General features: G+C 65.2%; 109 protein-coding genes, 2 tRNA genes and 1 riboswitch (2 of these 112 cut by a window edge). Of the genes, 30 read left to right on the top strand and 81 right to left on the bottom strand.

The window, feature by feature from the left end; genetic code table 11:
• On the top strand, window positions 1-47 hold the 3' portion of the coding sequence (locus AC5RTB_RS03450; protein WP_494059665.1) for an aminoglycoside phosphotransferase family protein. 958 nt of this gene lie to the left of the window's left edge; 47 of the gene's 1,005 nt are visible here — the last part of the coding sequence; the start codon falls outside the window, past its left edge; the stop codon is at window positions 45-47.
• 12 nt (window positions 48-59) lie between these two features.
• Here the strand turns inward: AC5RTB_RS03450 and AC5RTB_RS03445 are convergent, their stop codons facing one another.
• From AC5RTB_RS03445 to AC5RTB_RS03365, 17 genes are all read right to left on the bottom strand, one after another.
• The gene (locus AC5RTB_RS03445) at window positions 60-854 is read right to left on the bottom strand and encodes a sulfite exporter TauE/SafE family protein (protein WP_494059664.1); all 795 of its coding nucleotides are present in this window, start codon (window positions 852-854) and stop codon (window positions 60-62) included.
• Window positions 855-868: 14 nt separating this feature from the next.
• Window positions 869-2,668: a proline--tRNA ligase gene (locus AC5RTB_RS03440; RefSeq protein WP_494059663.1), complete on the bottom strand. Its 1,800-nt coding sequence runs from the start codon at window positions 2,666-2,668 to the stop codon at window positions 869-871.
• A gap of 112 nt (window positions 2,669-2,780) precedes the next feature.
• The gene (locus tag AC5RTB_RS03435; protein ID WP_494059662.1) at window positions 2,781-3,551 is read right to left on the bottom strand and encodes a hypothetical protein; all 771 of its coding nucleotides are present in this window, start codon (window positions 3,549-3,551) and stop codon (window positions 2,781-2,783) included.
• 44 nt (window positions 3,552-3,595) lie between these two features.
• Window positions 3,596-4,345 carry a GNAT family N-acetyltransferase gene (locus tag AC5RTB_RS03430; protein ID WP_494059661.1) on the bottom strand — a complete coding sequence of 250 codons (750 nt, stop codon included), beginning with the start codon at window positions 4,343-4,345 and terminating at the stop codon, window positions 3,596-3,598.
• 97 nt (window positions 4,346-4,442) lie between these two features.
• Entirely contained in the window at window positions 4,443-5,609 is a 1,167-nt protein-coding gene (gene ispG, locus AC5RTB_RS03425; protein WP_494059660.1) for a flavodoxin-dependent (E)-4-hydroxy-3-methylbut-2-enyl-diphosphate synthase, read from the bottom strand.
• Between the two features lie 66 nt (window positions 5,610-5,675).
• Window positions 5,676-5,972 (bottom strand): YciI family protein, encoded by a 297-nt coding sequence (locus tag AC5RTB_RS03420; RefSeq protein ID WP_494059659.1) that lies wholly within the window; start codon window positions 5,970-5,972, stop codon window positions 5,676-5,678.
• Between the two features lie 17 nt (window positions 5,973-5,989).
• The gene (locus AC5RTB_RS03415) at window positions 5,990-6,409 is read right to left on the bottom strand and encodes a hypothetical protein (RefSeq protein WP_494059658.1); all 420 of its coding nucleotides are present in this window, start codon (window positions 6,407-6,409) and stop codon (window positions 5,990-5,992) included.
• Complete coding sequence (locus AC5RTB_RS03410; protein WP_494059657.1) at window positions 6,409-7,029, bottom strand: MarR family transcriptional regulator; 621 nt, start codon at window positions 7,027-7,029, stop codon at window positions 6,409-6,411. The genes AC5RTB_RS03415 and AC5RTB_RS03410 overlap by 1 nt, the downstream gene beginning before the upstream one ends.
• Window positions 7,030-7,093: 64 nt before the next feature.
• Window positions 7,094-8,443 carry a M50 family metallopeptidase gene (locus tag AC5RTB_RS03405; RefSeq protein ID WP_494059656.1) on the bottom strand — a complete coding sequence of 450 codons (1,350 nt, stop codon included), beginning with the start codon at window positions 8,441-8,443 and terminating at the stop codon, window positions 7,094-7,096.
• Window positions 8,444-8,446: 3 nt separating this feature from the next.
• Complete coding sequence (dxr, locus tag AC5RTB_RS03400) at window positions 8,447-9,676, bottom strand: 1-deoxy-D-xylulose-5-phosphate reductoisomerase (protein ID WP_494059655.1); 1,230 nt, start codon at window positions 9,674-9,676, stop codon at window positions 8,447-8,449.
• Between the two features lie 26 nt (window positions 9,677-9,702).
• Window positions 9,703-10,518, bottom strand: a complete 816-nt coding sequence (locus AC5RTB_RS03395; protein ID WP_494059654.1) for an HpcH/HpaI aldolase/citrate lyase family protein — start codon at window positions 10,516-10,518, stop codon at window positions 9,703-9,705.
• Window positions 10,511-11,026, bottom strand: coding sequence for a MaoC family dehydratase (locus tag AC5RTB_RS03390; RefSeq protein ID WP_494059653.1), 516 nt, complete (start codon window positions 11,024-11,026; stop codon window positions 10,511-10,513). Before AC5RTB_RS03390 ends, AC5RTB_RS03395 begins: the two co-directional genes overlap by 8 nt.
• Complete coding sequence (locus tag AC5RTB_RS03385) at window positions 11,016-11,672, bottom strand: CoA transferase subunit B (protein WP_494059652.1); 657 nt, start codon at window positions 11,670-11,672, stop codon at window positions 11,016-11,018. The genes AC5RTB_RS03390 and AC5RTB_RS03385 overlap by 11 nt, the downstream gene beginning before the upstream one ends.
• Window positions 11,673-11,674: 2 nt before the next feature.
• Entirely contained in the window at window positions 11,675-12,460 is a 786-nt protein-coding gene (locus AC5RTB_RS03380; RefSeq protein ID WP_494059651.1) for a CoA transferase subunit A, read from the bottom strand.
• A 60-nt stretch (window positions 12,461-12,520) separates the two neighbouring features.
• The gene (locus tag AC5RTB_RS03375) at window positions 12,521-13,684 is read right to left on the bottom strand and encodes an acyl-CoA dehydrogenase family protein (RefSeq protein WP_494059764.1); all 1,164 of its coding nucleotides are present in this window, start codon (window positions 13,682-13,684) and stop codon (window positions 12,521-12,523) included.
• Window positions 13,678-15,780 carry an acetyl/propionyl/methylcrotonyl-CoA carboxylase subunit alpha gene (locus AC5RTB_RS03370; RefSeq protein WP_494059650.1) on the bottom strand — a complete coding sequence of 701 codons (2,103 nt, stop codon included), beginning with the start codon at window positions 15,778-15,780 and terminating at the stop codon, window positions 13,678-13,680. Before AC5RTB_RS03370 ends, AC5RTB_RS03375 begins: the two co-directional genes overlap by 7 nt.
• Before the next feature lie 5 nt (window positions 15,781-15,785).
• Window positions 15,786-17,390 carry a carboxyl transferase domain-containing protein gene (locus tag AC5RTB_RS03365; protein WP_494059649.1) on the bottom strand — a complete coding sequence of 535 codons (1,605 nt, stop codon included), beginning with the start codon at window positions 17,388-17,390 and terminating at the stop codon, window positions 15,786-15,788.
• Between the two features lie 157 nt (window positions 17,391-17,547).
• Here AC5RTB_RS03365 and AC5RTB_RS03360 point away from each other — a divergent pair, with 157 nt between their 5' ends.
• Window positions 17,548-18,162 (top strand): SACE_7040 family transcriptional regulator, encoded by a 615-nt coding sequence (locus AC5RTB_RS03360; RefSeq protein ID WP_494059648.1) that lies wholly within the window; start codon window positions 17,548-17,550, stop codon window positions 18,160-18,162.
• 110 nt (window positions 18,163-18,272) lie between these two features.
• Window positions 18,273-18,740 (top strand): GNAT family N-acetyltransferase, encoded by a 468-nt coding sequence (locus AC5RTB_RS03355; RefSeq protein ID WP_494059647.1) that lies wholly within the window; start codon window positions 18,273-18,275, stop codon window positions 18,738-18,740.
• 107 nt (window positions 18,741-18,847) lie between these two features.
• Here AC5RTB_RS03355 and AC5RTB_RS03350 read toward each other — a convergent pair whose 3' ends face one another.
• From AC5RTB_RS03350 to pdhA, 3 genes are read right to left on the bottom strand one after another with little or no spacing between them, the layout of a single operon-like run.
• Entirely contained in the window at window positions 18,848-20,218 is a 1,371-nt protein-coding gene (locus AC5RTB_RS03350) for a dihydrolipoamide acetyltransferase family protein (RefSeq protein ID WP_494059646.1), read from the bottom strand.
• A gap of 8 nt (window positions 20,219-20,226) precedes the next feature.
• Entirely contained in the window at window positions 20,227-21,234 is a 1,008-nt protein-coding gene (locus AC5RTB_RS03345) for an alpha-ketoacid dehydrogenase subunit beta (protein WP_494059645.1), read from the bottom strand.
• Entirely contained in the window at window positions 21,234-22,349 is a 1,116-nt protein-coding gene (gene pdhA, locus AC5RTB_RS03340; protein ID WP_494059644.1) for a pyruvate dehydrogenase (acetyl-transferring) E1 component subunit alpha, read from the bottom strand. The genes AC5RTB_RS03345 and pdhA overlap by 1 nt, the downstream gene beginning before the upstream one ends.
• 202 nt (window positions 22,350-22,551) lie before the next feature.
• Between pdhA and AC5RTB_RS03335 the strand changes: the two genes are divergently transcribed.
• The 3 genes from AC5RTB_RS03335 (at window position 22,552) to AC5RTB_RS03325 (ending at window position 24,211) form a co-directional block, all read left to right on the top strand.
• On the top strand, window positions 22,552-23,022 hold the full coding sequence (locus tag AC5RTB_RS03335; RefSeq protein ID WP_494059643.1) for an Lrp/AsnC family transcriptional regulator: 471 nt from the start codon (window positions 22,552-22,554) through the stop codon (window positions 23,020-23,022).
• A 99-nt stretch (window positions 23,023-23,121) separates the two neighbouring features.
• Window positions 23,122-23,541: a DUF4383 domain-containing protein gene (locus tag AC5RTB_RS03330; RefSeq protein WP_494059642.1), complete on the top strand. Its 420-nt coding sequence runs from the start codon at window positions 23,122-23,124 to the stop codon at window positions 23,539-23,541.
• 16 nt (window positions 23,542-23,557) lie between these two features.
• The gene (locus AC5RTB_RS03325; RefSeq protein WP_494059641.1) at window positions 23,558-24,211 is read left to right on the top strand and encodes a hypothetical protein; all 654 of its coding nucleotides are present in this window, start codon (window positions 23,558-23,560) and stop codon (window positions 24,209-24,211) included.
• A gap of 86 nt (window positions 24,212-24,297) precedes the next feature.
• Here AC5RTB_RS03325 and AC5RTB_RS03320 read toward each other — a convergent pair whose 3' ends face one another.
• Window positions 24,298-25,917 carry a monocarboxylic acid transporter gene (locus tag AC5RTB_RS03320; RefSeq protein ID WP_494059640.1) on the bottom strand — a complete coding sequence of 540 codons (1,620 nt, stop codon included), beginning with the start codon at window positions 25,915-25,917 and terminating at the stop codon, window positions 24,298-24,300.
• On the bottom strand, window positions 25,914-26,330 hold the full coding sequence (locus AC5RTB_RS03315) for a DUF485 domain-containing protein (protein ID WP_494059639.1): 417 nt from the start codon (window positions 26,328-26,330) through the stop codon (window positions 25,914-25,916). Before AC5RTB_RS03315 ends, AC5RTB_RS03320 begins: the two co-directional genes overlap by 4 nt.
• A gap of 228 nt (window positions 26,331-26,558) precedes the next feature.
• Here AC5RTB_RS03315 and AC5RTB_RS03310 point away from each other — a divergent pair, with 228 nt between their 5' ends.
• From AC5RTB_RS03310 to AC5RTB_RS03295, 4 genes are all read left to right on the top strand, one after another.
• Entirely contained in the window at window positions 26,559-27,752 is a 1,194-nt protein-coding gene (locus AC5RTB_RS03310) for a sensor histidine kinase (protein WP_494059638.1), read from the top strand.
• Between the two features lie 60 nt (window positions 27,753-27,812).
• Window positions 27,813-28,532 carry a LytR/AlgR family response regulator transcription factor gene (locus AC5RTB_RS03305; protein ID WP_494059637.1) on the top strand — a complete coding sequence of 240 codons (720 nt, stop codon included), beginning with the start codon at window positions 27,813-27,815 and terminating at the stop codon, window positions 28,530-28,532.
• 97 nt (window positions 28,533-28,629) lie between these two features.
• Entirely contained in the window at window positions 28,630-28,917 is a 288-nt protein-coding gene (locus AC5RTB_RS03300; RefSeq protein WP_494059636.1) for a DUF485 domain-containing protein, read from the top strand.
• An 11-nt stretch (window positions 28,918-28,928) separates the two neighbouring features.
• Complete coding sequence (locus tag AC5RTB_RS03295; RefSeq protein ID WP_494059763.1) at window positions 28,929-30,389, top strand: sodium/solute symporter; 1,461 nt, start codon at window positions 28,929-28,931, stop codon at window positions 30,387-30,389.
• A gap of 27 nt (window positions 30,390-30,416) precedes the next feature.
• Here AC5RTB_RS03295 and AC5RTB_RS03290 read toward each other — a convergent pair whose 3' ends face one another.
• The 6 genes from AC5RTB_RS03290 to rpsB form a co-directional block, all read right to left on the bottom strand.
• Complete coding sequence (locus AC5RTB_RS03290) at window positions 30,417-30,995, bottom strand: DivIVA domain-containing protein (protein WP_494059635.1); 579 nt, start codon at window positions 30,993-30,995, stop codon at window positions 30,417-30,419.
• A gap of 56 nt (window positions 30,996-31,051) precedes the next feature.
• Window positions 31,052-32,050: a phosphatidate cytidylyltransferase gene (locus AC5RTB_RS03285; protein ID WP_494059634.1), complete on the bottom strand. Its 999-nt coding sequence runs from the start codon at window positions 32,048-32,050 to the stop codon at window positions 31,052-31,054.
• Window positions 32,050-32,607 (bottom strand): ribosome recycling factor, encoded by a 558-nt coding sequence (gene frr / locus AC5RTB_RS03280; protein WP_494059633.1) that lies wholly within the window; start codon window positions 32,605-32,607, stop codon window positions 32,050-32,052. The genes AC5RTB_RS03285 and frr overlap by 1 nt, the downstream gene beginning before the upstream one ends.
• A gap of 107 nt (window positions 32,608-32,714) precedes the next feature.
• A complete protein-coding gene (pyrH, locus tag AC5RTB_RS03275) occupies window positions 32,715-33,452 on the bottom strand; it encodes a UMP kinase (protein WP_494059632.1) in 738 nt (245 codons plus the stop codon).
• Window positions 33,453-33,705: 253 nt separating this feature from the next.
• Complete coding sequence (gene tsf / locus AC5RTB_RS03270) at window positions 33,706-34,542, bottom strand: translation elongation factor Ts (RefSeq protein ID WP_494059631.1); 837 nt, start codon at window positions 34,540-34,542, stop codon at window positions 33,706-33,708.
• A 118-nt stretch (window positions 34,543-34,660) separates the two neighbouring features.
• On the bottom strand, window positions 34,661-35,566 hold the full coding sequence (gene rpsB, locus AC5RTB_RS03265; protein ID WP_494059630.1) for a 30S ribosomal protein S2: 906 nt from the start codon (window positions 35,564-35,566) through the stop codon (window positions 34,661-34,663).
• 422 nt (window positions 35,567-35,988) lie between these two features.
• Here rpsB and AC5RTB_RS03260 point away from each other — a divergent pair, with 422 nt between their 5' ends.
• The gene (locus tag AC5RTB_RS03260) at window positions 35,989-36,504 is read left to right on the top strand and encodes a M23 family metallopeptidase (protein WP_494059629.1); all 516 of its coding nucleotides are present in this window, start codon (window positions 35,989-35,991) and stop codon (window positions 36,502-36,504) included.
• 9 nt (window positions 36,505-36,513) lie between these two features.
• Here AC5RTB_RS03260 and AC5RTB_RS03255 read toward each other — a convergent pair whose 3' ends face one another.
• From AC5RTB_RS03255 to AC5RTB_RS03230, 6 genes are all read right to left on the bottom strand, one after another.
• Window positions 36,514-37,704: an acyl-CoA dehydrogenase family protein gene (locus AC5RTB_RS03255; protein ID WP_494059628.1), complete on the bottom strand. Its 1,191-nt coding sequence runs from the start codon at window positions 37,702-37,704 to the stop codon at window positions 36,514-36,516.
• 168 nt (window positions 37,705-37,872) lie between these two features.
• Window positions 37,873-37,946 (bottom strand) — tRNA-Ile (locus AC5RTB_RS03250).
• Between the two features lie 64 nt (window positions 37,947-38,010).
• Complete coding sequence (locus tag AC5RTB_RS03245) at window positions 38,011-39,207, bottom strand: glycosyltransferase (RefSeq protein WP_494059627.1); 1,197 nt, start codon at window positions 39,205-39,207, stop codon at window positions 38,011-38,013.
• A gap of 43 nt (window positions 39,208-39,250) precedes the next feature.
• A complete protein-coding gene (locus AC5RTB_RS03240; protein WP_494059626.1) occupies window positions 39,251-40,141 on the bottom strand; it encodes a DMT family transporter in 891 nt (296 codons plus the stop codon).
• 13 nt (window positions 40,142-40,154) lie between these two features.
• Window positions 40,155-40,763, bottom strand: coding sequence for a CDP-alcohol phosphatidyltransferase family protein (locus tag AC5RTB_RS03235; protein ID WP_494059625.1), 609 nt, complete (start codon window positions 40,761-40,763; stop codon window positions 40,155-40,157).
• Between the two features lie 79 nt (window positions 40,764-40,842).
• On the bottom strand, window positions 40,843-41,898 hold the full coding sequence (locus AC5RTB_RS03230; protein ID WP_494059624.1) for a phage holin family protein: 1,056 nt from the start codon (window positions 41,896-41,898) through the stop codon (window positions 40,843-40,845).
• A gap of 146 nt (window positions 41,899-42,044) precedes the next feature.
• Between AC5RTB_RS03230 and AC5RTB_RS03225 the strand changes: the two genes are divergently transcribed.
• Complete coding sequence (locus tag AC5RTB_RS03225; protein WP_494059623.1) at window positions 42,045-43,268, top strand: multidrug effflux MFS transporter; 1,224 nt, start codon at window positions 42,045-42,047, stop codon at window positions 43,266-43,268.
• 35 nt (window positions 43,269-43,303) lie between these two features.
• Here the strand turns inward: AC5RTB_RS03225 and AC5RTB_RS03220 are convergent, their stop codons facing one another.
• The 7 genes from AC5RTB_RS03220 to AC5RTB_RS03190 form a co-directional block, all read right to left on the bottom strand.
• A complete protein-coding gene (locus AC5RTB_RS03220) occupies window positions 43,304-44,782 on the bottom strand; it encodes an SDR family oxidoreductase (RefSeq protein ID WP_494059622.1) in 1,479 nt (492 codons plus the stop codon).
• Between the two features lie 89 nt (window positions 44,783-44,871).
• Window positions 44,872-45,993 carry an acyltransferase family protein gene (locus tag AC5RTB_RS03215; protein ID WP_494059621.1) on the bottom strand — a complete coding sequence of 374 codons (1,122 nt, stop codon included), beginning with the start codon at window positions 45,991-45,993 and terminating at the stop codon, window positions 44,872-44,874.
• A gap of 70 nt (window positions 45,994-46,063) precedes the next feature.
• Window positions 46,064-46,136: transfer RNA gene (locus AC5RTB_RS03210), tRNA-Asn, on the bottom strand.
• Window positions 46,137-46,191: 55 nt separating this feature from the next.
• On the bottom strand, window positions 46,192-48,264 hold the full coding sequence (gene dnaG, locus AC5RTB_RS03205; RefSeq protein ID WP_494059620.1) for a DNA primase: 2,073 nt from the start codon (window positions 48,262-48,264) through the stop codon (window positions 46,192-46,194).
• 63 nt (window positions 48,265-48,327) lie between these two features.
• Window positions 48,328-49,650, bottom strand: a complete 1,323-nt coding sequence (locus AC5RTB_RS03200; RefSeq protein WP_494059619.1) for a deoxyguanosinetriphosphate triphosphohydrolase — start codon at window positions 49,648-49,650, stop codon at window positions 48,328-48,330.
• A 22-nt stretch (window positions 49,651-49,672) separates the two neighbouring features.
• Window positions 49,673-50,851 carry a tRNA dihydrouridine synthase DusB gene (dusB, locus tag AC5RTB_RS03195; protein ID WP_494059618.1) on the bottom strand — a complete coding sequence of 393 codons (1,179 nt, stop codon included), beginning with the start codon at window positions 50,849-50,851 and terminating at the stop codon, window positions 49,673-49,675.
• A gap of 41 nt (window positions 50,852-50,892) precedes the next feature.
• Window positions 50,893-52,290, bottom strand: coding sequence for a YibE/F family protein (locus AC5RTB_RS03190; protein WP_494059617.1), 1,398 nt, complete (start codon window positions 52,288-52,290; stop codon window positions 50,893-50,895).
• A gap of 162 nt (window positions 52,291-52,452) precedes the next feature.
• Between AC5RTB_RS03190 and AC5RTB_RS03185 the strand changes: the two genes are divergently transcribed.
• Window positions 52,453-53,208, top strand: coding sequence for an alpha/beta hydrolase (locus tag AC5RTB_RS03185; RefSeq protein ID WP_494059616.1), 756 nt, complete (start codon window positions 52,453-52,455; stop codon window positions 53,206-53,208).
• A 7-nt stretch (window positions 53,209-53,215) separates the two neighbouring features.
• Here AC5RTB_RS03185 and AC5RTB_RS03180 read toward each other — a convergent pair whose 3' ends face one another.
• Together AC5RTB_RS03180 and AC5RTB_RS03175 are read right to left on the bottom strand one after the other, a co-directional pair.
• Window positions 53,216-54,133 (bottom strand): GNAT family N-acetyltransferase, encoded by a 918-nt coding sequence (locus tag AC5RTB_RS03180; protein ID WP_494059615.1) that lies wholly within the window; start codon window positions 54,131-54,133, stop codon window positions 53,216-53,218.
• Window positions 54,134-55,534 (bottom strand): glycine--tRNA ligase, encoded by a 1,401-nt coding sequence (locus AC5RTB_RS03175; RefSeq protein ID WP_494059614.1) that lies wholly within the window; start codon window positions 55,532-55,534, stop codon window positions 54,134-54,136.
• Window positions 55,535-55,843: 309 nt separating this feature from the next.
• On the opposite strand from AC5RTB_RS03175, the gene AC5RTB_RS03170 reads away from it, so the two are divergent.
• Window positions 55,844-56,275 (top strand): universal stress protein, encoded by a 432-nt coding sequence (locus AC5RTB_RS03170; protein WP_494059613.1) that lies wholly within the window; start codon window positions 55,844-55,846, stop codon window positions 56,273-56,275.
• Between the two features lie 49 nt (window positions 56,276-56,324).
• On the opposite strand, the gene AC5RTB_RS03165 is transcribed toward AC5RTB_RS03170, so the two are convergent.
• The gene (locus AC5RTB_RS03165; RefSeq protein WP_494059612.1) at window positions 56,325-56,501 is read right to left on the bottom strand and encodes a hypothetical protein; all 177 of its coding nucleotides are present in this window, start codon (window positions 56,499-56,501) and stop codon (window positions 56,325-56,327) included.
• Between the two features lie 219 nt (window positions 56,502-56,720).
• Between AC5RTB_RS03165 and AC5RTB_RS03160 the strand changes: the two genes are divergently transcribed.
• Entirely contained in the window at window positions 56,721-58,346 is a 1,626-nt protein-coding gene (locus AC5RTB_RS03160) for a M28 family peptidase (protein ID WP_494059611.1), read from the top strand.
• Between the two features lie 73 nt (window positions 58,347-58,419).
• Here the strand turns inward: AC5RTB_RS03160 and AC5RTB_RS03155 are convergent, their stop codons facing one another.
• Entirely contained in the window at window positions 58,420-59,388 is a 969-nt protein-coding gene (locus tag AC5RTB_RS03155) for a DMT family transporter (RefSeq protein ID WP_494059610.1), read from the bottom strand.
• Window positions 59,389-59,449: 61 nt separating this feature from the next.
• Here AC5RTB_RS03155 and AC5RTB_RS03150 point away from each other — a divergent pair, with 61 nt between their 5' ends.
• Entirely contained in the window at window positions 59,450-59,671 is a 222-nt protein-coding gene (locus AC5RTB_RS03150; protein ID WP_494059609.1) for an RNA-binding S4 domain-containing protein, read from the top strand.
• A gap of 63 nt (window positions 59,672-59,734) precedes the next feature.
• On the opposite strand, the gene AC5RTB_RS03145 is transcribed toward AC5RTB_RS03150, so the two are convergent.
• Both AC5RTB_RS03145 and AC5RTB_RS03140 read right to left on the bottom strand, forming a co-directional pair.
• Complete coding sequence (locus tag AC5RTB_RS03145) at window positions 59,735-60,349, bottom strand: class I SAM-dependent methyltransferase (protein WP_494059608.1); 615 nt, start codon at window positions 60,347-60,349, stop codon at window positions 59,735-59,737.
• Between the two features lie 39 nt (window positions 60,350-60,388).
• Window positions 60,389-61,105 carry an alpha/beta hydrolase gene (locus AC5RTB_RS03140; protein WP_494059607.1) on the bottom strand — a complete coding sequence of 239 codons (717 nt, stop codon included), beginning with the start codon at window positions 61,103-61,105 and terminating at the stop codon, window positions 60,389-60,391.
• 78 nt (window positions 61,106-61,183) lie between these two features.
• Here AC5RTB_RS03140 and AC5RTB_RS03135 point away from each other — a divergent pair, with 78 nt between their 5' ends.
• Window positions 61,184-62,008 carry an SGNH/GDSL hydrolase family protein gene (locus AC5RTB_RS03135; protein ID WP_494059606.1) on the top strand — a complete coding sequence of 275 codons (825 nt, stop codon included), beginning with the start codon at window positions 61,184-61,186 and terminating at the stop codon, window positions 62,006-62,008.
• A gap of 43 nt (window positions 62,009-62,051) precedes the next feature.
• On the opposite strand, the gene metX is transcribed toward AC5RTB_RS03135, so the two are convergent.
• Window positions 62,052-63,197 carry a homoserine O-acetyltransferase MetX gene (metX, locus tag AC5RTB_RS03130; RefSeq protein WP_494059605.1) on the bottom strand — a complete coding sequence of 382 codons (1,146 nt, stop codon included), beginning with the start codon at window positions 63,195-63,197 and terminating at the stop codon, window positions 62,052-62,054.
• Window positions 63,198-63,212: 15 nt separating this feature from the next.
• Window positions 63,213-63,347, bottom strand: a riboswitch (SAM riboswitch).
• 319 nt (window positions 63,348-63,666) lie between these two features.
• On the opposite strand from metX, the gene AC5RTB_RS03125 reads away from it, so the two are divergent.
• Window positions 63,667-64,308 (top strand): VOC family protein, encoded by a 642-nt coding sequence (locus tag AC5RTB_RS03125; protein WP_494059604.1) that lies wholly within the window; start codon window positions 63,667-63,669, stop codon window positions 64,306-64,308.
• A gap of 22 nt (window positions 64,309-64,330) precedes the next feature.
• Here AC5RTB_RS03125 and AC5RTB_RS03120 read toward each other — a convergent pair whose 3' ends face one another.
• The 4 genes from AC5RTB_RS03120 to AC5RTB_RS03105 all read right to left on the bottom strand — a co-directional run bounded on the left by AC5RTB_RS03120 (window position 64,331) and on the right by AC5RTB_RS03105 (window position 69,067).
• Window positions 64,331-65,119, bottom strand: a complete 789-nt coding sequence (locus AC5RTB_RS03120; protein ID WP_494059603.1) for a CPBP family intramembrane glutamic endopeptidase — start codon at window positions 65,117-65,119, stop codon at window positions 64,331-64,333.
• A 95-nt stretch (window positions 65,120-65,214) separates the two neighbouring features.
• Window positions 65,215-66,459, bottom strand: coding sequence for an imidazolonepropionase (gene hutI, locus AC5RTB_RS03115; protein ID WP_494059602.1), 1,245 nt, complete (start codon window positions 66,457-66,459; stop codon window positions 65,215-65,217).
• Window positions 66,456-67,850, bottom strand: a complete 1,395-nt coding sequence (locus tag AC5RTB_RS03110; protein WP_494059601.1) for a formimidoylglutamate deiminase — start codon at window positions 67,848-67,850, stop codon at window positions 66,456-66,458. The genes hutI and AC5RTB_RS03110 overlap by 4 nt, the downstream gene beginning before the upstream one ends.
• Entirely contained in the window at window positions 67,847-69,067 is a 1,221-nt protein-coding gene (locus AC5RTB_RS03105) for an allantoate amidohydrolase (RefSeq protein ID WP_494059600.1), read from the bottom strand. Before AC5RTB_RS03105 ends, AC5RTB_RS03110 begins: the two co-directional genes overlap by 4 nt.
• A gap of 123 nt (window positions 69,068-69,190) precedes the next feature.
• Between AC5RTB_RS03105 and AC5RTB_RS03100 the strand changes: the two genes are divergently transcribed.
• Complete coding sequence (locus tag AC5RTB_RS03100; protein WP_494059599.1) at window positions 69,191-69,571, top strand: VOC family protein; 381 nt, start codon at window positions 69,191-69,193, stop codon at window positions 69,569-69,571.
• Between the two features lie 22 nt (window positions 69,572-69,593).
• Here AC5RTB_RS03100 and hutU read toward each other — a convergent pair whose 3' ends face one another.
• Window positions 69,594-71,276: a urocanate hydratase gene (gene hutU / locus AC5RTB_RS03095; RefSeq protein WP_494059598.1), complete on the bottom strand. Its 1,683-nt coding sequence runs from the start codon at window positions 71,274-71,276 to the stop codon at window positions 69,594-69,596.
• On the bottom strand, window positions 71,273-71,965 hold the full coding sequence (locus AC5RTB_RS03090) for an IclR family transcriptional regulator (RefSeq protein WP_494059597.1): 693 nt from the start codon (window positions 71,963-71,965) through the stop codon (window positions 71,273-71,275). Before AC5RTB_RS03090 ends, hutU begins: the two co-directional genes overlap by 4 nt.
• A gap of 104 nt (window positions 71,966-72,069) precedes the next feature.
• Between AC5RTB_RS03090 and hutH the strand changes: the two genes are divergently transcribed.
• Window positions 72,070-73,647, top strand: a complete 1,578-nt coding sequence (gene hutH / locus AC5RTB_RS03085) for a histidine ammonia-lyase (protein ID WP_494059596.1) — start codon at window positions 72,070-72,072, stop codon at window positions 73,645-73,647.
• Between the two features lie 100 nt (window positions 73,648-73,747).
• On the opposite strand, the gene AC5RTB_RS03080 is transcribed toward hutH, so the two are convergent.
• The 19 genes from AC5RTB_RS03080 to AC5RTB_RS02990 all read right to left on the bottom strand — a co-directional run bounded on the left by AC5RTB_RS03080 (window position 73,748) and on the right by AC5RTB_RS02990 (window position 91,577).
• A complete protein-coding gene (locus tag AC5RTB_RS03080) occupies window positions 73,748-74,290 on the bottom strand; it encodes an AMIN-like domain-containing (lipo)protein (RefSeq protein ID WP_494059595.1) in 543 nt (180 codons plus the stop codon).
• 211 nt (window positions 74,291-74,501) lie between these two features.
• Window positions 74,502-75,680, bottom strand: coding sequence for a cation:proton antiporter (locus AC5RTB_RS03075; RefSeq protein WP_494059594.1), 1,179 nt, complete (start codon window positions 75,678-75,680; stop codon window positions 74,502-74,504).
• Window positions 75,681-75,687: 7 nt separating this feature from the next.
• Window positions 75,688-76,170 carry a cation:proton antiporter regulatory subunit gene (locus AC5RTB_RS03070; RefSeq protein WP_494059593.1) on the bottom strand — a complete coding sequence of 161 codons (483 nt, stop codon included), beginning with the start codon at window positions 76,168-76,170 and terminating at the stop codon, window positions 75,688-75,690.
• A 100-nt stretch (window positions 76,171-76,270) separates the two neighbouring features.
• A complete protein-coding gene (locus AC5RTB_RS03065; protein ID WP_494059592.1) occupies window positions 76,271-77,374 on the bottom strand; it encodes an NAD(P)/FAD-dependent oxidoreductase in 1,104 nt (367 codons plus the stop codon).
• Window positions 77,375-77,408: 34 nt separating this feature from the next.
• Entirely contained in the window at window positions 77,409-78,155 is a 747-nt protein-coding gene (locus AC5RTB_RS03060) for a hypothetical protein (protein WP_494059591.1), read from the bottom strand.
• The gene (locus AC5RTB_RS03055) at window positions 78,152-79,039 is read right to left on the bottom strand and encodes an aminoglycoside phosphotransferase family protein (protein WP_494059590.1); all 888 of its coding nucleotides are present in this window, start codon (window positions 79,037-79,039) and stop codon (window positions 78,152-78,154) included. The genes AC5RTB_RS03060 and AC5RTB_RS03055 overlap by 4 nt, the downstream gene beginning before the upstream one ends.
• A gap of 36 nt (window positions 79,040-79,075) precedes the next feature.
• Entirely contained in the window at window positions 79,076-80,590 is a 1,515-nt protein-coding gene (gatB, locus tag AC5RTB_RS03050) for an Asp-tRNA(Asn)/Glu-tRNA(Gln) amidotransferase subunit GatB (protein WP_494059589.1), read from the bottom strand.
• Window positions 80,591-82,090, bottom strand: coding sequence for an Asp-tRNA(Asn)/Glu-tRNA(Gln) amidotransferase subunit GatA (gene gatA / locus AC5RTB_RS03045; protein WP_494059588.1), 1,500 nt, complete (start codon window positions 82,088-82,090; stop codon window positions 80,591-80,593).
• A gap of 3 nt (window positions 82,091-82,093) precedes the next feature.
• A complete protein-coding gene (gene gatC, locus AC5RTB_RS03040; RefSeq protein WP_490890764.1) occupies window positions 82,094-82,390 on the bottom strand; it encodes an Asp-tRNA(Asn)/Glu-tRNA(Gln) amidotransferase subunit GatC in 297 nt (98 codons plus the stop codon).
• Window positions 82,391-82,430: 40 nt separating this feature from the next.
• The gene (locus tag AC5RTB_RS03035) at window positions 82,431-82,958 is read right to left on the bottom strand and encodes a GNAT family N-acetyltransferase (protein ID WP_494059587.1); all 528 of its coding nucleotides are present in this window, start codon (window positions 82,956-82,958) and stop codon (window positions 82,431-82,433) included.
• 64 nt (window positions 82,959-83,022) lie between these two features.
• Window positions 83,023-83,505 carry a GNAT family N-acetyltransferase gene (locus AC5RTB_RS03030; RefSeq protein ID WP_494059762.1) on the bottom strand — a complete coding sequence of 161 codons (483 nt, stop codon included), beginning with the start codon at window positions 83,503-83,505 and terminating at the stop codon, window positions 83,023-83,025.
• Between the two features lie 97 nt (window positions 83,506-83,602).
• Complete coding sequence (locus tag AC5RTB_RS03025) at window positions 83,603-84,061, bottom strand: DUF2087 domain-containing protein (protein WP_494059586.1); 459 nt, start codon at window positions 84,059-84,061, stop codon at window positions 83,603-83,605.
• Entirely contained in the window at window positions 84,058-84,894 is an 837-nt protein-coding gene (locus tag AC5RTB_RS03020; protein ID WP_494059585.1) for an inositol monophosphatase family protein, read from the bottom strand. The genes AC5RTB_RS03025 and AC5RTB_RS03020 overlap by 4 nt, the downstream gene beginning before the upstream one ends.
• Entirely contained in the window at window positions 84,891-87,077 is a 2,187-nt protein-coding gene (ligA, locus tag AC5RTB_RS03015) for an NAD-dependent DNA ligase LigA (RefSeq protein WP_494059584.1), read from the bottom strand. Before ligA ends, AC5RTB_RS03020 begins: the two co-directional genes overlap by 4 nt.
• Window positions 87,067-87,813, bottom strand: a complete 747-nt coding sequence (locus AC5RTB_RS03010) for a PP2C family protein-serine/threonine phosphatase (protein ID WP_494059583.1) — start codon at window positions 87,811-87,813, stop codon at window positions 87,067-87,069. Before AC5RTB_RS03010 ends, ligA begins: the two co-directional genes overlap by 11 nt.
• A gap of 92 nt (window positions 87,814-87,905) precedes the next feature.
• Window positions 87,906-88,988 (bottom strand): adenylate/guanylate cyclase domain-containing protein, encoded by a 1,083-nt coding sequence (locus tag AC5RTB_RS03005; protein ID WP_494059761.1) that lies wholly within the window; start codon window positions 88,986-88,988, stop codon window positions 87,906-87,908.
• Between the two features lie 55 nt (window positions 88,989-89,043).
• Entirely contained in the window at window positions 89,044-89,652 is a 609-nt protein-coding gene (locus AC5RTB_RS03000) for a PH domain-containing protein (protein ID WP_494059582.1), read from the bottom strand.
• Window positions 89,653-89,693: 41 nt separating this feature from the next.
• A complete protein-coding gene (locus AC5RTB_RS02995) occupies window positions 89,694-90,578 on the bottom strand; it encodes a biotin--[acetyl-CoA-carboxylase] ligase (protein WP_494059581.1) in 885 nt (294 codons plus the stop codon).
• Between the two features lie 150 nt (window positions 90,579-90,728).
• Window positions 90,729-91,577, bottom strand: coding sequence for an SDR family oxidoreductase (locus AC5RTB_RS02990; protein ID WP_494059580.1), 849 nt, complete (start codon window positions 91,575-91,577; stop codon window positions 90,729-90,731).
• A gap of 283 nt (window positions 91,578-91,860) precedes the next feature.
• Here AC5RTB_RS02990 and AC5RTB_RS02985 point away from each other — a divergent pair, with 283 nt between their 5' ends.
• The 3 genes from AC5RTB_RS02985 (at window position 91,861) to AC5RTB_RS02975 (ending at window position 94,231) form a co-directional block, all read left to right on the top strand.
• Complete coding sequence (locus AC5RTB_RS02985; protein ID WP_494059760.1) at window positions 91,861-93,444, top strand: acyl-CoA carboxylase subunit beta; 1,584 nt, start codon at window positions 91,861-91,863, stop codon at window positions 93,442-93,444.
• The gene (locus AC5RTB_RS02980) at window positions 93,441-93,671 is read left to right on the top strand and encodes an acyl-CoA carboxylase subunit epsilon (protein WP_494059579.1); all 231 of its coding nucleotides are present in this window, start codon (window positions 93,441-93,443) and stop codon (window positions 93,669-93,671) included. Before AC5RTB_RS02985 ends, AC5RTB_RS02980 begins: the two co-directional genes overlap by 4 nt.
• A 116-nt stretch (window positions 93,672-93,787) precedes the next feature.
• The gene (locus AC5RTB_RS02975) at window positions 93,788-94,231 is read left to right on the top strand and encodes a pyridoxamine 5'-phosphate oxidase family protein (RefSeq protein ID WP_494059578.1); all 444 of its coding nucleotides are present in this window, start codon (window positions 93,788-93,790) and stop codon (window positions 94,229-94,231) included.
• A 24-nt stretch (window positions 94,232-94,255) separates the two neighbouring features.
• Here AC5RTB_RS02975 and AC5RTB_RS02970 read toward each other — a convergent pair whose 3' ends face one another.
• The gene (locus AC5RTB_RS02970) at window positions 94,256-95,518 is read right to left on the bottom strand and encodes a serpin family protein (protein WP_494059577.1); all 1,263 of its coding nucleotides are present in this window, start codon (window positions 95,516-95,518) and stop codon (window positions 94,256-94,258) included.
• Entirely contained in the window at window positions 95,515-96,798 is a 1,284-nt protein-coding gene (locus AC5RTB_RS02965; RefSeq protein ID WP_494059576.1) for a serpin family protein, read from the bottom strand. Before AC5RTB_RS02965 ends, AC5RTB_RS02970 begins: the two co-directional genes overlap by 4 nt.
• 152 nt (window positions 96,799-96,950) lie before the next feature.
• Here AC5RTB_RS02965 and AC5RTB_RS02960 point away from each other — a divergent pair, with 152 nt between their 5' ends.
• From AC5RTB_RS02960 to AC5RTB_RS02950, 3 genes are all read left to right on the top strand, one after another.
• Entirely contained in the window at window positions 96,951-98,663 is a 1,713-nt protein-coding gene (locus AC5RTB_RS02960) for a DUF885 domain-containing protein (protein WP_494059575.1), read from the top strand.
• Between the two features lie 112 nt (window positions 98,664-98,775).
• Window positions 98,776-99,396: a Maf family protein gene (locus tag AC5RTB_RS02955; protein WP_494059574.1), complete on the top strand. Its 621-nt coding sequence runs from the start codon at window positions 98,776-98,778 to the stop codon at window positions 99,394-99,396.
• A gap of 126 nt (window positions 99,397-99,522) precedes the next feature.
• Window positions 99,523-101,340 carry an acetyl/propionyl/methylcrotonyl-CoA carboxylase subunit alpha gene (locus AC5RTB_RS02950; RefSeq protein ID WP_494059573.1) on the top strand — a complete coding sequence of 606 codons (1,818 nt, stop codon included), beginning with the start codon at window positions 99,523-99,525 and terminating at the stop codon, window positions 101,338-101,340.
• Here AC5RTB_RS02950 and AC5RTB_RS02945 read toward each other — a convergent pair.
• The 4 genes from AC5RTB_RS02945 to AC5RTB_RS02930 all read right to left on the bottom strand — a co-directional run bounded on the left by AC5RTB_RS02945 (window position 101,337) and on the right by AC5RTB_RS02930 (window position 105,573).
• Window positions 101,337-102,335, bottom strand: coding sequence for a prenyltransferase/squalene oxidase repeat-containing protein (locus tag AC5RTB_RS02945; RefSeq protein WP_494059572.1), 999 nt, complete (start codon window positions 102,333-102,335; stop codon window positions 101,337-101,339). The two genes, AC5RTB_RS02950 and AC5RTB_RS02945, sit on opposite strands and share 4 nt — an antisense overlap.
• Window positions 102,336-102,345: 10 nt before the next feature.
• Window positions 102,346-102,735, bottom strand: a complete 390-nt coding sequence (locus tag AC5RTB_RS02940) for a hypothetical protein (RefSeq protein WP_494059571.1) — start codon at window positions 102,733-102,735, stop codon at window positions 102,346-102,348.
• Window positions 102,732-104,006, bottom strand: coding sequence for a serine/threonine-protein kinase (locus tag AC5RTB_RS02935; protein ID WP_494059570.1), 1,275 nt, complete (start codon window positions 104,004-104,006; stop codon window positions 102,732-102,734). The genes AC5RTB_RS02940 and AC5RTB_RS02935 overlap by 4 nt, the downstream gene beginning before the upstream one ends.
• Before the next feature lie 154 nt (window positions 104,007-104,160).
• The gene (locus AC5RTB_RS02930) at window positions 104,161-105,573 is read right to left on the bottom strand and encodes an MFS transporter (protein WP_494059569.1); all 1,413 of its coding nucleotides are present in this window, start codon (window positions 105,571-105,573) and stop codon (window positions 104,161-104,163) included.
• A 257-nt stretch (window positions 105,574-105,830) separates the two neighbouring features.
• On the opposite strand from AC5RTB_RS02930, the gene AC5RTB_RS02925 reads away from it, so the two are divergent.
• The 3 genes from AC5RTB_RS02925 to AC5RTB_RS02915 all read left to right on the top strand — a co-directional run bounded on the left by AC5RTB_RS02925 (window position 105,831) and on the right by AC5RTB_RS02915 (window position 110,936).
• Window positions 105,831-107,225, top strand: a complete 1,395-nt coding sequence (locus tag AC5RTB_RS02925; RefSeq protein ID WP_494059568.1) for an MFS transporter — start codon at window positions 105,831-105,833, stop codon at window positions 107,223-107,225.
• Between the two features lie 76 nt (window positions 107,226-107,301).
• A complete protein-coding gene (locus tag AC5RTB_RS02920) occupies window positions 107,302-109,407 on the top strand; it encodes a molybdopterin oxidoreductase family protein (protein WP_494059567.1) in 2,106 nt (701 codons plus the stop codon).
• Complete coding sequence (locus AC5RTB_RS02915; protein ID WP_494059566.1) at window positions 109,404-110,936, top strand: FAD-dependent oxidoreductase; 1,533 nt, start codon at window positions 109,404-109,406, stop codon at window positions 110,934-110,936. Before AC5RTB_RS02920 ends, AC5RTB_RS02915 begins: the two co-directional genes overlap by 4 nt.
• Before the next feature lie 137 nt (window positions 110,937-111,073).
• Here the strand turns inward: AC5RTB_RS02915 and AC5RTB_RS02910 are convergent, their stop codons facing one another.
• Together AC5RTB_RS02910 and AC5RTB_RS02905 are read right to left on the bottom strand one after the other, a co-directional pair.
• Window positions 111,074-111,898, bottom strand: coding sequence for an endonuclease domain-containing protein (locus AC5RTB_RS02910; RefSeq protein WP_494059565.1), 825 nt, complete (start codon window positions 111,896-111,898; stop codon window positions 111,074-111,076).
• A 258-nt stretch (window positions 111,899-112,156) separates the two neighbouring features.
• Window positions 112,157-113,554, bottom strand: a complete 1,398-nt coding sequence (locus AC5RTB_RS02905; RefSeq protein WP_494059564.1) for an NAD(P)H-quinone dehydrogenase — start codon at window positions 113,552-113,554, stop codon at window positions 112,157-112,159.
• A gap of 180 nt (window positions 113,555-113,734) precedes the next feature.
• On the opposite strand from AC5RTB_RS02905, the gene AC5RTB_RS02900 reads away from it, so the two are divergent.
• On the top strand, window positions 113,735-113,937 hold the start of the coding sequence (locus AC5RTB_RS02900) for a purine-nucleoside phosphorylase (RefSeq protein WP_494059563.1). The gene runs 610 nt beyond the window's last position; 203 of the gene's 813 nt are visible here — the first part of the coding sequence; the start codon lies at window positions 113,735-113,737; its stop codon lies beyond the right edge, outside the window.

The raw sequence follows: 113,937 nt of genomic DNA, 5'->3' as shown, positions 1-113,937 counted from the left end.
AACCGCTCACAAACGCACCCCTGCCCGCCGAGCTCGCCGGCCGCTGACAATCGTCCGCGTCAGCGGATGTTTTCCACCCATACGTCGTAGCCGAGTTTCAGGATGAGAGCAGCGACCACCACCAGGAACACCCCGCGAATGAACGTGCTGCCCTGGGTGATCGCCATCCGGGACCCGACGTAGCCGCCCACCATGTTGGCGCCGCCCAGGATGAGACCAAGGCCCCACAGCAGTGACCCGTGGGGAAGGAAGAAGGTCAGGGCCCCGAAGTTGGTGGCCATGTTCACGATCTTGGCCTTGGCACTGGCACCGAGGAAGCTGTATCCGAGCATCGTGACCATCGCGATGATCAGGAATGAACCCGTCCCCGGTCCGATCAGCCCGTCATAAAACCCGATGACCAGGCCGATGGCGCCGGCTGTTCCATAGTGCCGGTGACCGGTATGCCGGAGTTTGGTGAGCGTGCCGACCGTTGGCCGGAACGCGGTGAAGACGGCGACGGCGACGAGGGCCACAACGATGATCGGCTTGAACACCGAAGCAGGCAGAGACGCCGCGAGAATGGCACCGCCGAAACTGCCGGCAAGCGCGATGAAAGCCATCGGCAACGCCGTTCGCAGATCCGGACGTGCACGCCTGAAGTAGGTAATCGCGCTCGTTGTGGTGCCGAAGAGGGAACCCATTTTGTTGGTCGCCAGTGCCTGCACCGGCGTTATCCCCGGCACCATCAGCAGCGCGGGCAACTGGATAAGCCCTCCACCGCCGACCACCGCATCAACCCAGCCGGCGGCGAATCCGGCCACCACCACGAGCACGATAGTAGAGAGCTGGATCTCCTCCAGCCCGGACACCATCCCTGTGCCCTATCCTAGGCGCCGGTAAGCGTATGCAAATGCTCGACGACGTCGGCCACAGCCACGTTCTCGCTGGTTCCGGAGCGGCGGTCCTTGACCTCAACGAGGCCGTCCGCCAACCCGCGCCCGACGACCACGATGGTTGGAATGCCGATCAGCTCGGCATCGCCGAATTTCACTCCGGGTGAGACCTTCGGCCGGTCGTCGTACATGACGCTCAGACCCTTGCCCTCAAGCTCACCGGCAAGCTGTTCGGCTGCAGCGAAAATCTCTTCACCCTTTCCGGTTGCAACCAGGTGGATGTCAGCCGGAGCGACGTTGCGCGGCCAGATGATGCCCTTGTCATCGCGGTTGGACTCCACCAGGGCAGCCACTGCCCGCGTGACCCCGATGCCGTAGGAGCCCATCGTGACGGTAGTCAGTTTGCCGTTCTGATCCAGCACCTTCAGGTGCAGCGACTCCGCGTACTTCCGGCCGAGCTGGAAGATGTGGCCCATCTCGATGCCGCGCTGGGTACGCAGCGTACCGGAGCCGTCCGGTGCTTCGTCACCCTCACGAACTTCCACGGACTCGATCACCCCGTCCCAGCTGAAGTCCCGGCCGGCAACGAGCCCGAAGACGTGCTGCCCGGGTACGTTCGCGCCAGTCACCCAAGGAGTGCCCGGGACGACGCGCGGATCGACCAGGAACGTCAGGCCGGTGGAGCTCTTCGAGCCAAGCACCGCCGTGTCGAGGCTCAGGCCCGGCCCGATGTAGCCCTTCACAAGCCCCGGATGCTTCTTGAGGTCATCTTCGGTGGCGGCCTCGACCGTCACCTCACCGCCGACCGCAAGGTGGACTCCGATGTTCGCTTCGATTCGCTTCAGATCCACGTTCCGGTCACCCGGCACACCGACCACCACGAGCTCGCGCTCACCGGAGGGAAGGACTGCGACCAGCACCACGTTCTTGAGGGTGTCGGCCGCAGTCCATCGACGATCCTCACGCGGCACGGCAGCGTTCGCGTGATCGACAAGGGTTTCGATGGTGGGGGTGTCCGGTGTATCCCGCACCTCAGCGGTCGGGGCATCAGCGTAATCCAGCTCGGGAGGCACCACAGTGGTGACGGCTTCAACATTCGCCGCGTAACCGCCGTCGGACACTACAAAGGTGTCCTCGCCGATTGCGGAGGGGTGCAGGAACTCCTCGCTCCGGGAACCGCCCATGGCGCCTGCAGTAGCGGCAACCGGAATCACTTCGAGCCCGAGACGGTCGAAGATGCGCAGGTATGCTTCGCGGTGCAGGTCGTAGCTTCGCTCGAGACCGGCATCATCGACGTCGAAGGAGTAGGAGTCCTTCATGATGAACTCGCGGCCGCGCAGGAGACCGGCCCGCGGACGCGCTTCATCGCGGTACTTGGTCTGGATCTGGTACAGGCTGAGCGGAAGGTCCTTGTAGGAGTTGTAGAGATCCTTGACCAGCAGGGTGAACACTTCCTCGTGCGTGGGCGCGAGGAGGTAGTCCGCCTCCTTCCGATCCTTCAGACGGAAAATACCCTCGCCGTACTCGGTCCAGCGGTTCGTGGCCTCATACGGCTCCTTGGGCAGCAGCGCCGGGAAGTGGACCTCCTGCGCCCCGATGGCATCCATCTCCTCGCGGATGATCTTCTCCACCCTGGCGAGGACTTTCAGGCCCAGCGGCAACCAGCTGTAGATGCCGGGGGCGGCACGGCGGATATACCCGGCACGCAGCAGCAGACGGTGGCTCGCCACCTCAGCTTCGGCAGGATCTTCGCGCAGCGTGCGCAGGAAAAGGGTGGAGAGTCGAAGGACCACGCTTGGAATCCGTTTCTTTGGCACTATCTGCCGCGAATGAAGGGGAGCATGGCGGCAGCAAACAACACCTACCAATCTAACCGGTCCGGCGGGTAGTCAGTGACACGCACCCTCAGAGCAGGCGAAGCTCCGCCACAATCAGATCCGTCAACCGTTCGGCCCGGGCAATATCGGCTTCCGGATCGGTCGAACTTCCTACCAGCACGTCGATCACCGTGCTGCCCACCACGGACATCACCGTAATGGACTGCTGGACGGTTCCGGGGACCTGGGCGGTTGTGCGCAGGGCAAGATCCTCGTCCGCGGCGGTATCAACTTCCACCTCTACCACGGTGGTCCTGATCTCCTGGTTCGAGATCACCATGGTGAACTCGGAACACACGTTCAGCTGGCTCCGGCTGGCCTGCACCTGGGTAATCGCCACGCCCTCCGAGGGGAGGCTCGAAAGGCTGACGGTGTCCGGCTGAAGCGAGGACTCCCCCGCAAATGTCATGGCGGCGCGGCTGGCCCCGGCGGAAAGCGGGTCCTGGCTGGGTTCCGCGTAGACATTACATTCCTCGGGCGTTACAACAATGTCCTCCGCCCGGCGGGCGCCCTCTTCCTCAAGTGCGCGAAGCTCTTCGTCCGAGATGACCTGCGCGTTGAGCGGCTCGGCTTCGTCAACCGTAACCAGCACGGCCTCGAGCTGTTCGGCGCTCAACTGGGAGCCGTCTCCCGTCCCACCCGGCTCCCCCTGGCTGGGCTCACCCGGGCTGGAGGGGCTCGCTTCTGCCGTTGTTGCCTGGGGCTGTCCCGGCAGCTGCTCCCTCACCGATTCGGAAGTACAGCCGGCCACCGCCATGACAACAGCGAGTCCGCTGACAAAGCGGGAGACGCTCCTCATGGTGGGCCTTTCGGGATGTAGGGACGGTGCATGCGCGGGTCGGATCAGAAGAGCACCGTGGCGAACTCACCCGCCTGTCTGAAGCCCACGGTCTTATACAGGGCCAGGGCCCGTGTGTTGAACGAGTTCACGTAGAGGCTGGCGACCGGGGCGAGCTTGAGTGCTTCGTTCACGACGGCTGACATGTAGCCCGCGGCAAGCCCCTGCCCACGATAGTCGGGGTTGACCCAGACACCCTGGATCTGTGCCGTGCTGGCGGAGACCGTCCCAAGTTCGGCCTTGAAGATCACCCGGCCGTCGTCGTCGAAATCCACGAGGGAGTGGTGCCGGCGAATCAGGCTGGCCACGCGCCGCCGGTAGTGCTCCTCACCGCCGACGTAGGGTGAGTAGCCGACCTCTTCCTCGAACATGGCCGCACAGGCGGGCAGAATCTTTTCAAGCTCATACGATTCCGTGTGGCGCAGGGTGGTCGACGGAGGAACCGGAGACGGCTCCCGGATCTCCAGCAGGGGCTGCTGGGCACGGACGTCGAAGGGCTCGGGACTGTAGGAGCTCAGAGTGGACCAGAGCCCCATCACACTCACGGCGGGGCCGAAAATGGAGGAGAAGCGCCGACCGCTCTCACCGAGCAGGGTTCCCAATGCGGCAGCGTCTTCACCGGCCATACCGACCGGAACCAGGTTGACGCCGGTCCAGCACGCGGAAACCAGGCTGGAGCCGTAGAACGCGCCGATCACCTCGCCCCCCGACGACGACGGCGCCGCCGTACCGGCTGCCTCCAGGTGGGCGGCCATGAATACATTGGCCGTGCTGTCCGAGTTCACCAGTTGCCAAAGGTGCGAGGTGTCTTTCCCGGCAAGGGTCCGGAACGCAACTCCGTCTGGCGAATGCTTACCGGACGGTAACCACGGGGCCACCCGAGCCAGCAGTTTCGCCATCGGTCTCGCCCATCTCTTCTGCAATCCTCATTGCTTCCTCAATGAGTGTCTCAACAATCTGGTCCTCAGGAACAGTCTTGATGACTTCTCCCTTGACAAATATCTGGCCCTTCCCGTTTCCGGAGGCCACACCGAGGTCTGCTTCACGGGCCTCGCCCGGGCCGTTCACCACGCAACCCATAACCGCGACCCGCAGAGGGATTTCCATACCCTCGAGCCCGGCTGTTACCTGGTCTGCCAAGGTATAGACATCCACCTGGGCACGGCCGCAGGAGGGGCAGGAGACGATCTCCAGCTTGCGCGGACGCAGGTTCAGCGACTGCAGGATCTGGTTTCCGACCTTGATCTCCTCGACGGGAGGCGCTGACAGTGAAACCCGGATGGTATCGCCGATTCCCTTGGAGAGCAGCGCCCCGAAGGCGGTAGCGGATTTGATGGTGCCCTGGAAAGCGGGCCCGGCCTCCGTCACGCCGAGGTGCAACGGCCAGTCGCCCCGTTCGGCCAACAGCTCATACGCACGCACCATGATCACTGGATCATTGTGCTTGACCGAGATCTTGAAGTCGTGGAAATCGTGTTCCTCGAACAGGGATGCTTCCCAGACAGCCGATTCAACGAGCGCTTCGGGGGTTGCCTTGCCGTATTTCTGCAGCAGGCGGGGATCGAGCGACCCGGCGTTGACGCCGATCCGGATGGATGTGCCGGCGGCCTTCGCCGCGGCGGCGATTTCCTTGACTTGGTCATCGAACTTCCGGATGTTGCCTGGATTGACACGAACCGCCGCACACCCGGCGTCAATCGCTGCGAACACATACTTCGGCTGGAAATGGATGTCGGCGATCACCGGGATCTGCGACTTCCGGGCGATGATCGGCAGGGCCTCGGCATCATCCGCTGAGGGGCAAGCCACCCGGACGATGTCACAGCCGGAAGCGGTGAGTTCGGCGATCTGCTGAAGGGTGGCGTTGATGTCCGTGGTGGGAGTTGTGGTCATGGACTGCACGCTGATCGGCGAATCTGAGCCGACGCCCACGGAGCCCACCTTGATCTGGCGAGTCTTGCGCCGCGGTGCCAGCGTGGGCGGCGGAGCGGCGGGCATTCCGAGGTTGACCGAGGTCAAAGCATCCTCCAGGGATAGGTTCTTGGCTAGGTGTCGAGCGACGGGTTGCTGATCACTTGTGACCAGCTAGCGATTCGCGTGCTCAGCGAGAACCCCGACGACGGGATTCCACTGTGTTGTCTTGACTGCTGATATAACTCCCGCAGCGGCAAAAGGGTCCTGCTTCAGCAGGTCGTTCAACTCAGCTTCGCTATCAGCAACAAAAAGCAGCAACGCTCCCGCATTGTCCGCGAAAGGCCCCGACGCGAGCACGTTTCCCCTGCCAACCAGCTGGTTCAACCATTCCCGGTGAGCTGGGCGGTGTTCATCCCGGCGGGCTTCGGACTCGGCCCCATACACGTACTCCACTGCGAAAACACTCATGCATCCACCCTACGTGATCAGAGCAGGTAGACAGCTGTGAGGCCCGCGACAGCGCAGGCCCAGAGCAGGGAGGTCAGCGTCCCAATGATGAACCGCTCGGCGGCCGCGGGAGTTTCCTTGAGCTCCGCGTAACGTCCGAGACCCTTGATTGCGACGACATAGGCAATGGCAATCGGCTCGCCCAGGAGAATGGCGAGCGCTACAGCAGTCCGCTCAAGGATGCCGATCACCAGTCCGCCGCGCAGAACACCGGGTACATCCGGGGCCGCTTCACCGAGCGCTTCCTCTGTTCCCGGTTCCGTCCCGTCCTGGGGTGTGGGAGCGGGAAGTTCCTTCTGCTCCTCCACTGCGCGTGCCAGTCGAAGGACGGCGAGCGTGAGGGGCCAACCCAGAATTCCTGCAACGAGCAGGGCTAGAGAGCCCCACAAAAAGTCCATTATTCTCGTCCCCCGTCTGCGGCCTGCTCAACATTTCCCTCCGCCAGCTGCAACAATACTGCGGCCGCCGGACGTGCAGCCCACTCCTCGATCCATGCTGACCGGAATACCGCCTTGCTCACGGCCTGTGGACTGATGTCCAGTTCCCGCGCGACCGCCGACTGGCTTCCCCTCTGCTGCGGCTCGAGGAGATCCAGGATCCGCCACTCCGCATCGGACCGGTGCATAACAAAGCGTCCGATGAGCGAAAGAACGCCTTCAGCCTCGGCAGCACCGTGCGGCCCCTCCACGGCAAGAGGTGCGCGGTCGCCGGTCTTCTTGGCGCGCTCGACGGCGGCCCTTGCCTCCACGAAGGCGTTCCCCCTTCCCTCGCGGGGACTTGCCGGAAGCGGAAGCTCTACAGCTCCGATACCTATTCCGACGTACCAGCCCCCGTCACGCAGGCAACGCAGCGCGGCCTCAATGACATCCTCGGGCGAACTCAGTACTCCCTGAATCTCATCGCCGACCGACCGCTCGAATGGGACCGCGGTAGACACCCCATCCAGATGGTTCAACAGGTCCGGCACCCTGTCGGGTTCATAGGTGCTGTTGCGCTGATCGATCGTCAGGACGTACATATCTCAACCATAAGAGGTTGATTTAGTAAATTCAACCAATATTGGCTGAAATTCTAAATTCAACCTAACCGAAGAGATCAACCGGCTTCACGATATCCGCGTAGATCAGGAGAGCACCCATACCCATAAGAAGGATCGCGACTGCGTACGTCACCGGAAGCAGTTTCGCCATATCGAACGGGCCAGGATCCGGCTGCTTGAAGAGCTTCGCCACCCCACGGCGCAATCCCTCCCAGAGGGCACCGGCCACATGGCCGCCGTCGAGGGGCAGGAGCGGGATCAGATTGAACACGAACAGCGCAAGGTTGACGCCGCCGACGAGACCTACGAGGGTAGCCGCGCGGGCTTCCACCGGAATCTCCTCCATCGCAGAGACTTCACCGGCGATTCGGCCCACGCCCACCACACTGATGGGCCCCTCCGGATCGCGTGGCGCATCCGAAAATGCGGCTTCCGCAACCTGTGCCACCCGTTGCGGCAGGTTGAGCACGACGCCGGTCACACGCACCAGGCTCTCACCCACCGCCGGCATGACCTCCGATGCCGGTTGCGGCACCAGTTCCTGGCGGGACCCGACTCCGATGAAACCGACCTCCTGCATCGTGGGAGTACCGTCAGCGTTCAGCTTCGCCCTGCCGTCGACGTCGGGCACCGGACGTTCGGTCAGCAACGGCTGGATCGTTGCATTGATCGTTTCACCATTCCGGACGTAGGTGATCGGCACTTCCTGCCCGGCCGCCTCGCGAATCCGGGAGGACAGCTCCGTCCAACCGCTCACTTCGCGCCCGTCGAAAGCCACGATCCGGTCCCCCGGCTGCAGACCGGCCTCAAACGCGGGAGCGGCTGGGTCTGCCGGCCCGCAGTCGGTCTGCCCCGTCTCGCGTTGCTGGGCGGCGGGGACAACACACTGATACACCTCGGAGACGGTGGTGGTGGGCTGTGCAGATCCGAACCCCATGATGAGGATTGCGAACATGACGATGCCGATCAGCAGGTTCATCAGCGGCCCGCCGAGCATGATGACGATCCGCTTCCAGATGGGTAGCTTGTAGAAGACGCGGTTGTCGTCCCCGGGCTGGAGCTGCTCGGCCGCGATCTGGCGCGCATCTGCTGCCAGCTGCTGGAACATGCCGGTGCTGGACTGGCGGACGGGAGCACCGCCGTCGGCCGTTTTTGCAGGCGGGAACATGCCGATCATCGAAACGTACCCGCCCAGCGGGAGTGCCTTCACGCCGTACTCGGTTTCGCCCCTGCGCCTGGAGAAGATTGTTGGGCCGAACCCGATCATGTACTTCGTCACCCGGACCCTGAAGAGCTTGGCAGGTACCAGGTGACCCACCTCGTGCAGCGCAATGGACGCCGCGATGCCGACCGCTACAAAGAGCACCCCGGCTATGAACAGCAAAATCGACACTCGTCAGTTCCTTAGTGGTGGGTGAATCTCAGTCTGGAAACCACAACGAATCCGCGCGCTGCCCCGTGCCCAGGCTTCGGCGTCGAGCACTGACTGGAGGGTAAGCACGGGCTCGCTGGTGTGGCTTTCGACGACGGCGCGCACCGTGTCGACGATGTCGGTGAAGCCGATTCGGCCGGCATGAAACGCCGCCACGGCTTCTTCGTTGGCGGCGTTGTATACGGCCATGAACGTGCCGCCGCGGGATGCTGCGTCCTTGGCGAGCGCGACAGCCGGGAAGGCCTCCTGGTCCAGCGGTTCGAACGTCCAGGAGGTGGCCTTGGTCCAGTCACATCCGGCGGCAGCGCCGGTTACCCGGTCAGGCCAGCCCATGCCGAGGGCGATAGGGAGGCGCATGTCGGGAGGGGACGCCTGTGCAATGGTGGATCCGTCGACGAACTCCACCATTGAGTGCACCACCGACTGGGGGTGAACGACGACGTCGATCCGGTCCAGGGGCACGTCGAATAGCAGGTGCGCCTCGACAACCTCGAGCGCCTTGTTCACCATCGTTGCGGAGTTGGTGGTGACCATCAGGCCCATGTCCCACGTGGGGTGCGCGAGCGCTTCAGCCGGGGTGACCGACGCCATCTCGGCGCGCGAACGGCCACGGAACGGTCCGCCGGATGCAGTGAGCACCAGGCGGCGGACTTCTTCGGGGGTTCCGGAGCGGAGTGCCTGCGCGATCGCGGAGTGTTCTGAATCGACGGGCACAATCTGCCCGGGACGTGCTGCGTCACGGACCAGCTGACCGCCGGCGATGAGCGATTCTTTGTTGGCGAGGGCCAGCAGGTGGCCCTGCTTCAGCGCGGCTAGGGTGGGTGCCAGGCCGATCGAGCCGGTGATGGCATTGAGGACGACGTCGGCTTCCGGCCACGAAGCGAGGCTTGCGGACGCGTCAGCACCGGTGAAGAGCTCGGGGCAATACCCGTCCTTGCCGGCCTTCCGGGCGGCGTCGGTGATGGCCGCTTCCAGTTCTTGGCGGGATCCGACAGCCGCAGCGACCGCCGGAGCACCTGATTCCACCGCCTGCGCCGCGAGCAGCGGCAGGTTCGAACCACCGGCGGACAGGCCTGCAACGGTGAACAGGTGCGGTGACTGCGCGATGACGTCGAGGGCCTGCGTGCCGATCGAACCGGTGGATCCGAGGATGACGACGCGGCGCGGCGCAGAGTGCGCTGGAGGGAAATCCATGTCCCCAGTATCCCGCACCACCGGGTTCAGGTCGGGCGTCCAACCCGTCGCAGGGTCTGCTCGGCGTGCCGGAGGATCGGCTCATCGACCATCCTGCCGCGGAAGGTGAACACGCCGTCGTGCTGCTGTGCCTCCGCAAGCACGTCACGTGCAAACTGCTCCTCGTCGGCCGAGGGTCGGTACGCCTGCCGGATAACCTGCACCTGGCTGGGGTGGATGCAGGCTTTCATGCCGAATCCGGAGGCGACGGCGTCACGTGCCTCCTCGGTGAGACCCTCGATGTCAGGAATATTGACGTAGACAGCGTCCACGGCCTGTTTGCCGGCCGCTGCCGCGGCCAGGAGCACCGTGGAACGGGCGTGCTTCGCGATGTCGCGGTAGCTGCCGTCGTCCTTGCGGCTGGCCGTACCACCGAGCGAGGCGACCAGGTCCTCGGCTCCCCACATGAGTGCGACGACGTTGGGTTCCTCGGCAAGCTCTCTAGCCTTCTGCACGCCCCGGGCCGTCTCGCACAGTGCCACCACGTCGAAGCCGTTCAGCGCCCACAGATCCTCGCATCCCTCGGTCTTGGCCAGCATGACGGTCCGGTACTTCGTCTCGCGGAGGGCCTGGAGATCCCTCGCGAACTCGTGACTCTGGGCCGGATTCACCCGCACGACGATCTTCGCCGGGTCAAGCGGATGGGAGATCAGCGCTTCACGGGCGCCGGCCTTACGGTCGGGAGCCACCGCATCCTCCAGGTCGAGGATCACGGCGTCGGCGCGCTCGGCAGCCTTGCCGAACCGCTCCGGACGGTCAGCGGGGCAGAACAGCAGGGCGGGGCCCATGGTGAAGTCAGTCATGAACGCCCTTTCCTTCTCCGTGCGCGGCAGAAGACCACATCAGGACGGTGCGGGTAGCCAGCGCCACCACCTCACCGGTCTGGTTCCTCCCTGTGTGTTTCATGGTCACCAGTCCCTGGCCCGGACGGGAGTTCGACGGCCGTTTCCCGGTAATCTCTGTCTCGGTGTAGAGGGTGTCGCCATGGAACAGGGGTTTCGGGAAGGAGACATCCGTCAGTCCCAGCTGGGCCACGATGGTTCCCTGCGTGAGCTGGGTAACCGACTGCCCGACGACGGTGGCGAGGGTAAGCATGGAGTTCACCAGCCGCTGCCCGAAGGGCTGCTCCGCGCTCCACGCGGCATCGAGGTGCAGCGCCTGCGTATTCATGGTCAGTGTGGTGAACAGGACGTTGTCGGCTTCGGTCAGCGTCCTGCCCGGACGGTGCGCATACACCACGCCGGTCTCCAGCTCGTCATAGTAGAGCCCCCGCTGCACAATGGCACGCTGTCCTGGGGCCTCACCGCTCATCGAGGTCGACTTCCAGCGGTGCGCCGGTGGCGGCAATAACGTCATCCACGCTGACGCCGGGCGCTGTTTCGCGGAGCACCAGAGTGCCGCCGTCGCGCTCGTGGTCGATGTCGATCACCGCCAGATCGGTGATGATCCGGTCAACACAGCCCTTCCCGGTCAACGGCAGCGAGCACCGCTTGACGATCTTGGGGTTGGAGTTCCGGTCGACGTGCTCCATCATGACGATCAGGCGTTTGGCGCCGAACACCAGGTCCATGGCACCGCCCATTCCCTTGACCATCTTGCCCGGGATCATCCAGTTCGCCAGGTCTCCGTTGGCGGCCACTTCCATGGCACCCAGGACGGCAAGGTCGACATGCCCGCCGCGCACCATGCCGAAGGAGGAGGCGGAGTCGAAAAAGGCCGCCCCCTTGTTGACGGTCACAGTCTCCTTGCCTGCGTTGATGAGGTCGGGGTCCAACACCTCCTCGGTCGGGTATGGTCCGACGCCGAGGATCCCGTTTTCTGAGTGGAGCACCACCTCGACACCGGCGGGAATGTAGTTGGGGATCAGGGTGGGCATGCCGATACCCAGGTTGACGTACTGCCCGTTCTCCAGCTCCTGGGCCACCCGAGCGGCCAGTTCATTTCGTGTCAGGGCCATGGTTAGAGCTCCTTCGCCTGGCTGGAGGGCTTGTCTGAATTGAGGGAGACCGTCCGCTTCTCAATGCGCTTCTCGATGTTCGGTGTATGGACCACGCGCTGCACGAAGATGCCGGGCGTATGGATGTGCTCCGGGTCCAGTTCACCCGGCTCGACCAGCTCCTCGACTTCGGCGATAGTGATCCGGCCGGCCTGGGCACACAACGGGTTGAAATTCATGGCCGTTGCGTGGAAGACCAGGTTGCCGTGGCGATCGCCTTTCCACGCGTGGACCAGTGCGAAGTCGGGGTTGACCGACTCCTCGAGCACGTAGTCCTGCCCGCCGAACTCCCGCACCTCCTTGGGTGCGGACGCGATGGCGATATTGCCTGCGTCGTCGTACTTCTGCGGCAGGCCGCCCTCGCTCACCTGCGTGCCCACGCCCGCCGTCGTATAGAACGCGGGAATGCCCGCGCCGCCGGCGCGCAGCTTCTCCGCCAGCGTTCCCTGCGGCGTCAGAACTACCTCGAGCTCGCCCGCGAGGTATTGCCGGGCGAACTCCTTGTTCTCACCGACGTAGGAGCTGATGGTCCGGCGAATGCGGTGGTCATCGAGCAGGCGTCCCAACCCCCAGCCGTCCACCCCGCAGTTGTTGCTGATCGTTTCAAGCCCGGAGGTCCCCTGATCGTGCAGGGCGTCGATGAGCGCTACAGGAATACCGCAGAGCCCGAATCCACCGACCGCCAGGGATGCTCCGTCCGGAATGTCCGCTACGGCCTCGGCCGCTGAGCCGACGACTTTGTCTATCACTGCTTCTCCCTTACTTGTTCTATCAGCGCGATGGTCACCTTGATGATCTGAAACGGCCGGTCAGAGTCCTAGTTCGCGGGCGATGAGCATCAGCTGCACCTCGGTGGTTCCTTCCCCGACCTCGAGGATCTTCGAGTCACGATAGTGGCGGGACACCGTGAACTCGTTGATGAACCCGTAGCCGCCGAAAATCTGTGTGGCGTCACGGGCGTTGTCCATGGCTGCCTCGCCTGCGACCAGCTTAGCGATGGACGCCTGCGTCTTGAACGGCTTCCCCGCCAGCATTCGGGCGGCGGCGTCATAGTAGGCCAGGCGTGCCGTGTGGGCGCGTGCCTGCATGCGGGCGATCTTGAACTGGATGGACTGGTAGGCGCCGATGTTGTTCCCGAAGGCCTGGCGTTCCTTGGCGTAGCTGATCGATTGCTCCACACAGCCCTGGGCTGCCCCGGTTGCGAGCGCGGCGATGGCGATCCTGCCCTCGTCGAGGATCTGCAGGAAGTTCGCGTAGCCGCGTCCACGGGTTCCGAGCAGGTTCGCCTCTGGAACCCGGACGTCCTTCAGGGTCAGCGGATGCGTGTCCGAGGCGTTCCAGCCCACCTTGTTGTACGGCTTCTCCGCGGTGAATCCGGGCGTGTCGGTGGGGACGAGGATGGTGGAGATTTCCTTCTTCACCGAGCCGTCTTCTCCCGTGGTGGTATCGGTGACCGCAGTGACCGTCACGAGGCGGGTGATGTCGGTACCCGAGTTGGTGATGAACTCCTTGGTTCCGTTGATGACCCATTGGCCGTCAACGAGCCTGGCGTTGGTCTTGGTCCCCGATGCGTCCGAACCCGCCTCCGACTCGGTCAGCCCGAATCCAGCGAGCGCCTCACCGCTGGTCAACATCGGCAGCCACTGCTGCTTCTGCTCCTCGGTGCCGAATCTGAACACGGGCATGGCACCGAGGGACACGCCTGCCTCAAGGGTGATGGCAACGGACTGGTCGACGCGCGCCAGCTGCTCGAGGGCGAGGCACAGAGCGAAGTAGTCGCCATCCATCCCGCCGTACTGTTCAGGGAAGGGGAGGCCGAACAGACCCATTTCGCCCATCTGCGCGATGACGTCGTACGGGAAACTGTGCTCCTCGTCGTGCTTGGCGGAGACCGGCGCTACTACCTGGTCTGCGAACTCCCGGACGGTGTCGACAAGGTCCTGGTAATCCTCGCTCAGTTCAAAATTCATGATTTGGGGTCTTCCTGTTCACTAGGGGCGGCACCGGCAGCGGCAGGATCTTCTGCCCCACCGGCTGGTGCGGGATGGATTCGTGCGACAACCTGATTGGCGTAGACGAGGTCGCCGGGGCTGAGGGTAATGGCAACGGTGCCGGAAACGGCTGCGGTGAGCTGGTGTTCCATCTTCATGGCCTCGACGCTCAGAAGGACCTGCCCTTCCTCCACAGACTCGCCGTCGGCCACGTTCACGGTGATGACGGTGCCCGGCATCGGCGAGCGCACTTCCGGGTCAGCGGCCCCTTCGGTGCGTGCGATGGACGCCAACTGTGCCTGCAGGATCTCCTCGCGGGAGAGCATCCGGACTGGCTGGGACCAGCCGTCGTCCGTCAGCCAGAGAGTGGAACCGGCCGGAGCAAGGCGAGTGCCGAGGGTGACGCCGTCGACGACGGCGCGGGGCGCCTCTTCGGCCTCGCCGGCCTGGAGCCAGGAAACCTTATGAGCGTTTCCACCGACGTCGACAACGCTGTGTTCACCGCTGGTTGTGACGAGAACCGTCCGGGACCCGGTGTTTCCCACCTGAAGCTGCACGGGCGCTGCCGCCGGTACCCCACCGATCCGCCATCCGTCCCTCGTGTGCCAGGGCGAGCGTGGGCATTGTCCTGTGCTTCCAGCACCGGAGACCGCCCCGGCGAGTATGACGGCGGCAGCAGCGATCTCGGCGTCCGTCGCCGTCCGAAAGGCCAGGCTGGGAAGCTTCCGCTCGATCATGGTCGTGTCGAGCCGGCCTGCGCGGACGTCGTCGTCGTTGATCAGCAGCCGCAGGTACTCCACATTGGTGCGCAGGCCTGCGATCCTGGTCTGCGCGAGGGCGCGTTCCAGCCGGTCGAGAGCTTCGATGCGGGAGTCGGCCCACGCGATGACCTTGGAGAGCATCGGATCGTAGGTCGGGGAGATTTCCAGCGCCGGAAGCAGCGCGCTGTCCACGCGTATGCCCTCGCCCTGCGGTTCGGCGAGGTCGACGACGGTGCCTGCCGAGGGCAGGAAGCCGGCTTCGGCGTCCTCGGCGTATACGCGGGCTTCCACCGCGTGGCCGGTGAGTACGACGTCGTCCTGGGCGACCGTGAGCTTCTCACCCGCACTGATGCGCACCTGCCACTCGACGAGGTCGACGCCCGTAACCATCTCGGTGACCGGGTGTTCCACCTGCAGCCGGGTGTTCATCTCCATGAAGAAGAACTCATCCGGCGCGTCATCGGAGACCAGGAACTCCACGGTGCCGGCGCCCACGTAGTCGACACTGCGGGCCGCGTTGCAGGCCGCCTCGCCGATCCGGGCGCGGGTCGCTTCGTCAAGCAGCGCGGAAGGGGCCTCTTCGATGACCTTCTGGTGCCGGCGCTGGAGCGAGCATTCCCGCTCCCCCAGGTGGATGATGTTGCCGTAGGTGTCAGCGAGTACCTGCACCTCGATGTGCCGCGGGGTGCGGACGAGCCGTTCAAGGAACAGCGTGTCGTCACCGAAGGCGGCGGCAGCGACACGGCGCGCCGTCCGGAGGCCGTCCGGAAGGTCCTCGGGGCGTTCCACGGCGTGCATGCCTTTGCCTCCGCCGCCGGCCGAGGGCTTGATCAGCAGCGGGTACCCGACCTGGTCCGCAGCCTCGATGAGGGCCTCGTCGGTCAGGCCGGATTCGGCGATGCCCGGCACCACCGGTACGCCAAAGCCGCTGACGTGGTTCTTGGACCGAATCTTGTCGCCCATGACGTTCAGGGCGTGGACCCGGGGACCGATGAAGACGATGCCGGCCTCGTCAAGCGCGCGGGCGAAGGCCTGGTTCTCGCTCAGGAACCCGTACCCGGGATGCACGGCCTGCGCACCGGTCGCCTCGCAGGCGGCGACGATCGCCCCGATATTGAGGTAGCTCTGGGTGGGGGCAGCCGGACCGATACGTACGGCCTGGTCCGCCTCGCGGACGTGGCGTGCACCGGCGTCGGCGTCGCTGTAGACGGCGACCGACCGGATACCGAGGGCACGCAGCGTGCGGATGACCCGGCACGCAATTTCACCGCGGTTGGCAACAAGGACGGTGTCGAAGAGTGTTGGAGAGGTTGGCATTCTGCTCACATCCTGAAGAGGCCGAAGGAGGTGTCCGGCAGCGGCGCGTTGGCGCAGACGTCGAGCGCGAGGCCCAGGACGCGGCGGGTGTCCGCCGGGTCGATGATGCCGTCGTCCCAGAGCCGCGCGGTCGAGTAGTAGGGACTCCCCTGCGCCTCGTACTGCTCACGGATCGGGGCCTTGAACGCTTCCTCGTCCTCGGCGCTCCACTCCTCACCGCGCGCCTCGAGTTGGTCGCGCTTCACCGTGCTCAGCACGGACGATGCCTGGTTGCCGCCCATGACGGAGATGCGGCTGGCCGGCCACATCCAGAGAAACCGCGGCGAGTACGCCCGCCCGCACATCGAATAGTTGCCGGCGCCGAAGGAACCGCCGACGACGACGGTCAGTTTGGGCACGCGGCAGGTCGCCACCGCGGTGACCATCTTGGCTCCGTGCTTGGCGATGCCGCCTGCTTCATAGTCGCGGCCCACCATGAATCCCGAAAGGTTCTGCAGGAAGATCAGCGGTATGCCGCGCTGATCACACAGTTCGATGAAGTGGGCGCCTTTCAGGGCGGACTCTCCGAAGAGGACGCCGTTGTTAGCGACGATGCCGACACGGTGTCCATACAGCGTCGCGAACCCCGTCACAAGGGTGGTGCCGTAGTCCTTCTTGAACTCATGGAAGCGGCTGCCGTCCATAATCCGGGCGATGATTTCGCGGGAATCGTAGGGCGCGTTGACGTCAATCGGCACGGCGCCGTAGAGACCGTCCATGTCCACGGCCGGATCTTCGGGTAGGTCAGGCGTCCACGCCTTCTCCGGCTTTGGCAGCGTCGCGACAATATCCCGGATGATTTCGAGGGCGTGCTGGTCATTTTCGGCAAGGTGGTCGACGACGCCTGAGGTCTTGGCGTGTACGTCACCGCCGCCCAGTTCCTCCGCAGTGACAATCTCACCGATTGCCGCCTTAACCAGCGGCGGGCCGCCGAGGAAGATGGTGCCCTGGTTCCGGACGATCACCGTCTCGTCGCTCATGGCCGGCACGTAGGCGCCGCCGGCGGTGCAGGAGCCCATCACAGCGGCGATCTGGGGGATCTTGCGCGCGGACATCGTAGCCTGGTTGTAGAAGATCCGGCCGAAATGCTCCCTGTCGGGGAATACCTCGTCCTGCTTCGGAAGGAATGCTCCCCCGGAGTCCACCAGATACACGCAGGGCAGGTTGTTCTCCAGCGCAACTTCCTGCGCCCGGAGGTGCTTCTTGACCGTCATCGGGTAATACGTGCCGCCCTTGACCGTCGCGTCGTTGGAGATCACGAGGACGTGCCGGCCATGAACGAGGCCGATCCCGGCAATGACCCCGGCGCCGGGGCTCTCATCGTTGTACATCCCGTTGGCGGCCAACGGCGCAATCTCCAGAAACGGGCTTCCGGGATCCAGCAGGTGGTCGATGCGGTCCCTGGGCAGCAGCTTTCCGCGGCTGACGTGGCGGTCGCGGGAGCGTTCGGGGCCGCCTGATGCCGTGCTGGCGAGGCGGTCGCGAAGTTCAGCGGCGAGTGCCCGCTGACCGGCGTCGTTCTGCCGGAACGCTTCGGCGCTCGGGTCCAGGCGCGATGCCAGGGTCTCCATTGACGTCCTTCCGGTGCGCAGATCGGCCAGAAGCCGCGTGCGCACCCACTCAGTTAGCGGTGATTAACTCAAATTCAGGTTAGTAGCTATTAACCGAACTGTCCACCAGAATGGAGGCATTCCCCTCTCCCGGTTCGCTCCGACACGAAAGGCGGGCATGGACGCTCCAGCTCCTACCCGGATGACCGGCCGCAGCATGGCCAAGGCGTCCCGGCGCGTCGCACTGCTGGACGCCGCTGCGCAGCTCTTCGCCGAGCGCGGCTACAACGGGGTGTCGATCGAGGACCTGGGCGCAGCAGCAGGAGTGAGCGGGCCAGCTGTCTACCGGCATTTCAGTGGGAAGCCGGCGGTCCTCGCGGCACTGCTGGCCGGTGTCAGCCAGGATCTGCTCGAGGGCGGGCGTGCAGTGGTCGCTGAATCCCCAAGCCCCGAGCAGGCGTTGCGCGGCCTCATCGAGTTCCAGGTGGACTTCGCCCTCCGCAACGCCAACGTCATCCGGGTCCAGGACCGCGACCTCAGTTCGCTGACCGATGAAGACCAGGAAACTGTGCGTTCGCTGCAGCGCAGCTACGTCGAGGTATGGGTTGATGCCCTCGCCGAGCTGGCGAAAGGATCGGACCGGACGCACCTGCGCCGCAAAGCCCACGCCGCGTTCGGCCTCATCAACTCAACCCCGCACTCCACCCACCGTCGCCGCAGCAACAAGGACACCGCTGAACTGCGCCAGCTGCTTGAGGAGATGGCATGGGCGGCCCTCAGCGTTGCGGCGTAAGTACGCGAAGGACACTGACGCGCCGCGTCCTAGTACGCTGAAGGAGATGCACATTGAGTGCACAAGAACTTCGCTGAAATAGACCAGTTCCGCCTACCTGAAAGCTTCCAGTGATCACGCTACGCGCCGTTGAACCCTCCGACCTGGATGAGTTCTTCTCCCACCAGCTAGACCCCAGCGCCAACCACATGGCCGCCTTCAGTGCCAAGAACCCCTCGGACCGGGGTGTCTTCAACCACCACTGGCAGAACATTCTGAACGATCCCGCCGTCACGGTCCGCACCATCGTCGCTGACGGCGACGTGGTGGGCAGCATCCTTGCCTACCGGGACGGCGACATCCCGGAAATCAGCTACTGGATCGACAAGGCCCGCTGGGGACAGGGAATTACGACGGCGGCAGTCGGCCAGTTCCTCGAGGAGTTCAGGGAGCGTCCGCTGCGGGCACGCGCTGTTGCCGACAACACCAACTCGATCCGCATCCTTGAACGCTACGGCTTCACTAAGGTGGGCGAGACGCAGGGCTTCGCGAACGCGCGTGGAGCGGTGGTCAAGGAACTCCTCCTTGAGCTGCGCTAGCTGTAATTCCCACGGAGGATCTTGTGCAGCTCAGGCGGATCCGGACGGCGTCCGGTCCGCCGGAGCTGCACAAACTTCCTGATTGCGTCCTTGGTTGCGCGGCCCCGTCAGACCATCGTGAGGACCATTCCGGGGTCGGACAGGATGGTGCCGATGTCCGCGAGGAAGCGGGAGCCCTGTTCGCCGTCCACCAGCCGGTGGTCGAATGACAGGCTCAGGGTCATCACCTGCCGCAAGGCAATCTCGTCCTGGTACTCCCACGGCATCTTCCGCACGGAGCCCATCGCGAGGATCGCGGCTTCTCCCGGATTGAGAATCGGTGTTCCCGCATCGATCCCGAAGACTCCGACGTTGGTAATGGAGATTGTCCCGCCGGACAGGTCTGCGGGACTGCTCTTGCCGGCACGGGCAGTATCCGCCAGCTCCTGCAGGGCAGCGGCCAGTTCACGAAGACCAAGCGCCTGTGCGTCCTTGATATTCGGCACCATCAACCCCCGCGGTGTTGCCGCCGCGATGCCGAGGTTCACGTAATGGTGCTGCACAATCTCCTGGGCGGCTTCGTCCCACCGCGAGTTCAGCGTCGGGTTCCGGTCCAGCGCAATGCATAGCGCCTTGGCTACCAGCGTCAAGGCGGTGATGCGGACGTCCGCGAACGCCCTGCTCGATTTCAGCCGGGCGAGGAGGTCCATCGACGCCGTGACGTCGACGGTCAGGAACTCTGTGACATGGGGCGCGGTGAACGCGCTGGCCACCATCGCGGCGGCGGTGTGCTTGCGCACTCCCTTGATCGGCGTGCGTGTTTCCCGCTCACCGGCAGCGCCCGACGGCGGCGCCGCGGCTTCCTGCGTTGTCTGCGCTTCGCGGTGGCCTTCCTGCTGTGCCGCCAGGACATCCTCGCGTGTGATGAGGCCCTGCGGGCCGGTGCCGCTCAGTTGGGTGAGATCGACGCCGAGATCGCGCGCCAGTTTGCGCACCGGCGGTGTGGACCGCGGACGCTCCCGCGGCGCCTCGTCATCGGCTGCGGCGGGAGCCGCTTCCTCGGCCACGATGGGACCAAGAGCCTGCTCCCCGGTCGAGGCAAGAGCGGCAGCATTTGCCGATTCACTACGTCGGGCTCGCCGGGCGGGCCGTCCCGTTTTTTCAACCGCTGCGCCGTAGCCCACCAGGTTCGGCTCCCGTTTGGCCGGCCCGGAATCGTTCTCCGCTGGTGCATCCTCGTTGCCGGGCGCAGCACCGGAACCCGGTACGTCGAAGGAGACAATCGGCGAACCGACCTCCACCACGGTCCCTGGCTGCTCATGCAGCTTCGCGACCACTCCGGCGTAGGGAGAAGGCAACTCGACTACCGCTTTCGCGGTCTCGACGTCGGCAATGACCTGGTTGAGCTCCACCGTGTCGCCGACCGCGACATGCCAGGCGACGATCTCCGATTCAGTCAGGCCTTCGCCGAGGTCGGGCAGTCGAAATTCCTTGATCACCGGCGCCACTATCCTTCCAGTCCGCTCAGGGAATTCGGCCGGCCGAGGGCGCGGTCAACTCCGTCCAGTATCCGGTCCAGGTCCGGCAGATGGTGGAACTCCAGCTTGGAGTAGGGGTACGGGATATCGAATCCCGTGATGCGGACGGGTGCGTGCTCCAGATAGTAGAAGCAGCGCTCCGTGATGCTCGCCGCGATTTCCGCCCCAAGACCGCCCGACTGCGGGGCTTCATGGGTAATGACCAGGCGCCCTGTCTTCCGAACGGACTTCTCCACGGTGGCGAAATCGATCGGCGCAAGGGAACGCAGGTCTATCACCTCAACCGAGACCCCGTCGTCGGAGGCTGCAATGGCGGCGTCGCGCGCCGTCGGTACCAGCGGTCCGTAGGTGAGCAGCGTGACGTCGCTGCCCTCGGTGACCACGCGCGCGTCGTTGATGCTTGTAGCGGTGATGTCGACGCTCTCGTCCACCTCACCCTTCACGTGGTAACGGCGCTTCGGTTCGAAGAACAGGACCGGATCATCGCTGGCAATCGCCTGCTGGATCACCACGTAGGCGTCCTGCGGGTTGGAAACACTGACCACCCTCAGTCCCGAAGTATGGGTGAAATAGGCCTCGGGCGACTCCGAGTGGTGTTCAGGGGATCCGATACCGCCGCCAAATGGGACCCTGATGGTCAGCGGCATCTTCACGGCGCCCTGCGTCCGATAGTGCAGTTTCGCCACCTGGCACACAATCTGGTCGAACGCAGGATAGATGAAGCCGTCGAACTGGATTTCGACGACGGGACGGTAGCCGCGGTATGCCAGCCCGACTGCCGTCCCCATGATGCCGGATTCAGCGAGCGGCGTATCCAGGACACGGTGAGGCCCGAAGTCCTTCTGCAGACTGTCGGTGATGCGGAAGACACCACCGAGCTTCCCGATGTCCTCGCCCATGAGGACGACTTTCGGGTCGTCTTCCATGGCCCTGCGAAGACCTGCGTTGATGGCACGGCCGAATGTCATGGTGGACATCAGCGGCTCCCTTCCTCAGAGGCCTCGAACGAGGTCAGGTAGTGCTCGTACTGGTCCTGTTGGCGCTCGAGCCACGAGTTGGGCTCACTGTAGACGTGCTTGAAGACGTCGAGCGCTGCCGGTTCCGGCATGGAGATGCAGCCCTCACGCAAGCGGGCGGCGACGTGGTCGGCCTTGGCCTTGACTGCATCACTGACCTCGGCGGGCAGGAGGCCCTCGGCGTCAAGCAGCCCGGCCAGTCGCGCGATGGGGTCCTTGGCCGCCCAGTCCTCGAGCTCATTCGGGTCGCGGTAGCGGGTTGGGTCATCGGCTGTGGTGTGCGGACCCATCCGGTAGGTCACTGCCTCGATGAACGTGGGGCCGCCGCCGGTACGGGCGCGGTCGAGGGCCTCGCGGGTGACGGCGAGACAAGCGAGTACGTCGTTGCCGTCCACGCGAACGGACGGAATGCCGAACCCGGGTGCACGGCGGGCAATGGGTACATGTGCCTGCAGCCGCACCGGCTCGGAAATAGCCCACTGGTTGTTCTGGCAGAAGAAGATGACGGGCGCCTGGTAGCTGGCGGCGAACACCATCGCCTCATTGACGTCGCCCTGGCTTGTGGCGCCGTCACCGAAGTAGGTCACGGCTACGGAGTCCGCGCCGTCGTTCAGGATGCCCATGGCATATCCCGTGGCGTGCAGGGTCTGGGCTCCGATGATCACCTGCGGCGTGGCCATGTTGATGGCGTAGGGATCCCAGCCGGACGAGGCGTTACCCCGCCAGACCCTGAGGATGTCAGTGAGGTCCACACCGCGGCAGTACGCAACAGCGTTCTCGCGGTAGCTGGAAAAGACGAAGTCATCCTTGCGTAGGGCACGGCCTGAGCCGATCTGCGCCGCTTCCTGGCCCAGGAAGGGTGGCCAGAGTGCAAGTTCACCCTGGCGCTGGAGTGCTGTGGCTTCGGCGTCGATCCTGCGGACAACCACCATGTCCTCGTACAGGGCCTGCAGAGCCGCGCCGTCGATGTCGGAAACCCAGCGGTCATACACGGCGTTGCTCCGGCGCTCACCCTTGGGCGAGATGAGCTGTACCGGCTCGTCTTGCGCGGCTTCCGCTTCGTTGTTCAGAGGCACGTTCACTCATCCTTCTCGCTAGCAGCATCGGCGTTCCTGCACACCCGCGAACCGCGTCCTCCGGCGCTGTGAAGGGCCGAGGGCATCATTGCCCGTGGTTATTGTGACGATACTCACGTGACCCACGCAGCACAACCGATTCTCGTTTTAGTGAGCATTATGCTCTATTTCGTGGCCGGTGCCCGTGCTACCGTTGCGCAGTATGCAGCCCCTGGACGGCACCGATACACGGCTTCTGCTCGCGCTGGCACGTGACCCGCGGCGAACGGTCGTCGCCCTCGCGCAGACGCTGGGACTCTCCCGCAACACCGTGCAGGCACGCATGACCCGTCTGGAGAAGAATTCGACGTTCCTCTCCTTCGAACGACGCATCAACCCGGCAGCGCTGGGGTACCCCCTCACTGCGTTCATCCATATCCATGTGGACCAGCGGAAGCTCGCGGCCATCACCGGCCATCTGGCCGACATTCCGGAGGTTCTGGAGGCTCACGGGTTGACCGGGCAGGCGGATATCCTCGTGCGGGTGGTGTCGGTGGACGCCGAGGACCTCTTCCGGATCAACGGGAAGATCCTGGCGTGCGACGGCGTGGAACGCTGCGACACCTCCCTCGCGATGCACGAGCTGATCCCGTACCGCATGGAGCCCCTGCTGGAGCGAGGATCCGAGGAGTAACCGCGCGGATTTGCAAGCGGAACCATCCGGAACGCCTGCAGACGCGAATGGTGTGCAGAGCTCCATCATGGAGCGCACACCAAACGGAAAGGCATCACAATGAGCTCCTCCCCCAACCGTCTTCTCGCGACCGTCTTCGGCGTCGTTTACCTGCTTGTCGGAGTCCTCGGTTTCTTCGTCACCGCCGGCGTCGGCTTCTTCGCGACCGAGGGCAACACGCTCATCATCTTCGAGGTCAACCCCCTCCACAACATCATCCACCTGGCGATCGGCGCCGCCTTGCTGATGGCTGGCCTCAAGTCGGTAAGCGCCGCCAAGGGCGTCAACACCACCGTCGGAGCCGTCTACCTGCTGGTCGGAATCCTCGGGCTCTTCCTTGTGGGCACCTCGCTGAACATCATCGCCCTCAACGGCGCCGACAACGTCCTCCACCTTGCGAGCGCCGTTCTACTGCTGGGCGTAGGCCTGTCGCAGGACAAGAGCGTCCGCACCTCGCGCACCCACGCCCACACCGCGTAGTCAGGGCATCACGTTCATGAACAGCGCTGCGATGGAAGGGCGGGTCCGTCCCGCTCTTCCTCGTCGTGCCGATGCCGATGCTGATGCCGGGCAAGGGTCCGCGGACGAACTGCTCCGTCTGCTGTCCGGTTTTGCGGCCCTCGGGTCCGGCCTGACCTTCTTCGCGCTCGCGGCCGATGCGATCCTGGCTACGGGAACCGTCATGAACGATGTCCTCGGAGGCGTCATCGGTCTTTGGGCGGGGGTGCTGACCGCCTGGGGAATTCTGGCCTTGCGCGGCCTGCCCGACCAGAACCGTGTAGGCATACTGCTGTCGGTGTCCGTACCCAGGGTTCTTCCTGGTGCCGCCGGCGTCGTACTGGGTGTCCTTGCATGGAATGCACTGCTGGCACCAGCCGGCAACCGGGATTTTGATCTGACGCTGGCGTCGGCGCTGGCGCTCATTCTCCTGCAGCTCGGCTGCCACGGCGCCCTGCGCCGTCGGGCGGGACGGGCGCTCCCCTCGGCGCCGCTCTCGCCCGGCAAGCTCCTCGGAGGACTCTTCCTCTCAGCGGTGCTGGTAGCGGGGGTTACGACGCCGGGACTCGCCGCCTCGACGGCCGGTAACCACGCTGTGCCTCACGGCCAGCATGGCTCGGTGCCCGAACCGGCAGATCACGAGGACCACTAGGACCGCTGTCCTGCCGGGCAGAGCTGCCGGAGTCGACAGAAGGGGCCGGAATCGTCGCGATTCCGGCCCCTCTGACATGCTCCGTGCTAGTGGCTGGTTGCCTTTTCGGCGCCCACACCGGTTAGCGAGCGGACCTCCATCTCCGCCTGCTTCTGCGGATCCTCGGTGCGCTTGGACAGCACCGTGCCTAGCCAGCCGAGGAAGAACGCCAACGGAATCGAGACGATTCCGGGGTTGCTCAGCGGGAACCAGGAGAAGTCCACCGTCTGGATCATGGACTTCTCTGCGCCGGAGACCACGGGCGAGAACGCGATCAGGGTGATCGCCGCTCCCAGACCGCCGTACATGCTCCACAGCGCGCCCTGGGTGTTGAACTTTTCCCAGAACAGCGAGTAAAGGATGGTCGGCAGATTCGCGCTGGCCGCGACAGCGAAGGCGAGCGCGACTAGGAACGCAACGTTCTGCCCCTGGGCGCCGATGCCGCCGAGGATGGACAGGACACCGATGACGACGACGGTGCGTCGTGCCACCTTCACCTCACCGTCCGGGTCGACCTGGCCCCGCCGCACCACGTTCGCGTAGATGTCGTGGGCGAAGGACGCGGCAGCCGTGATGGTCAGCCCGGCAACCACCGCGAGGATGGTAGCGAAGGCGACAGCCGCGATAATTCCCAGCAGCAGCGGACCGCCCAGTTCAAAGGCGAGCAGCGGCGCAGCCGAATTCACTCCGCCCGGCGCAGCGTTGATGCGGTCAGCACCGATCAGTGCACCGGCGCCGTAGCCAAGAACCAGGGTGAACAGGTAGAACGCCCCGATGAGCCAGATGGCCCAGACCACTGAGCGACGCGCCTCTTTGGCGGTCGGCACCGTGTAGAAGCGCATGAGCACGTGAGGCAGCGCCGCCGTTCCGAGCACGAGCGCCAGCGCCAGCGAGATGAAGTCGAGACGGGTGGCGCCCGAGGCGCCGTACTGCAGGCCGGGACCGGTGATAGCCGGATTGCCGGAGGTCTCGATCGCAGCCCCGAGAAGCGTGGACAGGTTAAAGCCGTGGATGGCCAGCACCCAGACCGTCATGACGAACGCTCCAGTGATCAGCAGGCAGGCCTTGATGATCTGCACCCAGGTGGTGCCCTTCATGCCGCCGATCAGTACGTAGAGAATCATGAGCGCACCGACGACGACGATCACCAGGGACTGGCCCAGCTTTCCGTCGATGCCCAGAAGTAGCGAGACCAGGCCGCCCGCGCCCGCCATCTGTGCCAGAAGGTAGAAGAAGCAGACCGCGAGGGTGGTGATGGCCGCGGCAATGCGGACCGGGCGCTGCTGCAACCGGAAGGAAAGGACGTCCGCCATGGTGAACTTGCCGGTGTTGCGCAGCAGCTCAGCCACGAGCAGGAGCGCCACCAGCCAGGCAACCAGGAAACCTATCGAGTAGAGGAAGCCGTCGTAGCCGTTGATGGCGATGGCACCGACGATGCCGAGGAACGAGGCCGCCGACAGGTAGTCTCCCGCGATCGCCGTTCCGTTCTGCGGTCCAGTGAAGGACCGGCCGGCTGCGTAGTAGTCAGCTGCGGTGCTGTTGTTGCGACTGGCCCGCAGCACAACGATCATCGTGACGGCAACGAAGAGGCCGAAGACCAGCATATTGAGCCACGGCTCACCGACCTGGGTCGACTCGGCGGTCTGCAGCGGCAGGTACTGCCTCATTTGGTTCCTTCCTTCGAGTCCTTGAAGACCTCCGGAGCCTCAGCCTCGATGTCTTCGTTGAAGACCTCCGGCGCCTGCTCTTCGAGCTCATTGCGCAGCTCTTCAGCGATGGGGTCAAGGTGCTTGTTGGCGTAGCTGACGTACCACATGGTGATGGCGAAGGTGCTCGCCACTTGAAGCAGCCCGAAGATCAGGCCGATGTTGACGTGTCCGAAAACCGGCGTCGACATGAATTCGTGGGCGTAGTCGGCAAGCAGTACGTACAGGAAATACCAGAGCAGGAACACTGCTGCCATCGGGAAGACGAAGCTGCGGTGGCGCTTCCTCAATTCCTTGAACCGGGGCCTTTCCTGGACTTCGGTGAAGTCCACCGGTGTTGCCGGCCGAGCGCCGGCGGATGGTTCGTGGCCCATTGATACCTCCTCATTTGGGGCCTCCCGTACCTGTTCCGGACCGCACGGGACGGCATGAGGCAAGGGAGTGTGACTCCCATCACTGTCGGTCACAACGCCTGCCTATGCCAAGCTCCTGTGCGGGTACGTCGCCCAACGGGCTTCGATGTGCGATAAACGGCGGACTGCTGCGCTGAGCGGTCGCTGCCCCATGCGGGGACGGCATGGCGTGACAGCTACTCTTGACCCATGGTCAGCCCCGCCGTCGACGTCGCGCTTGTGGCCGCCGTCGTCATCATCACCCTTGCGGTGGTGGCGGTCCTGGGATTCAAATTCTCGCGCTCCTACCGTGATCTCGGTTCCGACGCCGACCGCGCCACCTACGCCACGCTGCACACGGTGGCCCTGGCATCTGAACACCTGCGGACAGGCCTGACGCCGAGCGGTGCTTCGAAAGCCGCGAGGCACCTGCGCGGGTTGCTGCGCTGCCAGTCGCTGCTGGTGACCGATACCAACGGCGTCCTGGCGTGGGACGGGACAGCCCCGGAACCGCCGGAGGTGATGCTCGTTGCCCGGGAGGTACTGGCCAGCGGGCGCACCCAGATCTTCAAGCAGTCGAAACTGGCGGATGTGACAGGAGACAGTGACGGCCCGGTCGAAGCTGTGATTGCACCGATCCGGGTGAACGGCCGGGTGGTCGGAACGGTCGGGGCGTTCGCGCTCTCGGTCAACGCAGGGCTTGTCCGGGCAACCAACGAGGTCGGCGCATGGGTGGCCACCCAGGTGGAGCTGGCCGAACTGGACTCCTCCCGCACCCAGCTCATGGAAGCAGAGGTTCGGGCACTGCGCGCACAGATCAGCCCGCACTTCATCTACAACTCCCTGAATGCGATCGCTTCCTTCATCAACACCGATCCCGAGCGGGCGCGAGAGCTCGTGGTGGAGTTCGCCGACTTCACCCGCTACTCCTTCCGCCGCCACGGTGACTTCACCACTGTGGCCGAGGAACTCAGGTCCATCGACCGCTACCTGCTGCTCGAGCGCGCGCGCTTCGGGGACCGGCTCAAGGTCAGCCTGCAGATCGGTCCGGAGGTACTCAGCACGGTGATCCCCTTCCTCAGCCTGCAGCCGCTGGTGGAGAACGCAGTCCGACACGGCCTGGATTCGAAGGACGGAACCGGCAACATCACCATCACAGCCCACGACGCCGGTGCGTACGCTGAAGTGACGGTCGAGGACGACGGTGTGGGCATGGACCCCGACCGCTTGCGCGCCGTACTGGCCGGGCACGTGGACGGCGTGCACGTCGGATTGCGTAACGTCGATTCGAGATTGCGGCAGGTGTACGGCGACGCGCACGGGCTCATCATCGACACCGCGCCGGGCGCCGGCACACTGATCACGCTGCGGATTCCCAAATCCCAGCCCGATCACCAGACGTGACCAGACTCCGACTACGTGCACTAGAACGTGGCGGACTGAACTTCCGCGTAATCTGGGAGCATGGTCAACGTGGTCATCGTCGACGACGAACTTCCCGCACTCGCAGAACTGGGCTTCCTGCTGTCCAAGGACGCCCGTGTCGACACCATTCACCAGGCCTCGGGCGGCGCCGAGGCCCTGAGGATCCTGCAGAGCCACCCGATCGATGCGCTGTTCCTCGACATCCATATGCCGTCCCTGTCCGGCCTCGACATCGCAAGGGTCATCTCGCGGTTCAGCCGGCCTCCCGCCGTCGTCTTCGTCACCGCGGATGAAGACCGGGCGCTGGAGGCGTTCGAACTTCGCGCCGTCGATTACCTGCTCAAGCCGGTCCGCACCGAGCGGCTCACCGAATCAGTGCGCCGCATCTGCGAACTGATGGAGGACGGCGCCACGACGCCGGAGGTCATCACGGTGGATCAGGGCGGCATCAGCAAGATGATCCGGCGCGACGAGGTCCGGTACGTCCAGGCCCAGGGTGATTACGCACGGCTGCACACCGCAGAGGCGAGCTACCTCATCCGGATTCCCCTGAATGACCTTGAGCGGCAGTGGGCTGACGCCGGGTTCCTGCGGACGCACCGCTCCTACCTGGTGGCAATGGACCAGGTGACGCAGGTGAAGCTCGGAACGGGTAGGGCAAGCGTGCTGGTGGGTGACGCGGAACTGCCGGTGAGCCGGCGCCACCTGTCCGAGATCCGCGGCAAGCTCGAAGCCACGCGACTGCGGCCCAGGCAGTAACACCGTGTCCGCGCCTGAACCAGGCCCGGCACGGGTCCGTGTCACCGCACCCCACTCCGCAACGGGGCCGGCCTCTTCCTATCCCGTCTCACGGGAGATGGCTGAGCAGTCCGACGTCGGGGAACTCTTCGTGCGATCGCTCATCCGGTCCCAACTGAGGCTGGCTGTGGTGGTGGCGTCCGGCTTCCTGGTGATCCTCGCCGGCATCCCGGTCCTGTTCAGCGTCTTCCCGGCGATCAACACGTGGACAATCGCAACTGTCCCCGTCCCCTGGCTCGTCCTCGGCCTGGGCATCTACCCGCTCGTGATCAGCTGCGCCGTCCTGTATGTGCGAAGCGCCGGACGCACCGAGCAGCGCTTCCGTGACCTGGTGGACGACCAGTGACGTTCCCGGAGCTGAATCCGGTCGTCGGGTACGTGTCGCTGGTTCTCGTCGCGGTGTCCACCGTCCTGATCGGTATTTATGGCCTCCGGATCTCGCGCACCACCGGAGACTTCTACGTGGCCTCGCGTACCGTGCGGCCCTGGTGGAACGCGTCCGCGATCGGCGGTGAATACCTCTCCGCCGCCAGCTTCCTCGGCGTGGCCGGGCTGATCCTGCTCTCCGGCGTGGACGCCCTCTGGTTCCCCATCGGCTACACCGCCGGATACCTCATGCTGCTCCTGTTCGTGGCCGCTCCCCTGCGGCGCTCCGGCGCATACACCATCCCCGATTTCGCCGAGGCCCGCCTCGACTCGCGCAACGTCCGACGGGTGACAAGCCTCCTGGTCATCGCGGTCGGCTGGCTCTACATCGTTCCGCAGCTTCACGGTGCAGCGCTCACGGTGCGCATCACCACCGGTCTGCCGTCCTGGGTGGGCTCGGTGGCCGTCGTCGTCGTTGTGTGCCTGAGCGTAATCACCGGCGGGATGCGCTCCATCACCTTCGTCCAGGCCTTCCAATACTGGCTGAAGCTGACTGCACTGGCAGTTCCGGTGGTCTTCATTCTGATCCAGCTGTCAGGTACGGGAGAGTCACTGACGAACGACGGCGCCGTGTTCAGTTCCGAACTCGACGCCACGCCGGACGCCTCGCTGTACCAGAACTTCTCCCTGGTCATCGCGCTGCTTTTCGGCACCCTCGGACTGCCGCACGTGCTCGTGCGCTTCTACACCAACCCCGACGGAGCCTCGGCGCGCAGGACCACCCTTATTGTGCTGGGGCTGCTCTCCGTGTTCTACCTGTTCCCCACCCTGTACGGCCTGCTCGGCAGGATTCACACGCCCGATCTGGCGGTGCAGGGCGCTGCCGATGCCACCGTGCTGCTGCTGCCGAGCCGCATTTTCGACGGCCTCGCCGGAGACGTGCTCTCGGCCTTCGTCACCGCCGGAGCGTTCGCTGCATTCCTTTCGACGTCCAGCGGACTGGTCGTCTCACTGGCGGGCGTAGTGAGCCAGGACTTCTTCCGTGCGAGCGTGTCGGGGTTCCGGTGGGCGGCGGTTATCTCGGCACTCATCCCGCTGGGTTTTGCCCTGCTCACGGACACCCTCGCCCTGGCCGGCAGCGTGAGCATGGTGTTCGCATTCACGGCGTCCACCATCTGTCCGCTGCTGGTGCTTGGTATCTGGTGGCGCGGACTCACGGACGCCGGAGCGATCGCGGGCATGCTCTCCGGGGCGGTCCTGTGCGGCGGGTCGATTCTGCTGGCGGCCGTTCTGGGTGTCGATCAGGCGCCGCAGTGGCTTCGGCTGCCCGCCCTCTGGACGGTTCCCGCAGCGTTCGCCATCACCATCGTGGTGTCACGCATGACCGCCAGGCGCAGGCCGAGAAACACGTCGCGGGTGCTCGCGCGGCTGCACACACCTGAGCCTGCCTGAGCGCCGTCGCGCTGGGCAATAGTTTGGCTAGTCGATGGCCGCCATGAGCTCGACCACGCGGTCGAGGAAGGCATCCACCTGAGTTTCCTCGTATCCGTCCTGGCCGATGGCTTCCCGGAAGACCGCCCGGCGGACCACATCGACGCTGAGCGGCAGGTCGTTCTCGAAATACCCCAGCAGTTGATCGCAGAGGGCGTCCACGTCTTCGATGTTGTAGCTGGTGGCATTCTTCCGGGACGGACGCCGGAAACGTTCGCCCGGGGGCCGGTGCAGGCGCCCACGAAGGACAGCCGAGATGCGCCCGATCCGCATGAGCCACGCCTGTTCACCCTTCGACTCGATGAGAGCGTCCCGCTCCCGCTGGGCGAAGACGTCCTCCAGCCGGTCGAGGGCTGCGTCGACGGCCCGCGGTTCATACCCGCCACGCGCAGGATCGAAGGCCATGGTGCGTACGTCGGAACTGGTGACGGGGTCGCCGTCAGCGCCGTCGGAGTTGTAGAAAGTGCGCGCGCGGGTCAGGAACTTGTCGACCTGCCTGGCGTTGTAGCCATACTCGCGCCGGCCGACACGGGCAAACGGCGAACTGCCGTTGCGTGCTCCATCCATGGTTGTGCGTTCTCTCTCTTTGTTCCGACGCGGTTACGACGCAGGGCTGTGCGGTTCTACAGGGCTCCGGGTAACAATGTAACCGACAGCAGGAAAGCAACTGGTGAGGCGAAAACGATCGAATCGAGCCGGTCCATCACACCGCCGTGCCCGGGCAGGAGGCTGCTCATGTCCTTGACACCGAGTTCACGCTTGATCATTGACTCAGCGAGGTCTCCGGCGGTGGCTGCAGCGACAACGGCGACCGCCAGGCAGATACCCACCCACCATGGCCGGTCCAGCAGGAACACCACCGCGAGGACGCCCACCACCATCGCTCCCCCGATCGACCCGCCGAAGCCCTCCCAGGACTTCTTCGGGCTGATTCGAGGTGCCATGGCGTGCTTGCCGAAGAATGCGCCTATCAGATAACCGAAGGTGTCGTTCGATACAACCAGCAACAGCAGAGTGGCGACCTTGATCGCGCCCGAGGGCTCCTGAAGCAGCAGCATCGCGAAGCTGAGGAGGAACGGCACCCATAGGAGGACGAAGGTTCCCGCCATAATGCTTCGCGCCGCGTCGGGCGCAGGATCGAGACTGCGCCACAGTGCCAGTGCGGTTACGGACACCACCGTCGCGAATGCCAGCGCTTCAGGACCACCCAGGTAGGCGGCGAACGGCAACGCAACGCCGCCCACCACAGCGGGCACGGTGGGCACGTTGATTTGCCGCACCTCGAGCGCCCTGCCGACTTCCCAGACGCCGACGACGCCGATCATCGTGGTGAGCGCGACGAACCCCAGCGGCAGGAACAGCATCCCTGCAAGCAGCGATACGAGCAGCGCAACTCCGACGACGATGGCCGCCGGGAGATTCCGTCCCGCGCGTGAGTTTTCCCCGGACTTGGCGCGCGGCGGACGGCGCTTGAACAGGCTGACTCCGCGGGTTTTCGCTGCCTCGCGCAGTGCACGCCTGCCAGGCAGGACGCCAGCGTCCGGCGGTCCGGCCGCGGCCTTGTGCGCAGCGTCAGCGGCAGGCGTGCGGCCAGCCTCGGTAGAAGGCTGGGGGTCGCTCATCAGACCTCGAGCAGCTCTGTTTCCTTGCGCTTGAGCATGTCGTCGATGGTGTCAGTGTGGGACTTTGTCCGTGCGTCCAGGTCCTTCTCGGCGCGGGCGCCCTCGTCTTCGCCGGCGTCGCCGTCCTTGACCGCCTTGTCGATCCCGTCCTTCGCCTTGCGGCGGATGTTCCGGATCTGGATCTTGGCGTCCTCGGCCTTGCCGCGGACCAGTTTGACGTACTCCTTGCGCCGTTCCTCCGTCAGCTCGGGGAGGACCACGCGGATCACGTTTCCGTCATTGGACGGGTTCGCTCCAAGATCGGAGTCCCGCAGTGCCTTTTCGATTTCGCTGAGCGCGGACCGGTCAAACGGCGTGATGAGCAGCGTGCGCGCTTCCGGGTTCTGGAAGGAGGCCAGCTGCTGCAGCGGCGTGGGTGAACCGTAGTAGTTGACGACAACCTTCGAGAACAGGGACGGGTTGGCACGGCCGGTGCGGACAGTCGCGAAGTCTTCCTTCGCAGCCTCGACGGCCTTGTCCATTCGCTCGGTGGCCTCTGACATAGTCTCTTCGATCACGATTTCTCCTTTGGTTCGAAATCCGCTGCTTCTGAGCGTCCGATTCAGTTGATAATCCTAGTTCACAGCCGGGGATACGCTGGGACCGTCCCACCGGTGCGCGGCGCTCAGGCGGTGACGACAGTGCCGATCCGCTCGCCCATGATGGCGCTGGTGACGTTGCCCTCACCCTCCATGCCAAAGACCACCATGGAGAGGTTGTTGTCCTTGCACATGGTCATGGCCGTCTGGTCCATCACCCGGATGTCCTGCCGCAGCGCGTCGTCGTAGGAGAGCGCGTCCAGCTTCTGGGCGCTGGGATCCTTGCGCGGGTCGGCGGTGTAGACGCCGTCCACACCGCTCTTGGCCATCAGTACGACGTCGGCGCGGACTTCCAGCGCGCGCTGGGCGGCGACCGTATCTGTGGAGAAGTACGGCAGGCCGGCGCCTGCACCGAAGATCACGACCCTGCCCTTCTCAAGGTGCCGGATCGCGCGCCGCGGGATGTAGGCTTCCGCGACCTGCCCCATGGTAATGGCGCTCTGCACCCGGGTCTCGACACCGGCCTGTTCAAGGAAGTCCTGCAGCGCCAGGCAGTTCATCACGGTGCCGAGCATGCCCATGTAGTCCGCACGTGAACGGTCCATACCGCTCTGGGACAGTTCGGCGCCGCGGAAGAAGTTTCCGCCGCCGACGACAATGGCGACTTCGACCTCGCCGATAGTCGCGGCAATCTGCTTCGCGATCCCCCGCACCATCTCGGGGTCGACGCCGAGCTTCCCGCCGCCGAAGACTTCTCCGGAAAGCTTCAACAGCACACGCCGCCTAGGGGATCCGCTCTGGCCAGCCTTATCGTATTTCTCCATGATGCCTCCCGGGGCTGTCGTGCGTGCGTTTGAATTGCTTTCTGCACTGAATGCTCAATGCAGATCGGGTGGAACTTGCCCTGCCTGGGCGTCTTCGCGGCTTCGGCGGGCAGATCTCGAATGATTGGATTGGGATCAGTCTTACAGGTTCGGTGCAGGATGTGTCACCGGACATGACGGAGGGGCGGCCACCGTGGCGACCACCCCTTCATCATCTCAAAGAAACACGGACCCGTGAGGGTCAAACAACTGTTTAGGCACCCACCCGGAAGCGAGCGAACTCCTTGGGCTCCACTCCTGCTTCCTTCAGTACCTGCGCCACAGACTTCTTGGCATCCTTGGCGAACGCCTGGTCAACCAGTACGCCCTCCTTGAAGAAGCCGGTCAGGCGACCCTCGACGATCTTGGAAAGGGCGGCCTCGGGCTTACCCTCTGCACGCGCCGTCTCGTCAGCGATGCGGCGCTCGGTCTCGACCAGCTCTGCCGGGACGTCCTCACGGGTGAGGTAGGTCGGTGAGTAGGCCGCGATGTGAACGGCGACGTCGTGTGCAGCCTCGGCTGCCGCATCTCCACTGCCTTCAACGGCGAAGAGCACGCCGACCTGCGCAGGGAGGTCCTTGGACGTCTTGTGCAGGTAGGCGTCAACGATCGCACCCTCGACGCGTGCCACGCGGCGGATGTCCACCTTCTCGCCGAGCAGTGCACCGGCTTCGATGACGTGCTCCGAGACGGCCTTGCCGTCAACGGTGTGGGCGAGCAGCGACTCGACGTCGGACGCACCGGACTCGATGGCGGCAGCAAGCACCTTGTTGGCGAATTCGATGAACGGGCCGGCCTTGGCGACGAAGTCGGTTTCGCAGTTGACCTCGACCATGACACCGACGTTGCCCTCGACCTTGGCGGCTACGAGGCCCTCGGCAGTTGAACGGCCTTCGCGCTTAGTAGCACCCTTCAGACCCTTGATGCGAATGAGCTCCATGGCCTTGTCGGCATCGCCGTTGGCCTCGTCGAGAGCCTTCTTCACGTCCATCATTCCGGCGCCGGTCCGCTCGCGGAGAGCCTTAATGTCAGCGGCAGTGTAGTTTGCCATTTGAACTCCTCAGATGTGGTTTCTCGTCAAAGATAGTTTGCGTGAAAGTTCTCCGGATCCAGGCTCCGGCACAAACGAAAGGGTGCGGGCTTTGACGTCCCGCACCCTGTCGCTGAAACTACTTGCTCTCGCCGGTTGCAGCTTCCTCAGCAGGAGCTTCTTCAGCAGCCGGTGCTTCGGCAGCGGGTGCTTCCTCGGCGGCCGGTGCTTCCGCAGCCGGTGCTTCGGCTGCCGGAGCATCCTCGGCAGGAGCGGCGCTACCCTCAAGCAGCTCACGCTCCCACTCAGCGAGCGGCTCTTCGGCTGCTGCGGCATCGTTACCGGAGGCGCGGTTGTTGCGGGCGATGAGGCCCTCGGCAACGGCGTCGGCAACAACGCGGGTCAGCAGGTTGACGGCGCGGATGGCGTCGTCGTTGCCCGGGATCGGGAAGTCGACCTCATCGGGATCGCAGTTGGTGTCGAGGATTGCGACAACCGGGATGTTAAGCTTCTTGGCCTCGTCGATCGCGAGGTGCTCCTTCTTGGTGTCGACAACCCACACGATGGACGGAGCCTTGGTGAGGTTGCGGATACCGCCCAGGTTGTTCTGAAGCTTGGTCAGCTCACGCTGGAGCAGGAGGAGTTCCTTCTTGGTGTGGCCGGAACCGGCGACATCTTCGAAGTTGATTTCCTCGAGTTCCTTCATGCGCTGGATGCGCTTGGAAACAGTCTGGAAGTTGGTGAGCATGCCTCCCAGCCAGCGCTGGTTAACGTAGGGCTGGCCAACACGGGTTGCCTGCTCGGCAATCGCTTCCTGGGCCTGCTTCTTGGTACCGACAAACAGAACGGTTCCGCCGTGCGCGACCGTTGCCTTGATGAACTCATAGGCGCGGTCGATGTAGGACAGCGACTGCTGCAGGTCAATGATGTAGATTCCGTTGCGCTCCGTGAAAATGAAGCGCTTCATCTTCGGGTTCCAGCGACGGGTCTGGTGGCCGAAGTGGACGCCGCTGTCAAGCAGCTGGCGCATGGTAACGACTGGCATGTCGTTCCTTTCGTAGGGCAGCACAGGCATTGCTGTGTTCTGCCGGTTTGACGGTTGATATCCCGCGGACGACGCGGGGTCCTGGCGTCCGTCAGCCGAGTGGCTCACTCCTCCGACCGGATTCCTCCGGACCGCTGGAGCAGTGTTCCCGGACACGCGCCCGCTGCTGAAAGTTCAACGATGGGCTGCCCGAGAATCAAGACGCGCGTAGTCAGTTTCCCGACGCTCGGCGCACCAATAAGGAACTTTATGGCACGACAGCATACGGAGAACTGCTTCACCAAGTGTACTACAGCCGGTACCCGCTCCCGACTGGTGCCACGGGCCCCTCCCCTGCTCCACAGGCGACCGAAAACGCTGGGTGTGTCCACATACGCGGACGACGACGGTCGCTCACCACCGACGCAGAGCACAGTAAGGGAGTGACTGCTCTACAGAACGCGTTCCAGCGACCGGCCATCGTAGTCGGCGTGGGTCTCCTCATCTCTCTGACTCCGCCGGCGACCGCCTCCTCAACGGCCGAAGGGCAGTGGGAATGGCCCCTGGGCGGCACCCCGCCGGTGTTGAGGCATTTCGACCGGCCGCCGGAACGGTGGATGGCCGGGCATCGCGGCGTTGATCTCGGCGCCGCGGACGGCGTGATTCTCAGTCCGACCGAGGGCGTAGTGGTGTTCATCGGTACTGTGGTGGACCGGCCGGTGCTGACGATCGACCATGGCGACGGCTTCCTGTCCAGCTTCGAACCGGTGACCGCCTCGGTTGCGGAGGGTGACACCGTGCAGGCCGGGCAGGAGGTCGGGCGCATCAGCACCGAACCTCACTGTCCCAGCCTGTGTGTGCACTGGGGTGTGCGTGAAAACGGGGAGTACGTCAATCCGCTCCCCTTCGTCTCCGACCGGCGCCCTTCTGTACTGCTTCCCCTGACGGACCCGGAGTGAACCGCAGACCTAGACGAAGGCGGCAATACCCGTGATCGCGCGCCCCGTAACCAGCGAGTTGATTTCGTACGTCCCCTCGTAGGAATAGACGGCTTCTGCATCAGCGAAAATCTTGGCCATCTCATAGTCGGTGACAATGCCATTGCCTCCGAGGATGCTGCGGCCCAGGGCGACGGTTTCCCGCATGCGGGCGGTGGTGAAAGCCTTGGCGAGAGCTGACTGCTCGTCGCGTGCACCGCCGTCGTCGGCCAGCTGGGCGAGACGCACCATCATGCCGAGGGAGCTGACGGTATTACCCAGCATCTCGACCAGCTGCTGCTGGATGAGCTGGAAAGACGCGAGCGGGCGGCCGAACTGCTGGCGCTCCACGGCATACCGGCGGGCGACATCAAATGCTGCCAACTGCTGCCCTACGGCCTGCCACGCCACAGAAAGCCTCGTGATGCGCAGTACCTTATTCGTGTCCTTGAAGCTGTTGGCGCCGGTGAGCCGGTAGTCGTCGCTGATCTGGAGTCCCTCCAGCAGAATGTCGGCGTTCTCCACCGTTCGCAGCGCGGTCTTGTTTTCGATCTTCGCAGCCTTGTAACCCGGCAGCGAGGTATCGACCATGAAGCCTTTGACCTGGTTGTCGGCGACGTCGCGGGCGTAGATGACTACCCAGTCAGAGAAGGTCGCGTTGCCGATCCAGCGTTTCGCGCCGTTGAGGACCCACCCGTCTCCGTTGCGCTCCGCCGTTGTCCGCGTGCCGCCGGCAACGTCCGAACCACCCAGTGGTTCGGTGAGACCGAAAGCGCCGATCTTCTTCATCGCGTAGATGTCCGGGAGCCACTCCGCCTGCTGCTCGGGCGAGGCGAGCGTCTCGATGGAACCGGTGAACAGCCCGTCATGGACTCCCATGAAGGTCGCGATGGAGGTATCCGCCCGGGTGAACTCGGCGTGGAGCAGGCCGGCGAAGAGATTCGAGTACCCGAGCCGCTTCACGGGAGAGACGATATCCAGCTCCGCGATCCGCGGGATCAACTCTGTCGGGAATACTCCGGCGTTCCACCATCGCGATGCGTGCGGGCGCACCTCCTGTGCGAGCCACTCCCGGACCTCACGGAGCCGGTTCCGCTCCTCGGGGGCGAGCAGCTGCTCGAAGAAGTAGAAGTCGCCGTCAGCATACGGCAGATTGTCAGCGTCGAGAGCGGGTCCACCCATGAACGTTCCTCACCATCAGTCAGCCGACGCGCACCTGCGCCGGCGCAGTCCGCGCCCTCGTGGCGCACACATCTGTTCCTATGTTACCCGTGAGTAACTTCTGCTGCCAGTCATCCGGTGACACGGAAGAACCCCGGCCCTGGAGGACCGGGGTTCTTCGCTTATCTGTAGGGCTGGTGGGGCTTGAACCCACGACAAACGGATTATGAGTCCGCTGCTCTAACCGGCTGAGCTACAGCCCCGCAGCACCGATAACTCATCGGCGCAATCCATTCTAGTCACGACTGCGGCGGTGAATCAGGCGGGCTAGACCGTTTCAGCCTCGTAGGACCGGCCGAGGTAAAGATTCTCGAACGTTGCGAGGGTGGTGTCTATGCTGTGCTTCTCGACCATGGAGCGGCTCATCTTGCCCATCCGCTCGCGCTCAGCCTCGGGCATGGACACGATTTCCGTGAGCCGCCGAGCCAGTTCTACGCTGTCGTGCGGCGTGAACAGGTACCCGTTGGCACCCTCTTCCACAAGGTGCGGCAGAGCCATTGCATTTGCCAGCAACACCGGCGTGGAAGCGGACATTGCCTCGAGCGTGACGAGTGATTGCAATTCAGCGGTGCCGGGCTGGCAGAAGACAGTTGCCCGCAGATAGGCCTGGCGCAGCTGCTCATCGTCGATGAGCCCGTGGAACTTCACGCGGTGCTCCAACCCCAGCCGCTTCGCCTGGGCCTGCAGCGCGGGCTTCACTTCGCCCCCGCCGACGATCTCCAGATGCAGGTTCAGCTCCTTGGGTGTCTTCGCCACGGCGTCGATGAGCACGTCCACATGCTTTTCTTCAGCGAGGCGGCCCACGAACAAAACGATCGGATAATCCGGACGCTCAATCCGCTCCCCCGGCCTGGCCTCATACGCTGCCGCATCAATACCGTTCGACAGCGGCAGGACCTTGCGGAGGAAAGCGTGCTCGTGCATTGCCTTGGCGGCAAGCGGAGTGGGGGTGGTGACGACGTCGGCCTTCCCCATCACCCTGCCCATGTCGCGCCAGGAGTTCCTGGCAACAATGTTCTTGAACCACTGCGGGAACGGCAGGAACGGGTTCAGGTTCTCCGGCATGAAGTGGTTGGTGGCGACCACACGGATACCGCGCTTCACCGCCTCATAGAGGGCATACTCACCGACCATGTAGTGGCACTGGATGTGCACGACGTCGGGCTGCACCCGGTCGAAGAGCATGCTGATCTCACGCTTGATCTCCCAGGGCAGGCAGATTCGCCAGTACTCGTGCGTGGGAACCGAGTGCGAGCGGAGACGGTGCACCGTCCAGTCGCCTCCCGGCTCCGTGAAGCTCTTGCCGTCCTTGGCATTGGCGGCCAGGACATGGACGTTGTGACCGCGTGCGGTCATGCCCTTGGCCAGCCGGTACCCGAACTGGGCCGCCCCGTTCACGTGCGGCGGGTAGGTATCTGCGGCGATGAGGATGGTCAGCGGCGCATCTGCTGCCGTATCAGTCACGAAGTAGTCCTCGGGTTGGCAACGGTGGGCGAAGTCACCGGCGTTACCGCCGTCGTGCTTCTTTCTGGCGCTTGACCACATCCGGATGGTGGCGCGACAGGGCTATTACTCCAACAATAGCAACGATGGCGGCCGCACCCATGGCAATTGCGATCACTGATTCAACGTGTGGCTGGAGTTCTCCCAGCACGGCTATGCCGACGGCGATTCCCACGATCGGATCGACCACGGTCAGGCCTGCGATCACGAGGTCGGGCGGTCCTGTTGCGTAGGCGCTCTGCACAAACCATGAGCCAAGCCCCGCCGCCGCGATGATGGCGATCACGCTGTAGAGGGGAACGTTCAGGAAGAACCGTCCGTTCGGATCGAGCAGGTGCGTGGCGATGATCTTGGTCAGCACGGCCACGAAACCGAAGAGCACGCCGGCCCCGAGAATGTAGGCGAACGCGCTGAGCCGCCGCTTGAAGAAAGCCGCGAGGGTGCCGAACACGGCGACAGCGATGCTCAGCAGCAGGACCGCTGTCAGTTCCTGGTCAGGCAGGACGACGTGGTTCTTGCGCGTCACGTTGAGGGCAAGCACTACGAACAATGCGCTTCCTGTGACGCACAGGGAGATTGCGACGACGGTGGCCCGGTTGATCCGCACGCCCTGGTCCCTGGAGTTCACGATCGTGGTGATGACCAGCGCGATAGCCCCGATGGGCTGCACGACGGTGAGGCTGGCCAGACTGAGCGCGATGACGTTGCACACGATTCCGGCGCCGAGCAGGATCAGCCCGAGGATCCACCGGGGATTGCGCAGCAAGCGCATGAACCCGGTGGAGTTCAGTGACAGGCCACCGGTGTTTGAGCGTACGGCGCTGCCCTGGCGCTGGGCGCCGTACGCGAGGAAGCATGCGCCGAGCAGCGCCAGGAAGACCGCTACCCAGGCCATGTGCCTGCTCTCATCATCCGGTGCGCTCCTGCCGGTACAGGCGGTGGGCCGCGATGAAGTACCCGAAGAACGCGATGAGGTGACCGATGCAGCCAAGAATCAGCAGCGTGCTGGAGGTGATCGCCAGCCACTGCTGGTCGAATCCCTCGACGCGCTGCAGGAGCAGAAGCGGAGCTCCGACGAGCAGCAGCGCGGTCCGGATCTTGCCGATGGTTGACACCGGCAGGGACAACCGTCCGCGGAAGAGAATCAGCGCATTGATGATGAGGATGACGTCTGGAATCACGATGGCCAACACCAGCCAGATGGGCGCAACCCCGTCCACCACGAAGGTCACGGCAACGACAATCAGGGCTGTCCGGTCCGCCAACGGATCCAGCCATTTGCCGATCGCGGAGACCTGCCCCAACCGGCGGGCCACATAACCGTCAATCCAGTCCGTAGATCCGAGCAGCACCAGGGTGATCACAGCGGCTGCATACTGACTCTGCACGATGAACAGGACAAAGAGTGGGACTCCCAGGAACCGGACCACGGTGATGATGTTGGGCACAGTCCAGAAGGTGTTCAACTCGTCAGGAGCCCGCCCAGGCTTTCCCCCGGCGCCAATAAGTCTGATCACTGTCCCTCCGCTCCCATTATGCAGGCAGGGACGCATTTACCCGGCAGCGGACGGCGCGCCCCAAACAGGGGTGCGACTCTTATTTTTCGACGAGCCGGCGCACCATCACCGCGATTGCAGCGGCGGAAGCGGCGACGACGCTGAGCGGCTTCCACCGGTCGGCGAGGGTCTGGTTGTAGCGCGGATTGTGGCGCGCCGGGACGTGGGCTGCCCGCGGGGAAATGCTTTCAGTGCGCCGGGCATCGCGGGCGTGGACCGCTGACGACTTCGCATGCGCGGCAGCGGTACGCGCCCGTGAGGTTGTGCGGTTGAACTGCGACTTGAAGTCCAGTTCGCGGCCCAGATGGTCGCGCGTTTCGGCGATGTGGTCGCGGCGGCGCCCGGAGCGGCTGCGGAGCTCGGTGTACGACGGCGTCGGCGGCTTGGGCTCCCCGGTTTCCTTGTGCTTGGCCTTCTTTTCCTCGGCAGGCTTCTTGACGTCGAGCGTCGCCGGGTTGAACTTGCGCCCTTCCTTGAGCACCCCGATGTCATACCGGACCCCGCGGATGGCATCCTCGGGCAGGAGCGGCAGCGCCTTCTTGAACCGGGTGAAGCCCATCAGACCCGCGATCGCCGCAATGATGAGGAACAGCGCAGCGAAACACAACGCCGCGAGCCAGGCGGGCATGACCGTTGCGAGGCCCATGATCGCCGCAACAATGAGGGCAACAGCCAGGAAAGCAACAAAAACAAGCGCTACAGCGAAGAAAGCCGCTGCAACGCCTGCGGTAATGCCCTTTTGCTTGAGCTGCTCGCGGGCAAGTGAGACTTCATCGCCGAGCTGACGCGGGGTCAGCCGCAACAGCAATCTGATGAGGCCGATTGCCGACGGTGTACCACTGGACCGATTTACCCGCGTGCTGGTCGAGCTCTCCATATGCCCTGCTCCCATCCGTTCATCCTGCGCAACAGTCCCAAAATTACCACCGACGCATATTTCTCGCCCGCGTGCGTCGAACACCGCTTTCAGCGGCAACCAGTTCGTCCCGGTCTTCCGGCTGACCCACGGGAACCCAAGCGTGACGATGACGTTGAAGATCCAGTTCACCATGGTGGCCACGCCGTGGGCGATGGAACGCACCCGGTTCGGGAACATTTCTCCGAGCGTCGTCTCCGGACGGCTGATAGAATTGATTCGCCGTGGCAACCACCATGCTGTGTTCAGCGGCTCTCCAAAATTCCCCGCCTGCAGAGTCGCAGTGCAATTTCCCCGCATCCGCACACGCGCCAGTTAGGTATCTGTTGAGCACCATCACGCACCCCGGTGACGCCCTCACCCGGCGAGGGAAGCTGATCTACGTTGTCATTCTTGGCACCCTGACTGCCCTCGGCCCGTTCACCATCGACCTGTACCTGCCCGCGTTCCCTGCGCTGCAGGATGACCTCGGCGTCTCTGAAGCGGCTGTGCAGCTCACCCTGACCGGGACGATCGTGGGGTTCGCGGCGGGCCAGTTGCTCGTGGGACCGCTGAGCGACAAGGTGGGCAGGCGGCTTCCGCTGATCGCTGCCACCGCCCTGCACGTCGTCGCCTCCCTGGGCGCGGCACTGTCGACCGACATCGGCATGCTCATGATCTTCCGGGTGTTGCAGGGCGTCGGAGCCGCCGGTGGCGGCGTGGTCGCCATGGCAATGATCCGTGACCTCTTCAGCGGTTACCCGCTGGTCCGCATGCTCTCCTATATGGCGCTGGTGAACGGCATGGCGCCCATCTTCGCGCCGGTCATCGGATCCCAGTTGCTGGTGGTGATGCCGTGGCCCGGGATCTTCTGGTTCCTCGCTGCGTACGGGTTCCTGGTGATCCTCGCCGTCTCGTTGTTCATTATCGAGACGCTGCCTGCGGACCGGCGGAAGGCGTCGACATCCACCGCGCTTCAGCGGTACCGCGCGGTTCTGACCGACCGGATCTTCATCGGGATCCTGCTGGTCGGCGGCATGAACTTCTCCGGCCTGTTCTCTTACCTCTCGGCGTCCCCGTTCCTGTTCCAGGACGTGTATGGACTTGATCCGCAACAGTACGGACTGCTTTTCGCTGTGAACTCGCTCGGCATCGTCGCGGCCGTACAGACCAGTGCACGCATTGTCCGCAGAGTGGGTCCACAGTGGATCATTGCCTGCTCCACAGTAGCGATGCTCGCGATGGCCATGCTGATGATTCTCTTCGACTACCTGGAGCTGGGTTTCTGGGGTACAGCAGTTCCGCTCTGGTTCTACATCGCGGCGGCGGGCTTCACCTTCCCGTGCGTACAGGTGCTCGCATTGGCCAACCACGGCGCCCAGGCCGGCACGGCGGCGTCGCTCCTAGGAGCGACGACCTTCGGGCTCGCCGGGGTGATCTCACCCATCGTCGGTGTCCTCGGCATTGCTTCAGCGACACCCATGGCCGCGGTCATGGCGGCGTGCATCGCCCTTGGAATCGTGTTCCTCTGGACAATCGTCCGGCCACGCACCGTACCCGCCCTGCGCTAGCTGGGGATCCCCGGCACGCAGCTACCCAGCGGCGGTCACCGCTCCTGGCCGGCGCGCTCTGCCGTGCGCGTGATGTTGCGGGCCATTGCAGCGAAGACCACGCCGTGGAACGGCAACACACTGAGCCAGTAGAGCCTGCCGGCTAGGCCGCGGGGGAAGAAGACGGCGCGCTGGCGGTACTCGCTGGCGCTGCCGTCGGGCACTACTGACAGCTCAAGCCATGCCCGCCCGGGAAGCTTCATCTCAGCCCGCAGTCGCAGCTTTTCGCCGCGCACCAACTCCTCGACCCGCCAGAAGTCCAGGGCCTCGCCCGCCATCAGCTCCGAGGAGTGCCTTCGTCCGCGGCGCAGACCGACGCCGCCCGCCACCTTGTCCAGCCAGCCCCGCGCTGCCCAGGCGACGGGCCAGGAGTACCACCCGTTTTCCCCGCCAATGCCCTCGATCACTTTCCAGACCGCTGGGGCAGGTGCGTCCGAGTGGAGGGTGCGCTCGTCCTTGAAAACGGTATGGCCGGCCCACTGAGGGTCGGACGGAAGTGGGTCGGCGACTGCGTCGCGCAGTGAAGCTCCCGCCCAGCTCGTCTCCACTTCACCGGCACTCATCTTGTTGAGGGCAAGGTCGACGGCCCTGCGGTAGTCCGTGAGGCCGCCGTCCGGTCGCGGCAGGTAGTCATGGATGTCCGCTTCGGCGGTGATGGCGTCGTGCTGGAGGGATTCGATCAATGGCATCGCCATGGCACGCGGAATGGGGGTAACGAGATTCACCCAGTGCCCCGCCAGGCGTGGCGTGAGGACCGGTAGCGCGAGAACGGTCCGCCGGGGCAGGCCGGCCGCTTCTGCGTAGCGCTTCATCATGTCCGCGTACGTCAGCACGTCACCTGAGCCGATGTCGAAGGTGCGGTTGAGCCCTTCGGGAAGGCCGAGGGCGCTGAGCAGGTAGTGGATCACGTCGCGTACGGCGATGGGTTCGATGCGGTTCAGCACCCACTTCGGGGCCGGCATCACCGGGAGAACATCGGCCAGGTGACGGATCATTTCGAACGACGCGGAGCCGGAACCGATCACGACCCCGGCCTGGAAGGCAACGGTGGGAACTCCGGAGGCCAGCAGCGCATCCCCCACCGCAACGCGGGAACGCATGTGGGTCGAAAGCTCGACGCCCTGCGGGTGCAGACCGCCCAGGTAGACGATGCGCCGGACGGAAGCATGCGCAGCTGCCCCGGCGACGGTCGCGACAATCTGCGCCTCCCGCTCATCGAACCCGCGTCCGGATCCCATGGAGTGAACGAGGTAGTACAGCGTGGAAACGCCCTCACACGCACGGTTCATGGTGTCGGCGTCCTGAAGGTCGCCTTCAATGACCTCCACCTGCGCGGCCCACGGCACGTCCCTCAGCTTCTGCGGCGACCGCACAACAACGCGGACCCGTCGGCCTTCCTCCAGCAGCCGTGAGACCAGGCGGCCTCCGATGTAACCGGTGGCGCCCGTAACAAGGACAAGTTCATCTGCACGCATGGGGCAAGAGTAGTGCCCTAGCCTGAACGACCGATGGGAAGGGGGACCAGGGTTCTCCGGGGCAACGGACAGGCGGTTGCCCTGGCGCGTCAGCGGGTCCCCGCGCCTGCGACGGATCGAGCGACGGGTACCCGTGCGGCACCCGGGAACTGGAAGAGTACGCGCAGTGGGGTACGCATGAGGAAGTCATACGCGACGAGCGAGCCGGCAGTGATTATGACAGTCAGCACAGGGACGGCAACGGCGTTCAGGACGGGAAGTGACTGACTCAAGACACCCTGCGCGCCGCCTGTCCACACGAACGCTCCTCCGACGAGGCTCAGCAGGACGGGGTGCATCAGGTAGATGGGCAGCGTTCTCGCCGCCATATACCTTGCGGCGTTGCGGACCAGCCGATAGCGGGTTGCCCAGACGGACAGGGTTATTGCACAGATGAGTCCGGTGATAGTGATCGTGATACTCAACGGGAGTTCAGTGTCACGAATGTAGATGAGGTAGGTCAGTGCGGCATAGATTGCTGCCGCTCCCAGTATCAACCGGGAGGAGCTGGCCTCGGCTATCCGTTTGATCGTCGTTCCCGCGAAGCATCCAAGGAAATACCACAGTGCGAAGTTGGCTAGACGGACAATATTCACCGCCAGCTCATCAGGTACGAAGCCCGGAATATAACTGCCGATCGCTGATTGCACGCTGAGCAGGACCAGCGCACCGAGCGTGGCGAGCGACGCGACCGGGCGAAGCACTTTGGCGAGCGCGAAGAAAGCGACCAGGACCGGCAGGAACCAGTACGCTGTGCCTCCCTGCGGTATGGTCCCCAGGCTGAACTGTGTATACCCGAGGGGATCGTCGGGCTGGTACGCGAATCCGGCGACTCCGGCGAAGATGAGGCTCCATAAGAGATAGGGCCAGAGGATGTCGGCGAACCGGGAGCGCCAGGACGCCTTCCAGGGCCGCAGGATTGCGCCGGAGGCCAGCATCCCCGCTACGAGGAAGAACAGCGGCATCCGAATGGGAAGCAGCATCCGGCAGGCCTCCCGCCAGGCGGCCAGTGCGAAGCTTTCCGTTCCGGGGAACAGGAAATCGACGCCTGTGATACTGACGTGATAAAGCACCACGAGCACGATCGCTACAGCTTTGGCGACATCAACCCAGTGCAGCCGCTCGCGACCTGTGACGAGCGGCGCTGCCGGATGGCTTAGGCGTTGCGACACGTGAGATCCTCCCCCTATGAACATGAGAAAGGCTCCTGACCTACGAAACCGCAGGTCAGGAGCCTATTTGCTCCCCCGACTGGACTTGAACCAGTAACCCTTCGATTAACAGTCGAATGCTCTGCCAATTGAGCTACGGGGGAAAGCAGCAGGAACAACTTTACATAGGAAAACCGGGGAAGTGAAATTGAGCGGCCGCTAGTCGGAGCGCAGCGCGCGGCGTTCCATTTCGAGCTCCATCAACTCCCGGTTCAGCTGCTGGAACAGAGCCGGATCGGCTGACGGATCGAGCCGCTGCAGCGCACTCAGCTTCTCCGCCTTGAGGCGGGTGATCCGCAGCTCCGAGAGCCTGTTGAGGATGTCCCGGCAGTACATGGTCAGCGCGTCGGCGTCCTTGGCCGGCAGCGGGGTCACCGCCAGCTCGCTTACATAACCCCGCAGCATCTCCGGGACTTCCTGGCGCACCCGTTCCACCCAGTTCGACGCCGAGCCCGGCCCATCCGTACCACCGGTTCCGGCTGCCCGCACAGCGTCGTGCAGGGCGGCATATGCGGGAACGGAGAACCGGGAATGCGCGAACCGTTCCCATTGGCTCTCATCCAGCAACTGCGGATATTGCAGGACCACCTCGAGCGCCTCGCGCTCCATGCGCGCTACCGGATCGTGGGGGTCCGGACGGCGGAACTGCGGTACGTCCTCAGCGCGTTCCTGGCCCCCCTGGTTGTTGGGAAAATTGGCCGTACCGTCGTGCGGCCCGCCTGGCTGCGCGTCCGGAGTTCCTGCACGACGCCGGCCGTCACCCTGGGAGCCGTTGTTCCCCCGGAAACCCTGGTTCCCCTGGTTCCCCTGGTTCCCCTGGTTCCCTTGGGGACCCTGGCTGCCCTGTCTGCCCTGCGTGCCTTGTCCATCCTGTGCCGGCTGCGCTGCCCGCTTCGCTGCGGACGTCACCGCACGAGCCACCTGGTCCTCGCCAACGAACTGCATCCCGAGCCAGCGGGAAAGCTCCCGGGTGTAGACGGATCTCAGGGATACGTCGCGGATATTGGCCACGATCGGCGCAGCGTGCCGGAGTGCTTTCATCTGCCCCTCGCCGGTGGAGAGATCGAATTGGTCGAAGGATGCCTTGATTGCGAACTCGAACAGCGGGCGGCGCGTGCTGATGAGATCCTGTACCGCCTGATCCCCGGCGCTCTGCCGGAGTTCGCACGGGTCAGCTCCGCCTGCGCCGACGGCGACGTAGGTCTGTGCGTTGAATCTCTGGTCTTCCTCGAAGGCCCGCAGCGCTGCCTTCTGCCCGGCGGCGTCACCGTCGAAGGTGAAAATGACCTCTCCCCCGGTGCCGTCGTCGGACAGGAGCCTCCGCGCGATCTTGATGTGCTCGGCTCCGAAGGCTGTACCGCAGGTTGCCACGGCGGTGCCCACCCGGGCCAGATGGCATGCCATGACGTCGGTGTAGCCCTCCACCACCACGAGTTGACGGGATTTGGCGATCTCCCGCTTGGCGAGGTCGATCCCATAGAGTACCTGGGACTTCTTGTAGAGGGTGGTCTCCGGAGTGTTCAGGTACTTCGGGCCGGGGTCATCCTCGTACAGCTTGCGCGCCCCGAACCCCACGGTATCTCCGGTGATGTCCCGGATAGGCCACATCAACCGTCCGCGGAAACGGTCGTAGAGCCTGCCTGCGTTGTTGGACGACACGCTGAACATGCCGGTCAGCTTCAGCTCATCCAGTGTGAACCCGCGGCCAGTCAGGTGATTGAGCAACCCGTCCCAGCCCTGGGGCGCGTAGCCGACGCCGAAATGCTCGGCGGCCGCCCGGTCGAAGCCTCGCTCCTGCAGGAAGGCGCGCCCGGTGGCGGCCTCGGGAGTCAGGAGCTGGTCGCGGTAGAACTCCGCGGCAATCTTGTGGGCGTCGAGCAGGCGTTGCCGTTTCCCCGCGTCCTCACGCCGGGGCCCGGTGCCGCCGTCTTCATAACGGAGCTCGAAACCGATGCGCGCCGCCAGTTTTTCGACTGTCTCGGCGAAGGAGGTGTGGTCCATCTTCTGCACGAAGGAGATGACATCGCCGCCCTCACCGCACCCGAAGCAGTGGTAGGAGCCCATGTGCGGACGGACATGGAACGACGGCGACCGCTCGTCATGGAAGGGACAGAGCCCCTTCCAGGAACCCACGCCCGCGGACTTCAGGGTGACGTAGCCGTCCACCACTTCCTTGATGTCCGTGCGCTGGCGGACCTCATCGATATCTTCACGCTTGATGAGTCCGGCCATGCCATCCAGTCTAGGTGTTGGGTACCTGCTCGCGCCGTCGGGGTCGCCTTGCCTGTGGGCCCGCTACCAGAGCGCAGGAACGGGGCCGACAACCCTCTCGTGCAGGGCAAGCGCGGACGCGTCCGTAAGGGAGGCGACCTGGTCAATCACCACGCGGAGCCGGGAATCATCGTCCTCAGCCTCGCGCCAATCGGCCGCGAACATGGGCTCGAGGTAGCGGTCCCCGGCTGCAGCCATCTGCTGCACGAGGGACGACAGCACTTCGCGTTGGCGTTCGTAAATGGGCTGGCGGTGGACGCTCGTCATCACGTAGGTGGTGGCCAGGCCCTTCATGACCGCGATCTCGGTGACCGTGTCCTCCGGGACCACCATCTCCGCTGCGTACCGGGTAAGAGGGTCGGTGCCGTAGATCCCCCGGGTGGTCTCCAGGGCGCTCAGGCAGAAGCGTCCGATGAGCTGGCTGGTCATGTTCTTCAGCGCGGCCATGGCCTTGCGGCTGCCGTCAGCCTCACGGACCCACACGTCCGTCGCCTCCAGACGCGCCAGGGCGGCGTCAACGGCGGCCGGGTCCGAGTGCGGCAGGTACCACTGCTGCGTATACCCGACGACGCGCGCGCGGTGGTCCGGGTTGTCCATCCACTTCAGTTGGAAGTGCCCGGCGACGATGGCGTCTTCGACGTCATGGACCGAGTAGGAGATGTCGTCGGCGAGGTCCATCACCTGCGCTTCGAGGCAGGACCGCCCGGCCGGCGCTCCCTGCCGCAGCCAGGCGAAAACGGGCAGATCGTCTTCGTAAGAACCGAATTTGGAGGTGCGGTGGCCGTGAATGACCGGGGCATCCGTGGCCGCCCACGGGTACTTGCAAGCAGCGTCAAGGCTGGCGCGGGTGAGGTTGAGCCCTGCGGGAGTGCCGTCGGCTCGGATGACCTTCGGCTCCAGCCGGGTGAGCAGCCGGAGGGTCTGGGCGTTGCCCTCGAAGCCCCCGATGGAGTGTGCAAGATCGTTGAGGGTAGCCTCACCGTTGTGCCCGAACGGTGGATGTCCGAGATCGTGGGACAGACAGGCGGCGTCAACAATGTCGGGGTCACACCCGAGCGACCGCCCCAATTCGCGCCCCACCTGGGCCACCTCGAGGCTGTGCGTCAGCCGGGTTCGAACGAAGTCGTCGGTATCGGGTGCAACGACCTGCGTCTTCGCACCCAGCCGACGCAGCGCTGAGGAGTGCAGCACGCGGGCACGGTCACGCTCGAAGTGCGTGCGGTGGAGGCTCTTGGGCGCCTCATCGACCCAGCGCTGCATGTCAGCGTCCGTGTAGCCGGGAGTGATCGGCGACTGACGGCCCGGGTACTCATTGGGTTTGCTACGCCCGTTGCGTTCATTGCTCATGTTGCGCACGTACTCCCCTGCCCTATCCACCGGATACGTTCACTTCCGCGGCGGCGATGTCCGCCTGCTGCGCGGGGTTCAGTTGCCGCGCTTCCAGCCACCGGTCCGGCAGCGAGGTGCGCTTGGGCGAGCCGGCCCGCCCGCGCGGACCCTCGGCGTCGGCTCCGGGGTACGGCGACGTGCGGTCCAACTGGTCAAGCAGACTCCGCAGCACCTCGAGCGTCGGAACCGTGGCGAGCGCGGCGCGCAGGTCGCCACCCACCACATAACCCTTGAAATACCAGGCCATGTGCTTGCGGATGTCGCGCAACGCCATCATCTCGTTGCCGAACGTGTCGACCAGCAGTTCCGCGTGCCGGTATACCGTGTCGGCCACCTGGCCGAGGCCCGGACGGTGGCGCTCGTCTTTGCCTTCGAAAGCGTTCATGAGATCACCGAACAACCAGGGCCTGCCCTGGCATCCCCGTCCGATGACGACGCCGTCGACGCCGGTCTGCTGCACCATTCTGATGGCGTCTTCGGCACTCCAGATATCGCCGTTACCGAGCACCGGGATGTCCGGCAGTGCTTCGCGCAGTTCCGCGATAGCGTTCCAGTCGGCCTTGCCCGAGTAGAACTGCGACGCCGTACGCCCGTGGAGCGCGACGGCGGCCACACCGGCGTCGCGCGCGATCTTGCCCGCCTCCCGGAAGGTCAGATGATCCTCGTCGATGCCCTTGCGCATCTTGATGGTCAGCGGGATATCCCCCCGCGAGGCTTCCCGTACCGCCGTCTGCACAATTTCTGTGAAGAGGTCGGTTTTCCAGGGCAGCGCCGCCCCACCGCCCTTCCGGGTAACCTTCGGGACGGGGCAGCCGAAGTTCAGGTCGATGTGATCGGCGCGGTCTTCCTCCACGAGTATGCGCACGGCGGCGCCGACTGTCTTGGGATCCACACCGTACAGCTGGACGGACCGGACCTTCTCGTCGTCGTCGTGGGAGATAATGCGCAAGGACTCGGGGTTGCGTTCAACCAGCGCGCGCGACGTCACCATCTCCGAGACGTACAGGCCGCCGCCGTACTCGCGGCAAAGCCGTCGGAACGCTGTATTGGTGATGCCGGCCATGGGAGCGAGAACCACCGGGGTGTTAACGGTTATCCCGCCCAGGCGCAGCGGCGGCAGGTCGAGCCGCGTGGCGGTAGATGTTGGTGCAATGCTCACCCGTCCATTGTCGCAAGACGGGGCAAATCGAGGGCCGGGCGTCAGCGCTGCCGGTGTTCGCGTAACTCGCGGCGACTCGGCGGGGCACCGGCCGGAACACTCACAGCACCGTTACCCCGTGCCTCGCCGGAATCCTCGGCAGCGAGCACGGCGGGGGTTGGTTCGTCGTCGGACTCGGTCGCGGAACCGCGCGCCGGGACGTCGATGCCGACCGCCTTGACCACCAGAACGGCGATCAGCGTGGTGACCGGGATGGCGAGAACAAGCCCGATCGACCCGACCAGGGTGCGCACCACCTCCTCGACGAGCTCGCCGCTGGTCAGTGTGCCCACCAGCGAACTGTCCTGCAGCGACACCAGAATCAGCAGGGGCAGGGCGGCACCCGCGTAGGCGAAGGCAATGGTGTACACGGTTGAGGCGATGTGGTCCCGGCCGATCCGCATGGCACCGGCGAACAGTCGACGCGTGGAAGTCCCCGGCGCCAGCTCGTACAGTTCCCAGACCGCGGAGGACTGCGTGATCGTCACGTCGTTGAGCACACCGAGCCCGGAGATGATCAGCCCGCAGAGAATGATCCCGGAGAGCGAGACCTCCGGCGCAGCGTTGATGAGGGCGCTGGAACTTTCGCTGCCGACGCCGGTGAGGTTCGCTGTGTCGGTCGCCCAAGCAGCCAACAGCGCGGTGATCGCCAGCCCGAAGATCGTCCCGAGCAACGCCGTCGAGGTACGCGCTGAAAACCCGTGCGCAAAGTAGAGGACGCCGAACATGATCACCACGGAACCGACCAGCCCCAGCAGCAGCGGCGGCTTACCCTCGACAAGTCCCGGCAGCATGAACTGCGCCAGCACGATCAGCGCACCAACCAGCCCGACGATCGCGCGCAGCCCGCGCCACCGGGCAACAGAAACAACGACGACGGCGTAGAGGACCGCAAGCGCAGCGACCGGGAGGGTGCGGACGAAGTCCACAAAGATGTACGGGGCGCCCGCGCCGCTGATGACCCCTTCCAGGTTGAGGTAGCGGATGGAATCGCCTGCTTCGACCTGCCCGGACCGGGCGATTTCCGGGTTGAGTTCCACCGGCACGGTGGAGCCCCCGGCGTGGGGCTGGGTGTGGGCAACCAGACACTGCTGTGCCTCGCCGCCTGCATCCACGGTCGGCTGGGAGGATGGGCAGTCCTCAAGGACCACGCGCTGCACCGTTCCCACGTCCATGGAGGTGCCCGGCGCCGTGGCGAGCGGGTTGGCGGCCGTGATGTCGGCCGTATCGGCGCTGGGCCACAGCATGAGCATTCCGATGAGCGTGATGATGCCGAGCGGGACAAGTATAGCGGCGAGGAGAAAATTCGCCCGCCGGCGCGTTGCCTTCAGGGCGGCGTTCTCCTCCGAGCTGAGGGAGGAAGTCGTCGAGTCCGGCGGATGGATATGGCTGTGGCCCACAACTCGCCCCTTGCTGTCGGTGTACTGCTGGCAGGATGGAGACCGCCATCCGCTGCGCGATTCCCCAGAGGATTCTACGCAGTCGCGTGATGGACCAGCTTCGCCCAGCCATTGGAGGGACGCGGTTGGAAATCGACGCCGAGATGGATGGAGGGTGGCTGAATGGCGAAGGAACGGTTCAGCGAGGCTGATGAGGGTGCGGTCGGTGCGATCGCGCACGCGCCGGAGGTGATGGTCCGGACGGCCGCCACTCCTGTCCGGGGCGTTGCTCTGGTGTTGCACGGCGGTCGCGCCAACAGCTTCGAGCCGGTGCGGTCGCGGCATCTGAGCCCGGCGCGCATGGTCCCGTTCGGGCGCCTGCTGCACTCGTGGGGCTCGGCTGCCGGCCTTGAGACCTGGAGTCTGCGTAACCGCGTGCGTGGGTGGAACGGCGAGCACATGTCCCCGCTGCACGACGCGAGGTGGGCACTGGAACAGATCCGTGACCGACGGCCCGGCCTGCCCGTGTACCTGCTGGGGCACTCAATGGGCGGCCTTACTGCACTGTGCGCGGCGGACGACCCGCAGGTGCGCGCGGTGGTCGCCCTTGCTCCATGGGTGGACTGCACAACACCCACCCGGCAATTGGCCGGACGCCGTGTACTGATTGCCCACGGCGACGCCGACCGCTGGACATCACCCCGCCAGTCCCTGCGTTACGCACAGCGGATCCAGCGCATCGCCGACGACGTCCGCTACGTAACGCTCACAGGGGCGGGCCACTTCATGCTCACGAAGGTCTCCGTGTGGCACGAACTCAGCGCGTCATACCTTCTGGACAGTTTCTCGCGCGACACCGGCGCCACCGTGAACCCGAGGCACCTGCGCCGGGCGACCGAACTCCTCGCCCAGCCGGCCCCGCTCGGCGTGACACTGTGATTTCTCCTTAGTCGCTGACAACCCGAGTCTCGGCCACGACCTCGGCTGAACCGGTGGCCAGAAGCGGATCCAGCACCTCCACCAGTGCGGCCATCGAGTCATCGACCTCCACCTGGACCGGGTACTGATACACAAGCATCGCCAGAAGGGATGCCACCGCGGCACTCTGCTCGCTGGGCTGCAGGGTCGGGTCGTATCCGATCAGCACATCAGCCGGGGCGTCCGTCCGGCTCTGCGTGTAGCTGAGCGCAAAAGCGGCGATTGTGCCACCCCGGTTCTTCGGCCGATCACGAAGCACCACTGCTCCACCGGCACCGGCCGTGTCGGCGAGCAGGAACTGCTGCGCCTGCCCAAGCGTCATGTCGGCGGGATCCCAGGCATGCACCGCGTTGTACCACTCGGTTACGGCCTGTGTGAGTTCAACGGAACCGGTGGCGGCTTCCTCAAGCTGCGGGCCGTCGTCGTCGGTGAAGTCCGGAACGGCGAGTGCGCCGGGAGCGACCTCGATGACCCGGGAGCGCTGGATCTCGCGGAGACCGGCGGCCTCGGCGAAGGCTGCGCCGTCCGAACCGGGAACAACTTTTGCCCGTAGCGTGGACACGCCCGACGGCGTCTGGGCAGCTTCATTGCGAAGCATCCCCAGGATCGTGGCGCCGATTCCCGCACGTCGATGGTCCATGCCGACCTCGACGTAGGCCCAGAGCCGCTGGTTGTGCAGCTTCGGCTCGAAGACATAGCCGGCGGCGACTGGCACGGCAACCGGGCCGACTGCGTCCTCGGCAACGATGCAGCGCAACCACGGGGAATCGGACGAGGGCCGGAACACTGCCCGTGACTGCTCGGCCTGCGGGTTCCCCGGGCCGCCCCACAGCTGCAGGAGTTCGAGATCATCCCCATCGCGCCAGGGGCGGTACTGGATGGCCACTTACGCGCCCACCAGCCGCTGGGCGAGGTAGCCTTCGACCTTGTCGAGGGAGACCCGCTCCTGCGTCATGCTGTCCCGTTCGCGGATGGTCACCGCCTGGTCCTCCAGCGTGTCGAAGTCCACGGTGATGCAGAAAGGTGTGCCGATTTCGTCCTGGCGGCGGTAACGGCGGCCGATGGCGCCGGCGTCGTCGAAGTCGATGTTCCAGTTCTTGCGCAGCTGCGCTCCCAGATCTTTCGCCTTCGGCGAAAGGTCCTCGTTGCGGCTGAGGGGAAGCACGGCAGCCTTCACCGGGGCGAGCCGGGGATCGAGCTTGAGCACGGTGCGCTTGTCCACGCCGCCCTTTGCGTTCGGAGCCTCATCTTCGGCGTACGAGTCCACAAGGAAGGCCATGAAGGAACGCGTCAGCCCGGCGGCGGGCTCAATGACGTACGGGGTGTACCGCTCATTGGTCCCCTGGTTGAAGTAGCTCAGGTCGGTGCCCGAGTGCTTCGAGTGAGTGGAGAGGTCGAAGTCCGTGCGGTTGGCGATGCCCTCAAGCTCGCCCCATTCCGAGCCCTGGAACCCGAAGCGGTACTCGATGTCCGTGGTGCCCTTGGAATAGTGGCTCAGCTTCTCCTGCGGGTGGACGAAGAGGCGCAGGTTGTCCGGGTTGATGCCCAGCCCTGTGTACCAATCGAAGCGTTCCTTGATCCAGTACTCGTGCCATTCATCGTCCGTGCCGGGCTCCACGAAAAACTCCATCTCCATCTGCTCGAACTCACGGGTGCGGAAGATGAAGTTTCCGGGCGTAATTTCGTTGCGGAAGCTCTTGCCGATCTGGCCGATGCCGAACGGGGGCTTTTTCCGGGAGGTGGTGAGCACGTTGTTGAAGTTCACGAAGATGCCCTGGGCGGTTTCGGGCCGCAGATAGTGCAGGCCTTCCTCGTTGGCGACGGGGCCGAGGAAGGTCTTGAGCAGTCCGGAGAACTCCTGCGGCTCAGTCCACTGGCCACGGGTACCGCAGTTGGCACAGGCGATGTCGGCCAGGCCGTTCTCCGCGGGCCGGCCCTTCTTTTCCTCGTACTCTTCCTCGAGGTGGTCCGCACGGTAGCGCTTGTGGCAGGAGAGGCACTCAACCAGCGGGTCGGAGAACACCTCGACGTGGCCGGATGCCTCCCATACCTGGCGGGGAAGGATGACCGAGGAATCAAGGCCGACGACGTCCTCGCGACCGCGAACCATGGACTGCCACCACTGGCGCTTGATGTTTTCCTTCAGCTCGGCTCCGAGGGGGCCGTAGTCCCAGGCGGACCGGGAACCGCCGTAGATTTCACCGGCCTGGAAAACGAAGCCGCGCCGCTTGGCGAGGGAAATGATTGGGTCCAGGGCGGAAGCCTGCTTGGCCACGATGAATGCCATCCTCTACATGTTTGGACAGGCCGCTGGGTGCGGTCGTCGATGTGCCCGCCGGGCAGCGCAGCAGGCGGGATCAAGCGCGAACTGCTGCACGGAACCGGGCGGGCGAAGCTACCACCTTAGCCTACCGAAACCTCCGACGACGGCTCCCGCGAGCGGGGGCTGACCTGCGGTAAGCGGGACGCTGCCTTCCGTAATGAAGCCGAAGGAAGGTCTCGCCTCCCATACTGGTAGGGGTGTGACCTGTCAGGTCACACCCCTAGCTGAGTTTCCGGCACCACTCTGGGTGTCGAGTATGGAGGAGGACGCACCATGGCAGGAATCGTAATTGTGGGAGTCGATGGAAGTGACACCGCATACAGGGCCGCTTCTCGGGCCGCTGATCTGGCCGGGGGCCTTGGTGCCGAGCTCGTTGTGCTCAGTGCCCACACCACGGACAACACCGAGGTTGTGAAAATCGGCAGCGAGACGTACATTCTCGATGATGCGGAGCGTGCGCTGTCGATGGCCGGAGAGGTTGCGGAGCGGTTGCGTGAACAACATTCCGGTGTGACGATCCGCCCCGCTGCCCGGCGCGGCAAGCCTCAGGACGCGCTGATCGAGGAAGCGGACCGTTCCGGCGCCCAACTGTTGGTGGTGGGCAACGTCGGTGTGAAAGGACTTGGCCGCGTCCTGGGCAGCGTCGCAAGCAGTGTTGTGCACAAGGCACCGTGCGACGTACTGGTCGTGCGGACCGCTTCCTGATCCGACGCCGCCCCAGGACTCCGGCGGTGGGCTGAAGAAAGTGCTCAGCCTACCGCCGGTTGAGGATGCCGCGGATCATTCCACCTACTCCGCCTCCGGAACCGCCGCGGTTGACTCCGCCCCTTCCGGTTCCCATTCCGCCGGTGCGCGGAGTGCGGCGAGTCGTTCCCCCGGACCTGCCTCCGGCACGGCCCGTTACGCTCCTGATGATATTGCTCAGTCCCATGAGAATCTCCTTTGCCTAGAACTATCCCCACCTCGGGACTTCTGACCTTACGCGCCTCGGCAGCGGTTATCTACAGGCGAGCTACCGGCCAGTAAGGTTCTCTTGACGCGGCAGGAGAAGTGTCCATAGATTGAGCGGACCCCCTGGGGCGTGATCCGCGTCACAGGGGGTTCGAGCGCCTGCGACCGCAGGCGCACCTTTGCGACAGAAGGAACAACGGTGATCCCAAACGCTCTACTAAAGCGCGCCCATTTTGGGCGAGCATCGCTTGCATTTCTCGGCGGAATTGCCCTCGTTGCCACCGGCGGGCTGGCAGCAACCGCAGGACCAACCCATGACAACAGCAACAACAACACCTCCCAAAAGCTGCGCACCGCCGTCTCGGTGGACCGCGTGGTGGGCCACCTCGACGCGCTCGACGCGATCGCCCTGTCCAACGGCGGAACCCGGGTGTCCGGGACACAGGGCTACAACGACTCCGTGGACTACGTGGTGGGGAAACTTCGGGCGGCCGGATACTCCCCCGTCGTGCAATCGTTCACCTTTCCCTATTTCCAGGAGCTCAGTCCTTCGGTTCTCGCACAGACGAGCCCGGACTCCCAGGTGTACTCCGCTGATTCCTTCGCAACCATGACCTATTCGGGGGCAGGAAGCGCGACCGGCGCGATCACCACGGTCGACACCACCGGCGCCGTCGGCGCCACCAACACCAGCGGCTGCGAATCCTCCGACTTCACCGGTTTCGCAGCCGGATCAATCGCACTGGTGCAGCGCGGCAGCTGCTCCTTCGCGCAGAAGGCCAGCAATGCTGAAGCAGCCGGGGCCACTGCCGTTGTCATCTTCAACACCGGACTGCCGGGAAGCACCGGACCGATCGCCGGCACGCTCAGCGCTCCGGGGATCGGCATACCCGTACTCGGTGCGAGCTACGAGGTAGGCACTGCCCTGATGGGCGACAACGTCACGGGGCAGGTCATTACGGACACCATCTCGGAGAACCGGGAGACCTACAACGTGCTCGCCGAGACCGCGAACGGCAACGCCAACAACGTGGTGATGGTCGGCGCGCACCTGGACAGCGTCCTGGCCGGTCCCGGCATCAACGACAACGGCACGGGAAGCGCCGCTATCCTTGCGGTCGCGGAATCGATGCGGAAGGTTGAGACCGCCAACAAGGTCCGCTTCGCCTGGTGGGGCGCAGAGGAGCATGGACTCCTCGGCGCACACCACTATGTGAATGACCTCGCGGCATCCGGAGAACTGGCCAAGGTAGGCCTGTACCTGAACTTCGACATGATCGGCTCAGCGAACTTCGGCCGCTTCGTCTACGACGGCGACAACTCCGCCTTCCCGGTCGGGCCGGGCGCAGCCGCCGGGCCGGCCGGATCCGGCCAGATTGAGCAGGACTTCCACGATTACTTCGCGTCGGTTGGCCTGCCCTCGGGTGAGACCGCATTCAGCGGCAGGAGCGATTACGGACCGTTCATCGCCCAGGGCATCCCGGCCGGTGGACTCTTCACCGGCGCCGAAGGCATCAAGACCGAGGAACAGGCTCAACTGTTCGGTGGCGTTGCCGGAGTTTCCTACGATTCCTGCTACCACGCTGCATGCGATGACACAGGTAACGTCAGCATCGAATCACTGGATCAGATGAGCGATGCAATTGCTCACCTGACACTCACCTACGCAATGAACACCACGGCCGTGAATGGCGTCGGAGACGACGTGAAAGGTAACTTCAAGCAGGGCGGCAGCTTCCAGGGCAACCCCCTTGGCGGCGGTACAGAAAGCGGTGGCGGCCTCCATCCGGAGCACGACCACGATCACGAGCTGGCAGACCGGTAACAGTCGGAAAGAGTAATGGGCGGGGACGGGACCACAGACCTGAATTGGCCCGTCTCCGCCCCTTCTACCTCATCTAACGGCGTTCCAGCAGTCTCCGGTTCCAGGGCAGCGTGGTGAGAATGATGGCGCCCAGCGCCAGGACCGGGCCTGCCACTGTGGCGAAGACCACGACGGTGCCCGCCGTCGGAAAAACAAGGTCCAGTGCCAGCGAACCGAGCAGCTGTCCGGCGATCATTCCTAGGCCGGTCAGCAGCACGCCGAGGGACCTCACGAGGAGCGCCCCGATCCCGATGAACAGGCACCCCATCGGCCCGCCGATGTAGTACCACCACTCCGCCGGCAGAGATTCGGGAGGACCGGCTATCAGCAGCTTCAGCAGCCAGGCCACCAGCAGCACGACCGATCCCGCGATGAAGTTCATCAGGGTCGCCGTAATGGGAGTGCCGTAATGAACGGCAGCGGTTCCGTTCATGGCCTGCTGGAAACTCACCAGAATGCCGGCCGTGATTGGAAGCAGCAGCGGCAGGATGAGTGCCGCCGTCGTACCTGATCCTTCGATCCTGGGCGAAACAGCCCAGATGACCGCCGCTACCGTGAGCGTCACTCCGATCACCCGCATGGGGGTAATCAGGCGCCGTCCTCCGGGTCCTATCCCGACCCTGTCGACGGCGAGCCCGCTCAGCGTCTGCCCCATCACGGCGGCGACCGTGAACAGTGCCACTCCCAGGATTGAAACGGTGAGCGCCTGCGAGAAGACGAACAGCGCGCCGATTGCTCCTGCCGCGAGGTAGAGACGGGGAAAGCGCCGCTCACGTACCGCCGGCACCAGTTGCGCAAGCCCCGCCCGTCCGCGCGGGAGCAGAAGCGAAATGAGGATCATCAGTACCAGCCCGGTACCGAAACTGATGAGACCGGCCGCGAGACCGTCATCAAGGGTTTGCCCCAGCGCGCCGTTGATCCTGCTTTGGAGTGGTATGGCAACCCCGGCAGCTATCGCCAACGGGAGGCCGACGACGGCGGGCAGCTGGCGGGCGTGAGACACCCGTTAACCCTAGGGCAACGTTGCGTGCGGACCGATCGCTCAGGGCAGGCATGATGTAACCATGAGCAATGACACAGAAGTGGCTATCCGCGACTCAATGATCCGGCTGGGTCAGTTGATCAAGCTGGCCAACCTCGCCGAGGACGGCGTGGAGGCCAAGGAACTGATCGAGAACGGCCTGGTGAAGGTCAACGGAGAGATCGAGGATCGCCGCGGACGACAACTTCACCCGGGTGATGCAGTGACAGTGAACGGGGTTACCGTCACCATAGTGCAGGGGTAGCCTGCGCAACGCATGCCCTCAACAGATCGCCGGGCGGCAGGTAGGTATAGATCGGCGCACCCGCTACTTTGAGCGTTCGGCCTCGCACACTGCAACGAGGAAATCCGACGACGGCGTCCAGGCTCTCAGGTCCCAGGTAGCCAGGCGCAGCGATACGGTGAAACCAGCGCCGGCCGCGTCAGCGAAGAACTCGTCGAAGGTGTAGTCACGCCCTGCGCCGAACCCGACAATCAAGCGCCCGCCCCTCGCCAGATGGCGGTGCAAGCGCGTCAGAACCTCCCGCGACGTACCCGGGGCCAGAAAAGCGAGGACGTTCCCCGCGCAGACGATCACGTCGAAAGGTTCCGCGATGCCGCGCGCAGGCAAGTCCAGCTCGGTCAGATCTTCCACCAGCCAGACGGAATCCGGATGGGCCGCCCGGGCAGCTTCGACCAGCTCGGCGTCGGCATCAACCCCAACCACTGTATGGCCCCGTCGGGCAAGCTCACCGCCGACCCGGCCCTGCCCGCAACCGGCGTCGAGGATGCGGGTATTTCGGGCAGCCAGTGCGTCGATACAGCGTGCTTCCCCGTGCAGGTCTGCGCCCTGCGCGGTCAGCTGCTCAAAATGCCGGATATAGGCCGCTGAGCGGTTGGGATCCTGACGCTTTCCTGCCTCCCAGAGCGATTCTGTTCCCACGCTCGAGAGTCTAGCCCGCGATTGCGGGGCCGCAGTGCATCATCTGCGGACCCCGGGCACGACCATCTGCAGGAACTCCCGGACATGTTTCAGTTCCTGCGTATTGATGCTGTGATACATCCCCGCGTAGAGAACCTTGGTCAGCTTCGAGTGGCCGTTGAGCCAGCCATGGGTGAACTCGATCCTGTCAGCCGGGATAACCGGGTCTTCCTGGTCGCGGCCCCAGAAGAACGGCACAGGATTGGCAGCGAGCTCGCTGTCGCGGAAGAACCCGTTGCCTTCCGCCGGAACCACAAAGCCTGAAAGCCCGATGACGGCAGCGTAGTCGGTTGGGCGGGCACGCAACATTGAGCTGGCCACAGCCATACCCATTGAGAAGCCGAGGAGGGTCACGCTCGAGTGCGGCTCCTTGATGGAGTCCACCCAGTCGATGACGTCCTGGACCGCCGAGGTGACCTTGTCGACGGAATAGGCGACGTCCTGCATCAGCGGGAACCAGGTGAAACCCGGCCCCTGCGCTACGGGTGCGCGGAGGGAAGCCACCGTGAATTCGTCCGGCAGGAATTCGAGGATGCCCATCAGGTCTTCCTCGTTGGCCATGTGACCGTGCAGCAGCACGAGCAGGGGTGTTCCCTCACGCTCGTCCTCGGGCTTCGACCAGACAACCACGGGGGCATTCCCAGGCGCAGTCCCAGGTTCAGCGGCAATTCCGGAAGCAGACACAGCAGAGCCGTCGGGCGAAGAGAGATCCGTCATTGCTCCATAGTGGCATGCTTGCGGGGAGCAGGAAGTAATTACGGGCATGTAGGGGCACGCATCGGGAAGGATGACACAGTGAACGATCTCCCGTCAGAACTGAATGACCAACCCCACCCCTGGAACCGCTACGTCGCCCTGGGCGACTCCTTCACCGAGGGCATCGGTGACCCCAACCCCGACAGCCATGGCGGCTACCGCGGCTGGGCCGACCGGGTGGCGGAGGAACTCAGCCGTGGGCATGAGAGCTTCGCCTACGCCAACCTCGCCGTACGGGGCCGGCTCCTGCAGGAGATCCTCGATACCCAGGTTGGTCCCGCCGTCGAACTCAAACCGGACCTGGTGACCCTCTCTGCCGGAGGCAACGACCTGATCCGTCCCGGCGGCGATCCGGACCGTCTGGCCGCGAAGCTCGACGGCGCGGTGGAGGTGCTTGCCGCAACCGGCGCCACGGTGGTCCTCTTCACCGGGCCGGATGCGCGGGACACCGTCCTTGGCAGCATTCGGGCCAAGACCGCGATCTACAACGAGAACATCCGCATCGTCGCCGCCAGGCATGACGCCGTCATCGCCGACATGTGGGCCCTGCGTCAACTGGTGAACCCCCAGATGTGGGATGAGGACAGGCTGCACTTCTCACCGCTCGGGCATCACACCATCGCCTTCATGGTCCTGGACACGCTCGCGGTCAGCCATCAGCTGCAGCCGCTGGAACCGAAGCCTTTGCCGCCGAAGAGCTGGCGGGTTGCGCGGAGCGAAGACCTGGTGTGGGCACGGGAGTACTTCGTGCCGTGGGTACTTCGCAGGATCCGTCACCGTTCCTCCGGCGACGGCATTACGGCCAAGCGGCCGGAACCTGCACCCATCTTCGGCCCGGGCATGCCTCCGGGGTCGGGAACCTGACGGTTCGGAAACGAGACAGGTGCCGGGCCGCGGTGAGTCGCGGCTACAACGCGCCGTCGTCGTCGTAGAACGCGGCCTCCAGCGCCGGTTCAAGCTGAGCTATCTCGGTGAGGAAGGCATCGTGCCCGATTGGTGAGGCGATGGTGTGCACGGCCACATTGCCGGGCAGGGCGGATGCCAGCTCGTGGGATTGTGAGGGCCAGTACAGTCGGTCGGAGGCAACCGCCGCAACGAAGAACTTCGCCGTTGCGTCGGCCAGCGCAGTGCCGAGACCGCCCCGGTCGCGGGCGACGTCGTGGCTCATCAGCGCTTCGGTGAGGATCAGGTAGCTGTTGGCATCAAACCGTCCGACCAGCTTGTCCGCCTGATGGTCCAGGTAGCTCTCCACCTGGTAGCGCCCGCGCCCCGAGGGCAGAGGTGACCCGAAAGGCTCCTCGAGGCCCTGGGCAGCGCGTCCGAACCGGTGGTCGAACTCGGCCTCCGAGCGGTACGTGATGTGCGCGATCCGCCGAGCCAGGCCCAACCCCAGCTCCGGGCCCGCGGACCCGTAGTAGTCGCCGCCGGCAAACCGCGGATCCAGCCTGATGGCCTGTACCTGCGCCTGTGCAAAGGCGATCTGCTCGGCCGTGCTTGCCGCTCCGCAGGAGATGACGGCGCAGCGCTGAACGCGTTGCGGGTAGGTCACCGCCCATTCAAGGGCCCGCGCACCTCCCATGGAGCCGCCGAGCACCGAGTGCCATGAGTCAATACCCAGGAGGTCCGCGAGCAGAGCCTCGGCGCGGACGGAATCACGGATGGTGACGAAGGGAAACCTCGAGCCCCACGGTCTGCCGTCGGGGTCGAGCGAAGCGGGTCCGGTGGACCCGTAGCAGCCGCCCAGCATATTGATGGACACGACGAAGTACCGGTCGGTGTCGATGGTCCTGCCGGGACCAACCAGGCCGTCCCACCAGCCGTCTTCTGTTGAGTCTCCCCTGGCGACGTGCGAACTGCCCGTGAGCGCATGCTCAACGAGCACTGCGTTGGAGGCATCCGCATTGAGCGTCCCCCACGTCTCGTACGCCAGAACGACGTCGGGCAGGTGGCCGCCGGTTTCCAGTGTGAAAGGGCCGATGGAGAGCCGCTGCACGACGACGCCGTCAGCAGACTCCGCCTCGTAGTGCGGTTCCGCTGTGGTGATCCCTGTCAAACCTGCCGCCTTTGTGAATCGCGCTTGCTCCTGCACACTGCGTGCAGGGCCTGGTCGTCACCCGGGGCACCCCACCGCGAGAGGAGGGTTGCCGGACAGTAAGCCGGGGCTGGTGGCGGGAAGGAACCCACCGCACTGTCACTCGTGACCTCGTACAAGAAAACCCGACCGGGGCGGGAAAGGGCAAGTATTGTGACTCGCAGTGAAATGGTCCGACGTTGGTAGGGCGATGCCCGGCGGCAGAGCTTGAGTGGGGCCGCTCTCGTCTATGGGCAACGGGCAGCCCCACCCAAGGGGGACACCCAATGGGCGTCCCTGCCAGGAAACTCCGGCGGTCTCGGAACCGGGTTCCCTGTCCGCACAACTATCCGTGGCTGACCTTGGGGTTTACTTGGGCACCTAGCCTCGATAGCTGTGACTTAGGCAACCCTTAGTCGAGGCGTCCATCACAAAGTGCCAAAATGGGGCCATGCGCCTGGATCATGTGTCTTATGCCTGCGAACCCGACGGCCTGACGGCCACTGCGGACCGGATTTCCGACGCCCTGGGCGTCGAATTTGTGAAGGGTGGAGTACACCCGCGGTTCGGTACCCGAAACATGATTTGCCCTCTGGCCAATGGCCAGTACCTGGAAGTCGTCGAGGTTCTCGACCATCCTGCATCGGACAAGGCTCCTTTCGGCCAGGCCGTGCGGGCCCGGTCCGAAGCCGGCGGCGGCTGGATGGGCTGGTGCGTTGCCGTTGACGACCTCGCACCTTTCGAAGAGCGCCTCGGCCGCAGCGCCGTACCCGGCAACCGCAAGTTCCCTGACGGCCAGGAGCTGACCTGGCAGCAGATCGGCATCAAGGGCCTGATCGCAGACCCGCAGGTTCCCTATATGATCCGCTGGGATGACGGCACGGAGTCCCTCCACCCGTCGCAGGCCCGGCCGGCGTCGGTACGCCTCAGTGCGCTGACCATCGCAGGGTCCGCCGAGCGTGTCACGGAATGGCTCGGCACCCCCGCCAACCATCCGCTGGACGACGTCGACGTGGAGTGGATCGCTCCCAACGGCACCCCGGGCATCATGTCGGTCACGTTCGAGACCCCGAAGGGCTCCGTCAGGATCTAGTTGGAGCCTCCCCCGCTCCGGGCTAGTTCCCGAGGCCGATCGCCGGGCCGAACAGCGCGAAACCGACAAAGCCCGCAATGTCGAGGAGCGCATGAGCCACCACCAGCGGCATGACCCGTCTGGTTCGGGTGTAGGCGTACCCGAAGATCAGGCCCATGATCACGTTGCCGATGAACGGCCCGATCCCTTGATACAGGTGGTAGCTCCCGCGCAGGAGCGCTGAGGTCACAATGATCGCGGTGACGGACCACCCCAGGTCCCTGAGCCGCTCGAACAGATAGCCCACCACGATCACTTCTTCCAGCACGGCATGGCGGATCGCCGAGAGCACGAGCACCGGCAGCGTCCACCAATAGGTGTCCAGCGCCGTCGGAATGATCGCCGTGGTCAGACCGAGCGCCCGCCCGGCGGCGTAGACCCCGAGGGTCCCAACGCCGATCACCGCTGCCAGCCCCACTCCCAGACCGAAATCGACCTTGGGCTTGCTGAACGTGAAGCCGATCCGGCGGAACGCCGATTTCCCGGGCTCGGTGAGCAGGAAGAGCACAAGCACCACGGGAACCAGCGCGAAGAAGATCCCCAGCAGCTGGTACGTGAGATCGAAGTACTGCCGTTCGTCGAGGGTCGGGTTGAGCCGCGTGGTCTGCGCGGACAGCGGCGCGCGGGTCAGCTTGTCAATCAGCTCAACCACCGCATAGACCCCCGCCTGCCCGAGGGACAGACCCAGGACAATCAAAATCTCGGCTTTGATCCTCTTACGGCCCGCGGTAGGCAACAACGACGACGGCTGGCTCGTTTCGGCTGTTGGCATGCCTTCATGGTGCCGTACGGTCCCCCGCCAGCCAAAGCCCTGAGCCCTTATGCTGCCCGGAAGCGAAAAACACGAGCCCCCTGCTCGCGCGTGAGTCAACGCACGCGCTCTCCGGCACGCCACACCGCGTGGGTCAACTGCATTCCGGGGCGGTACGCGAGGTGAGTTGCGGAGGGAGCATCCAGTAACTGCAGGTCCGCGCGGTGGCCTACTGCAAGCGAGCCCACCGCGGGCGAGCCGCCGCGGGCAAGTGAGCCGGCATCGTGCGGGGTTTGTTCCCGGTGGAGGGCGAGCGCACCTCCATAGGTGGCTGCGCGAACAGCCTCATGGATGGTGAGGCCCATCTGCAGCACGGCGGTAGCCACACAGAAGGCCATGGACGTGGTGTAGGACGTACCGGGGTTGCAGTTCGAGGCGAGCGCGATCGGGACCCCGGCATCCAGTAGCCGGCGGGCCGGCGCGAGCGGCTGCCGCGTGGACAGGTCGCAGGCGGGAAGGCACGTGGCCACGGTACCGCGGGCGCCGGAACCGTCCTTCCAATCCGACCACGAACCGGCGAGCGCATCGATGTCCGACGACGTCAGGTAGTTCACGTGGTCGACGCTGGCCGCCTGCTCGTCCACCGCGAGCTGCACGCCCTCCCCCGGTCCCAGCTGGTTGCCATGTACCCGCAGGCCAAGGCCGGCCTCCTTGCAGGCGCGGAGCACTTCCCTGCTTTGCTCGGGGGTGAAGGCACCGGTTTCGCAGAAGACATCGGCCCACTGTACGTATGGGCGGACGGCGCGCAGCATCGGCCCGGTGACGGTCCGCACGTAGTCATCCGCGGACCATCCCTGAGGGACGAGATGCGCCCCGAGGAAGGTGACCTCGTCGGCCGTTGCAGCCGCAATCCGCGCGCTGCGTGCTTCCTCCTCCACGTCGAGTCCATAGCCGGTCTTGGTTTCCAGGTAGGTGGTGCCTGAGGACGCTGCCTCGTCGGCGCGCCGGGCTACAAGAACGCCGAGCTCGTCATCTGATGCCAGACGGGTAGCCTCCACCGTGACGGAGATGCCGCCGGCGGCGTACGACTTCCCGGCCATCCGTGCTTCGAATTCGGCGGTGCGGTCACCTGCGAACACCAGGTGGGTGTGGCTGTCCACCCAGCCGGGCAGGCAGGCGCGGCCGCCGGCGTCGTAGTGCTCATCAGCGGCCGGCGCGTTCCGGGACGGGCCGATCCAGGTGATCCGCTCTCCCTCCAGGACGACGGCGGCATCCGTCAGCACGCGGTGTTCGGCGTCCTGCGTCATGAGTTCGCTGATGTTGGTGATCAGCGTTGAAGCGTCACCCGCGGTTTCCGTCATGCCTGCACCTTCCGTGCCGTTGCTGCCTCATCGAGCCGGACGACGGCGTCGACCAGCAAACGGGCCGGATCCCCCAGCCTTACGTGGTGCCCCTTGCGGGCGAGTAGTTTTCCACCGACGACGACGGCGGTAACATCCTGCGCAGTGGCCGTCAGTGGGAGCTGCGCCGGGTGGGAGCCGGCTGTGCGTGATGTTGCGGGGTCGACGGCCACCAGGTCGCAGACCTGGCCCGGGTTCAGCCCGGCCGCCGGGCGCCCCTGTGCCCTGGATCCACTGGTCGAGGCCGCCCGCACCAGGTCGGCGGGTGAAAATCGTCCGCGCTGTCCGCTGGCCAACCGCTCGCCGTGTTCCAGTGCCCGCATTTCAAGCCAGGGGTCGACGACGGCGTGCTGGTCGGTGCCCAACGCCACCACCGCGCCTGCGTCCTGCAATTCGCGTGCCGGGCCGATGCCGTCGGCGAGGTCCGCTTCCGTGGTGGGACACATGGCCACGGTTACCCCTGCTTCCCCGAGGAGGCCGATGTCCTCCGGGGTCAGATGCGTGGCGTGAACCGCCGTCAGCCGGTCCGAGAGCAGTTGGTGCCGAGCCAGCAGGCCGGTAGGAGTGGTGCCGCCGGCGGCGAGGCAGTCGCGGTTTTCGGCGGGCTGCTCGGAAAGGTGGATGTGCAGCGGCACGTCCTGGGGAAGGTTCTGTGCGATGTGCCCGAGTGCACGTTCATCGACCGCTCGCACGGAGTGCAGGGCAGCTCCGACGGATACCTGGGAGGCATCGAAGCTCCCGGTGATCGCTTCGCGGAGGGAGTGCCATCGGGAGAGCCACGCCTCGGCACTGCCGTCGGTGAACCGGACCTGTTCGGGGAGGACCGGTGCGCCGAAGCCGGAGGAAAGGTAGCAGGTGTCCAGCAGGGTCAGCCGGATGCCGGCTTTGACCGCCCCGCGGGCCAGCGCGAACTCCATGGCGTGTGCACCGTTGCCGTGCGCGTTTGGGCTGTCCGACCGGTCATACGGCGTGCCGTCCGGCCGGTGGTGCAGGTAGTGGAACTCGGCGACGCTGGTCCAGCCGGCCGCCACCATCTCGGTGTAGACGGCGGTGGCCAATTCTTCGTACAGCTCCGGGGTAAGGGTGCCTGCCGCCTGGTACATTGCCTCGCGCCAGGTCCAGAACGTTCCGGTACCGGAGTGGGTCCGTCCGCGGAGAACCCGGTGGAACGCATGGGAGTGGGCGTTGGCCGCTGCCGGGAAGACGACGCCGTCGAGGCGCAGGTCCCCGGGTGCGCATTCACTCCCGGGAGTCACCCGGCGGACGATGCCGTCGTCGTCGATCTCGGCTCGGACACCGGCCGCAATGTCTCCCGGCTCCAGCCAGGCCTGCTCGCACCACACGGTTTTCACAGCAGCCGCTCCAGAACGTCGGCGAGGGCGACTGCACCGGAGTCGGCGTCGTCGGATTCGACGTGTTCCTCCGGCGAATGGCTGATGCCGGTGGGGTTGCGCACGTACAGCATGGCCGAGGGCACGTGCGCGGCGAGGATGCCGGCGTCGTGCCCGGCGCCGGTAGGCAGGCCGGGAGCGCCGGGGATCGCGAGCTGCAGTTGACGCTGGAGTTCGCCGTCAAAGGTGACGGTTCCGCTCACCGACTCCCGGGTCAGTGCCGCCCTGCACCCTTCGAACGCCGCAGCTTTCTGGGCCTGGCCGTGAATGGTTTCCACGAGCGCGGCGGTGGTGGCGTCGTCCGGGTGCCGGACGTCTATCCAGAGGTCCACCCGGGAGGCGATCACGTTGGTGCCGCCGGGGATCGGCTGCATCCGGCCCACTGTGGCGCGTGCCTCGGGGGTAGCCGCGGCGGTCTTCCGGATCGCGAGGATGATCTGAGCCGCCGCCACCATGGGGTCGGCTCGGTCCTCCATGAGGGTGGTGCCGGCGTGGTTGCCCTGCCCCGTGATCGTCAGCTTCCACCGCCCGTGGCCGATGATCGACGTGCCGACGGCTATGGGGAAGTCGAGGTCGATCAGTCCGCGGCCCTGCTCGACGTGAAGCTCCACGAAGTCACCGATCCGGCGAAGCGCCTCCTCGTCCCTGCCGAGGTGCGCAGGGTCCAGCCCGTTGGCGCGAGCGGCTTCGGCGAACGTGACGCCGTCGGGATCCCTGAGGTTCCGTGCGGTGTCCGCGTCGATGCTTCCGGTCAGCAGCCGCGAGCCCAGACAGGCCACACCGAAACGTGAACCTTCCTCTTCGGGGAACACTGCGACGGCGAGCGCCCGTTGAGGCTGGACACCCCGCTCTTTCAGGAGGTCGACGGCGGCGAGAGCGGAAGCGACACCGAGCGGCCCGTCGAAGGCGCCGCCGCCGGGGACGGAATCCAGGTGGCTGCCGGTGACGAGCGCGCCGTCGCGGGTGGAACTGTTGTGCGTACCGGGAATGTCCCACCACGCCCAGAGGACGCCATTGCGGTCGGTCTCGAGGTCGAGGCCGCGGCGGGCCGCCTCCTGCTGGAACCAGGACCTCAGGTCGAGCTCCGCGGTAGAGAAGACAGGGCGGGAATAGCCGCCGCGGACGGCATCACGTCCGACGTCCTCGATCGATCCAAGCAGGCTGCTTACGCTCTCCAAAAGGTTTTTCCCTTCCCGTGTTCGGACGTTACTCGTGGGGTCCCCTGTTACCCCTATCAAGATTGGGCGAGCAGGCCTAGACTCGCCACACACTGCTATCGACGATCAATGGAGGAGCTCATCGTGAGCGGACGTGTTGTACATTTTGAGATCCCTTTCGACGATGGTGATCGCGCCCGGACGTTCTACAGCGAAACGTTCGGCTGGACCACGTCGCAGATGCCCGAGTTCGACTACACTGCCGCGGTCTCCGGACCGACCACCGAGCAGGGAATGCCCGAAGTGCCCGGCTTTATCAACGGTGGCATGTTCAAGCGTGACGGTGGTCCGTTGTCCGGCCCTATCATCACGATCGAGGTCGAGAGCATTACAGACACCCTGAGGAAGATCGAGTCGCTTGGCGGCTCCGCTGTCGGAGAGAAGCTGGCCGTGGGAGGTATGGGGTTCGCAGCGTACTTCCGCGATCCCGAGGGCAACGTTATGGGACTCTGGCAGAACGCCTAGCCCCCGGCCCGCGGGTCCGGTGTCAGCTCTCCATGGGGATGCGGACGCCACGCTCACGGGCCACCTCCTGCGCGCGCTCGTAGCCTGCGTCGACGTGGCGAATCACGCCGGTTCCCGGATCGTTGGTCAGGAGCCGCTCAAGCTTCTCTGCGGCGAGCGCCGTTCCGTCTGCAACTGAGACCTGCCCGGCGTGGATGGAGCGCCCGATGCCGACGCCGCCGCCATGGTGGATCGACACCCAGGTGGCGCCGGAGGCGGTATTGAGCAGGGCGTTCAGCAGCGGCCAGTCGGCGATGGCGTCGGAACCGTCGGCCATGGATTCGGTCTCACGGTACGGCGATGCGACGGAACCCGAGTCGAGGTGGTCCCGGCCGATCACGATGGGCGCGGAAACCTTGCCCTCGGCGACGAGCCGGTTGAAGAGGAGGCCGGCCTTCGCGCGGTCGCCATAACCGAGCCAGCAGATGCGTGCCGGCAGACCTTCGAACTCCACGAGCTCTCCGGCGGCATCGAGCCAGCGGTGCAGGTGCTCGTTCTCCGGGAACAGCTCCTTGAGTGCGGCGTCGGTCACGGCGATGTCCGCCGGATCACCCGACAGTGCCACCCAGCGGAAGGGGCCAAGCCCCTCGCAGAAGAGCGGCCGAACATAGGCGGGAACGAAGCCGGGGAATTCGAAGGCCCGCTCGTAGCCGCCCTTGCGCGCTTCGTCCCGGATGGAGTTGCCGTAGTCGAATACCGTCGCTCCGGCGTCCTGGAACCCGACCATCGCCTCGACGTGCCGGGCCATGGACGTTTGGGCCTTCTTGGTGAAGCCGTCCGGGTCACTGGATGCTTCGCGCTCCCATTCGTCGACACCGACACCCTCGGGGAGATAGCTCAGCGGATCGTGGGCGGAGGTCTGGTCCGTCACGATGTCGATGGTGAACTCGCCATTGCGCTGCCGCTCCAGCAGCGCGGGCAGAATCTCGGCGGCATTACCGACAACGCCCACCGACAGTGCGCGCTTCTCGCGCTTCGCTTCGAAGACCTGCGCGAGTCCTTCCTCCAGGTTGGCAGCGACGACGTCGAGGTAGCGTTTGGCGGCACGCCGGCGAAGGCGGGTCTCGTCGACGTCGAGAATCAGGACCGCGCCGCCGTTGAGGGTGACCGCCAGCGGCTGGGCGCCGCCCATGCCGCCACACCCCGCGGTGAGGGTCAGGGTGCCCGCGAGGGTCCCGCCGAAACGGGCCTTCGCGACGGCGGCGAAGGTTTCATACGTCCCCTGCAGGATTCCCTGTGTGCCGATGTAGATCCAGGATCCGGCGGTCATCTGCCCGTACATCATGAGGCCCTCGGCCTCCAGCCGGCGGAACTCGGGCCAGGTGGCCCAGTCCCCCACGAGGTTCGAGTTGGCGAGGAGAACGCGCGGCGCCCACGGGTTGGTGCGGAAGACGCCGACCGGCTTGCCCGACTGGACCAGCAGCGTTTCGTCCTCTTCGAGATCCTTCAGCGTTGCAACAATCGCGTCATACGCCTCCCAGCTTCGCGCTGCCCTCCCGGTGCCGCCATAGACAACGAGGTCTTCCGGCCGCTCGGCCACCTCGGGGTCGAGGTTGTTCATCAGCATGCGCAGAGGTGCTTCGGTCTGCCAGCTTTTCGCGGACAGCTCGGTGCCGCGCGGTGCGCGCACGGTGCGCGAGGGGTCGTGCTGGGTGAATCCGGTCATGACAGTGCTCCTGTTGTCGGGGGCTCGTTCGTAAGGGGTGCTTCAGTGTCCGTCGGGGCGGTGAGGATTCCGGCCGCTTCGGCGGCTACCTGGTGGCCGATCCGGCGCGCGCCGTCGTCGCTGATCCGGTAACTCGGCACGACCACGCTGAGCGCGGCGACAACCTGTCCGCCGGAGACGACGGGCGCAGCGATCGCCGTCACGTCCGGCTCGATGCCGTTGCTGACCACCACAAACCCGTCCGCCGGCGTTCCTCCGCTCAGGACCGCCCCGGCGGCGGAGCCTTCCAGCGGGATGCTCCGTCCCACCCAGCTGGTGTGGCGGACGGAATGGGTTCCCTCCCGGACGGAGAGGTAGATGCCGTGGCCGTCGTGCGAGGGAACGTTGAGGTAGGCCGACTCCCCCGTTGAACCGACCAGCCGCTCGAGTGCGCCCTCCGCCAGCGACACGAGTGATTCGTGCGAGAGCGCCTGTGCGCCGAGCTGGACCACGCGCATGCCGGGCCGGTAGCCGTCGTCGTCGCGGCGGACAAAGCCGGTGCCCTCCAGGGTGCGGAGCAGCCGCAGCGCCGTGGAGGCCGAGAGACCCGCGTCGCGGGCAGCGTCGGCGAGGGTCACCGACCCGCGGTCGCATACCGTTCCGAGGAGCAACAGCGCCCGCTCGACGGTGCGGGTGGAGGTATCCGCCACAGTTCTTTCCTTGCGTTCGAGGCCAATTTGTATTTCACTTATTGAAACGCTCATTTCATCAGTTGGCAAGAGCGGGCGATCGCAGGACGGAAAGAGGACAGGGCATGCGAGACACAACCACGGTGAAGATAGGCCTTGAAGCACTGGCGCCCGCGGACGTCGTGGCCGTAGCGCGGCATGGCGCCCGGGTCGAGCTCGGCGAAGACTCCCTGGCCGCAATGGAAGCCAGCCGTTCGGTGATCGATTCCCTCATCGACGACCCCATCCCGCACTACGGCGTGTCCACCGGCTTCGGCGCCCTGGCCACCAAGCACATCCCCGTCCAGGAGCGCACACACCTCCAGCGCAGCCTCATCCGGAGCCACGCAGCGTCCTCTGGCGCGGAAGTTGACCGCGAGGTGGTGCGCGGGCTGATGCTGGGCCGGCTCTCAACGATGGCAACCGGGCGCACGGGAGTCCGGCCCGTAGTCGCACAGACCTACGCGGACATGTTGAACGCCGGCATCACGCCGGTGATCGGCGAGTACGGGTCGCTCGGGTGCTCCGGCGACCTCGCCCCGCTCTCGCACGTTGCGCTGGCTCTCATGGGCGAGGGCGAGGCACGGAATGACGACGGCGTGCTGGTTCCTGCCGGCAAGGCCCTCGCTGCCGCCGGTATTGCCCCGGTGGAGTTACGGGAGAAGGAGGGTCTGGCCCTCATCAACGGCACCGACGGCATGCTCGGCATGCTTGTTCTTGCCTCCGCCGACCTTCACCGGCTGCTGCGTACGGCGGATCTTGCCGCGGCCATGAGCGTGGAGGGCCTGCTGGGCACCGACAGCGTCTTCGCGGAGGACCTGCACCAACTGCGGCCCCATCCAGGCCAGGTCACGTCGGCAGCGAACATCCGGCGGGTGCTCCGCGGGTCGCGCCTTATCGGTGAGCATGCCTCGGAGGAACGCAAGGCGCACCGGTTCACCCGGGTCCAGGACGCCTACTCCCTGCGGTGTGCGCCGCAGGTCCACGGCGCCGCGCGGGCCACACTGGCCCACGTAGAGTCAGTTGCTGCGATTGAGCTGGGCTCCGCTATCGACAATCCGGTGGTCACCGTTGACGGCCGTGTGGAGTCGAACGGAAATTTCCACGGCGCGCCCATCGGCTATGCACTCGACTTCCTCGCAATCGCCGTCGCGGACCTTGCCTCGATGAGCGAACGCCGGACGGACCGTTTCCTCGACAAGAGCCGCAACCACGGCCTCAACCCCTTCCTGGCGCACGATCCGGGTGTGGATTCCGGCCACATGATCGCCCAGTACACCCAGGCCGGAATCGTGTCCGAGCTCAAGAGGCTTGCGGTCCCGGCCTCGGTTGACTCGATTCCCTCCTCGGCCATGCAGGAGGACCATGTGTCGATGGGGTGGGCCGCGGGTCTGAAGCTGCGCCGCGCGCTGGATGGACTGACTCGCGTGGTGGCGATCGAGCTACTGACCGCTGCGCGCGCCCTCGACGCCCGCGACGGCGGACTCGGCACCTCGTGCAGTTCGGCCGCCATCCACGCTGCTCGCGCCGCCATCCGCGAAGTGGTTGACGGACCGGGGACGGACCGATACCTCGCACCGGAGATCGAGGCGGTGCGGAAGCTGGTGGAGGCTGGTGTGGTGCTTGCCGCCGTCGACGGCGTCCTGGACGAACCGCTGGCGTAGCTGCTGCTGTCCGCCCTCCCGCGGGCATAATAATGGCGCTCTGAGAAACTCAGAGCGCCATTATGTGACCACGCCGCTGGAGGGGTGGGGGCGGTTGCCCCTACCAGCGATGGGCCACGTCTATAACCACCCTGGATGAGGTGCCCGGTCCGTCGAGGGTGAAGACCCGGAACGGGAGACGGGCGCGGACGCCGAGACCGAAGGTTGTTCGGCTCTCGAAGCTGTCCACGTAAGCCACCTGGCGGAAAGTCGTGAATCCTGCCACGTTGACCGCTTCTGACCTGACGGCCGGGCGGTAGGTTGCGTTGCCCCCTCCGTCGTAAGCCGGCGCGTTGACGGTGAGCTGCATATCAGCACCACCCCTTAGCGGTGTGACCATGCCGGAGGTCCCGACGACGGCCTTCACATACCGGACGGTGTAGCCGGCGCCTTTGCCCCGCACATCGATCACGAGCCGATCGAAGCAGGCGTGGCGTCCGGCCCTCGCGTTGACCACCGGGGCACTGGTTTGTGCAGTGCTGGTCTTCGCAAGTGAGCCCCACGTGATTCCGCAGTAGTGAGCTGCGGAGGCGGGGCTTGGCGCTACCAGGCCGAATCCGACAATGAGGAGCAGACTCGCCAGCAGCGCACGAAGTGTGTGCATGATGCACCACCTTTCGAAGTGAGAGTTGGTGGGATCATCGTAGAACTGCACATACGGAGAAGAACCGGCCCTGGACCCATCGGCATCCAACTGTTACGGCTGGAGCAATGACGCCTCACTCACCTACGGTTTCGACTACGAAATGCAATCATTCGGTCACCGCAACGTCATCCTCTGCTTTATCTGGGGCCCACGCGGTGCTTTACAAGACCTACGCGGTGCGGGTCCCGCTGCGCAGAAACAGGTTCATGGCGGGTTCAGCGAGCCGTGCCGCTATAGGCCCGCTGATAGCCATCAGCAGTACATAGGCCGTTGCGAGTGCGGCGAGCTCGTCGGAGACAGCTCCCGAGGCAACCGCCAGGCCCGCGATCACGATGGAGAACTCGCCGCGGGCGATCAGTGCGGCGCCGGCACGGGCACGGCCCAGGGGGCCGACTCCCCGGCGTTTCGCTGCCCACCAACCCGTCATCACCTTTGTCACGGCTGTAATCGCTGCCAGCAGCAACGCGTAGCCCAACACCGGCGGGATGGTTGAGGGATCAGTGTTCAGCCCGAATACCACGAAGAAGATGGCCGCGAAGAGGTCTCGCAGTGGTTCCAGGATGCGCGTGGCGTTGGTTGCAGTTACACCCGAAATCGCGATGCCCAGGAGGAAGGCTCCGACAGCAGCGGACACCTGCATTGCGGAGGCAAACCCCGCAACGAGGAGTGCTCCACCGATCAAGGTCAGCAGAAAAACCTCGCGATCCTTCGAATCGACGATCGCGGACACGGTGTTGCCGAACCGAAGGGCAATCACCAGCACCACGGTGACGACTACGAGCGAGACGCCGACCGCCTGAAGCCCGCCGGCGAAGCTCACGCCGGCGAGTACGGTCGTAAGAATGGGAAGGTACACCGCCATGGCCAGGTCCTCGAACACAAGCAGGGAAAGGACCACCGGCGTCTCCCTGTTTCCAAGCCGTCCGAGGTCGGTCAACACCTTGGCGATAATGCCGGAGGACGAAATGTACGTCACTCCGCCGAGGACCAACGCGCCAATCGGCCCCCAGCCCAGTGCCAGCGCTATCAGCGCCCCCGGCAGGAAGTTCAGCAGGATATCAACCACGCCGGCCATCCAGGACTGTTTAAGTCCCGTCATCAGCTCCCCCGCCGTGTACTCGAGGCCCAGCAGCAGGAGCAGGAGGATGACTCCGATCTCACTGGCGATCTCGCTGAACTCCTCGAGGCCCTCGAGCTCGACAAGGCCACCCTGGCCGAAGAACAGGCCTCCGATCAGGTAGAGCGGGATGGGTGAGAGTCCGATGCGGCCCGCGAGTCGGGCAAGAAGACCCAACCCAAGGAAGACAGCACCCAACTCGATGAGGACCAGCGCACTATGATTCCCCATGCGCGGCTCAGCCGCCGCGGAGAATCTCGGCGGCGGCGTCGAGCCCTTCGGATGTACCCACTGCGACCAACAGATCACCTGCCCCGATGAGGAAGTCAGGAGTAGGCGACGCCTGTACCTGCCCCCGCCGGAGGATCGCGACGATTGAAACGCCCGACCGGGTTCTCATCTTCGTGTCGCCGAGCTTTCGCCCGTCGTACGGTGAATCCACCTCGATCAGGAACTGCCGCGTGTTGATCCCAGGCAGGTCTCGGTGTTCCTCAGTCAGCTGCGCCACAAGCTGGTGTGCTCCAAGCAGGTTGCCGAGGGTTGCCGCTTCATCCGCCGTCAACGGAATAGAAGCGAGGCAGGCATCCGGGTCATCGGCGCGGGACACAATGAGCTCGGTCTCGCCGCCACGCTGGATGACCGTTCCGATTCGCCTGCCCGACGCGGTTACGATGTCCTTCCGCACGCCAATCCCAGGCAGCGGCGTTTCTTCAAACTTCATGCTTGTACTTTAGTCCGCCGGGGCCATCCGGGATGCGGTGTGCTGTCCACCGACGGCGAAACTGCGCTTTTTGCGCGATGCAGGCCGGGGTCGAGGTAGCTCACCGACCGGCGGCGAGTGCAGAGGTGACGGCTGGGTCGATGCCCTGGCCTGCACCGGTTCCGGTGATCAACGCCGCTGCCAGCTCTGCGATGGCCGACGACGTCTGGAACCCATACCCGCCCTGGCCCGCCAGCCAAAAGAACCCCTCGGCCTCCGGGTCGAATCCTACGACGGGGAGGCCGTCCGCCACCTGGGTTCGCAGCCCCGTCCAGGCCCGCATCACCGGCCCGATTCCCAGTGAGGTCATGGCCTCCAGCCTGGTGATCAGCGCCTCGAGGTCCTCCGGCCGGGGCTGGGCATCCTCCGGCGCACTGGGAACCGTTTCGGCAGGCGAGATCAACAGACCATCACCGTCCCGCCTGAAATAGAAGGTGTCATCCGCGGCCGCCACCATCGGCGAACCCGGAGCGGGAACGTTGCTCGCGGTGACAACCGCTGCCGTCCGCCGATACGGCCGCATGCCCTGCGTGGCCACCCCTGAGAGGACGGCCAGTTCGTCAGCCCATGCGCCTGCCGCGTTAACGACGACGGCGGCATGCACCGCCTGCGAGCCGGCACCGATTTCCCAGGCTGTGCGCAGCCGCTGGACCGAGTGAACGCGCGCGCCTGTAAGGATCGTGGTGCCGCCTGCCTCGGCGCGGGCTCGGTGGTGCTCCAGCAGCGCATCGGTGTTGCAGCCCACAGCGGTGGTGTCGAGCCCCGCGGCGTTGTAGCCCTCTTCGTGGGCGGCGGGCGCGATCGGCGGGCAGAACCTGACCGCTTCGTCCCACGGTATGCGTTCCATGGCGCCGCTCGCGCGGGCGGCGACGTCTTCCTCGGAGCCGATCAGCATGAAACTGCGTGGTGACAGCACCGGCGCGGGGAAGTCCTGTTCGAGTTCCCCGATGAGGTTGAGGGTCCGCTCGGTCAGTACCCGGATGGCTTCGGGACCGTAACTGGGGATGAGCTGCCGGGCCGACCGGGAGGAGGTGTGGTAGGCGAGGGAGTGTTCCGCCTCCACGAGGATGACCCTTGTTTCCGCGCGGTCCTCCGCGAGAGCAGATGCGAGCGAGAGTCCCGCTATACCGCCGCCAACGATCACAACGTCCGCTGTCTCAGTCATTGCGCTCCTGTCCCCTGTCCCTCCACCAATGCAACTATCCCTCCGCCAACGCGACGCACAGAACCGAGGCGTCGTCGGCTGCTTCACCGATCTCGTCCTGAGTGGTGCGCAGCATCAGCATAAGCTCCTGTGCCCCCATCGGTGTCTGTACCGCCTCAAGGAACTCCTGCGGTCCGGCCACGAGCCCGAGATCGACCGCCCGCCACGCGCCGTCGGACGCGAGCGCCACCGTATGGGCGGGCTCCAGCATTTCCAGCCGGGCGTGTTCAGCTGCGGCCGATTCGCGGCGTGCCACCCACACGCCCTCCGGTGTGTTCCGCACCAACCGCGCCTGACGCAGCTGCTCACGGGACGACGACGATCCTCCCAGCGCCTGCCCCACGTGCTTCACTTCCCCGTTATTGAGGGCCGCAACCACATGGCAGTCGGCGAGGCTGAGGACGGAAAGGGCGCCGTCGTCGTCGGTTGTCACGAGCGAGACCGCGGCGCTCGGAAAACGCTGGGACTCGGCGCCCACCAGCTGGTGGCCGATCTCATCAACCTTGGCCAGGGCAGCGGCCAGTACGGTGCGCGGATTGGCCGGGCCTGTGCTTTCCGCCAGCGCGAGCGCGAGTACCTGCGCGTACCAGGAAGGATTGGACGCGCCGGGGAGGTCGAGTTCGTCAAGCAGGGAGGTTGCACCGTCAACCATCCAGGCGGCGTTGGCACGGTAGCCGCAGGCATCTTCCATCACATGGTTGTCGCCTTCGGCCTGGACGCGGGAGACGTGGGTGAAGTTCATTGGCTGTGCCCTTCGTCGTTCAGTACTTCGTCCAGGATGCGGGTGCCCATCGTCCTGAACACCGGGCAGTCGTCAGATGTTGCCGCCATGGCGGCGGCCAGGCACAGCGCCCAGCCGCGCGCCCGCTGCCACGTTGCGGCGTCGGGACCGCGTTCGCTGTCGATGGTTTCGATGAAGGTGCGCCGGCCGGTGCGGTCGAAGACGAGCCAAGCCGCGGCGAGGTCGGTGGCGGGGTCGCCTGAGGTCAGGTCACCGAAGTCGAGGACACCGGCGAGCCGGCCCTGTTCATCCAGGAGGAGGTTCGCGGCATGCAGGTCGCCGTGGAGCCAGAGCGGCGGCCCGGTCCACCCGGGCTGGTCCCTCAGGACCCGCCAGAGATCGCGGACTTCCCGGGACAGCCCGGCCGCGGCGATCCGTTGCTTTACTGCCGCGTCCCGGGTGGACAGCGATACTCCCCGGACGGGGTTGCGTGGGGCGTTAATGGGTGCAGGGCGGTGGAAATCATTCACGAACCGCGCCAGATCGGCGGCGGCGTGTGAGCGGCGGGCGGGTTCTGTGTGCGCTGCGGGCGCTCCGTCCAGCCAGCGCGTGATGGTCCAGTACCAGGGAAAGTACGACGACGGCGCGCCCGCCCGCACGGGAACTGGCGTATCCGCCGCGAGGCCACGGCTTAGCTCCGGCAGCCAGCGCTGCTCGTTGCGGATGAGCTCCGCCGCCGCCTGCCGGCGTGGCAGGCGGACGGCAAGGTTGTCCCCGAGCCGGAAGATCGCGTTGTCCCAGCCGTTAGCCGCCGGGGTGAGCGGTAGTCCGGCCAGGTCAGGGTGCTGCTCGGAAACCAGCCGCAGGACAAGCTCAGCGGAGATGTCCACCTCCGCTGCCGGCATGTTCGCCAAGCTGGTCCCCCGCCCGATGCGTCTTCGCTACCCTTCGACGCCGAGGCGTTCGAGGATCAGCTGGCGCACCCGACCGGCGTCTGCCTGGCCGCGGGTCGCCTTCATGACGCCGCCGACAATGGCACCGACCGCCTGCAGCTTTCCGCCGCGGATCTTGTCCGCGACATCGGGCTGCGCGGCGAGGGCGCCGTCGATCGCTTCCAGCAGTGCGCCGTCATCAGAGACGACCTCCAGGCCGCGCTGCGCCACCACTTCGGTGGGAGTACCTTCACCGGCGAGGACGCCGTCAAGCACCTCGCGGGAGAGCTTGTCATTGATCTTGCCGGCGTCGATCAGGCCCTGCAGCTCCACGATCAGCGCAGGGGTCACGCCCAGCTCCGCCGGTTCGATATCGGCGACCTTGGCGCGGCGGGAAATTTCACCCATCCACCACTTGCGCGCGGTCGCAGGTTTCACCCCTGCAGCAACGGTCTCCTCGATTGCGTCCATGACGCCGGCGTTGACGACGTCGCGGAACTCCGCGTCCGAGTAGCCCCAGTCGGCCTGCAGTCGCTTGCGGCGGGCGGCGGGAGGTTCGGGGAGTTCACTGCGGAGCTTCTCGATCCAGGCGTCGTCGGTGACCACGGGCACCAGGTCCGGTTCGGGGAAGTACCGGTAGTCGTCGGCGTCGGACTTGGGGCGTCCCGCCGTCGTCGACCGTGTGTCCTCGTGCCAGTGGCGGGTTTCCTGGGTGATGGTGCCGCCGGCGTCAAGCACGGCGGCGTGGCGCTGGATCTCGTAGCGGACCGCATGCTCGACGGCACGGAGCGAGTTCACGTTCTTGGTTTCGGTGCGGGTACCGAACTTCTCCCGGCCCTTGGGCTTGAGGGAGACATTCGCGTCGCAGCGGACGTTGCCGCGTTCCATGCGGGCGTCGGATACGCCGAGGTTCTTCACGATTTCGCGGATGGCTGCGACGTAGGCTTTGGCCAGTTCCGGGGCGCGCTCACCCGCGCCGACGATCGGCTTCGTGACGATCTCCACCAGGGGAACACCGGCACGGTTGTAGTCGACGAGTGAGAACTCAGCGCCCTGGATACGGCCGGTGGAACCGCCCATGTGCGTGAGCTTGCCGGCGTCCTCCTCCATGTGTGCGCGTTCGATCTCGATGGTGAAGACGGTGCCGTCCGCGAGCTCAATGTCGATGGAACCGTCATAGGCGATCGGTTCGTCATACTGCGAGGTCTGGAAGTTCTTCGGGGTATCCGGGTAAAAGTAGTTCTTCCTGGCGAAGTGGCACTTCTCGGCTATCTTGCAGTTCAGCGCCAGGCCGATCTTGATCGAGGACTCGACAGCGACCCGGTTGATCACCGGGAGGACGCCGGGCAGGCCGAGGTCCACCGGCGTGACGTTGGTGTTCGGCGTGTCGCCGAATGCGTTCGGTGCCGAGGAGAACATCTTGGTCCGCGTATTCAGCTCGACGTGAACCTCGAACCCGAGTACCGGATCAAACTTCTCCATGGCCTCTTCGAAGGAGAGGATTTCAGCGGTTGCAGTACTCATTTACTTCACTCCAGCGATCTCGGGTGCCTGTGCCAGCAGGGGGCCGCCCCAGGTGTCTTCGAGCAGCGCTTCCAGCGCGGCGCCTGCCCGGTAGAGCCGTGCATCCTGGCGTGCGGGAGCCAGGAACTGGATGCCGACGGGCAGTCCGTCCGCCAGGCCGCCGGGCACCGAGATGCCCGGAATACCTGCCATGTTCGCCGGGATGGTGGCGACGTCGTTCAGATACATGGCAAGCGGGTCGTCCAGCTTCTCCCCCAGCCTGAAGGCCGTGGTGGGCGAGGTGGGCGAGATCAGCACGTCAGCCCGCCCGAACGCGGCGTCGAAGTCCCGCTGGATCAGGGTGCGAACCTTCTGTGCGGAACCGTAGTAGGCGTCGTAGTAGCCGGCGCTCAGCGCATAGGTGCCGAGGATGATGCGGCGCTTCACTTCGTCTCCGAAGCCGGCTGCGCGGGTGGCTCCCATGACGCGCTCGATGGTGGGAGCGCCGTCGGGCACAACACGCAGACCGAAGCGGACGCCGTCGTACTTGGCAAGGTTGCTCGATGCCTCCGAGGGCATGATCAGGTAGTAGGCACCCAGCGCGTACTTGAAGTTGGGGCACGAAACTTCGACGACGTCGGCACCCGCCTGCCGCAGCAGGTCCAGTGCTTCGGTGAAGCGCGCCTGGACACCGTCCTGGTAACCCTCGCCCTGCAGTTCCTTGATGACACCGATGCGCAGGCCCTTGACGTCGGCGTTGCGGGCGGCTTCGACGAGGGCGCCGACGGGATCGGTCAGTGAGGTGGAATCGTGCGGATCGTGACCGCCGATGACCTCTTGGAGGAGTGCCGAGTCCAGCACGGTCCGCGTTACCGGGCCGATCTGGTCCAGCGAGGAAGCCATGGCGATGGCACCGTAGCGCGAGACGCCGCCGTAGGTCGGCTTCACGCCGACGGTTCCGGTCAGGGCGCCGGGCTGGCGGATGGAGCCACCGGTATCGGTACCGAGAGCCAGCGGCGCTTCGAAGGCGGCGACTGCCGCAGCGGATCCGCCCCCGGAGCCGCCGGGGATACGGTCAAGGTCCCAGGGGTTGCGGGTGGGGCCATAAGCGGAGTGCTCGGTCGAGGACCCCATGGCGAACTCGTCGAGGTTTGTCTTGCCGAGGATCGGCATCCTGGCATCGCGCAGGCGCCTCACGACGGTTGCGTCATAGGGGCTGTGCCAGCCCTCGAGAATCTTTGAGCCTGCCGTGGTGGGCTGGCCCTTGGTGACGATGAGGTCCTTGACGGCGATGGGTACGCCGGCGAGCGGGTGCATGGCGTCGCCCAGCGAGCGCTCCTTGTCCACCTCGGAAGCCACACGAAGCGCCTCATCGGTGTTGACGTGCAGGAACGCGTTGATTGCAGGGTCGACTTCGCCAATGCGGTCGAGGTGGGCCTGAACGGCCTCCACAGCCGAGACTTCACGGGACGCGAGCTTCCCGGCCAGCTGGGCAGCACTGAGCCTGGTGAGATCTGTCATGGTCTACTCCTCGTCCAGGATTGCGGGGACCTTGAAGCGGCCCGCTGCATTGTCGGGTGCGCCGCTGAGGGCTTCCTCGTTGGTGAGGGTTTCGCCGATGACGTCGTCACGGTAGACGTTGCTGAGCTGGATGGGGTGACTGGTTGCCGGGACGTCGTCACCGGCCACTTCACTCACCGTCTTGATGGAGTCGACGATGACGGACAGCTCTCCGGTCATCCGCTCCAGCTCCTCGGCGCTCATGTCGATGTGAGCGAGCCGAGCCAGATGCGCGACGTCCTCACGGGTGATCTCGGGCATGTTTCTCCCCTTGCAATGTGAAATGGGTTCTGTCCCTAGTCTATGCGCGACCGGGAACAGTACTGTGCGCCTGCAGCGGCAGTCTGAAGACCCACAGCTGGATGTCCTCGTCGGGAACCCACCAGTCACGGCTCGGCACACGCTCGAACCCCAAAGACTCGTAGAGCCGGTGGGCACGCACCATGTCCGAACCGCTGGTCAGGCTGACGGCCTCAATTCCTTCCAGGCCGCGGGCATAGTCGATGATCCACTCCACCATTCGCCGGCCGATGCCGCCGCGCTGCACGGTCGGATCCACTGCAAGCATCCGGAACTCGAGTTCTCCCGCCAGTGCTATGTCGGTGTATCGCTGGCCCTCGAAGGTGACGGCGAAGGAGCCGACGACGGCCCCGTCCTCCTCCGCGACCCACACCTCGGCGTGCTCGGCCCGGTGCTCGACATCGGCAAGGACCTGAACGTAGGGGTGGTCAGGGTCATTGAAGTAGCCGGCGCTGATGTAGGCGTCGCGGGTGATCCGGCGGACGTCGTCGTAGTCGCCGTGCATCACACGGCGGATAGTGAAGGTCATCTGGGCGAGCCTTGTCCTGGTGAAAGGCGGGAAATCCGCCTATCCATTGTGCCCTGAACAGTTCCTACAGGTGAAGCTTGTAGACGTGCAGTGCGAAAGTGTCCGACAGCAGGAAATCGCGGGGTGGGATGCGGACGAAATCCATGGACTCGTACAGTGCGTGCTGTCCGCCCATGTTCGGTGCGATGGTCAGGACGACCCCGGAAACATCGGGGTCGCGGCGTGCACGATCAATGACCGCCTCAACCAGGCTATGCCCGACTCTCTTGTGCTGCTCACCCGGTTCCACTGCGAGCATCCGGAATTCGAGTTCACCGTCGTGGGCGATATCGCTGAAGTCACCGCCTGGGCGCGTCAGAAACACCGAACCAATAATTTTGCCGCTCGATTCCGCGACCAGCAGGCACGAACCCGAGGATTCCTCCTCTATCGCTGACAGAATGTGGTTGTAGGCGTACTCGTCATCGATATATCCAGCGTCCGAGTAGGCATCGACGGTGATCCGCCGAATCTCGCCGAGATCGTCTCTGTCTGCCTGCCTGACCATAATGTCCACGAACGCCTCCTCAGCATCGGATTGATGATCCGAGTGTGGCAGAGCGATGATCGTTGGGCGCAGGACCAATTGCAACGATCAGATTAAATTACCCCAGCTTTCGCCGGTAACCCGTGCCGTCCGCGTTACGCGCCAGGTACCCGTAATCAACAAGCGCCCGCCGCAGGGTTGGGATGTCATGTGTGACCGTCGCGATCAGGAGGTTGACCGACTGCTCGTCCAGTTCCCGGTCAACGGGGAACAAGCGGTCAGCAAGGTGTTCCAGCACAGCCACCCGGTCCGTGTTTCCTGCCGGCAAGCCCTCGAGTCTGCCGTTTCGAAAGAACCTGTCAACGCCCTGGGGCCGGGAAAGTGCTGTTGCGCGGAGTATCTCTGTGAAGAGTTCACCGTTGACGGCGCCGTCGGCCAGGAGGAGTCCTGACTCAACCAGCTTCGAGTGCTCCTTCGACCGCACGTCGACGTCTCCACCCAGCACGGCCCGTGCGTACGCTTCCCGAAGCAGCTCCGAGGCCAGCGTCGAGAAAACCTTCTGCCAGCTTCCGGTCACACCCGCGACTCCAGACGCTCTGCCAGATCCACAACCGTCTGGGGACCCGCGACCGTGAAGGCAGAGAAACGCTCCGCTTCATCGGGGCCTCCGTCCAATACGGAGGACAGCTCGGGTCGGCGGACAGCAACGCCCGCTTCCTCGGCGATCAATGCACCGGCCGCCCAGTCGTGTTCATTCAGCCCGCGCTCGACATAAGCGTCCAGGGTACCGTCTGCCACCATGCACAGGTCCAGGGCAGCCGACCCGATGCGCCTCATATCACCGTGACCCGCGAGCAGTTCACTCAGCTCCCCCAACTGTTGCGAACGCTGCCCAGGGTTGTAGGTGAACCCGCTGCCAACAAGAGTGCCCGGCCGACCGGCAACCGGACCATGCAACTGTCGGACCGTTCCCGCCTCACGCACCCAGGCTCCCTGTCCACGGGACGCCCAGTACACCCGGTTCAGCGCAGGCGCGTGCACGACGCCGGCCAGCCAGGTACCGTCCTCGGAGACCGCTGCCACGGAGGTGCAGTAGTAGACGATGTTCCGGATGAAGTTGGTGGTGCCGTCAAGGGGGTCGATGGACCAGCGGATGCCCGAGGTTACCCCTTCGGGCACCGTGGTGCCGTACTCCTCGCCCGTTATTGCATCGTGTGGGCGGGAGCGCCAAATCACGTCGCGGACGGCTCTTTCAGCGGCCGTGTCGAATGCTGTCACCCAATCGCTGTCCGAACTCTTGTTCTCGGCCTGCAGGTCCCCGTCGGCGCGTTTCTGCAACACCGCCGCGCCCGCATCGGCCGCCTGTAATGCGACGTGAAGCAACTCGGCCGGACTGGCGCTGGTGCTCATACGCTTCCTTCCTGGAGCAGTTTCCTGAAACCGTCTTCGTCAAGAATCGGCAGGCCCAGTTGCTCGGCTCTGTCGAGCTTGGTCCCCGCGTTTTCTCCCGCGACTACATAGCTGGTGTTCTTCGATACCGATCCCGAAGCCTTTCCGCCACGCTGGATGATTGCTTCCTTCGCTTCGTCACGGCTGAACCCCTCCAGGGAGCCGGTAACGACGACGGTGAGCCCCTCCAGCGTGCGGGGCATGGACTCGTCGACCTCGTCGGCCATCCTTACGCCGTCTTCTGCCCAACGGTCGACGATCTGGCAGTGCCAGTCCTCCGCGAACCACTCCTTCAGTGCTGCCGCAATGGTTGGACCGACCCCGTCGACGTTGGCCAATTCCTCCTCACTGGCACTGCGGATCCGTTCCATCGACCCGAATGCAGTGGCAAGTGCGCGGGAAGCCGTAGGTCCGACATGACGGATGGACAACGCGACCAGCACCCGCCAGAGCGGTTGGGATTTCGCTTTTTCCAGTTCAGCAAAAAGCTTGCGCGTGTTGGCGGTGGGCTCCGACGGCTTCTTGGCGGTGCCCCGCGAGTAGAAATACGGGACCAGTTCCTGGCCGGTGACCACCCCCTTGACCTTCTTGTCCCGAAGGATCCGCACATCGGCAAGCTTCTCCGGCGTCAGCCTGAACAGGTCCGCCTCCGTGGTCAGCGGCGGGACTGCAGGCTCGGCCGGTTGTGTCAGGGCAATCGCCGCTTCCCAGCCCAGCGCCTCGATATCGAAAGCGCCCCGGCCGGCGACATGGAAGACGCGCTCGCGCAGCTGGGACGGGCACGACTTTGCGTTGGGGCAGCGGATGTCGACGTCGCCCTCTTTTGCGGGCGCGAGCGGCGTCCCGCATGAGGGACATTCGGTCGGCATGACGAATTCGTGGGGCGGCGGGTCCTGACGCGAGCGCAATGCGACGACGGGACCGACAATCTCGGGGATCACGTCTCCGGCCTTGCGCAGCACCACGATGTCACCGATCAGTACGCCCTTGGCCTTCACGACCTCCTGGTTGTGCAGGGTTGCCATCTCCACCGTGGACCCGGCCACCTTCACAGGGACCATCAACCCGAACGGGGTGACGCGGCCGGTGCGGCCCACGTTGACGCGGATGTCGAGGAGTTTGGTGTTGACTTCCTCCGGCGGGTATTTGTACGCCACAGCCCAGCGCGGCACACGTGAGGTATGCCCGAGTGCCCGCTGCAGGGCGAAGCTGTCCACCTTGACAACGATGCCGTCGATCTCATGCAGCAGGTCATGGCGGTGCTCGCCGTAGTGCTGAATGAAGTCGAGGACCTCCTGGTAGGACCCGAGCACCTTGTAGTACGGCGAAACGGGCAAGCCCCACTGTTCAAGCAACCCATAGGTCTCCGACTGGCTCTCGGCGTCGAGTCCCTCACGCGCGCCGATGCCGTGCACGTACATGTCCAGCGGCCGCTGCGCGGTAAGAGCGGGGTCCTTCTGGCGAAGGGAGCCTGCAGCGGCGTTGCGGGGGTTGGCGAACGGCGCCTTGCCTGCTGCGACCATCGATTCGTTGAGCTGGGCGAATTCCTTGGAGGGGAAGAATACTTCGCCGCGGATCTCCACCTCGCCGGGGTGGTTGGAGCCCTTGAGCCTGCGCGGGATGGTCTTGATGGTAAGGACGTTGTGCGTGATGTCCTCACCCGTTGTTCCGTCACCGCGGGTGGCTGCCCGAACCAGCTCACCATTGCGGTACAGAAGGTTGACTGCCAGCCCGTCGATTTTCAGCTCGGTCAACCAGGTGGCTGTGTTTCCCGGGCGTTGGGACTCGATGCTGGCCTCGGCACGCCGGATCCATGCCTCCAGCTCATCCGTGGAGAAGACGTCCTCGAGGCTGTACATGCGCTGCAGGTGCTTCACCGGAGCGAAGGCGGCCGACACATCGCCGCCGACTTCCTGGGTGGGCGAATCGTTGGAGATCAGCTCCGGGTGCTCGGCCTCGATCTCCTCCAGCCGGCGAAACAGCTCATCGAACTCCGCGTCCGAGACGAGCGGCGCGTTCTCGTTGTAGTAGGCGAAGCGGTGCCTGCGCACCTCCTCCACGAGCCTGCCGTACTCCTCCTTCAGGGAGTCATCCGGCACCTCGTCGGCGGGCAGCTCAACCTCGGGAAGTTCATCAGCCCGCATCGACGACCACCACTGTTACGTTGTCCCGGGCACCGCAGCGAAGAGTCTCCTGCACCAGCTCGTCTGCTGCCTGCTGGGGGTCGCCGACTGAGGTGACCAGTTCGTAGATGCGCTCCTCCGGCACTTCCGTTGTCAGCCCGTCAGAGCAAATCAGAATGCGGTCACCCGCCTCGACCGGCATGAGCCAGTAGTCCGCCTCAGCGTCATCGCCAGTACCCAGCGCCCGAGTGATCACATGGCGGCGCGGATGGCCCGAGGCCTGTTCCTGCGTGATGTGACCGCGGTCCACGAGCTCCTGAACCTCCGAGTGATCAACGGATATCTGTCCGAACTGCTCGCCGTGGAGTTTATAGGTCCGTGAATCACCCACGTTGAAGAAGAGCCAGTGCGGGGTGCCTGACTCCTCGACGAACACCACGCCGGAGACCGTTGTCCCGGCTCTGCCCCCGGTTTCAGCGCGGATTTGTTCGTCGGCAGTACGCAGGAGTTCCTCGAGCTCCGCTACCGAAAACTGCGGTGCATGTTTCCCGATGATGCTGCTCTCGCGGAGCGTCCTGACACAGATTCCTGAGGCGACCTCCCCCGCTTCATGGCCGCCCATACCATCGGCAACCGCAAAGATCGGCTCGGCTGCAATAAGTGAATCCTCGTTCAGCTGACGCTTGAGGCCCCGGTCCGATGCGTATCCCACACTGAGTCTGATCTTCCGCTCCTTCGCCTCGTTACAAGCCTGCATGCTGGTTCGTCGGACCGCACCTCGGATTCTATGACGAAGGGCACCCAGACGGCGACTTCACCGCGCAGAGCCCGCAGGCGGGCAGCCGGGTGTCAGTCGAGAATCAGCCCGGTGCCCGTTCCACGTGCAAGCGTCACCGGGTGCACTTCCCCGAAACCGCGCACCGTCCGGGCCTTGTGGGGCATGAGGACGAAGCGGTCGTTGTCGCGCAGGGTCGCGGCCGTGGATGCGTCGATGAGCACCGTTCCGGGTTCGGCCAGCGATGTCAGGCGGGATGCAAGGTTCACGGTGGGCCCGTAGATATCTCCCAGCCGGGACAGGATTCTGCCCCAGACCATTGATACGCGAGCTGACGGCAGCAGCTCGTCCTCGGTGAACGCCTTGGCGAGTGCGAGCGAGATTTCCGCGCCCGCTTCCGGCGTCTCGGCGATGTAGAGCACTTCGTCACCGATGGTCTTGACGAGGCGTCCACCGCCAACCGAGATGATCTCGGCGCACTTGTTCTCGAACCGCTGCACCAGCTGCGCCAGCGTGCGTTCGTTCATCTGCCTCGACAGGCTTGTGTAGGAGACGAGATCCGCGAAACCGACGGCGCGGGCCAGGGGCAGCGGCGCATCGTCTTCCGCCCCCTCGGGTCCTCCGAGGCTGGACGCGAGCCCGGATTCCGCACGGACGGCCAACCGCTGAACCGCTGCGTTCATCTGGCGGCGCCATGCGTAGACCAGGGTTTCCTCCAGCGGTTCGATCAGCTGCGGCAACTCGGCGACGAGTGCGCGCCGGGCGGCGGCGTCGGATATTTCGCGCTGCACCACCATCTCCTCGACGAGCGCCTCGATCTGCCACACCACCATGCGGTCGGTCATCTGGCCGATTGCGCGGGTGATGGAGATCGCCGCCGACTCGGTGAGCTGTTCCTTGCGCACCAGTTCGATGATTGTGGTCAGGGCTGCCATGTCCTTCTCGGTGAATGCGACGTCGTCGTCACCGATATTTGGAAAGCCCATTGCCCGCCACAGTTTCCGCGCCGACAACAGTGACACGCCCGCGCCGGAGGCCACGTCGCGGCGGCGCAGCGTGCGCTCCGCTCCCAGGAGTTCGATCTCAAGCTCACGGATGGCGTCGCGGTCCAGTTTGTCCGGCGCTCGCGGCAGGTCTTCCCGGTTGATCACCGGCATGGAAAGAGTCAGCGGATTATCGGGATCATCCTGGGAAGGGTCGACGACGCTCGCTTCAGTTCCATCCGTGCCGCTGCTGGCGCTCATCACCACTCCTGTCCCATGCATCGTTTTCCGTCCCGTCCACCGGCTCAACTTCCATATCTACACCATCGAACATGGCGGTCAATGGGAGATCGCTGATCGCCTCCACCATGTACTGCTTGAACGTGTATACCTGCGGAACCTCCGTGAAGGACAGGAACCGGTCCCGGCCCAGATCGATGATGAGGCTCCCTCCACCGGTGAGTCGCTCGATGAGGGTCTGCTCGATAATGATCTGGAAGATGCCCGTCAGCCGGACTTCCCGTTCACTGCGCCTGGCGAAGCCGGACCGACGGATCAGCCTGCGGCTGGTCAGGATGTAGCGGGTACCGGCCCACTGCAGCAACGGCCGGATGAAGATCCGGAACAGGAGCAGCAGCACAATCACAAGGAAGCCGGTGACAACGGCCGGGCCCCATTGTTCCCACCCGAGCGGCAGCTGTGTGCGGCTGAACCAACCCAGGCCGTAACCGCCGCCGGCGAGAATCAGCAGTGCAATGCAGAAAGGAAGAATCAGCCGTCGCGGATGAGGCCGGGTGCGCACCACCACGCGCTCCCCCGGTTCCAGCCTTATCCGCATGAGGGTCCCTCCGGTGCGTTGAGCATGGTTGGGATGCCCATTTACAGCGTCAGCGGCCGCAGGTGCACGACGTCGCCCGCCGAGACCGTGTGCCTCTCGCCGTCGTCATCGCGCACCACCAGGGCGCCGTGATGGTCGAGGTTCATTGCGCGGCCGGTGATCCCGGTGCCGTTCGGCAGGTCCGCCTGGACATCCTGCCCGAGAGTCACCATGCGGTCGCTGACCCGCGCGAGCAGCGAGGTGCCGTCCGTCCAGGGACGCGTGGCATCGCCGTCGACGGCTGTGAATTCCCGGTAGTGCGCCGCCAGCCTGCGCAGGTAGGCCTTCAGCAGCACGTTGCGGTCGGTGGTGGTGGCGTACTCGAGGAGCAGGCTGGTGGCCGTGGGAACCGGCAGTTCCTGGTCGGTCAGGCTCACGTTGACTCCGGTCCCGATGACGACGGCGGGCGGTTCGGCGTTGGCGCCCGGCACCAGTTGGGCAAGGACACCGGCCAGCTTGCGCCCATCAACGTGGACATCGTTGGGCCACTTGAGCTGCGGGGCGATTTCGGTGCGCTCCTCGATGCTTTCCGAGAGCGCGAGCGCCGCCAGCAGGGACATCCACGCGTAGCTCTGCGTGGGCAGCGGACGCCCCTCGGCGTTGTGGGGGCGCAGAAGCACGCTGACGATCAGCGAGGATCGTTCCGGCGCCGTCCACGTTCGGTCCATCCGGCCGCGCCCGGCGGTCTGCTCCTCTGCGGTGAGCACGCTGAGGTCCGGCCACTCCTGCGGTTCCTCGACGGCATGGCGGGCGAGGTCCGTGTTGGTTGAACCCGTCGCCTCCACCAACTCGAGTCTGGCGTAGGGTCCGCGTGGACTGCACAGCGCCTCGCTCAGGCCGGCCTGGTCCAGGCCGGGACGCTCGAGGTTGGAGTAGCGGGATGTCATCCTACAAGCCTACTGGCCGGGGACCGGGCGGCGGGCTCTTCCAATACGAGCCTGGGATAGCGCTCCTGCCATCGGATAGCGGTCTACTGGTATCCCATGGCAAGAGCGCTAACAGGAGGCGAGCGACGAAGCATTATCCAGGCGCTCCGCTCAGAGGAAGATGTCGGGCACCAGCCGGTTCTCGGGCGCCCCCAGGCTGTATCCGCTAAAGTCCGTGACGCCTTCCTGCCGCAGGACCTCCTCGTCCGTGAAGAAGTTCCCGGTGCACTCCCGGGCTGGACGAACCAGAACGGTGCGGGCTGCGTCCGCGACGATGTCGGGCGTCCGGGCCGCCTTGATCAGCTCACTGCCGCCGGGCATGTTCCGGATTGCCGCAGTATCGATCAGGGTGCGCGGCCACAGGGAGTTGACGGCGATGCCGTCCTCACGGAGTTCCTCGGCGAGCCCGAGCGTTGTCAGGCTCATCCCGTACTTGGCCATGGTGTATGCGAGGTGCTTGCCGGCCCATACCGGGTCCAGATTGAGCGGTGGCGAGAGCGTCAGAATGTGGGGATTGTTCCCCTCACGGAGCGCTGGAAGCGCGAACTTGCTCAGCATGAACGTCCCGCGCACATTGATGTCCGCCATCAGGTCGTAGCGCTTCATGGAGACATCGGGGGTTTTCGAGAGGTCGATCGCCGACGCGTTGTTGATAACGACGTCGATGCCGCCGAACTCGGCGACCGTCGCCTCTACGGCGGCCGTGACGTCGTCGTCGTTCCTTACATCCCCGACGACGGCGAGCGCGCCGCCGCCTGCTGCGCGGATCTCGTCCGCGGCGGTATGGACGGTGCCTTCAAGGCTGGGGTGGGGTTCACCGGTCTTGGCAAGGATGGCGACGTTGGCGCCGTCGCGGGCCGCGCGGAGTGCTATCGCGAGACCGATGCCCCTGCTGCCGCCGGACATGAGGATGGTGCGCCCGGAAAGGGTGCCGGAATTGGAAGCGCCGTTGCCTGTCATACGGGACACCATAATGCCGGGAACGGGTGATAAACCTAATTGTTACCGGCGAGTAACTTCCGGGTCGGCGCTAAGTCTTTTGAGGAGTTGTTGTAGGTGTTCTACAGTCATGGGCGTCGATTAGCTCACTAGACTGGGCGGGAAGCCCGGTTCTTTGGAGGAAACCTACTTAAGGCGCCCTCAGGAATCGGCTACCTGCCAGCCGCCCCAGACATCAATCGGAAGAGACTCGATGCAACCCGAAACGCTTCCCCTGGAACAGGACGCCGGCCTCGCAGCCGACATCAGCTCCGACCTCCATACCACCGCGGGTAAGCTCGCCGACTTCCGGCAGCGGCAGGAACGGTCGCTGGCACCGTCGGGCCCGGAGGCCGTCGAGAAGCAGCACGCCCGGGGCAAGGGGACAGCGCGTGAGCGCATCGAGATGCTTGTTGACCCCGGATCGTTCGTAGAGTTCGATGCCCTCGCTGTACACCGCTCCACGGCGTTCGGCATGGAAAAGAAGAAGCCCCTCGGCGACGGCGTGGTGTCCGGCTATGCCACTGTGGACGGCCGGCAGATCGCAATCTACAGCCAGGACTTCACCGTCTACGGCGGGTCGCTGAGCCAGGTCAACGGCGAGAAGATCGTCAAGGTCCAGGAATTCGCGCTCCGTAACGGCTGCCCGCTGGTGGGAATCAACGACGGCGGCGGCGCCCGTATCCAGGAGGGCGTCGCGTCGCTCGCCATGTTCGCCGACATCTTCCGGAACAACGTGCATGCCTCCGGCGTGGTCCCGCAGATCTCACTCATCATGGGTCCGTGTGCCGGCGGCGCCGCCTACTCCCCCGCGCTGACCGACTACGTGGTCATGGTGGACAAGAGCTCACACATGTTCATCACCGGCCCCGACGTCATCAAGACCGTCACCGGTGAGGACGTGGACATGGAAACCCTCGGCGGGGCGCGCCAGCACAACGCCACCACGGGAACCTCCACGTACCTGGCCACCGATGAGCAGGACGCAATTGACTTCGTCCGCGAACTGCTCGACTTCCTCCCCTCGAACAACCTCGCCGAAGCGCCGCTGACCGAGTTCACCGAAGACCTCGAGCTCAACGAGCTGGATGCGCAGCTGGACACGTTGATCCCCGACTCGGCGAATCAGCCCTACGACATGCACACCGTCATCTCCACGATCGTCGACGACGGCCACTTCCTGGAGATGCAGTCGCTGTACGCGCCGAACGTGGTGATCGGCTACGCCCGGGTGGAGGGCCACACGGTCGGCATTGTCGCGAACCAGCCGATGCAGTTCGCGGGAACCCTGGACATCGCCGCCTCCGAAAAGGCCGCCCGGTTTGTCCGCCACTGCGACGCGTTCAACATCCCCATCCTCACCCTCGTTGACGTGCCGGGCTTCCTGCCGGGCAAGGACCAGGAGTTCAACGGGATCATCCGCCGCGGCGCCAAGCTCCTGTACGCCTATGCGGAAGCCACGGTGCCCAAGCTGACCGTCATCACCCGCAAGGCCTACGGCGGCGCCTACATTGTCATGGGCTCGAAGAAGCTTGGCGCGGACATCAACCTCGCCTGGCCCACCGCCCAGATCGGCGTCATGGGCGCGCAGGGCGCGGTGAACATCCTCTACCGCGGCCACCTGAAGTCCGTCGCGGACGCCGGTGGCAACGTCGAAGCCGCCCGTACGGAAGTGATCAGCCAGTACGAAGAGGAACTCCTCAACCCGTACCAGGCGGCACAGCTGGGTTACGTCGACGCGGTGATCGCCCCCTCGGATACCCGGGTCCAGGTAGTCCGCGGCCTGCGCGCCCTCCGCGACAAGCGCGCAGCGCTGCCCGCCAAGAAGCACGGAAATATCCCGCTATGACCGTTGAAAACATGACTGCCGAGGAAACTGCTCCCCTGTTTCAGGTGGTAGCCGGAAACCCGACGCCGGAGGAGCTGGCGGCGCTCGCCGTCGTCGTGCTGGGACTGCAGGCAAACGACGACGGCGCACCCCGGCCGGCGGCCCACCGCACCTGGATCCGGCGGGACCAACTGCGGCTGGGCCCGCGGCCCGGTCCGGGATCGTGGCGCCGCAGCACCCTCCGGTGACAACCCTCCGGTAACATCCGGGGGCGCTTCTGCCCCGTGCTTCCTTTCCGGCGCGAACCACCCTAGGTTGGGGGTGTACCAGACCGAGCACATACTGCCCCGGCGGAAGGAACCCCATGGATCCCAGGGAAGACGACTATCGAGGACAACCCGGCACGCTTCATATGTCGGAGGAGCTGTCAGACACCCGGTGCTGGGCACTGCTGAGCACCCAAAAGACGGGCCGGTTCGGCTTCCTGAAGGACGGTGCCGTGCACATCTATCCGGTCAATTACCTGGTGCAGGACGGCGCCATCTACTTCCGGACCCGTGACGACGGCGATATCGGCAGCCTGCTGCCTCTCGAAGGCAGCGCTTTCCAGGTTGACCAGGTCCGGTCCGAGGCGATGGCCGGATGGACCGTTTTCGCCAACGGAACCGCGGACATCGTCCGCGACGAAGCGCTACTGACCGAACTGTGGGGACGTCCTGCCGAGGAGCCGTGGGCCGGGGGCTCGCGGACAACCTTCGTCGAGATACAGCCTTCCAGGATCAGCGGCCGCAGTGTCCTGGCCGTCTGAGACGTGTGCCCCGTGCAGTAGCTTTCACTCAACGCTCGGGTCCATCACCGTTCCGAGGAACAGCGGCATGCCGGTGTCCTCATGCAGGATCTGGTAAAGGAAGGGCCTGTCGAAGGCCAGCTCGACGTCAGCCTCGGCGAATCCTGATTCGTCCATGGCGATCTGCGTGACGGCTGCGGCGATTGTCCCTTTTTCTGCCACCGTGATGTTTGCTGATTGCGCGGCGCCGCTGACGAAAAGACCTGCGCTGAGGCCGCTGAAATCCGCCTCTTCGCTCATGGCCTCCTCGAGGCCCATCTCGGTGAGCATCGCCTTCAGGTCCAGGTCGTAGGTGTGGTCCCAGGACGGAAGGATCAGTTGCACCAGTGCAGCGTCCGATTGCTCCATCGCAGTATTCACCTCGAGCAGTTCGGTGTGCTCCAGCACCGGGGTGGCACCGCGCTCGGGCAGGATCAGCCGCATGACCAGGCCGTCGCGGTAGGGCAGATCGACTCCCTGCCACCCATCGCCTTCGGCATAGGCCAGAGACATTTGGTTATGCATCAGGGGCGTCTGGACGTCTCCCTTGTCCGTCGTGAAGGTGCCCGGATCGGTGTTTGACGGATCGAAGGGATTCTGCCAGGCCGCCGCAAAATACACCGTGTTGATGATGTTCAGCCTTGTGTTCGAGGACGGCTTGATCGGCACTTCCTCGATACGCCCACCGGTGTGGTGCTTCGTCCACGCGTTCATGCTCTCCCACGCGGCATCACTCAGGTAGTCCACCGGATACACGCCCGCGCCGTACTGTGCGGCCAAAGATTCCAGAAACGTGTCCTCAAGGATCAGGTCCTCCGCCGGGAAGAGCCCATTGGCCAGGTGCAGCAGCGGCTCCTCCGGCGGGTCGTCCTCGTCCACTGAGCCGGGATCGCCGTCGTGCGCTGCCCACTCAGTGAGCAGCGCGTTCATCGCTTCGTCGCGGTGCTCAGACGGAAGGCCGAGGATAGTGTCCATCTCTTCCGCCGTCGTCGTGCGTGCTCCGACGCGGAGCATTGCGAGCGCAACCAGAGCGCTGACCGGGCTGGTGACCTGATTGCTGTCCGGTTCGACTGAAAGCATCTGTGCACCCAGCCGGTAGGAGGAGTCGCGCAGGACCTCAACGGCGCTGGGATGGTCCGTCAGCGACACGGACTGTCGCTCCACATCTGCGATGCGCTGGTCCGGGAGAGACGCCGTGCCGCACCCGGAGAGGAGTACCGCTGCCGCGGCGATCACTGAAGTCGCCAGCCTTCTCCGCGTGGTGCTCACGTTTCTTCTCCGGCGCTCGGGTCCATCACCGTTCCGAGGAACAGCGGCATGCCGGTGTCCTCGTGCAGGATCTGGTAGAGGAAGGGCCTGTCGAAGACCAGTGCGATATCCGGCTCGGGCGGTGCACTTCCGGCCATAGCCAGTTGTGTCACTGCCGCTGCGATAGTGCCCTTCTCACCGACGGTGATGTTGGCCGACTGCGCTGCCCCTTCAACGAAGATGCCCTCGCTGATCCCACTGAAATCCGGTGACGGACCCATCGTCTCCTTCAGTCCCATTGCGCTGAGCACCGTCATGAGGTCCAGATTGTACGAGTGATCCCAGGACGGAAGGGTCAGCGCCACCATCGCGGAGGAAGCGCCGTCCATCGTGCCATTCACCGCGGCCAGTTCTCCGGCGTCGAGGACCGGATCAGACCCCTCGGCAGGCAGAATGAGCCTCATCAGGAACCCGTTGTTGTAGGGCAGGTCAACCCCCTGCCAGCCGTCGCCGTGAGCGTAGGCGAGGGGCAGCAGCGTGTTCATCATGGGTGTGTCCACCTCCCCCTCGTTCGTGGTGAAGGTGCCCGGGCCGGTCGCCGCCGGGTCAAAGGGATCAGCCCAGGCAGCAGCGAAGTAAACGGTGTTGATGATGTTCAGCACAGTGTCCGGTGTGGGTTCGAGCGGCGCCTGCTTTATCCGCCCGCCTGTGTTCCGGTCGATCCAGGCGCTCATGGCGTCGTCGGCGCCGCCGGCGGAGTAGTCCACCGGATACACCCCCGCCCCATAGTGCTGAGCCAGCGGCTCAAGGAACCCCGGCGCCGCTTCCAGTCCTTCGTCGATGAAGAGCCCGTTCGCGACGCGCAGCAGCGGATCGTCCGGCGGTTCCTCCTCGTTCACGGAGCCGGGATCGCCGTCGTGCATTGCCCAGTTCGCCAACAGTGCGTTCATTGCTTCGTCGCGGTGCTCAGGCGGAAGGCCGAGGACAGTGTCCATCTCAGCCGCCGTCGTTGTCCGCGCACCTACCCGCAGCATGGCGAGCGCTGCAAGAGCGCTGACCGGGCTGGTGACCTGATTGGTGCCCGGGGCGCTGTCCGGATCGGCGGTAAGCATCGCCGCGCCCAGAAGGTACGAGGAATCACGGAGAGCGGCAACTGCGTCGGGATGATCCATCAGCGACACGGACTGGCGCTCCACATCGGCCATGCGCTGTTCAGGCGCCGCCGGTGAACCGCAGCCCGTCAGCACCAGCGCTTCAGCGGCAAGGACAGAGGTAAGGAGCCTTCTCGGGATGCTGCTCATCGTCGTCCCCCATCGCTGTAACTGCCGGCTTCAAACGTAGGCGCAGCGAAGGTTAGTCCTCCAGCACGGCCGGAACACAATCCGGTCACGATACGGCTGTAGCGTCGACAGCTCTGTGGCCGAGGGCAACAACGGGCCGTTAGGCTCTACGGGTGATCAACCAGACTTCCGCCCTAAATCTGACCGCTGAGGCGCCCACCCGTGCCCAAACGGCCATCGACGCCGTTGCCGAGGCCTACACGGAGACCCTGCTTCAACTTGACCCGGGATTCGCCACCCAGCTGGGGTTGCCGGGACACGAGACCGAATACCGCGACTACTCCCCCGCCGGGCTTGAGGCATTCGCCGAAGCCACCAGGGAAACCCTCGGCCGGCTTGACGACCTCGAACCCACCGACGACGTCGACGCCGTCACCCTGGACGCGCTGCGCGAACGCCTTGGCCTGGAACTCGAGATTCACGAGACCGGCCTCAACCTGGCGAACCTCAACAACCTGGCCTGCCCGGCCCAGGAAATCCGCATGATCTTTGACCTCATGCCCACCGACACCGCTGAGCAGTGGAGCCACATCGCCGGGCGGCTCTGCAACGTGCCGGACGCCATCGGCGGTTACATCACCTCACTCCGCGAGGGCAAGAACCGGGACATCCTGCCCGCGGCGCGCCAGGTACGCATCGTCATCGAACAGACCGCGGCGTACGCGGCCGACGGCGGCTACTTCGATGAATTCGTGGGCGGCGCACACACCGACGACGGCGGCCTCCCGGACTCCGTACGCACCGAACTCGCTGCAGGCGGGGAAGCGGCCCGCAACGCCTACCGCCACCTCGGCACCTTCCTTGAGGAGGAACTGCTGCCGGAAGCTCCCGAAAAAGACGCCGTGGGTCGCGAGCACTATTCCCTGATGTCCCGCCAGTTCCTCGGAGCCGCAGTGGACCTCGAGGAAACCTACCAGTGGGGCGTCGAGGAACTCGACCGGCTCATCGCCGAGCAGGAAGCCGTCGCCAATGAGATCAAGGAGGGCGCGTCCATCGAGGAAGCCATGCGCGTCCTCGATGAGTCCCCCGAACGCCAGCTGCACGGCACCGAAGCCCTGCAGGCCTGGATGCAGGGACTGTCCGACCGCGCCGTCGAGGAACTCGCCGGAGTGCACTTCGACATCCCGGACGTCATGCGCGAGCTCGAATGCATGATCGCACCGACCAAGGAAGGCGGCATCTACTACACCGGTCCCAGCGAGGACTTCGCACGCCCCGGCCGCATGTGGTGGTCAGTGCCTGAAGGCGAGGACACCTTCACCACGTGGAAGGAAACCACCACGGTGTACCACGAGGGCGTTCCCGGACACCACCTGCAGATCGCTACGGCGACCTTCCAGCGCGGGCTCCTCAACTCATGGCGCCGCAATGCCGTCTGGGTCTCCGGACACGGTGAAGGCTGGGCGCTGTACGCAGAGCGGCTCATGGAGGACCTCGGCTACCTGAGCGATCCCGGAGACCGGCTCGGCATGCTCGACGCCCAGCGGATGCGCGCCGCCCGCGTGGTATTCGACATCGGCGTCCACCTTGAGCTCGAGATACCCGAGCGCTGGGGCTCCGGAACCTGGACCCCGGACAAGGGTTACGAGTTTCTGAAAAAGAACATCGCCATCAGCGAGGGCCAGCTCAACTTCGAGTTCAACCGCTACCTCGGCTGGCCTGGACAGGCACCCGCCTACAAGATCGGCCAGCGCCTGTGGGAGCAGATCCGCGACGAGGTGAAGCAACGCGAGGGCGATTCCTTCAACCTCCGCGACTTCCACACCCGCGCACTCAACCTCGGTTCGGTTGGCCTGGATACCCTGCGCCGGGCGCTGCTGAGCTAAACCCCGCCACACCTTGAGTTGGCAGGACACACCCCGAATAGCAACGCATTCGGGGCGTGTCCTGCCAACTCATGTGTATCTGGAGGGACGGCATAACACTAGGCTTGTCCGCATGACCATCCGGCTGATCCTCGCTTCCGCATCTCCCGCGCGCACCAAGCTTCTCGCCGAAGCCGGCATAGCGCACACCGTCATGGTTTCTGACGTCGATGAAGACGCCGTGACCGCCGCACACGGCACTCCCAGTCCCTACGACACCGCCCAACTCCTGGCCCGCGCCAAGGCAGAGTCAGTCGCCGCGCTTCCGGAAGCCCGTGGAGCACTGGTCATCGGCTGCGATTCGGTCTTCGAGTTCGAGGGCGAGGCACACGGCAAACCGTATGAGGTACACGTCGCACGGGAACGCATCAAAAGGATGTCCGGCTCACAGGGCACCCTGCACACCGGACACTGGCTCGTAGACACGCGCAACGGCACCGGTCTCGGGTCAGCCTCCGGCGCAGTTGCCTCCGCCGAGGTCCACTTCATGGAGCTCGCCGACGGCGAGATTGATGCCTACATCGCAACCGGTGAGCCGCTTCACTGCGCCGGCTCCTTCACTATTGACGGGCGCGGAGGTGCCTTCATCCGCAAGGTTGACGGTGACCCACACGCCGTCGTCGGGCTCAGCATTTCGACGCTTCGCGAGCTCCTCCTCGCCGCAGGAGTCGACATCACCCAATTCTGGCGTTAGGTTTCAGGCGGTTTGTAGAATCCCTACAAATAATGTCTCCCCAACACGGGGAACCGGCATGGTTTATGGGCGGTAGCAACAAAACCGCGCTAGGCTCCCAACAGACCAAAAGGAGCCTTATAACCCATGAGCGAGTCGATGATGCGCGAGTCGGTGCCAGAATCCGCCGCACCCGTCACCAAAGTCCTGATCGCCAACCGCGGCGAGATCGCAGTTCGCGTGATTCGGGCAGCCCGTGATGAAGGCATTGCGTCGGTTGCCGTCTACGCTGAGCCGGACCGGGACGCGCTGCACGTGCGTCTGGCCGACGAGGCCTTCGCGCTTGAGGGCAGTACCGCGGCGGAGTCCTACCTGGTGATGGACAAGATCCTCGATGCAGCGGTGCGCAGTGGCGCGGACGCCATCCACCCCGGCTACGGCTTCCTCTCCGAGAACGCCCAGTTCGCGCAGAAAGTGCTCGACGCCGGACTCACCTGGATCGGCCCATCACCCTCATCCATCGCGCAGCTCGGTGACAAGGTGCAGGCCCGCCACATCGCCGAAAAGGTCGGCGCTCCCCTGGTCCCCGGCACGAAGGACCCCGTCGAATCAGTACAGGAAGTCCTCGACTTCGCCGATGAGCACGGCCTGCCGCTCGCCATCAAGGCCGCGTACGGCGGCGGCGGACGCGGCATCAAGGTCGTCCGGGACCGCGAAGAGATCGCGGAGGCCTACGAGTCTGCGGTGCGTGAGGCAACCGCTGCCTTCGGTCGCGGTGAATGCTTCGTCGAACGTTTCCTGGACGCACCCCGCCACGTCGAAACCCAGTGCCTCGCCGATGGGTACGGCAATGTCGTCGTCGTCTCCACGAGAGACTGTTCCCTCCAGCGCCGCAACCAGAAACTGGTGGAAGAAGCGCCGGCGCCGTTCCTGTCCGAGGACCAGAACTCCCGGCTATACGAGGCGTCGAAGGCAATCCTGAAAGAAGCCGGCTACCAGGGCGCCGGCACGTGCGAGTTCCTGGTGGGCCAGGACGGCACCATTTCGTTCCTCGAGGTGAACACTCGCCTGCAGGTTGAGCACCCGGTTTCAGAGGAAGTCACCGGCATCGACCTGGTGCGCGAACAGTTCCGTCTCGCCCGCGGCGAGGAACTCGGCTACACCGATCCTGAGATCCGCGGACACTCCATCGAATTCCGCATCAACGGCGAGGACGCCGGCCGGAACTTCATGCCCGCTCCCGGCACCGTCCAGACCCTGAAGCTGCCCACAGGCCCCGGCGTCCGGGTGGACTCAGGCGTCGAAGCCGGGGAGGTCATCGGCGGCAACTTCGATTCGATGCTGGCCAAACTCATCATCACAGGTGCCACACGCGCCCAGGCACTGGAACGCTCGCGCCGTGCGCTGGCGGAAATGCAGATCGACGGCATGCCGACCGTCCTGCCGTTCCATGCCGCCGTCGTCAGCGACCCCGCCTTCGCGCCGGCGTCCGGAACTTTCTCGGTGCACACCCGCTGGATCGAGACCGAGTTCGACAACACCATCGCGCCGTGGACGCCCGACGGCGACGCCGCCTCCTCTGCCGAGGACATTGAGAGCCGCCAGCGCGTGACAGTTGAAGTGGGCGGCAAGCGGCTTGAGGTTGTGCTCCCGGCTTCGCTAGGGGTCGCCAACGGCAAGTCCTCGGGTAAGGGTGCCGGAAAGCCGAAGAAGGTTGCCCGCTCGCGTGCCGGTGCCGGTTCTGCCGCCAGTGGCGACGACCTTACCTCGCCCATGCAGGGCACCATCGTGAAGGTTGCGGTTCAGGACGGGGACCAGGTGGCCGAGGGCGACCTCATTGTGGTGCTCGAAGCGATGAAGATGGAGCAGCCGCTGACAGCGCACAAGTCGGGCATGCTGTCCGGGCTGACCGCAGCGCCGGGCGACACGGTGTCCGCCGGTGCGGTCATCGCAGCGATCAGTTAGCGCAGCTGCTCAGCTTCCGCTTCCACTCGCGAGTCCCACCAGCTGAGTACGCGCACGCCGTGGAACGTCAGCCACGGTGAGGGCTCGCCTGCAGGTACGTCCACCTCGAACCAGACCCGTCCGGGATGCCGGCGCTCCTGAATCCAGGTACCGTCCGGCCGGCGGGCCCCGCGGATGACGTCGGTGGCGTCGGCCAGACGGGGATCCGGGGCGCCGCCGTCGTGCAGGGCGGCTGACCGGAAGTAGTCCACGGCGTTCAGCGCGCTGTAGATCCATCGGAACGGATAGGCGAAACGGGATACCCAGGGCGCCACCGGTGTCCCGGTGGAGAGCCGGTAGAGCAGCCGGCGTTCCAACAGGTACTCCTCACCCGCGCGGCGTGCGGCGCGCAGCTCATCGGAGCCGCCGGCGGCGATCTCGTAGTACAGCAGCCCCTTGAGAACGTTCAGCGTTGAATGGAACGAGGACCGCTTCGAGCCCTCCACCCACTCGCAGTTCCATCCGCCATCGTCCTGCTGGTGTTCGGGGAACCACTGGGCAAGCTTCGAGACATCGGCACCCAGCCAGCTCCCGTTGGCGAGGGTGAAGGCATTGATGCAGCAGTCCACCTCGCCGTCCCAGTAGGGCAGGTTGTCGTACTCCCAGCGGCTGTTTTCGTCCAGCAGTTCAGCTGTTCCGGAGAGCACGCGCGCGTCCACGCCCCATTCCCGGAGGGCGTTCAACGACCAGGTTGTTGCCGTGTACGGCTGCCCGGCATCCGCCGCGGCTTCAGGACCCTCAAAGTCAAACCCTGCGGGAAAGTACGCGCCGCCTGCCCACTGGCCGTCCGCATCCTGGTGCGCGAGCAGTCGCGCGCCGAAACCCTCGGTTACGACGCTGGATCGGGTAGCCTGCCATTCCGCCTCCGGTGCTCCGGCGAGGTCCCGCTGAACCTGCCAGCGCAGCGCGGGGTCAGTGTCCTGCAGCCAGATCAGAAGGTCAGAGTCTATCTGCATGCTCGACAGGTTACTCCGCTGCATCGACTTCCTCCGCTGCATCAACAATGACGGGGGGCGGGATGAGTTCGGCTTCGAAGGGCTCGGGCAGATCCACGGCGGCAGGAGCCGCGCCCGAACGTAGCAGCCGGTCGATGAGCTGGTCCACCCGCTGCAGGATCATCACAGCCCGTTCACCGGTAATCTGCCCATCAGACTGAGCCTTCCGCACTTTCGACGAGAGCGTGTGGGCAGAGGCCACAGCGTCTGCGGTGTCGCCGCGCGCAGTAAGGACGGCGATCACCCGAACCTCGCACTGCAATTCCCGGGCCACCTCGCTGGCAATCGGCGGGGCGGAGCACCCGCTGAGCATGAGCACGCCAGTGACAACCAGAGCCCCGAGTCCGCCGCGCAGGCTCACGGCTGCACACTTTCATACAGGCTGTCGAGCATGGCGCCGGTACTTCCCGGCACGAAGGGCAGAGGCACGGGCCCGGGTCCGGTGTCCGCCTGCAGCACCATGAGGGTCACGACGAAGGTCAACCCCACCAGAACGACGACGACGGCCAGGACCCGCGCATGGAGCCTCACCAATGCCGGGGTCGGGCCTTGCGTTGCCCCGGAGTTCCGCGTTCCTTCCACGTTGCGGTCCCGGACAGATTCGAGCATCGGCTGCCCGGACGGCCGCCCCGAAGGAGCCTGCGGGACCCTTAGGCGCGCGGGGGCCGGAGTGCACGCGGGGGCCGGAGTGCGCGCCGGGGGCCGGAGTGCGCGCCGGGGCGGGAGTGGGCGCGCCGGGGCGGGAGTGGGCGCGGGCGGTGCCGTCGTCGTCGTTCCTCCCGCGCGAGACGGGGCAACGGGCGTCGCACTTGCTGCGGGGAGCTTCATGGCCTCAAGGCGGCGGACGACCTCCGCTGCGCTGGGGCGCTCGAACGGCCTGTCCAGGGTCATGGCCGTGAGCAGTTGGTGCCACCCGGTCCCGAACGACTCCGGGATGAGGGGCGGGCGGCTCAGACGCGCAAGCGCGCTCTCCAGGCCTGTGCCCGGGAAGGCGGGCTCACCCGTCAGGCATTCAATCAGAACCAGGCCCAGCGCGTAAATGTCCGTCGGTGTTCCCACCTGGTCTCCACGCGCCTGTTCCGGGCTGAAGTAGGTTGCCGTGCCGATGAGGCTTCCGGTTGCCGTCACCCGGTTGCTTCCGAAGAACCTGGCGACGCCGAAGTCTGTGAGGAGGAAGTCGAAGAGGCCCTCCGGTGCCTTACTGCTGCGGGTGAGCACGTTCGAGGGCTTGATGTCACGGTGAACGATTCCCCGGGCGTGGATGTACTCCAGTGTGCGAGCGATGTCCCGGCCTGCCGTCGTCGCTCTTTCGACCGAGAGCGGGCCATCCCGGAGTACTGCTCCGAGATCGGAGCCCTTGATGTACTCCATGACAAGGTAGGACGGCTCAAGCCTGGCGCATTCGGCGTCCATGTCGAGCACCCGGACCAGGCCGGGATGGTGGAGGGCGGCCAGCATCCTCGCCTCCCCCGAGCCGCGCGCCACGCCCTCGGCAGAACCGCGGCGAAACATCTTCACCGCAACATCCCGGTGCAGACGGGTGTCCCGAGCGCGATAGACATCGGCCATACCACCGACACCGATCACACGGTCGAGGACGTACCGCCCACTAGCGAGGGTCTCCTGATTCATGCCCATCCGCTCCCGCCAGAAAAGGTAAGCCTGTCAATGATTCTCGCCGGGGAGCCCTACGGAAAACTTGGGAACCTGCGCGGTGTGCGCGAATGCAAAAGCTCCCGCCCACCCCTGAGGGCGGACGGGAGCCTCGTGCTTGAGGGTGCCGGGGTCAGGCGATGTTGTTCTCGTAGTCGTTGTCCCGGGTTTCGCGGGAGAGCCACAGCGCAATGAAGGTCAGCACTGCGGCAGCGCTCAGGTAGAGACCCACCAGGAAGGTGCTTCCGTCAGCGGCCTGCCACAGGGCGATCGCCACGAACGACGCCGGCGCCGCCCCGATCACACTGGACAGGTTGTAGGCCACTGCGGACCCGGTGTAGCGGACGTTGGCGGGGAACAGCTCGGGCAGGATCGCCGCCATCGGCCCGAAGGTAAGGCCCATGAGGATGAAGCCGAGGATCAGCAGCGCCATGGCTCCGACCGTGCCGGCACCGAAGAGCGGGACCCAGGTCAGGCCAAAGACTGCGATGCCCGCGGTGACCAGGAGCAGCATCTTGCGGCGGCCGAACCTCTCCGCCAGCGGACCGGAAACGATGGTGAAGATACCGAAGAAGACGACGCCGATGATCAGCATCCAGAGGAAGTCGCCGCGGCTGATTCCAAGACCGGGCACAAACGCCGCTGCAGCGTCGGCCGAGAATTCCCTGCCGGCCGCCTCGGCGGCAGCCCGGGCCTGGTCAACCGTGGCCGGAGCGGTACCGAAGGTCAGGGTGAACGAGGTCATCAGGTAGAACAGCACGTAGGTGGCGAACATGATGAACGTGCCGAGGAGCAGCGGGCGCCAGTGGCTGGTGAATACGGAGGCAAGGGGCAGTTTGACGACCTTGCCCTTGTCCAGCACCTGCTGGAAGGAGAAGCTCTCGATGAGCTTCAGTCGAACGTAGAGTCCGACGATCACGAGGATGGCGCTGGCGATGAACGGCACGCGCCAACCCCAGGCGAGGAAGTCTTCGGACGGCAGCACGGCGTTCAGGAAAACGAACAGCAGGTTGGCGATGATGAAGCCGATCGGCGCTCCGAGCTGCGGGAAGGTTCCGTAGACGGCCCGCTTGCCCTTGGGTGCATTCTCGGTGGCGAGGAGGGCAGCGCCGCTCCACTCCCCACCGAGGGCGAGGCCCTGGCAGAAGCGCAGCAGCACCAGGATCGCCGGAGCCGCGAAGGCCCACCCGGGAACCTGGGCGGTAGGAAGCACGCCGATCAGGAAGGTGGCGATACCCATCGTCAGCAGCGACGCCACCAGGGTGCCCTTGCGCCCGATGCGGTCACCGAAGTGGCCGAAGACGATCGACCCGAGCGGGCGGGCGACGAACGCGACGCCGAATACTGCGAAGGACTGCAGCAGCGCCGTGGCAGGGTCGGAGTTCGGGAAGAAGAGGGCCGGGAACACCAGCACCGACGCTGTGGCGTAGATGTAGAAGTCGTAAAACTCGATGGTGGTGCCGATGAGGCTCGCGAAGATGACGCGGCCCCTGGAGTTCAGTGGCTTTGTAGCCTCCGGCTCCACGGTCGATGATGACGATGACATGGATTTTTGCTTTCTCGAGAACGGCTGCCGCGAAATCCCGAAAGCCGTGGTATTTAGTGCCTGTCAATCTCATCACCGGAATGGCAGCGTGAGATAACCCGTCCACATCGTGGACATTCAGGGTTGCGCGCGGAGCGTCTAACTGGCTCAGGTTCCGACGGATAGCCGAATGTCACACCCCGTTTACAAACCGGCACAGGAGCCGAAATGCACGCTTCCTACTGTTGCGGTACTGCCTCTTGAACGAAAGGTTCGCCATGAGCGTTGACCGCGCAGTCTCCCCGGAGAAGCCAGCAACATCAGTAGAAGCCACCGGCGCAGCCCTTGCGCACCGTCCGGGCCGCTGGATCGACAACTGGAACCCCGAGGACCATAACCAGTGGGAGTCCGGTGGCCGGGCCATTGCCCGCCGCAACCTCCAGTGGTCCATCGCGTGCGAGTTCCTCGGTTTCGTGGTGTGGCAGCTCTGGTCCATCGTGGTGGTGTACCTGCCCGCCGCCGGCTTCAACTTCTCCACCTCGCAGATCTTCTGGCTCATCTCGATGCCGAGCCTCGTCGGCGCGACCATGCGAATTCCCTACACCTTCATGGTGCCGCGGTTCGGCGGTCGTAACTGGACCATCATCTCGGCGCTCCTGCTGCTGATCCCATCCATCGGACTGGCCGTGGCGGTGAGCAACCCGGAAACTTCGTTCGGCGCGCTCCTCCTGATCGCCGCCCTTGCCGGCTTCGGCGGCGGCAACTTCGCCAGCTCGATGGCGAACATCACCTTCTTCTATCCGGTCCGCGAAAAGGGTTGGGCGCTGGGACTGAACGCTGCGGGCGGGAACCTGGGTGCCGCCGTCGCGCAGCTGGTTGTTCCGCTGGTCATTGCAGCGGGCGCAGCCGCCACGCTCAACCTGCCCCTGGCGGGATGGATCTGGGTGCCGCTGATCCTTGTCGCCGCGTTCGGCGCCTGGAAGTACATGGACAACTTGTCCAGCGCGAAGTCAGACTTCGCCGGCTCCATCGCCGCCCTGCGTGAACCCCACATGTGGGTCATGGCGTTCCTGTACATCGGAACATTCGGTTCGTTCATCGGCTTCTCCGGCGTCTTCCCGAAGCTGATCCTTGATTCCTTCCCGGAGTTCTCCACCCTCGCGATCGGCCCAGCCGCACTGTCGCTGGCGTTCCTCGGCCCCCTGGTCGGCTCACTCGCGCGGCCGTACGGCGGCCGGCTTTCTGACCGGTGGGGCGGTGCACGCATCACGGTGAGCGCATTCGCCGTCATGGGCCTGATTGCCCTCGCCGTCGTCTGGACGCTCCCGCTGGGCAACTTCTGGCTGTTCCTCGGACTGTTCCTGGTGCTCTTCGCGGCAGCGGGCGCCGGCAACGGTTCCACCTACCGCATGATCCCCGTGATCTTCGCCCTCCGCGGACGGTCCGACGGCGCCATGAGCACCGGGCGCAAAGCGGCGGCTGCACTGGGCCTGATCTCCGCGATCGGCGCCTATGGAGGCTTTGTCATCCCGCAGGTACTCAACGCGTCCAAGGGCGCCACCGGCTCCTATGACGCCGCCTTCTACGGCTTCGTCGCCGCCTACGCGCTTATGCTCGTGGTCACCTGGTTCTTCTACCTGCGACGCAGCACCTCAAGCGTGGGGCACGTCTGACATGTGCGGTTCACCCTCACACAGCTCCGCGGGCCCCACCGCCACCCACTGTCCCTACTGCGCCCTGCAGTGCGCCATGACGCTTACCACTTCGGTGCCCGGCGCAGCGCTCGACCCAGGGTTGTTCGACTCAGGGGCGTTCGGCTCAGTGGAGGTGAGCGGCCGGGACTTCCCCACCAACAAGGGCGGCCTGTGCCGCAAGGGATGGACGTCCGCGGAGCTGCTGAAGCATCCGGACAGGGTGCGTGAACCCCTTCTGAAGAACGACGACGGCGAGCACCGCCCCATCTCGTGGGACCGCGCACTTGGGCTGATCCGGGACCGCGTCCTCGAGACCCGGTCCCGGTACGGGGCTGACGCCGTCGGTGTGTTCGGCGGCGGCGGTCTCACCAATGAGAAGGCGTACTTGCTGGGCAAGTTCGCTCGTCTGGCCTTGCGGACCTCCCGGATCGACTACAACGGACGGTTCTGTATGTCCTCGGCGGCTGCTGCGGGGAACAGGGCGTTCGGCCTCGACCGGGGACTGCCCTTCCCGCTGGCAGACCTGGGCTCAGCGCGCACCATCCTCATGCTCGGGTCCAACACCGCGGACACCATGCCGCCGTTCGTGCAGCACCTGCAGGGCGCGCGGGATGCCGGCGGCCTGATTGTCGTCGACCCGCGCCGGTCAGCCACGGCGGATCTCACCTCGGAGGGACGGGGCAGACACCTGCAGCCGGCACCGAGAACGGATCTGGCACTGCTGCTCGGGATCACCCATGTGGTGATCATGGACGGCCTCGTGGACCAGGCGTATGTGCGGAACAGGACCAGCGGTTACGACGCCGTCGCCCGCAGCGTGACCCCGTGGTGGCCCGAACGCGTCCAGGCGCTGACGGGCGTGCCGGCGCACCTTATCCGCGAAACGGCGCACCGGCTGGCTGAACCCGGAGGCACCTACATCCTGACCGGACGCGGCGTCGAGCAGCACGCGAACGGCACCGACACCGCTACCGCCGCGATCAACCTCGCGCTCCTTCTCGGCCTGCCGGGAACGCCGGGAAGCGGGTACGGCACCCTGACAGGTCAGGGCAACGGACAGGGCGGACGGGAACATGGACAGAAAGCGGACCAGCTTCCCGGGTACCGCAAAATCACCGATCCCGCCGCCCGCAAGCACGTCGCCGGAGTCTGGGGTGTATCGGAGGAAGCCATCCCGGGACCGGGAGTTCCCGCCGTCGAACTTTTGGGCTCCCTCGGTCAGCCCGGAGGGGTGCGCTGCCTGTTTGTGCACGGGGCCAATGTGGTGGTGTCGGCGCCTAATGCGTCAACCGTCCTGACCGGGCTGCGCAGCCTCGACTTCCTGGTGGTGTGCGATTTCTTCCTCTCCGAGACCGCCGCGGAAGCGGATCTGGTGCTGCCGGTGCTGCAGTGGGCTGAGGAGGAAGGCACCATGACCAACCTCGAGGGCCGCATCCTGCGACGCCGGGCGGCTGTAGCCCCTCCCCCGGGTGCGCGCAGCGAGCTCTGGATCATGGCTCGGCTTGCTGAGCTGCTGCACGCACCGTCGTCGTTCCCTGAAGACCCGGAAGCCGTCTTCACCGAACTCCGCGCGGCGAGCGCGGGCGGCCTCGCGGACTACTCCGGCGTGGACTATGCCATGCTCGACGACGGTGCTGCCGCCTACTGGCCGTATCCGGCCGGCAGCGGCGGCACTCCCCGGCTCTTTCTCGACCGCTTCGCCCACCCGGACGGGAAGGCCGTGCTGCACGCGGTGGCGCCGTCGTCGTCTGGTGTTCCTGTTGCTGTTCCTGCGTCCGGTGGACAGCTCGCGCTGGCCACCGGGCGGTTGCTGGAGCACTACCAGTCCGGCTCACAGACCCGCCGCGTGGGCGACCTCACGGCGACCAGCAGCGATCAGGCGCTGCAGATCCATCCCGTGACCGCTGCGGGCTTCGGCATTCTCGACGGCGCCGAGGTTGAGATCAGCAACGAGCGGGGAACCGTGGTGGCCCGGGCGGAGCTTTCAAGCGCCGTGCGGCCCGACACTGTCTTTCTCTCTTTCCACTTCCCCGGGGCGGGCAACGCGAATGTGCTGACCTCGTCCGAGACGGACCCTGTGTCCGGGATGCCCGAATTCAAGACCACGCGGGTGTCGGTGCGCGTGCACCGGCCCGCACAGATCGAGGCGGTGGCTGTATGACTTTTCACGAGCGCATTGTGGTGGTGGGGTTCGGCCCTGTGGCCGCCCGGTTCATCGATGTCCTTGAGCCTTCCGTGGCATCCGGGGCTGTGAGCCTGACGGTCATCGGGTCTGAGCCCGAGGCCGCCTACAACCGCGTGCTGGTTGCCGATGTGGGCGTCGGTCGGACATCTGCTGAGGCGATTGCGCTCAGCGATGCATCCCGTCTCGCTTCCCTCGGAGCCGAAGTTCTGCTCGGAACAGGCGTGCGGCGGATTGACCGAGCGCGCCAGCAGGTCCAGCTCGACGACGGCACCGTCCGCCCGTACGACCGGCTGGTCCTGGCGACCGGCGCCCGCCCCGTCATTCCCTACCTCGCAGGGTTGAACCCCGATCCGGTGCACCCGACCCTACCCACCGGCGTCACGGTGTTGCGCGATCTGGCCGATGCACGTGCGTTGCGCTCCGTCGTCGAGCGCCGGGGTGACGTGGTGATTCTCGGTGGCGGGATTCTTGGCCTTGAAGCGGCCCTCGCCGCGGCGGAAGAGGGTGCCGGGGTGACTGTCGTCCATCACGGCGACTACCCGCTGGCCCGCAACATCGACGACGGCGGCGGCCGTGTGCTCGCTTCGGCGCTCCGTTCCCACGGGGTGCGGCTGGTGTCCGGGGCGAAGGCCGTGGGCCTTGAGCATGACGACGCGGGCACGTTCACCGCGCTGCGCCTCGACGACGGCCGGCTCGTCTCCGGAGACCTGCTGGTGCTCTCCTGCGGCGTCCGGCCACGGGTTGAGCTGGCCGACGGCGCCGGCCTCCCCGTGGATACCGGAATCCTCGTTGGCCACACCCTGCAGGCCCACCACGACGAGTACATCTACGCAATCGGCGACTGCGCCGAGATCCGTTGCACAGACGCCGCCTGTACTGATTGCCGGGACAACACAGCGCCGTCTGGATTGATCGGTCCGGGGTGGAAGCAGGCGGAGTGGTTGGCCGGCTCGTTCGTTGCGGATCTGGCATCTGTTGGCAACAGCCGCTACGTGGAGGCTTCGCTTCCACCGGTGCTCATGCTGAAGGCGCGCGGGCTGGATGCGGTGGTGGCGGGCGATGTGTCCGCCGACCCGTGGGCCGTGCACGAGGACGGCACCGCCGTCGCGCTCTGGGCCGACCCCCAGCAGGGCAGCTACGCAAAGATGGTCACCCGGGACGGGGTCCTCCAGGGCCTGGTGTGTGTCGGGTTGCCGCGCGCCGGTGCGGAACTGGTCCTGCTGTTCGAGCGCGGCGCTGTGCTGCCTGCCGACCGGTCGAGCCTGTTACGGCTGGATGGGGCGGAAGCGGAGGCGGCGCCGTCGTCGTTGGCTTCCGACCCTGCGGCGATCGTCTGCCGGTGCGCTGGGGTGAGCCGGGGCAGTATCGAGCAGGCCGCCGTCGTCGGCTGGTCGAGTGTCCCGGAGGTGTCGGCGTCGACGCGTGCGGGCACCGGATGCGGTGGCTGCCACTCGGACATCCGGACGATCATCGAGCAGCACTTCCAGCAACCCGCGTCCGTCTAGTTCCACGTCCGTCTGGCGCGGCTCCCACCGCGCGGCCCGCTTTTCCCGGGTTCTGCCACCTAAACCGCGTGTCGCGTGTCGACACGCCGCCAAACTAACGTCGACGCCGGCAGGACCTGGGGAATCCGGCCCGCCTTTCATCGGATAAGATGGCCGGAGAGCACCGCGCGCACCTGTTCAAGAACCGCCTCGCTGCAAAACATGATGTCCTCGTAGCTGTAGCGCAGTACAAGGTATCCGCCGGCGATGGTTGTGTTGTTCCGCTGAAGGTCGCGGCGCAGCGCCCTGCGGTCGGAGTGGTAGGCGGCCCCGTCGACTTCGACCACCAGAAAGCCCTCCAGCAGGAAGTCGACGCGCCCGACACCGTTGATAAGCACTTGGGTCTCGACGTGGAACCCGGCACTCCGGAAAAGGACCCGTGCAACAACCTCGATCGCGGAGTCGGCACAGCCTGTCACGAGATCCAGCGCGGCCCTGGCCCTGCCGTTGCGGTCCCCCTGGAGCCGCTCTAACAGGAAGGACCGCACCGCGTCGCCGCGGCGGAGGGAACACTCGACCATGACGGCAGCCTCCACCGGCGGAAGACAGTGCAGTGCATGAACCAGCACGTCAACGATTCCCACGAGCGGTAGGTATGCGTGCGGTGGTACGGAGCGTTCGCGATGATTCACGAAACCGTGTCCATGGCCGTGAAGGCAACTGAGATGAGGGCCGGCCGGCGGGTGAAGGGACCACAATCCGTAGTGCTTAGCCGCCGAAGTACAGGTCAGGAGCCCATTATGCATGAGGGCTACCCGAAAATCGTCGGGTGCGTCGGGCAGCGCCAACAGACCGGTGCGAAGACGCACAACTCCCCCGCCCGCCACCTGGTTGGCGATCTGCCTCTTGCTGACACCGCGGTCCCGAAGCGTCTGCGTGCGAGCAACCGATCCAACACTGCGCAGCACTTCAATTGCGTCCACCGTCCCAGTTCAAGCGCTGGGGTGAGGGAACTCGCCGGAGAAACGGGCTATGTACACAACCTGCCCGCATTTCCCCCGTTGTGGAGGGACAGTGAGGTGGGGTCGGGCGGGCCGCTTTCCCCGGTTACTGGACCCCATACCGCGTGTCGCGCCCTGACACGCCGGCAAAACGACGACGACGGCGGCAAACCTGGGGAATCCGGCCCGCCTGGGCTGGGACTGGGCTGGGAGTGGCTTGGGCGCGGAGGCGAGAGGGGGTTAGTGGACGTGCAGGCGCCGCGCGGCCTCCGAGATGGAGCCGGTCAGCGACGGGTACACCGTGAACGTGTTCGCGACGTCATCCACGTGCAGCTTCTTGGTGACGGCGAGCGCCAGCGGGAAGATCAGCTCGGACGCGCGCGGAGCAACCACGACGCCGCCGATCACCGTACCGGAGCCCTTCCGCGCGATGATCTTCACGAACCCATCCTTGACGTTCATCATCTTGGCGCGCGCGTTGGTGCTGAGTGAGAGCTTGAAGACGTCGCCCTGGTACTGGCCCGACTCGACGTCGGCTTCCGAGACTCCCACCGACGCGATCTCCGGCGCGGTGAAAATGTTCGACGCAACCGTCTTGAGCTTGAGCGGCGTGACGCTGTCGCCCATCAGGTGCGCCATGGCGATCCGCCCCTGCATCGCGGCGACGGATGCAAGCGCCAGGACGCCGGTGCAGTCTCCGGACGCATACACGTTCGGCGCGGTGGTGCGCGAGACGCCGTCCACCTTGATGTGGCCGGTCTCGGTCAATGCGACGCCGGCCTCCTCGAGACCGATGTCGGAAGTGTTCGGAATGGCGCCAACGGCAACGAGGCAGTGGCTTCCGTCGACGGAGCGCCCGTCGGAGAGCGTGACCCGGACGCCGTCCTCAGTGCGCACCACACCGTCGGCGCGGGACTTGGACAGTACGTTCATTCCGCGTGAACGGAAGACGTTCTCGAGGACCTCCGCGGCGTCGGCGTCCTCGCCGGGCAGCACGCGGTCACGGCTGGAAATCAGGGTGACCTGCGCGCCGAGGCCGTGGTACGCCGACGCGAACTCCGCACCGGTAACGCCGGAGCCGATGACGATCAGGTGTTCGGGAACCTCGGTGAGGTTGTAGACCTGCTTCCAGTTGAAGATCCGCTCACCGTCCGGGACGGCTGTGGGAAGCTCACGCGGGTGTGCGCCGACGGCCAGGAGGATCGCGTCCGCTTCGACGGTGGTGGTTCCGGTATCCGTCTCGACCTCGAGCCGGTGGTTGTCCAGCAGCCTCCCCGCACCAATGATGATCTTGACGCCGACCCGCTCGAGCGCCGCCGAGATGTCCTTCGACTGGTTCACCGCCAGGTCCAGCAGTCGCTGGTTCACCTGCGTGAAGTCCGCGTAGGCCGCCGATTCGTCCGCGAACTTCACGCCGAGATTGTGGGCGTTGGCCACACGGGCCATGGTGTCAGCCGTGGCGATCAGGGTCTTGGAAGGAACGACGTCGGTGAGCACTGCCGAGCCACCGAGCCCGTTCCGCTCGACAATGGTGACCGTCGCTCCCAGCGAGGCTGCGACCATCGCCGCCTCATAGCCGCCCGGTCCTCCCCCGAGAATCGCGATACGGAGGGCGCTGAAATCCAGTTGACTCGTCACACCTGCCATTCTGTCCTATCGGGCACCAGCCCTCAAACGTTCTGAAGGAACACCGAAAGACACAGACCGCCCCAGACCGCGCCCCGAACGGACTCCAACCGCCTCCCGCCGCGTGCGCGAGGGCGTGTCCATGGCTCGAGTGGGTGGAACAACGCGCGCGCTGGCGGTAGGTTGGACCGGGTGATTGACCAATCCTCGACGGACCCTTTCTCCCTTGCCCGCGCAGCTGCTGATTACATCGCACAAAAGACATCGGTGGACTCCCATGACATTGCGCTGGTGCTCGGTTCCGGCTGGGGTGAAGCAGCCGAGCTGATCGGCGAAACCACGCACACGCTCCAGGCGACGGACATCCCCGGGTTCGCTGCCCCCGCCGTCGAAGG

It is taken from the genome of Arthrobacter sp. M71 S08, from assembly GCF_059089725.1.
This window is presented reverse-complemented; position numbering and strand designations above follow the sequence as displayed.

Coding starts and splice junctions, on each gene's coding strand:
- AC5RTB_RS03230 (WP_494059624.1), bottom strand. CDS start 41,898: ATGTTCCCGAACCGGGTGCGTTCCATCGCCCACGGCGTGGCCACCATG.
- AC5RTB_RS03430 (WP_494059661.1), bottom strand. CDS start 4,345: ATGGCCGCCCACCTGGAGGCAGCCGGTACGGCGGCGCCGTCGTCGTCG.
- AC5RTB_RS03185 (WP_494059616.1), top strand. CDS start 52,453: ATGGCGAAGGAACGGTTCAGCGAGGCTGATGAGGGTGCGGTCGGTGCG.
- AC5RTB_RS02915 (WP_494059566.1), top strand. CDS start 109,404: ATGACTTTTCACGAGCGCATTGTGGTGGTGGGGTTCGGCCCTGTGGCC.
- AC5RTB_RS03435 (WP_494059662.1), bottom strand. CDS start 3,551: ATGAGGAGCGTCTCCCGCTTTGTCAGCGGACTCGCTGTTGTCATGGCG.
- gatB (WP_494059589.1), bottom strand. CDS start 80,590: ATGAGTACTGCAACCGCTGAAATCCTCTCCTTCGAAGAGGCCATGGAG.
- AC5RTB_RS03150 (WP_494059609.1), top strand. CDS start 59,450: ATGAGCAATGACACAGAAGTGGCTATCCGCGACTCAATGATCCGGCTG.
- AC5RTB_RS03345 (WP_494059645.1), bottom strand. CDS start 21,234: ATGTCCACCATGACATTCGGCCGTGCCATCAACGCAGGTCTTCGCAGG.
- ligA (WP_494059584.1), bottom strand. CDS start 87,077: ATGCGGGCTGATGAACTTCCCGAGGTTGAGCTGCCCGCCGACGAGGTG.
- AC5RTB_RS03035 (WP_494059587.1), bottom strand. CDS start 82,958: ATGACCTTCACTATCCGCCGTGTGATGCACGGCGACTACGACGACGTC.
- AC5RTB_RS03030 (WP_494059762.1), bottom strand. CDS start 83,505: ATGGTCAGGCAGGCAGACAGAGACGATCTCGGCGAGATTCGGCGGATC.
- AC5RTB_RS03300 (WP_494059636.1), top strand. CDS start 28,630: ATGGCTGAGCAGTCCGACGTCGGGGAACTCTTCGTGCGATCGCTCATC.
- AC5RTB_RS03305 (WP_494059637.1), top strand. CDS start 27,813: ATGGTCAACGTGGTCATCGTCGACGACGAACTTCCCGCACTCGCAGAA.
- AC5RTB_RS02950 (WP_494059573.1), top strand. CDS start 99,523: ATGAGCGAGTCGATGATGCGCGAGTCGGTGCCAGAATCCGCCGCACCC.
- AC5RTB_RS02995 (WP_494059581.1), bottom strand. CDS start 90,578: ATGACATCCCGCTACTCCAACCTCGAGCGTCCCGGCCTGGACCAGGCC.
- AC5RTB_RS03255 (WP_494059628.1), bottom strand. CDS start 37,704: ATGGGTGGACCCGCTCTCGACGCTGACAATCTGCCGTATGCTGACGGC.
- AC5RTB_RS03385 (WP_494059652.1), bottom strand. CDS start 11,672: ATGGCCCTGACACGAAATGAACTGGCCGCTCGGGTGGCCCAGGAGCTG.
- AC5RTB_RS03410 (WP_494059657.1), bottom strand. CDS start 7,029: ATGTACGTCCTGACGATCGATCAGCGCAACAGCACCTATGAACCCGAC.
- AC5RTB_RS03070 (WP_494059593.1), bottom strand. CDS start 76,170: ATGAAGTTTGAAGAAACGCCGCTGCCTGGGATTGGCGTGCGGAAGGAC.
- AC5RTB_RS02930 (WP_494059569.1), bottom strand. CDS start 105,573: ATGTCATCGTCATCATCGACCGTGGAGCCGGAGGCTACAAAGCCACTG.
- tsf (WP_494059631.1), bottom strand. CDS start 34,542: ATGGCAAACTACACTGCCGCTGACATTAAGGCTCTCCGCGAGCGGACC.
- AC5RTB_RS02975 (WP_494059578.1), top strand. CDS start 93,788: ATGGATCCCAGGGAAGACGACTATCGAGGACAACCCGGCACGCTTCAT.
- AC5RTB_RS03020 (WP_494059585.1), bottom strand. CDS start 84,894: ATGAGCACCAGCGCCAGTCCGGCCGAGTTGCTTCACGTCGCATTACAG.
- AC5RTB_RS03390 (WP_494059653.1), bottom strand. CDS start 11,026: ATGAGCGGTGAGGCCCCAGGACAGCGTGCCATTGTGCAGCGGGGGCTC.
- AC5RTB_RS03365 (WP_494059649.1), bottom strand. CDS start 17,390: ATGGAGACCCTGGCATCGCGCCTGGACCCGAGCGCCGAAGCGTTCCGG.
- AC5RTB_RS03140 (WP_494059607.1), bottom strand. CDS start 61,105: ATGACGGATCTCTCTTCGCCCGACGGCTCTGCTGTGTCTGCTTCCGGA.
- dnaG (WP_494059620.1), bottom strand. CDS start 48,264: ATGGCCGGACTCATCAAGCGTGAAGATATCGATGAGGTCCGCCAGCGC.
- AC5RTB_RS03370 (WP_494059650.1), bottom strand. CDS start 15,780: ATGCCAACCTCTCCAACACTCTTCGACACCGTCCTTGTTGCCAACCGC.
- AC5RTB_RS03175 (WP_494059614.1), bottom strand. CDS start 55,534: ATGGCATTCATCGTGGCCAAGCAGGCTTCCGCCCTGGACCCAATCATT.
- AC5RTB_RS03330 (WP_494059642.1), top strand. CDS start 23,122: ATGAGCTCCTCCCCCAACCGTCTTCTCGCGACCGTCTTCGGCGTCGTT.
- AC5RTB_RS02965 (WP_494059576.1), bottom strand. CDS start 96,798: ATGAGCAGCATCCCGAGAAGGCTCCTTACCTCTGTCCTTGCCGCTGAA.
- AC5RTB_RS03325 (WP_494059641.1), top strand. CDS start 23,558: ATGAACAGCGCTGCGATGGAAGGGCGGGTCCGTCCCGCTCTTCCTCGT.
- AC5RTB_RS03240 (WP_494059626.1), bottom strand. CDS start 40,141: ATGGCCTGGGTAGCGGTCTTCCTGGCGCTGCTCGGCGCATGCTTCCTC.
- AC5RTB_RS03060 (WP_494059591.1), bottom strand. CDS start 78,155: ATGAACTTCACCCACGTCTCCCGCGTCCAGGCCGAAGGCGACAACCAT.
- AC5RTB_RS02980 (WP_494059579.1), top strand. CDS start 93,441: ATGACCGTTGAAAACATGACTGCCGAGGAAACTGCTCCCCTGTTTCAG.
- AC5RTB_RS03315 (WP_494059639.1), bottom strand. CDS start 26,330: ATGGGCCACGAACCATCCGCCGGCGCTCGGCCGGCAACACCGGTGGAC.
- AC5RTB_RS03420 (WP_494059659.1), bottom strand. CDS start 5,972: ATGAGTGTTTTCGCAGTGGAGTACGTGTATGGGGCCGAGTCCGAAGCC.
- AC5RTB_RS03220 (WP_494059622.1), bottom strand. CDS start 44,782: ATGCGTGCAGATGAACTTGTCCTTGTTACGGGCGCCACCGGTTACATC.
- AC5RTB_RS03000 (WP_494059582.1), bottom strand. CDS start 89,652: ATGCGGATAAGGCTGGAACCGGGGGAGCGCGTGGTGGTGCGCACCCGG.
- hutU (WP_494059598.1), bottom strand. CDS start 71,276: ATGACCGGATTCACCCAGCACGACCCCTCGCGCACCGTGCGCGCACCG.
- AC5RTB_RS03080 (WP_494059595.1), bottom strand. CDS start 74,290: ATGCACACACTTCGTGCGCTGCTGGCGAGTCTGCTCCTCATTGTCGGA.
- AC5RTB_RS03010 (WP_494059583.1), bottom strand. CDS start 87,813: ATGCAGGCTTGTAACGAGGCGAAGGAGCGGAAGATCAGACTCAGTGTG.
- AC5RTB_RS03360 (WP_494059648.1), top strand. CDS start 17,548: ATGGACGCTCCAGCTCCTACCCGGATGACCGGCCGCAGCATGGCCAAG.
- AC5RTB_RS02920 (WP_494059567.1), top strand. CDS start 107,302: ATGACGCTTACCACTTCGGTGCCCGGCGCAGCGCTCGACCCAGGGTTG.
- AC5RTB_RS03415 (WP_494059658.1), bottom strand. CDS start 6,409: ATGGACTTTTTGTGGGGCTCTCTAGCCCTGCTCGTTGCAGGAATTCTG.
- AC5RTB_RS03165 (WP_494059612.1), bottom strand. CDS start 56,501: ATGGGACTGAGCAATATCATCAGGAGCGTAACGGGCCGTGCCGGAGGC.
- pyrH (WP_494059632.1), bottom strand. CDS start 33,452: ATGGAGAAATACGATAAGGCTGGCCAGAGCGGATCCCCTAGGCGGCGT.
- AC5RTB_RS03320 (WP_494059640.1), bottom strand. CDS start 25,917: ATGAGGCAGTACCTGCCGCTGCAGACCGCCGAGTCGACCCAGGTCGGT.
- AC5RTB_RS03065 (WP_494059592.1), bottom strand. CDS start 77,374: ATGACTGAGACAGCGGACGTTGTGATCGTTGGCGGCGGTATAGCGGGA.
- AC5RTB_RS03005 (WP_494059761.1), bottom strand. CDS start 88,988: ATGCCGGTGATCAACCGGGAAGACCTGCCGCGAGCGCCGGACAAACTG.
- AC5RTB_RS03310 (WP_494059638.1), top strand. CDS start 26,559: ATGGTCAGCCCCGCCGTCGACGTCGCGCTTGTGGCCGCCGTCGTCATC.
- AC5RTB_RS03120 (WP_494059603.1), bottom strand. CDS start 65,119: ATGCCAACAGCCGAAACGAGCCAGCCGTCGTCGTTGTTGCCTACCGCG.
- hutI (WP_494059602.1), bottom strand. CDS start 66,459: ATGACGGAAACCGCGGGTGACGCTTCAACGCTGATCACCAACATCAGC.
- AC5RTB_RS02990 (WP_494059580.1), bottom strand. CDS start 91,577: ATGACAGGCAACGGCGCTTCCAATTCCGGCACCCTTTCCGGGCGCACC.
- AC5RTB_RS02925 (WP_494059568.1), top strand. CDS start 105,831: ATGAGCGTTGACCGCGCAGTCTCCCCGGAGAAGCCAGCAACATCAGTA.
- AC5RTB_RS03335 (WP_494059643.1), top strand. CDS start 22,552: ATGCAGCCCCTGGACGGCACCGATACACGGCTTCTGCTCGCGCTGGCA.
- AC5RTB_RS03125 (WP_494059604.1), top strand. CDS start 63,667: ATGCGCCTGGATCATGTGTCTTATGCCTGCGAACCCGACGGCCTGACG.
- AC5RTB_RS03055 (WP_494059590.1), bottom strand. CDS start 79,039: ATGCCGGCAGCGGAGGTGGACATCTCCGCTGAGCTTGTCCTGCGGCTG.
- AC5RTB_RS03075 (WP_494059594.1), bottom strand. CDS start 75,680: ATGGGGAATCATAGTGCGCTGGTCCTCATCGAGTTGGGTGCTGTCTTC.
- AC5RTB_RS02935 (WP_494059570.1), bottom strand. CDS start 104,006: ATGAATCAGGAGACCCTCGCTAGTGGGCGGTACGTCCTCGACCGTGTG.
- AC5RTB_RS02955 (WP_494059574.1), top strand. CDS start 98,776: ATGACCATCCGGCTGATCCTCGCTTCCGCATCTCCCGCGCGCACCAAG.
- gatC (WP_490890764.1), bottom strand. CDS start 82,390: ATGCCCGAGATCACCCGTGAGGACGTCGCGCATCTGGCTCGGCTCGCT.
- AC5RTB_RS03285 (WP_494059634.1), bottom strand. CDS start 32,050: ATGAGCGACCCCCAGCCTTCTACCGAGGCTGGCCGCACGCCTGCCGCT.
- AC5RTB_RS02945 (WP_494059572.1), bottom strand. CDS start 102,335: ATGCAGATAGACTCTGACCTTCTGATCTGGCTGCAGGACACTGACCCC.
- gatA (WP_494059588.1), bottom strand. CDS start 82,090: ATGACAGATCTCACCAGGCTCAGTGCTGCCCAGCTGGCCGGGAAGCTC.
- AC5RTB_RS03395 (WP_494059654.1), bottom strand. CDS start 10,518: ATGACTGACTTCACCATGGGCCCCGCCCTGCTGTTCTGCCCCGCTGAC.
- dxr (WP_494059655.1), bottom strand. CDS start 9,676: ATGGATTTCCCTCCAGCGCACTCTGCGCCGCGCCGCGTCGTCATCCTC.
- AC5RTB_RS03290 (WP_494059635.1), bottom strand. CDS start 30,995: ATGGATGGAGCACGCAACGGCAGTTCGCCGTTTGCCCGTGTCGGCCGG.
- AC5RTB_RS03170 (WP_494059613.1), top strand. CDS start 55,844: ATGGCAGGAATCGTAATTGTGGGAGTCGATGGAAGTGACACCGCATAC.
- AC5RTB_RS03200 (WP_494059619.1), bottom strand. CDS start 49,650: ATGAGCAATGAACGCAACGGGCGTAGCAAACCCAATGAGTACCCGGGC.
- rpsB (WP_494059630.1), bottom strand. CDS start 35,566: ATGCCAGTCGTTACCATGCGCCAGCTGCTTGACAGCGGCGTCCACTTC.
- AC5RTB_RS03445 (WP_494059664.1), bottom strand. CDS start 854: ATGGTGTCCGGGCTGGAGGAGATCCAGCTCTCTACTATCGTGCTCGTG.
- hutH (WP_494059596.1), top strand. CDS start 72,070: ATGCGAGACACAACCACGGTGAAGATAGGCCTTGAAGCACTGGCGCCC.